Genomic DNA, 114,953 nt, shown 5'->3' with positions numbered 1-114,953 from the left:
GGGCAGCGCCATCGGTTCGCGTTTCCAGGGTTTGTCCCGGGCGCGCCTGGGTCGCTACCTGCTCGAAGCCGGTGTCGCAACGCTGCTGGCGCTGGCGGTGCTGGCGCTGTTCGCCGAGACGATTCACCGGCTGATCGGCGTGCCTCGCGATGTCGCCCTGCTAGCGCTGGCGCCAGGCGGCATCGGTGAGATGGCGATACTCGCCGTGGCGCTGGACATCGATCCTGTCTTCGTCGCCTTCCATCACCTGCTGCGAATGGTCGCTCTTATGGTGTTCGCGCCCTTCTGGGCGCGATACCTGATCAGCAGGAGGGCGGCTGGAAGCCGTTGAGCGTATCGCAATCGGGCGTTACGACGGGTGGCGTGGCCCCGCGTCGGCCTGGAGTTCCGTTGGCGGGATACGGTCGGAGCCCCAGCTGCGGTGGATGTAGCCGATCACCTGGTCGAGTTCTTCCTGGGTGATCTTGTTCAGTTCGCCGCGCTCGAGCGGGTCGTAGTGGAAGATGTAGAGGCGGGAGGCGAACTGCTCGAAGGGCAGGGACGCCTCGCCGAAGCGTTCGCCATTGCCGGCGGTGCTGACCTTGATGCCATCGCCCCAGTCCTGGCCGCTGTCGTTGTTGGGGTTGTAGAAATAGGCCCGCATGACATCGCTGGGGTCCAGCGTGACACGCAGCACCGTAATGGCATGCCAGCCGATGAATCGCGCGGCGCTGTCGGTCACGGCGATGCCGGCAGGTTGCGGGTGGATCAGGGGCTGGTTGCCGTTGTAGTAGGGGTGGTAGCTGGCGTAGAAATGGCGCAAGAAGGCGTCCAGGTCGTGTAGCTGCCCCGTTGCCACATCGACGTTGATGCGAAAGCCGCGGCCGGACCACCAGCCGTGGAACTCGGGATTGACCCAACGGTGGGGATCCCCCTCGCGCCCGATGCAGCGCCGCCCCATCTCGGCATAGATGCGATCCAGGTGCGGAACCACCAGCAGGGAGACAGGGTCGAGGTCCACCGGCAGCTCCTTGGCGACCCCTTCCAGGCTGGCCATTGACGAGAGGGGCATGCCTTCAAAGTGCATGATGATCTCGTCGTCACGGGCGGCCCAGGCGACCATCTGCAGCAGGTAGTCCGGGTCGTTGTAGGCCCACATCGACAAGGCGCGCGCCGATTGGCAGGTGGGGTTGTTGCCCTGGCCGACACCCAGTGGCAGCCCCAGCATGCAGAGCACGCCTTCGAGCAACCTGGCTCGCGGAGAAACCGCGTCGCCATAGGCCAGTTCGATCCGCGATTTGGACCACTCGGAGAGCGAGAGGCCCAGCTGGCGCCACATGGCCGGCGCCACGGGAGGCTGGTAGAGGATGCCGCGCTCGAGCATCAGCGCCAGGCCATAGACAGCCTGGGGCGTTGCCGGGTGAACGGCACCGCGGATCAGTGCATGTACCAGCTCGCGATAGCAGAGCAGGCAGTCCCTGCCGGTCGATGAAAGCCCAAGGGCCTCGGCTACCAGATGATCGCCATGATCTAGCAGGTGGCGGATCAGCACCGGATGGTAGGCCGATGCCAGGCCGGTATCGTGCATGGCGCGGGCAAAGCCGGTGGCTTCGCTTTGCAGGGCCGAGTTGTCCATGCTGGAGAGCCGCTCGCGGTAGACCTCGACGCCTGGATCCTCCCGACACGCCTGGGTAGGGCCAAACAGCGAACTGACCAGGCGGTCAGCGCCCTGACCACTGATCCCCAGGTCGATCGACGGATCGGCCTGGCAGATGGCGATCTGGGTGATCATCTGCTTGACCGAATCGACCTGGATCGGGCGCTGTTGGAGGATGCGCCAGATCTCCTCGATCAGCTTGTCGATGATGTGCTCGTAGCCGATGCGATCGGCGAGGTGACGAAACAGGTGGCGTGGTATCTGGGCCAGTCGTCCTTGGGTTTCGCGTTCGGCTTCGCTCGGAGCGCTGAACAGCAGCCACAGGTTGAGCGCCAGCACCTGGGTTAGGTAGTGGTGGGCCTGCTCGGCGGATATCAGGGGGTGAAGATAGTCGCACTTGGCCACCGCCACCAGGCGCAGCTCGCTCAGCGACTCGATCACCACCATGTTGGGATCGGCACTCTTGAGGGCATGGGTGGTCAGGGAGGGCAGCAGGTACTGCGGTGTATCCCAGTCTGAGCCGGCGAAGACGCCGGCTTCCTCCAGTGCCTGGGAGCGGGCCTCGACTTCGGCGGCGCCACCCTCCTGCATCAGCACCCGTCGTGCGGTATCCAGCACGCGGGGTAGCTTCGTCGGCTTGGTGAACGCACGTGCTTGCGCGAGCAGGGTGGTCGCCTCGTCGAGCTTCGCCAGCAGGCCTTGAAGCTTGTCGTCGCCTGCTGGCGAGGTGCTCATTTCTTGCGTGTGTCGGTGCGTGGTCACGCCGACTCCTTTTTCAAGCTGTCATTGTGCACATGACGCCTTGATCAGACATAGAAATCAAGTTCTTCCATGTTCTTGAGCAGTTCCTTCATGCGTGCCGCCTCGTCGCCCTTGAAGTAGATCAGCCCCCAGTGGGTGCCGAAGGCGGTACGCTTGGTGACGGTCTCCTCCATGGGCGGTGTCAGTTCATGGGACTCGAAGTAGGGATCGTCCTCGACCTCCTCCGGAATCTCCAGGCGGCTGACGACGCGGCGACGTGGATACACCCCGAAGCAACCGGCGTAGCACTTGGCATCTTCCACTTCCCTGGGGAAGAAGGCCTTGACCTCATCCGGCGTGGTCTTGGGGTCGAAGACCAGCATGCTGGCCTGGTAGGCATTGAAGCCGTAGACCCGCTCCAGCAGCTCGAACACCTTGAATCCCGGCGGGCGATAGGCGACCTCGCCGAAGTACATCTCACCGTCGCTGGTGACGAAGTACTCGGGGTGAATCAGGCCGAAGTCGATATCGAAGGCCTTGATCAGCTTCTCGATCTGAGCGGTGATCTGCGGACGGTAACTCTCGAGTTCCGGAGAGGCCGGCACGAATACCGAGTAACCCAGGGTCACGTATTCGGAGATGTTGAGAAAGGCGATCTTGCCGTTGTGGATCCAGGCCTCGACGGCGAACTCCCAGCCGTCCAGGTGCGACTCCATCAGTACCGGGAATTCTTCGTCCGGAATGGTATCGACTTCGTCCGGGGTGCGGATCACCCGATGGCCCAGGCAGCCGGCCTTGTCGAAGGCCTTGAGGTGGATGGGGTCGTTGGGGTCGCCGTCGAGCTTGAGCAGGGTCTGGTTGACCCGCTTGAGAAAGCGGATGACATCGCCCTTGTCGTGGGCTTCCTCGAAAATACCCACGCGGATGCCGCCCAGCTGGGCACGGCGCTTCATCAGCGCCTTGTCACGCAGCAGCAGCGACTGGCCATAGAGGCGCGGGTTGTCCATGAGTACCGAGTTGATGGCGCCGGCCCATTCGACGGTTTCCTCGAACAGGGGAATCGCCACATCGACGCCCATACCCTGAAGCTTTTCGGCGATATCCAGTGAGCTGTCATTGAGACGCTCGAAGTGCCAGGAAACATAGGGGATGTCGTGCTTCGTGCAATACTCCTCCGCCCAGTCGGGGGCTACCACCACGTAGCGACGGTCGAAATTCTCAGCGGCCTCGATGGCGTTGAGGCTCCAGCCGAGCAGAGCGATATAGCCCTTGTTGGTGTCCTTGTTCATAGTACGCCTCCTGAGCGATGTCGTGTTTTTCGTCGTCGTTTTCCCATTTACCCTACACGAATCGTCAACGCTTAGCATGGTCGGGTCCAATAGCGAGAGCCCGCGCTTGCTGGCCTGCCTGGCCGCTGGTATAGTGCATCCGCACTCGGCAAGCCATTGATGCCACGCCGAGTTCGGCACTGCTCACCAGGCTGTCTTACTAGACTAGTTCATGCAGTAGATGTCGTGCAGTGGTGGCCCCGTCGGTCCTCCCGCAACGCTAAGCCGCAAACCCCGCCAGGCCCGGAAGGGAGCAACGGTAGTGGTGGTCGCGTGTGCCGGGATGTGGCTGTCGGGGCTGCCTCCATTTTTGGGTGCCTTGTTTTCTCTCTCGTTTGCGCTTTCCCTTGCGATAGCGGCTGACTGCGCCTTGTAGGCCGGTCATGGCCCTTTGCGTGCCAGGCTCTCGATCTTCGTCGCAATAGACTATGGTCGCAAGCCATTTCGATTGGTATAATGCGCTGCAGCAAACTCTTGCGAGAGGAGCACAAGGCATCATGACCGACGAAACATCCACAGCCGCTGGTATCCAGAGAAGCTTGCGCCAGTGTATTTCCCACATGGCTGCACTCCTGTACCGCCATGGACACGTTCTGGAGACAGTTACCGTTCCTCACCGAGGCCTGGATCGGGGCGCCATCCAGAACCTCACCCAGGCGTCTGACGACTGGGCTGCCTGCCAGCAGGTGCTGGAGCGTAGCGAAGCCGCTTCCTACAATGAGTCCGGCAGGTTCATACTCACCTCGCTGGGACGCGAGCTGCTTTTCGACATGTTCGGTTCGGGTGCCGCCGACTGTGCCTGAATAAGGCATTGCCGAATATACAAGAGAGGAGGCCTATGGCCTCCTTCTTCGCTTTTGTCGCTTCTCACCGGCAAGAGCATATTCCACTCGGCTCCGATGACCTGCGGTTCAAGCTTGCCCTTGCGTCTGTGCCCCCAGGTGCTTGCGCAAGAAGTTGCGGGTGCGCTCCTCGTCAGGGTGGGAGAACAAGTGGTCGGGGGTGTTCGATTCCACTACGACGCCGCCGTCCATGAACATTGCCCAATCAGAGACGTCACGTGCAAAGCCCATCTCATGGGTGACGATGAGCATAGTCATGTGCTCCTCGGCTAGCCCCTTCATCACCTGGTTTACTTCCTCCACAAGCTCCGGATCCAGGGCCGATGTGGCTTCGTCGAAGAGCATGACCTTGGGGCGCATGGCCAGGGCGCGGGCAATGGCGACGCGCTGTTTCTGCCCGCCCGACAGGGCGCTGGGGTAGACGGAGGCCTTGTCCGCCAGCCCCACTCGCTCGAGTAGCTCCATGCCCAGCTCACGGGCACTTTTCGCATCCATGCCTTTCAGCTTTCTCGGTGCAAGCGTCACGTTCTCCAGCGTCGAAAGGTGAGGGAACAGATTGAAGTGCTGGAATACCATGCCCATGTTCTGGCGTATATGGTTGATATGGCGCTCGAAGGCCAGTCCCTTCAAGTCTGGCCGGTTGACCTGCATGCCATCCAGCAGGATGCTGCCCTCATCGATCACTTCCAGGTTATTGATGGATCGTAGCAGCGTGCTTTTTCCGGACCCTGATGGTCCGATGATGGATATGATCTTGCCGCGTTCGACCTTGAGGTCGATCCCCTTGAGTACCTCAAGGTCACCGAATCGTTTCTTGACTCCCTTTAGCTCCACCATGGGCGTGTCTTTCGCGTGTGTCATGTCAGGTCCTCGTTAGGGAAGGGCTAGCGGCGGTAGGCGGCGCGGCGCTCTATCCAGGATTGTCCGATTTCCATCAGTACGTTGATCAAGTAGTAAATGACAGCGATCGTGATATAGAACTCGAAGGGGCGAAACGTCACGCTGATGGCATACTGTGAAAGGTACACCAGCTCGGCGATACCGATGGCGGAGAGCACCGATATATCCTTTACCATGATGATCATGTTATTGCCGAGCTGGGGGGTGGCGCGATAGAGCGCCTGCGGCAGGATGATGTAAAATATGGTGGCGATATGGCTAAATCCCAATGAACGCGACGCTTCATACTGACCACTTGATACTGACTTGATGGTGGCGATGAATATGTCCGCGTTGTAGGCCATATAGTGAAATCCGAGGCCGAGAACGCCTACCGCGATGGCCGGGATCAATATCCATTGCCCGATGCCAAAATACAGGAAATAAAGTTGAAGCAGCAGCGGCGTTGTCATGAATAACCAGATAAGGAGGCGCAGCGGCCAGTTAACAATTTTTCTTGTGTACAGGGTGATTACGGCGACGATCTGTCCGCCGATGATCGACATGATGGCGACCACCAGGCCAATCAGAAGTGTGGCTCCTATACCCTTGATGAGGGTCGGGAAATAGGTGATGACGGGGCTGAAATCGAATTCCATGGCGGCTTACCTTGGTTGCTCTGTTGCCTGGTGTTCCATAGGTTTTTCTGTTGCCTGGTTTTCTATAGATAGGTATATCGCGTGGCGCGACGATATAAGAACTCAACAATGCCCATGACCGCATAGATGATGACGATATACATCAGGGCACTCAGTAAAAAGACTTCCAAGGGCCTGTAGGTTGAGCCGATCAGGCGCTGAGCCTGATAGGTCAGCTCGACCACCGAAATGATGGATACCAGCGATGAGTTCTTTACCAAAATGATGGCCAGGACGCCGATGGAGCGAATCATGAGGCTGGCTGCCTGGGGCAGGATAATGTGTTGAAGCGTCGCAAAGCGTCCAAATCCCAGCGATCGTGATGCCTCGTTCTGCCCGCTTTCGACCGATTCGAGGGCACCGCGAATGGCCTCGCTCATATAGGCGCCGATGTTGAAGGCGCCGACGACCACGCCGCAGGTGAATGGGTCCAGGTGAAGACCTATTGCGGGTCCGCCGTAGAAGACCAGCAGCAGCTGGACGAAATAGGGTGTACCGCGAACGACACTGATATAAGCGCGTGCCAGCCAGCGGACGGGGGAAATTCGTGAGCTTCGCAATGCCACCAGCGTGGAGGCGATAAAGAAGCCGAAGAACAGGGCGCGAACCGATATGTCGATGGTCACCCAGGCCGCTTTTACCAACAGCGGCGATATTTCGATCATCAAGTTGATGTCCATGAGCCCCTTTACTCAATTGTTGTGTAGCGACGTTGTTTAAGGCCAGCAGGGCTTTCGCCCTGCTGGCCCCAGGGCTGTCTAGTCGAACTCGACGCCTTCGCCGATCCATTTGTCGACGATTGCCTGGTAGGTACCATCTTCCCTGATCTCGGCCAGTGCCGTGTTCAGGGCCTCTTTCAGCTCAGGCTTGTTCTTCTGAATGGCAATGGCGGCAGGCCAACTGGGTAGCTCCCCGACTTCGACCTGCTTGATGGGGAGTTCCTGATCATTGAGCGCCACGTAAACGGGGATGTCATCGGCGATCATGACGTCGATTCGTCCGGTGGTGAGCCCGTTAAGCATGTCGGGCAAGCCCTGGAATGTCTGGTTGCGCCAGTTTCCGTTGCTGTTTTCGGTGGCCCATTGGTTGCCCGTTTCACCCAGGGTTGAACCCACCCGCTTGCCGGCGAAGTCTTCGATGCTGTTGACGTCATCGGTCTCTTGCCTGACCCAGATGGAGAGCCCCGAGCTGTAATAGCTGTCGGTGAAGTCGACGGCGCGCTCACGCTCTTCCGTGACGCTCATGCTGCAGATGCAAGCGTCGAAGCGGCCGCCTGCCAGAGCGGCGACGATGCCGTTCCACGGCGATGTCTGGATATTGACGTCGACTCCCATCCTGTCTGCCAGCGCTTCGGCGATATCCACGTCGAAGCCGACAAGGTTCCCGGCGGTATCGACATAGCTGAAGGGGGGGTAGGCGCCAGAGTTGGCCACCTGAAAGACGTCGGCCTGAATCTCGGAAAAATCTCGCGCCTGGGCGCTCATGCTGGCAAAGGAAATAACCCCAAGTAGCGTCAAGGCGCCAATAAGAGGACGATGGAAGGACTTCTTGTGAATTGTCATGTCGATTCCTTTTCAATGTTGGTTTATTTCTGTGGATTTGCAACACCATCGTGTCGCGACATGCTTCGATGTTTCCTCACGCAAAGGCAGTAGATGCGGGCCTTGCTGGACTCTCACCTCCTGTTATCTGTGCTTGATCGATGTGGCCATTTGCGAGCATTGCCGACGGCTTATAGCCGCTCGAGAATCACCGCAATCCCTTGTCCTCCGCCCACACAAGCGGTGGCACAGCCGTAGCGGCCGCCGCGATGGGCGAGTATCCGTGCCAGAGTGCCGGCCAGGCGTATGCCGGTCGCCCCAAGGGGGTGCCCCAGGGCGAGGGCGCCGCCCCAGACGTTGACTCGGCCTGGGTCCAGTCCGAGCTTGCGCATGGCATGTAGCGGTACGGCGGCAAAGGCCTCGTTGATCTCCCAGGCATCGATCTGTGAGGCGACCAGCCCGGCACGCGCCAGCACCTGTTCCGCCGCCGCAGCGGCCCCGGCGCCCATGAGTCCGGGGCGCACACCCACGTCGGCGATGGCGACAATACGGGCCAACGGCTTGGCACCATGGCGCTCGAGAGCAGCTGCGGACATCACGACTGACGCAGCGGCACCGCTGGTGAGCGGCGAGCTGTTGCCGGCGGTGACCCGGCCGCCTTCGAGGAAGACCGGATCGAGTCCGGCGAGCCTTTCCAGGTTGGTATCGGGGCGGATATTGGCGTCCCGGTCGATGACCTCCCCGGCTGGGTTGGTCAGCGTAAGTCGTTCGCCGGCGAGATGGCTGTCGGCCTCGGCCCGGGCAGCACGGCGGTGGGACTCCAGCGCGAATGCATCCATTTCATCACGCTCGATACCGGCCCCCTGGGCCAGGCGTTCGGCGGTGATGCCCATGTTCAGCGCCACCTCGAGCTCGAGCCATTCGGCATCCTTCAGCGCCTCGGGTGAAGTCAGTACCCCTTCCTTGAACAGGGCGGGGCCCATGGGTACCCGGGTCATGTTCTCGAAGCCCCCGGTGATAGCCACGTCCACGGCGCCTGCCTGTATCTCGCGGGCGGCGCTGCGCAGGGCAGCAAGCCCCGAGCCACACTGTTGATCGATCTGACGGGTGGCGCATTGATGGTTATGCGGACCCAGGCGCTGAGAAAGCCAAAGCGGGTAGCGGCCGCCAAAATTCCACTGCTCCTTGACCGGCAGCGCGCAGCCGACGCTTAGGTCTTCCACGACCTGCGGGTCGATACCGCTACGGTCGAGCAGGGCATCAATTACCAAGGCAAGCAGGGCATCGCCGCGAGTCCCGGCCCAGCCGTCCACTTCGGGCTTGCGTGGGTGGGCGCGGGTAAAGGCGCTGCGGGCGTAGTCGGCCAGGTAGACTTCTTTCATGTTGTGTTTCCTCCGGCACCGGCTAGCTCTCCCCAGCGGTGAATGAACAGGGCATAGGTGGTGAGAACGTGTCGAATCGAGTCGATCTCCACGCACTCGTCGACGCCGTGGATCCGCTGGGCCACCGGGCCGTAGCAGGTGCCATTGATTTCGCCGCTGACGTGGAAGGCGCGCAGGTCGGTGGTGCAGGTGGAGAGATAGGTCCTCGGTGGCTCACCGAGCAGGTCCTGATGGCAGCGGGAGAGGAGTTCGATACCTGGCGTTTCGAGGTCGACCAGAAAGCCCTCTGAGCGGAAGCCGTGGAATTCCACCCGGGGGGCGGGGCTGCCATCGGCGAGTTCGGTATGGCGAGACTCGATGCACCGGCGAACGCGGTTCATGGCTTCATCGGGCGTCATGCCGGGCGGAAACCCTACGCGGCCTTCGAGCACGGCATGGGCCGGCACGCTGGATGCCCAGTTGCCGCCCTCGATCTTGCCGATGCTGAGATTGAAGGGGCTATCCAGGCTGTCGTAGGGCGCCTGACGCGGCAGCGCGTTGATCTCGTTCTCCAGCGCCTTGAAGGCGGGCAGGTACTCGATCAGCGTTTCGATAGCGTTGCTGCCGGCGCGGGTGTCGAGCACGTGGGCCGGCACGCCGTCGATGCGCATGCGAAACCAGAGTACGCCCACCTGGCCAGCATAGATCTGGCTGCCGAAGGGTTCCGGAATCAGCACGAAGTCACCGCTATACCCCTGGTGCAGGCAGGCCAGTGCGCCGTTGCCGGTACACTCCTCCTCGATCACTGTCTGCAGGGACAGGGGAAAGTCGATGGGAACGCCGGCCTGGCGTACCGCCTGCACGGCCATGACCATGGCGGCGATGCCGGCCTTCATGTCGCCGGCGCCACGGCCATAGAGCCAGCCGTCCTTCTCCCAGGGTTCCCAGGGCGGTCGGGTCCACATGTCGAGGGGTTCGGCGGGCACTACGTCCAGGTGGCCATTGAAGACCAGATGTGGCCCGCTGGCGCCGGCGTTGAGCCGGGACACCAGGTTGTAGCGTCCGTCGCACGACCACTCGGTTGGAGCGCGGTGAGGGTGCTCGGCGAAGCCGGGGGCGTCAAGCGGTACCCGGGTGGCCGGCAGCTCGAGACGCTCGAACCAGCGTTCCATGGTCGCGAGCGCGCCATGCTCCTCGCCCAGTACGCTGTAGCCGCGCACCAGGTCGCGGGTCAGCGCCAGGGTGTCGTCCATCAGCGCCTCGCAGCGCTCGACGATGCGCTTCTCGGTGGTGGTCAGCATCAGAACCTCCCCAGTCGACGCTCGTCGATAATCAAGTTGGCTTCGGTGGCCCCACGCAGCTCATCAATGCCAAGCCCCTCGGCGATATCCACCACGGCAAGACCTTCCGGGGTCACGTCCATCACCGCCTTGTCGGTGATGATGCGTGACACGCAGTGCTCGGCGGTGAGCGGGAGACGACAACGCTGCAGGATCTTGGGCTTGCCGTGCTTGTCGTTGTGCGAGCAGAGGATCACCAGGCGCTTGACCTTCTGTGCCAGTTCCATGGCGCCGCCGATGCCCGGCGAGAACTTGCCGGGTATCTTCCAATTGGCCAGGTTGCCAAGCTCATCCACTTCGAAGGCACCCATGAAAGTGAGGTCTACCCGACTGCGACGGATCATGGCGAAGGAAATGGCACTGTCGAATACGCTGGCGCCGGGGCGGGTAGCGATGTAGGCGCCCCCGGAGTCGATCATGTCGTAGTCTGGTGACTCGCCGTCCTTGCGCGGGCGAGAGCCCAGCACGCCGTTCTCCGAATGCACCAGCACTTCCATTTCGTCCGGCAGGTAGTGAAACAGCCGGGTGGGCAGGCCAATGCCCAGGTTGACGATCTGGCCCGGTATCACTTCCCGAGCGGCGCGAGCGAGTATGCGTTGCTGATCAGCCGACATGGGCGCGCCTCCCCTGTTCGCTGGTGGCGGGAGCGACCTGGACCACCTGGCTGACGAAGGCGCAGGGGGTATGGACCGCTTCGAGTGGCAGGCTGCCGGGTTCGTCGACCCGGTAGGCCTGGGCGATGACGATATCGGCGGCCATGGCCATCAGCGGGTTGAAATTGCTCGCGGTGGCGCGGTAGATCAGGTTGCCATAGCGGTCGGCGCGCTCGGCGTGGACCAGGGCGAAGTCGGCATAGAGTGCCGGCTCGATGCCCCATCTGCGGCCGTCCATTTCGATTTCACGGCGGCCGGCAGCAATCTCTGTGCCCTGACCGATGTCGGTGAGAAAGCCGTGGTGACCGGCCCCGGCGCTGCGTATCTTTTCTGCCAGCAGCCCCTGGGGGTGCATCGCTACATGGAGCTCGCCCCGGTTCATTGCCTCGATGGCCACTCGATTGAGTCCGATGTGCGAGGTAATCAGGCGGCTGACGCGGCCGGCCTCGATCAGCTTGCTGATGCCGATCCCAGGTTCATTGGCATCGTTCTTTATCAGGGTGAGATCGCGCTGGCCCTGGTCCAGCAGTTCGTCGATCAGGGCGAAGGGCGTGCCCGGTGAGCCGAACCCGCCGATCATGATCGAGGCGCCATCCGGGATAGCGGCTATGGCCTCCTCGATGAGGCAATATTTCTGGTTGAGTAGCGTCATGAAAGAGCCTTTTCCATTTGGCGATCAGGGGGTCAGTGCATTTGCTGGCGCCGCCGCGCTCAACTCATGGTCGAAGCGCACCATGGCACGCTCGAGCCGGGCGAGCAGCTCGGCCGTATCAGCGGCGTCGATGGTCAGTGGCGGGGTGACCAGGAAATGGTCGCCCGCAACGCCATCCAGGGTGCGTCGCGGATAGATCAGCAGGCCTTCCTCCTTGGCCAGCGCCGTTATCCGTGCAAAACGGTTCTGCTCGGCGGGGAAAGGCGCCTTGGTATCGCTGTCGGCGACCAGCTCCACCCCCCAAAGCAGCCCCAGGCCACGAACGTCGCCCACCCAGGCGAAGCGGGCCTTGAGTGCCTCGAGTCCAGCCTCCAGTTCGCAGCCGCGTGCGGCCACGTTGCTGAGTACGCCTTCGCGCTGTATGGCTTCCACCACCGCCAGCGCGGTGGCACAGGCGAGTGGATTGCCGGCGTAGGTATGCCCGTGCTGGAAGCCGCCAGAGCCCATGACGGCTTCGACGATGTCGGCGCGGGCGAGTACCGCCCCCACCGGGTAGTAGCCGGCGCCAAGCCCCTTGGCGGTGGCCAGTAGGTCCGGTGTGACGCCATAGTGCTGATAGGCGAACCAGGTGCCGGTACGACCGACGCCGGTCAGTACTTCATCGAGGATCAGCAGGCAGCCGAACTCGTCACACAGGGCACGAATGCGCTCGAGATAGGCCTGCCCGAGCATTCGGGCACCAGTGCTGGCGCCGCCCACGGGCTCAAGGATAAAGGCCGCGATGGTGTCGGGATCGGCCGCTTCCATGGCAGCGCGGGTCTCGGCGAGGATGCGCTCCACATGCAGGGTGTCGTCAGCATCGGCATGGCGATAGAAGTCGGGGCCGGCCACCTTGAGCGAGCCGATGGTGATGTCGGTGAAGGGCGCTTCCAACGGCTGATAGCCCGTTACGCCCAGTGCCCCCAGGGTGCTGCCATGATAGGAGGGGCGAAGGGAGACGAAGCGGCGCCGCTCTGGTTCACCCGAGGCAACGAAGTACTGGCGTGCCAGCTTGAGCGCCGATTCAACCGCCTCCGAGCCGCTGGAGACGAAGAAGACTTTTTGCAGTTGATCGTGCGTCAAGCCGACCAGGGCCTTGGCCAGGGCCACTGCGGGAGCATTTTCAAACTGGGTGCGATAGGTGAAGGCCACCCGGTCGAGCTGGGCGAGCATGGCATCCCGGATGTCAGGGCGACCATGCCCCAGGTTGCAGGAAATGGCGCCGGAGCAGCCGTCGAGATATTCCCGTCCGGCTTCGTCCCACAGATAGACGCCCCGGGCATGACTGACTTCGGGCAGGGCCGGACCGGCCTGGTAGAAAAGGGGAGATGGGTCCATTGCAGCGTCCGTTGTCGTTATGTGTTTGTAAACGGGTCTCTGCAGTCTAAGTAGCGATCGACAAGTATTTCAATATATGATCTTTTTATCGAATTCGATGAGTTGCAGTCATGGCTGATGTCAACATCCACTCGCTCAAGTCGCTGGCGATCTTCAAGACACTGTATGAAGCGGGTACCGCTTCCCAGGCGGCACGCACGCTTGGGATCACCCAGTCGGGGGTGAGTCGCTCACTGGCGCAACTTGAGGAAAACCTGGGAATCCAGCTGTTCCTGCGAGAGAAGAATCGCCTGGTGGCGACCCCGGAAGCGCGGGAGGTCTATGACGAGATCCTGCGTCTGATGGGCAATATCGAGGAGCTGCGACATAGCGTGCTGGCGCTCAAGGAGTTCGGTACATCGCGGCTGCGCATCGCCGCTATTCCCGGGCTGTCGTTCGGCTTCGTGCCCCGGCTGGTGGCCGCGCTACTGGAGGAGAACCGGCAGTTCAGCGTCAGCCTAGACATGATGTCGAGCCATGAGGTGCAACTTGCCGTGGAGTCGAGCCATGCCGACATCGGCTTCGTTACACTGCCCATTACCTCGCGGGTGCTGCAGGTGGACCCCTGGTTTACCACCGAGGCGGTCTGCCTGGTGCCAGAACGGCATCCCCTGGCGATGAGGGGGTGTGTCGAGGTGGAGGATCTGCGCGACCAGCACCTGGTGATCAGCAACCAGCCGAGCATCAGTACCAACCCACTGCTGGAGCTGACCAGTCAGCATCGCGTGCAGATCGCCGGCAAGACGGAGGCCAATATCGGCACCATCACGGCGCTGGTGGCCAGCCATGTCGGCATTACCGTGATGAATCCGATTACTGCCCAGGACCAGCTCACCCCCCGGGATGGGGTGGTCATGCGGCCTTTCTCGCCGGCCATGGCGTTCAGCTTCGGGCTGGTCTATCGCAACGACTGGAAGCAGGCCAGGGTGCTCGACTTCCTTCGCCAGCGGGGCAGGGTGCTGCTCGAGAGCTACGGTGAGTCCATGACCTAGCATTCCTGGTCCTCGCCTGCCGCTGCGTCCCAGACGTTGAGGGGCCTGGGCTGGTACACCGGCCATGGGCATGGCAAGGTCAAGCGGACCATCCCGAGGAGATGTCGTCATGATCACGTTCCACAGCGAGGCAACCAAGCTGCGTCGTGCCAAGACCGAGCTCAACGAAGGGCTGCTGGTCGCCCCCTTCGAGTGCCCCGAGCGGGTCGACCTGGTGCTAGAGCGGGTGCGGGCGACCGGGCTTGGTGCGGTTCAGGCACCGACTCGCTATGGTCTCGAGCCCGTACTGGCTGTGCATGATGCCGCCTACGTGGAGTTCCTGGCCAGCTGCTGGGAGGAGTGGAAAGCCATCGGCATGGCGGGCGAGGCGATCCCCAACATCTGGCCGTCCCGCTCCATGCCCGGCACACGGGTCCCCGAGCATATCGAGGGGCGGCTCGGCTACTACGCCCAGACCGGTGAGACCTCGATCTGTGCCAATACCTTCGAAGCCGCCGATATCAGCAAGGACATTGCCCTGTCGGCGCTGGGCCATACCCTCAAGACCGGCGAGCCGAGCTTCGGTCTGTGTCGCCCGCCGGGGCATCATGCGTCGTCGGATCAGTTCGGCGGCTACTGCTTCTTCAACAACGCGGCCATTGCCGCCGATCAGGCCCTGAAGCATGGCCTCTCGCGGGTAGCGGTGCTGGATATCGACTTCCACCATGGAAACGGCACCCAGGAAATCTTCTATTCCCGTGACGACGTGATCGTCGTTTCGCTGCACGGCGATCCCCTGCACTGCTTTCCCTACTACCTGGGGCACGCCGATGAGACCGGCAGCGGCCGGGGCGAGGGCTTCAATATCAACTACCCTATGCCGCCCGGTACCGGCTATGCCCGCTGGTCGGCCGCCCTCGATGAAGGTCTGGCGCGCATTGGTCAGTCCGGCGCCGAGCTGCTTGTCGTGTCGCTGGGAGTGGACACCTTCGAGCACGACCCGATCAGCAGCTTCACACTGAAAAGCGAGGACTACCCGGATATCGGCCGGCGCCTGGCCGAGCTTGGGCTGCCCACCGTCTTCCTGCTCGAAGGGGGCTACGCGGTGGAAGAGATCGGCATCAACGTGGTCAATGTGCTGAGCGGCTTCGAAACCGCCTGAGCCTGGCTACAGGCGGGTTTCCAGCAGGGCACCCAGCTCGGCGTCGGTGAGTACCAGCGGGTTGGTCTTCATGCTGCCGCCCCGGGCACCGGCGACCACCCGTTCGATATCCGCGTTTGTCATGCCGTAGGCGCCCAGTCTCGGCATCGCCAGGCGATGGGTCCAATCGAGTAGCGTTGCGGCCAGTGCATCGCAGGCTTCGCCATCGCTCAGTTCGTGCTTGCCTGTGAGCAGGCGGCCGACCTCGGCGTACCTGGCCAGTGCCGGATTGCCCGGCTCGCGCAGGCGCAGCGCCGCGACGTTGGCCGCGGTGGCCTCGGCGACCAGGGTGCCGCACACCGTGCCGTGGGGAATCGGGAAGAAGGCGCCCAGGGGGGAGGCCAGTCCATGCACCGAGCCCAGGCCCGCCTGGGCCAGGGTCACCCCGGACATCAGCGAGGCGTAGGCGAGCTGGCCGTAGCCGCGGCTTGCCTCCGGGTGGCCTTCTTCCCAGGCAGGCCAGAAGCCGCGACAGAACGCCTGCATGCCGGACCAGGCCAGGGCGTCGGTGGCGGGGCTGGCATTGAGCGAGACGTAGGATTCCAGCAACTGGGTAAAGGCATCCATGCCGTTGGCGGCAATCTGCGCCTTGGGGCAGCCTGCCAGCAGTTCGGGGTCGACCAGCGCCACGGCGGCGACCAGACGCTCATCGCGAAACGATTTCTTGAAGCCATCTGCACCCTGCACGCTGAGCACGGCGTTCTTGGTGGCTTCGCTGCCGGTGCCGGCGGTGGTCGGTAGGGCGATCAGCGGCACCGCCGGGCCACGGTAGGGGAGACCACGGCCCACGCCCTCGAGATGATCCATTACCGAATCGCCGGTGCGTAGCAGGCCGGCGACGGCCTTGGCGGCATCCAGCACGCTGCCGCCGCCGATTGCGACCACCACGTCGATGTCGTTCTCTTGGTGCTCGCTGACGATGGCATCCACTCGCTGCGGCGAGGGCTCACCCTCGATGGTGACGTGATGCCAGGCGGCGCCCTGCTTCACGAGGGCAGCGACCAGCTCGCTCCAGTGGCGCGAAGTGACAAAGGAGCGCTTGCCGGTTACCACCAGCACGCGATTGCCATGTTCGGCGATCAGCCCCGGCAGGCGCGTGATGCTACCTGCACCGAACTGGATATCCGGCAGGCGGGCGATACGGAAGTCGTCGATGCGCTCGGGAAAGGATGCGGACATGGCAGGCTCACGATTCTCGTTATTGGGTTTCAGGCATAGCTTAACGCCAGCGTTCCAGCAGTTGGTAATACCACATCCCCGCGGCCAGCAACGGATTGCCAAGGGCATCCCCGAACGGCACCTTGAGGTGGCGACAGGCCGCGAAAGTATCGAATTCCTCCATATGCCCCGCCATCGCCTTGGCCATGATCTCGCCGACGATGTGCGAGGTGGCCACACCATGCCCCGAGTAGCCCTGGGCGTAATAGACGTTGTCGGACAGTCGGCCCAGCATGGGGATGCGATTGACCACGATGCCGGCCATGCCCTGCCAGGCGTAGTCGATCGGCGTGCCCTTGAGCTGGGGAAAGGTGGCCTCCAGACGCGGGCGCAGCTCGGCGGCGATGTCGGGGGAGTCTTTGCCTGAATAGTTGGCGCCACCGCCGAACAGCAGCCGGCCGTCGGCGGTAAGACGGTAATAGTCGAGCACGAAGCGGCAGTCGTAGACGGCCAGGTCCTGGGGGTTGATGGCGTCGGCCAGTCCACCCAGCGGGGCGGTGGTGACGATGCCAAGCGATGCCGGGAACAGCCGGCCGCCCAGCCTGCGTCGCTCCAGGCGGTGATAGGCGTTGCCCGCCAGCAGCACCCGGTCGGCACGCACGGGTCCATGTTCGGTTACCACCGCAGGAGAGGGGCCGTGGTCGATGCGTGTTACGGGTGAGTGCTCGAAGAGCTTCGCACCCAGCTTCTCGGCGACCCGCGCTTCGCCCAGGCACAGATTGAGCGGATGCAGGTGCAGGTTGTAGCGGTTGAGCAGGCCGCCGTGGTAGCACTCGGTGCGCACCACGTCACGGACCTGACTCGCATCCAGCAGCTCGACGTGCTCGCCCATGCCGCGGATCTGGCAGGCCTCGAAGTCGGCCTGCAGCGCCGCCATGTGAGAGGGCTTCCAGGCTGCCTGAAGATGCCCCTGCTTGAGATCGCATGGGATGGCATATTTATCGACCCGTTCGCGAATGATGCGCTGACCGCGCCATCTCAGGTCCCAGACGAAGTCCTCGGCGGCCTCGCCCAGGGTGCGGCGCATCTGCTTGCGCATGGCCGCTTCGCCGGAGAGGCTGCCGGTCACCTGACCGCCGTTGCGACCGCTGGCGCCCCAGCCGATCCTGTTGGCCTCGACGATGGCCACCCGGTAGCCCCGCTCGGCCAGCTCCACTGCCGTGGCCACGCCGGTGAAGCCGCCGCCGACGATGACGACGTCGACCGTCACATCACCTGCGAGCTGCGGATAGTTCGACTCTTCGTGAATCGTTGCAGTGTAGTAGGAGTCGCAGCGAGGGCTGGGCATGAGGGCTCCAGTAGCAGTAGCAAGTGTCGAAAATACTCAACATCATGCTAGCACAGGCTGGGGCTAGTAACGCCAGCCCGCGAGCCCGGCGTCAGGGATCGGGCTGGCTTTTCTGCGCCTCCGCAGTGAGGGAGAAGTCGGCCAGGTAGCGGGTCAGCCGTTGGGCCAGCGCGTCGCCGGCCTGCTCGGCGTGCTGACGTGCCAGCCGCTCCGCCCGGCTGGCATCGCCGTCAACCACCGCGTCGAGTATGTCGCTGTGCTCTTCCCAGACGCGCCTGGGGGGCGACGAGGCATCGATAACGGCACCCATGGCACGGCGAAGGTGGTGCCAGTGGGTCGCAACGGACTCTTCGATCAAGGGATTCCCTGACAGCCGGTAGATCAGGCGATGGAAGGCCATGTCCGCCGCGATCATGGCCAGCGGTTGTCCGCTGGCACAGGCCTGGCGACCTGCCTCGAGCAGGGTCTGACCATGTCGCTGTGCTTCGTCGGGGGCGTGCAGGGCCGCTTCTCTGGCGGCGAGGGCATCCAGCGAGGCGCGTACCTGATAGAGGTGACGGACGTGAGCGGCGCTGAGCGGCGCCACCTTGACGCCGCGACGGCCCATGGCGCAGACGAAGCCCTCGTTCTTGAGCAGTTGGATGGCCTGGACGATGGGCTGGCGCGATACCCCCAGCCGCTTGGCGAGTGAGTCCTGGTTGAGGCGGGTATCGGCCGGCAGTTCGCCGCTGCAGATAGCATCCAGCAGGGAGTGGTGTACGCGCTGCACCAGCTGGGTGGGAGTCGGAAGGGCTTCCATGCGAGTTTCCTATCAATGAATACCGTATTTCGTATACGAAAAATAGATTGCAAGCGCTCCCTGCGTCAATCGATTCGCCTCGCGACATGTGAGCGGCTATCGAGGCATTCAGCCGGAGGCGTTTCGGGCTGTGCTTTGCGCCCCAGGCCACAGCCGGTAGAATGGCGGTTTGCTTTCGTGGTCGGCACGTCCGGGGAGGGGTCTCGCGACGTGCAGGCACTTTCAGACCGGCTGCCAGCCAGCCCAGCTGCAAGGATTCCGCGCTGCATGAGCTATCAGGTTCTGGCCCGCAAGTGGCGGCCTCGCACTTTCCATGAACTGGTCGGGCAGGAGCATGTCCAGCGAGCGCTGGTCAATGCACTCGATCAGGGTCGCCTGCACCACGCCTACCTTTTCACCGGCACCCGGGGGGTCGGCAAGACAACACTGGCAAGAATACTTGCCAAGTGCCTCAACTGTACGGCAAAGGGCCATGGCGAGGAGGGCGTGACATCGACCCCCTGTGGCGAGTGTGATAGCTGCCGGGCCATCGACGAGGGGCGCTTCGTCGACCTGATCGAGGTCGATGCCGCCTCGCGTACCAAGGTGGAGGACACCCGCGAACTGCTCGACAACGTGCAGTATGCGCCGACCCAGGGGCGCTACAAGGTGTATCTCATCGATGAGGTACACATGCTCTCCACCAGCAGCTTCAATGCCCTGCTCAAGACCCTCGAAGAGCCGCCGCCCCACGTCAAGTTCCTGCTTGCCACCACCGACCCTCAGAAGTTGCCGCCGACGGTGTTGTCGCGCTGCCTTCAGTTCACGCTCAAGAACATGCCGCCCGAGCGCATCGTCGAACACCTGGCCAAGGTGCTCGAGGCGGAACAGGTTGGCTTCGAGGAGAGTGCGCTGTGGCTGCTGGGCAAGGCGGCCGATGGCTCCATGCGCGATGCCATGAGCCTGACCGACCAGGCCATCGCCTTTGGCCAGGGACAGATTTGCCACGCCGATGTGGCCGCCATGCTGGGTACCCTGGACCACCGTCATGTGGTGGCGCTGGTCGAGGCGCTGGCTGAGGTCGATGCGGCCCGTGTGCTCAATGAGGTGTCCCAACTGGCGGAACAGGGGCCGGACTTCGCAGCGGTGCTCGACGATGTCACCGGTGTCCTGCACCGCCTGGCGGTGGCCCAGATGGTGCCCGGCGCGCTGGACAATGGCCATGGCGACCGGGATCTGCTGCTGGCACTGGCCGCACGCTTCACCCCCGAGGACATCCAGCTCTACTACCAGATCGGTATCCAGGGTCGCGGCGACATGGCGCATGCCCCAGACCTGCGCACCGCCCTGGAGATGACCTTGCTGCGCATGCTGGCCTTTCGTCCCCAGGGCGTGCCTCAGCCGGCGAAAACGCCGCTGCCGCTGCGGGGGGAGCCCGGCCCCGTCACTCCATCGGCTGCCGGAGCCGGGCCTTCGGGCAGCCCTCCGCCTGACGAGGCGCCCGCCGCGGCAGGGAGGGAGGGCGCAGGCCTCCCCGATGCTGCAAGAGGCGAGGACGGCCTGCCGGATGCCGGGGACCATGCGAATCTCGCGCCGACTCCCGAGCCGCCGATGGCGCAGGATCGGTTCGAAGCGCCGCCGCCCTGGGAGGAAGCGTTACCGGAGGCCTCCACGGCACCTCCCACCGTGGCTGACGGTCTGAACCAGGGCCGGGAGGCGGCGCCGAGACCGGCGGAGAATGAGAAGGAAAGGGAAAGGGAAAAGGAAAGCGAGAAGGAGGGCGAGGTGGCCATCGCCGCCGCTCCGGCTCCGCTTTCGACTGCCGAGGCGTCTGTCGTTGCCGGTCCAGAGTCGGCCGTTTCCAGGCCCGCTGTGATTCCCGAGCCGGCTGGCGTCGAGGACCTGGATTCGCCGTCGGCGTCGCCGTCTTCTGCCCCGGCCGAAATGCTGAAGGCGGGGCATGCAACCGGCGACGATTCGGCATGTTTCACCCATGCGGTCTGGCTTGAGCGTTTCGATTCCCTGGGCCTGGGCGGCCTGACACGCAACCTGGCGGCACATTGTGTGGTCGAATCCGACGATGGCAGCCGTTTGGTACTTCGGCTGGCCCCCTCCCAGGACGCCATGAATGCCGAGATTCATGTTCGGCGTGTGCGGGAAGCCCTGGCTGGTATCGGTGTGACGCGACAGTTGATCATCGAGGCGGGGCCCTTGCCGGAGGCGGTCGAGACGCCTCGACAGCGTGCCGATCGCATTGCCGCCGAGCGGCATGCCGTGGCGGTGGAGGCGCTCGAGCGGGATCCGCACGTGCGCCAGTTGCAGGAGACGTTCGGTGCACGCCTCATCACTTCCAGCGTCAAGCCGGTAGATGCATCGCAGCGGGCCTGAGCCCGACCAGTCGCTTTAGCCAACGAGAGGAACGACCATGATGAAAGGTGGAATGGGCAACCTGATGAAGCAGGCCCAGGAGATGCAGGAAAAGATGCAGCGCGCTCAGGAAGAGGTTGCCAAGGCCGAGGTGACCGGTGAAGCGGGTGCTGGCATGGTCAAGGTGACCATGAATGGTCGCCATGACGTGAGCAAGGTCGATATCGACCAGAGCGTCATGGAGGAGGACAAGGAGCTGCTCGAGGACCTGCTGGCGGCTGCGGTGAACGATGCCGTGCGCAAGGTGGAAGTCAGCTCCCGTGCGAAGATGGAGGAGGCGACGGCGGGGCTTAATCTGCCGCCGGGCTTCAAGATGCCCTTCTAAGCGATGAGCTTTTCTCCCCTTGTCGAGAGACTGATGGAGTCGCTGCGCGTCCTGCCCGGCGTCGGCCCCAAGACCGCGCAGCGCATGGCCATGCATCTGCTCGAGCGTGACCGTGACGGCGGCCGTCGCCTGGCAGCGGTGCTGGATCAGGCGCTGGAAGAGGTCGGCTACTGCCGGCGCTGCCGCACGCTCACGGAAGAAGAGATCTGCTCCATCTGTTCCAGCGGACGGCGAGATGACTCATTGCTCTGTGTGGTGGAGTCTCCCGCCGACCAGCTGGCCATCGAGGAGGCCGGTGGCTACCGCGGGCGCTATTTTGTGCTCCATGGCCATCTGTCGCCGTTGGATGGCATCGGCCCGGAAGATATCGGCCTGGAACAGCTCGAAGCGCGTGTGGCCGAGGGCGGGGTAGTGGAGGTTATCCTGGCAACCAATCCAACCGTGGAGGGCGAAGCGACGGCTCACTACATCGCCGCTCAACTGACCGAGCGATATGGGGTGTCGCTGTCACGGCTTGCCTATGGCATGCCCATGGGTGGCGAGCTGGAATACGTCGATGGTGGTACGCTCAGCCGCGCGTTCAATGGTCGCCTGCCGTTTCGCGGCGACTGATTCACTTCCCTAAACTGCCGGATGACTGCATGTCCCTGACCCCCGAGATACACTGGATCGATACGCCCGAGGCGCTCGACGCCGCCTGTGCCCTAGTCGCGGATGCCTCGGTCATTGCACTGGATACCGAGTTCTTCCGCGAGAAGACCTTTCATCCAGTGCCGGCGCTCATCCAGTTCTCCGCCGGCGGTCCGGCCTGGTTGATCGACCCCCTTGCCGTGGACTGCACCGACCCCTTCCGCCGCCTGCTGAGCGAAGGGCCGCTCAAGCTGTTGCACGCCAGCAGCGAGGATCTGGAAGTGCTGGCTCATTGGGCAGGCGGGGCGGTGGCGCCACTGGTCGATACCCAGATCGCCCAATCCCTGCTGGGAGAAAATGCTGCCATGGGCTATCAGCGTCTGGTCGAGCACTGGACCGGTGAAGTGCTGCCCAAGGATGAGACGCGCTCCGACTGGCTGGTACGTCCGCTGAGCGAATCCCAGTGCCTCTATGCGGCCCTGGACGTGGTCTTTCTGCTCAAGGTCTGGGAGCACCAGCGAGAGGCTCTCGATCGGTTGGGGCGCATGGAATGGCTGCAGGCCGACTGCAGCGAGCTGGTGGCCCAGGCGTTACGCAGTGAAGGGGCGGATGGGCAGTGGTATCTCCGAAATCGCCAGCTGTGGCGGCTCTCGCCTCGTCAGATAGAGGCCTACCGTCTGTTGACGATATGGCGGGAAGGCGAGGCACGGCGTCGCAACCTGCCGCGGGGGTGGCTGGTCAATGACCGAGTCCTCCATGGCATCGCCGAGCGCATGCCCGAGAACCGTTACCAGTTGGCCGAAGTCGAAGATATCAAGCCGGGGCTGATCAAGCGCGACGGTGACACCTTCCTTTCGCTGGTGAAACAGGCTCGGGAGGCAGAGGGTGAAACCCTCCCCCCCGAGTTGCCTTCCCCCATGGATCCGGCCTTCAAGCGACGTCTCAAGGCGCTAAAGCGGGTGGTCAACGGTGAGGCTGAGCGGCTGGGCCTGGCGCCGGAGGTGTTGCTGCGCCGCCGCGAGCTCGAGGCCATGGTGACCGCGGACCTGAAGGGGGAGGTACTGCCCTTGCCGGGTGGGTGGCGGGGCGAGTGCCTTGCCGAGGCCCTTGAAAGTGTGCTCTCCGAGGTGAATGCGTCATGACCGATGATCGTATGAAAGGCGACAAGCTGCTGTGCGAGATCTTCAAGAGTTCTCGCAAGGAGGAGATGTATCTCTACGTGGACAAGCGCCAGGGCTTGAAGGAGGTACCCGAGGCATTGCTCGAACGCTTCGGCAAGCCGGTTTCGACCATGACGCTTATCCTGACGGTGGACAAGCCGATGGCACGCGCCAAGGCGAGCGATGTCATCGCGGCCATTCGCGAGAAGGGGTATTACTTCCAGATGCCGCCGGCCAAGGAGGAGTATCTGATGGATCTGTATCGGACTCCCACCGAGGCACGCTATTGATGGAACAAATGGCTGCACGGGCGAATCGCTATGTTGCCCGAATCCTCGGAATCCTCACATATACCCCATATGCTCCGGATCCTGCGTTTCGGGCGCCTTGCGCTTCATCCCGTTCGCCAATTTGTTGGTATTGATATGCGTGAACGATTCTGGGAGCACTACCCGCTCGAGGAGCTCACCGCTGAAGAGTGGGAGGCCCTGTGCGACGGCTGCGGCCAGTGCTGCCTGCTCAAGTTCCAGGACGACGACACCGGTGACCTGGCCGTCCTGGGCGTGGCCTGTGAGTTGCTCGATATCCATAGCTGCCGCTGCAGCGACTATGCCAATCGCCAAGCCCGGGTGCCGGACTGTGAGCGGCTGACGCCGCAGCGCATCGACGAATTTCGCTGGTTGCCCAGGTCCTGTGCCTATCGCCGTGTGGCGGAGGGGCGCAAGCTGGCAGGCTGGCATCCGCTGATTTCCGGAGACCCGGAGCGGGTCCACCGCAAGGGAGTCAGCGTGCGCAGCTTTGCCATCTCCCATCGGGATGTGCCGGAAGAACAGCTGGAAGATCATATCATCGCTATCCTTCCGATTGACGGCTGATCGCCCCTCCAGTCCCGCCTGGAAGTCGTTGGTTCTGCAAGCCTTTCAACCCCCCTGCGTATTCCTGGCAGCCAGCCCCAGCGCCCAGAGAATGAAGGCATCCTGGCGGGCATTGTCGTGCCATGCCTTGAACCGGCCAGAGGCGCCGCCATGGCCGGCATCCATGTCGGTGCGAAGCAGCACGGGCCCGCGGGCCGAACCCAGCTCGGTGACGCGAGCGTAGAGCTTGGCGGGCTCCCAGTAGGGCACCCGGGAGTCGTGCCAGCTGCCCTGAAGGAACAGGGCCGGGTAGGGCTGGGCAGAAAGGTTGTCGAGGGGGGAGTAGCTGCGGATATGTCGACGCATGTCCGGGATATCGGGGTTGCCCCACTCCGTGTACTCGGCTGTTGTCAGCGGCAGGTCAGGGTTTTCCATGGTGCGCAGGACATCGACGAAGGGCACGTCCAGAACTGCGGCGCAGAAGGCTTCGGGGGCCAGGTTTAGGCTGGCGCCCACCAGTAGGCCTCCTGCACTGGCGCCGTATGCCGCGATGCGCTCCCCATCGCTGAAGCCCTGATCGACCAGGGCATTTCGGGCGGCCAGGAAGTCACGGAAGCTGTTCTCCTTGTGCTCCATCTTGCCGGCGAGATACCAGGGCTCACCGCGGTCGCCGCCGCCGCGAACATGGGCAACGGCAAATGCCATGCCGCGGCTGAGCAGCTCGAGGCGGGCCACCGAGAACCAGGGGTCGAGCACCTCGCCATAGGCCCCATAGCCGTAGAGCAGCGTGGGAAGCGGCCGCCCGGCCAGGTCGGCACGCATCACCACCGAGACGGGGATGCGTTCGCCATCGTGGGCCGTGGCCCAGATTCGCTGACAAGCGAGATCGTTGGGCTGCAGGTCGCCATGGATCGCCTGGGTCTTCACTACCCGGCGTTCGCCACTGTCCAGTTCGTGCTCGAGCCAGCGAACCGGCATGACGAAGGATTCTTCACGCAAGCGCAGGCGGCGGCTGGCGAAGTGAGGCACATCCCCCAGCATCAGGCTGCAAGGGGACTCGGGCAGTGGCAGCCGTTCATCACGTGTTGCGACATGATGTTGATCGAGTTCGATGATACGCACATGGACCTGCGCTTCATTGTGGTCGCGTTCGGTGACTACCAGACCCCAGGCAAAGGCATCGACGCCCTCAAGCGTGGCCTCGTCGCGGTGTGCTACCAGTGGCTGCCAGGCACCATCGGGCTGGGCTTCGTCCAGCCTGTCCAGGCGGAAGTGCGGGGCGTCACGGTTATGCAGGACGTAGAAGTGGCCGGGGCGGTGTTCAACGCCGTACTCCACGCCTTTTTCTCGTGGCCGGAAGCAGCGAGGAGCGGCGGTGGGGTCCCTGGCGGGGACCAGATGGCATTCGCTGGTGTCCTTGGAGGCGCTGTCCAGCACCAGCCACTCCCGTGAGCGTGTCTTGCCCAGGCCGACCCAGAACTCTGGATCCGCTTCCTGCAGCATGCATATCGGCTCATCCGCCCGGGGGGCGACGCCGGCATCCAGGCGTAGGGGCAGCCGCCAGATGCTGTCCGGGCGCTGGGTCGCATCGAACCGGGTGAAGAGCAGCGTACGATTATCCTCCGCCCAGCTCAGTTCCGAGGCGATGTCATCGAGCAGGGCAACCGGCTCGCCGTGTGGCAGGTGCTTGATATAGAGTGTGTAGCGCTCATCTCCGCTGATATCCTCGGTCCAGGCAAGCCAGCACTCGTCCGGCGACAGTGCCATATCGCCGAGTTCGAGGAACCGCTGCTGCTCCGCCCGGGCATGCAGGTCGAGAAAGGGGACGGCGTCCTGCTCGCGGCCGTTGGGGTGGCGCCACCAGACCGGGTAGTCGGCATCGGCCGCAGTCTCGCTCCAGTAGGTGTGATGGTCCAGTGCCGTTCGCAGGCCATGGACCGCCAGCTCCCGGCGCGCAAGGTGGCCGTGGTAGAGGCGCTCCACCAGGCCGTCGAGTGGCATCAGCCAGGCGCGGGATTCCCGGTTGGCCGCCTCGAGGAAGGCGCTGACGTCAGGGTCGTCACGATTCTCCAGCCAGTGCCATTCTGGATCGTCGGTTCGACGAAAACGGCTGACGGGGGAAGGGGGGTGTCCATCGGCTGACAACGCATCGCTGGTGTTACGGGGTAGCTGTGCTTTCATTGGGTCGCGTGTACCATACTCTATAACGAATTCCATCCTGTGCGGTCCGTCTCTTGGCGGGCCGTGGCGCTGAAAATGAGGTATCGATGCTGACGACCGATTCGATGTCCCTACTATGGCTGACCTATCTGGGTTTGTCGCTGGTGATACTCGTCACCGGCTATCTGGGGTTGGCCTTCCTGCCGCGCATTTTACGCCTGCCGATCACCTGGGCGGTGGCGGGCATACTCTGGGTGCCTACTCGCTTCCGCTTGCCGCTGGTGGAGGAAGGTGAATTCTATACCGGGATGGCGCCGGCCGTGGTGGTGGCAGCCGTTGCCTTTCTTGAACGCAATAGCGCGGCCATGATGTCATCCGCGCTACTGGTGGCGGCCGGCGCCGGCCTGGGCATCGCCGTTGGGTTACTGCAATGGTGGATGTTGCGGCCGGCCGATGAGTATGCACAAATCGACGATGACGATAACAATGGGCGTGATGGCCGCGACGGAAGACAATCCCGTGAGCCGCGCGAGCGCCGTGAGCCGATGATCGGCTAGGGAGCCCCCGATGGGGAGGGTGTTGCATAAGAGCTGGCTTTGGCTGGCAGTGCTGCTGGGTCCAGCGTTGCTGTCGGGTAGCCTTCCTGCGGCCCCTCTGGAGGAGCGGCCGGACGTCAGGGTGATCATCGACGTTTCCGGCAGCATGCGCCATAACGATCCGGAGCAGCTGGCGGCGGAAGCGCTGGAATTGCTGGTGGCCTTGCTACCCAGCGGGGCGAGAGCCGGCGTCTGGACCTTCGGTGAGCGTGTGGAGAATCCACTCCCCCTGGGGCCGGTGACTTCCGCCTGGCGAGAACAGGCGATGTCGCTGTCGCCCCGGCTGGTGGAGTATCAGCAGTTCACCGACATCGAGTCCGCCATTCGTGAGGCGGCGGCTCCCGAAACCGACGGTCATCGCCATCTGGTGCTGCTGACCGATGGAGTGATCGACCTGTCCCCGAGGCTCGGTGCCAAGCCGGGCATCGACGATGTCTCCCGTCGGACACTGCTGGAATCCCTTGGTCCTCGTCTGACCGCCGGTGACGTCGCGATTCATGCCATTGCCTTCTCCGACGAGGCCGACCTGGACCTGGTGGAGCGCCTGTCCCAGCAGACCGGCGGCCTGTCGGCACCGGTCGAGAGCCCCGATGCGCTGCTGGGCGCTTTCCTCAATATCTTCGACCGTATCTTCCCTAGCGATCGCCTGCCTTTGACCGACGATCAATTTCTCGTCGAGCCCGGCCTCGATGGCTTCACTGCCTTGCTGTTTCGCAAAGCGCCGGATGAGGCCGAAGGCCGCGAGCGGTCGCCGGCGGTTCTGATCGCACCGGATGGCAGACGATTCACGGTGGAGGCTCCCCCTGATGGCGCCACCTGGCGAAGCGAATCGCGCTACGACCTGATCCAGGTCCCTGACCCCATGCCGGGGCAGTGGCGCCTGGAAGGGGGGGTGAACAAGGATAGCCGGATCACCATCGTCTCACCATTGAGCCTGCAGACCGGCGGCATACCCGGCACGCTATACTTGGGTTTCGACGTGCCACTGGAAGCCTGGCTGACTCATGACGGGGAGGTGCTGGGCCAGGACGCCTTGCCGGCGCATCTGGAGATGACCGCGATACTGCATGACGACAAGGGTTCGACCCAGTCGGCGGTGGTGCTCGAGCAGGCGGCCGATCGCTTCACCGGGACCTTGCCGGCACCGGCGTTGACCGGAACGGCCCAACTGGTGATTCGAGCCGAGGGGCAGGGATTCAGGCGGCAGCGGATTCAGGCAGTCAATGTCCTGCCGGCGATCGCGGCGCGGCATGAGGCGGAGAGTGACCGGGTCCTGCTGACGGCCGAGCATCCGTTGCTGAATCACGACAACACGCGACTGCACGGGCAGTTGCAGGGGGCCAGGCTGGACGCTGAGCCACAGGCGGCGCGGCGCTGGCTGATCGGGCTGCCGGAGCTGGACCCCGGGCTCAGCCAGCCGCTGCTATTGCGTGCAGAGGTGACGCTCGACGGTGAGACACGTGAGCTGCGTCTGCCCAGGCTGGTGCTTTTTCCCCATAGCGAAACCGCGATCGACCAGGCTGCGGGCCCAACAGTGCTGAGCATCGAGCGCTTCCATGAGGAGCTGGACCTGCTGCCTGAATCGAGTTCCCCCACCTCGCAGTCCGGGGGCATGGACCGATTCCTCTCTCTTGTGGAGCGCCTCCCGCTGCTGGCCCAGAGCCAATGGGACGACTGGCGGCCCATTCTGGACCGACAGCTCGAGGCCGGCAGGCAGGACCCGCGTGTCTGGGGTCTGGTATTGCTGGTCGTTGTGGTGCTGTTGTTGCTGGGTCTGACCTGGCGGCGCCAGCAGCGGCGCCAGCAACGGCGCAGGCGCCGACGCTTCACGACGACGCGACGGGAGGAGCCGCATGTGTGAGTTGTTGGGTATGAGTGCCAACGTGCCCACGGATATCTGTTTCAGCTTTACCGGCTTTCTGCACCGTGGCGGCGGCACCGGTCCGCATCGGGACGGCTGGGGTATCGCGTTCTACGAAGCGGGAGGCTATCGCGATTTTCGCGACCCACACCCCTCGGTTCGCTCGCCGATCGCCCGGCTGATCACTGATTATCCGATCAAGTCGCATATCGCCATAAGCCATATTCGCCAGGCCAACGTGGGAGAAGTGCGCCTGGCCAATACTCACCCCTTCACCCGGGAAATGTGGGGGCGCACCTGGTGCTATGCCCATAATGGCCAGCTCGAGGGTTGGCAGGCGCTGCCGCTGAATTTCTATCGTCCGGTGGGCGATACCGACAGCGAGCATGCTTTCTGCTGGCTGCTGGCCGAACTGCGCCATCGCTTCCCCGATGCCCCTCGGCAGGGCGAGGCCCAGGAGCTCTGGCAATGGCTGCATGAACTCTGTGAGCGGCTGCGTGGCCTGGGCGTCTTCAACTTGCTGTTGGCAGACGGCGAGTACCTTTATACCTATTGCTCCACCAAGCTTGCCCATATCACTCGGCGGGCACCCTTCGGCAAGGCCGAACTTTCCGATGCCGAGCTGACGGTGAACTTTGCCGAGCACACCACCGCAGCGGACGTGGTATCGGTGGTGGCCACCGAGCCGTTGACCTGCAACGAGGAGTGGGCGCGAATGCAGCCGGGTGAGCTGCTGGTCTGGCGCCATGGTCGGATCGAGGCACGCTTCAGTTCGGCTGGGGCGGTCGACTGATGCAGGCTTGCCATAGCCTGGAACCGCCAACTTGCCTTTTTTCCTTTTTTTGCCCAGCTTTGGGTACAGCAGCTTGCCAAAGGGATGGATGGCTCAGACATGAACGTCTGTTTCAATCGGTCGTTTTACAGTGATGCGGCGCCTGGTATATCTTAGCCGCCTGTCACAATAAAAACGGTCGATGCTCGATGGTGAGCGACCGACGTCGACATGCTGCGGAGAAAATGCTGATGAGTGAGCACGCCAACGACCAGGTTCTGACTGGACCCGAATTGAAAGGGATGGAAAATTACCGGTCGCTCATGGATGTCTTCCATGAGGCGGTGAAACGGTTTGCCGATAACCCGGCCTTCACCTGCATGGGTCAGACCCTTACCTTCACCGAACTGGACAAGCTCTCCGGCCATTTCGCGGCTTGGCTTCAGCATGAAACCGGGTTGCAGCCGGGTGACCGTATCGCCATCCAGCTGCCCAACGTGCTGCAGTTTCCGGTGGCGGTCTTTGGTGCCATGCGTGCCGGCCTGGTGGTGGTCAATACCAATCCGCTCTATACCGAGCGCGAGATGGCTCATCAGTTCAAGGACTCCGGCGCCAAGGCAATCCTCATTTTGGCCAACATGGCGGACAAGCTCGAGAAGGTGCTTGACCGTACCGATATCGAACACGTTCTGGTCACCGAGCTTGGCGATCTGCACGGTTTCCCCAAGCGCTTTCTGATCAATGCCGTGGTCAAGTATGTCAAGAAGATGGTGCCGTCCTATTCGCTGCCCATGGCGGTGCCGTTCCGCAAGGCGCTGAAGGACGGTGCTTCACGCAATCATCGTGAAGTAGAGCGCGAACTGGACGATATCGCGGCGCTGCAATACACCGGCGGTACCACCGGCATGCCCAAGGGCACCATGCTGACCCACTGCAATCTGGTGGCCAACATGCTGCAGGCGGATGCGGCCATCGGTCCGGGCCTGGACGAAGGCAAGGAGGTGGTGATTGCGCCGCTGCCGGTCTACCACATCTACACCTTTACCGTGAATTGCCTGTTTTTGATGAAGACCGGCAATCACTCGATTCTGATCACCAACCCACGGGATCTGGACAACTTCGTCAAGGAGCTCAAGAGCATCCAGTTCACGGCCTTCATCGGCCTGAACACGCTGTTCAATGCCCTGTGCAACCGTGACGACTTCCGCAATCTCGATTTCTCCAAGCTGCATCTGACCATTTCCGGTGGCATGGCACTGACAAAGGCCTCGGCGGAGCGCTGGAAGGAAGTGACGGGTTGCGACATTGCCGAAGGCTACGGGCTCACCGAGACCTCTCCGGTTGTCAGCTTCAACCCGATCGATAATATTCAGCTCGGTACCATCGGCAAGCCGGTGGCCGGCACTTCGGTCAAAGTCGTGGATACCGACGGCAACGACCTGCCGCTGGGAGAGGCCGGCGAGCTCTGTGTGAAGGGCCCTCAGGTGATGAAGGGGTATTGGAATCTCGACGAGGAAACTGCCAAGGTGCTCAGCGACGACGGCTGGTTCTCCACCGGTGATATTGCCGTGCTGCAGGAGGATGGCTTCATCAAGATCGTCGATCGCAAGAAGGACATGATCCTGGTGTCGGGCTTCAACGTCTATCCCAACGAGATAGAGGATGTCGTGGCGGCGCACCCCGGCATCGTCGAGGCGGCAGCCGTTGGCGTACCCGACGAAAGCAGCGGCGAGGCGGTCAAGCTGTTCGTGGTCTCCAGGGATGAAAATCTCGACGAGAAGAGCCTGCGTGAATGGTGCAAGAAGGAGCTGGCGGCATACAAGGTACCCAAGTCCGTGGAGTTCCGGGATGAGCTGCCGAAGACCAACGTCGGCAAGGTGCTGCGTCGCCAGCTGCGCGACGAAGAGCAGGAGAGGCAGGGAGAGCAGAAATCCTGATCGACGTGGTCACTGCCACGTCGCATTAGGCGCGACCCGCCGCTGAGCGTTACAATGACCTGCCCGTTCCGGTGTTCCGGAACGGGCAGGTTTTTTCCATTTGCCGAGGATCTCGTGACCACCGCCATTCGTCCTGATTCTTCTGCGACTTCTCCGGAGCACGATGAGCTCGACCGTCTCTACCAGGCGCTCGATGCTGTCATGCTGCGCGACCGTGCCGGGCTGTTGCGTCGGCTCGACGGGCTGGCGCGGCGTCTTAAGGAGGGCAAGCCGGTAGACCGGGGGCTCGCCGAGGCCGGACGGGCCGTGGTGCGTTCGTCCACGCTGGTTGCCCAGCGCGAGGCAATGCCGGTGACGCTGGCCTATCCCGACACCCTGCCGGTGGTCGAACGGCGGGATGATATTCTTGCTGCCCTGCGCGAGCACCAGGTAGTCGTGGTGGCGGGGGAGACGGGATCCGGCAAGACCACCCAGCTGCCCAAGCTCTGCCTGGAGCTGGGCCTCGGTCGCCGCGGCCTGGTCGGCCATACCCAGCCGCGCCGGCTGGCGGCACGCTCCGTGGCGACGCGGCTCGCCGAGGAGATGGCCGTGCCTCTGGGTGGCCAGGTGGGTTACCAGGTCCGCTTCACCGACGAGACCGGCGACGACACCCTGATCAAGCTGATGACCGACGGCATCCTGCTGGCCGAGACGCGCCATGACCCGGACCTTAGCCGTTACGAAGCGATCATCATCGACGAGGCCCACGAGCGCAGCCTCAATATCGATTTCCTGCTCGGCTATTTGAAGCGGCTGCTGGCACGACGCCCTGATCTCAAGGTGATCATTACCTCGGCGACCATCGATGTGGAGCGCTTCGCCGCGCATTTTGCCCTGCCCAGTGAGGATGGCGAGCCAAGGCCGGCGTCGGTGGTAGAGGTGTCGGGCCGTACCTATCCGGTGGAGGTGCGCTACCGGCCCCTGGTGCGTGACGCTGACGACGAGGCTGACCGCACCCTGCAGGAGGGTATCCTGCATGCGGTGGAGGAGATCGAGGCGGTCGAGCGCGAGAAGCGCTGGTTCCATGGTCCCCGGGATATCCTGATCTTCTTGCCCGGGGAGCGTGAGATCCGCGAGGCGGCGGATACCCTGCGACGTGCCGACCTCAAGGGCACCGAGATACTGCCGCTCTATGCGCGGCTCTCTAACGCCGAGCAGAACCGGGTATTTGCAGCCCATGCCGGGCGCCGCATCGTGCTTGCCACCAATGTTGCCGAAACCTCGCTCACGGTGCCGGGCATACGCTATGTCATCGACCCCGGGCTGGTACGCATCAGCCGCTACAGCTACAAGTCCAAGATCCAGCGGCTGCCGGTGGAGCCCATCAGCCAGGCCAGTGCCGATCAGCGCAAGGGGCGCTGTGGCCGGGTGGCGGAAGGTGTCTGCATTCGCCTCTATGACGAGGAGGACTTCCTCTCCCGCCCTGGCTTCACCGACCCCGAGATCCGGCGCACCAACCTGGCCTCGGTAATCCTGTCCATGCTGTCGCTGAAGCTGGGTGACATCGAGGACTTCCCCTTCGTCGACCCGCCGGATGCCCGTTTCATCAAGGATGGCTTCCGCCTGCTGTTCGAGTTGGGGGCGGTGGACCAGGCCAACCGGCTGACGCCGCTGGGGCGCAAGCTGAGCCGGCTGCCCATCGACCCCCGCCTGGCCCGAATGGTGCTTGCCGGCGCGGAGCAGGGTGGGCTGCGCGAGGTGCTGGTCGTGGTCTCGGCTCTGGCGGTGCAGGATCCCCGCGATCGGCCGGCGGACAAACGCGAGGCCGCCGATCAGGCCCATCGGCGCTGGCAGGATCCTGAGTCCGATTTCGTCGCGCTGCTCAATCTCTGGCATGGCTTCGAGGCGGCGCGCGACGAGTTTTCAGGCAACCGGCTGCGGCGCTGGTGCAAGGAGCACTACCTGAATTACCTGCGCCTGCGCGAATGGCATGACACCTTTCGCCAGTTGCGCCAGCTGCTGCGCGAGATGGAGATCGAGGTACCGCCTCCCACGCGGGCGACGAATGAGGTCGAGGACGAGCAGGCCAGGGAGCGGGCACATCGCGAGAGCGCCGTGCAGCTTCACAAGGCGCTGCTTCCCGGGTTGCTGTCTCATCTCGGCCTGCTCACAGAGAACCGGGAATACCTGGGCGCGCGCAACCGGAAGTTCTTCATCCACCCCGGGTCGGGGCTGGCCAGGAAATCGCCCAAGTGGTTGATGGCCTTCGAGCTGGTGGAGACGTCGAAGCTGTTTGCCCGCACGGTGGCCAGGATCGAGCCACAGTGGATAGAGCCCCTGGCCGGGCACCTGGTCAGGCGCACCTACAGTGATCCCCACTGGGAAATGAAGCGGGCCCAGGTGGTGGCCAATGAGCAGGTGACCCTGTTCGGGCTGCCCGTCGTCTCGGGGCGCAAGGTTCACTATGGCCCCATCGCCCCCGGTGAGGCACGGGAGCTGTTCCTGCGTCGCGCCCTGGTGGAAGGCGAGTTCCGCACACGAGGTGCCTTCTTCGACCACAATCGCGCATTGGTCGAAGAGGTGGAGGGGCTAGAGGATCGGGCACGAAAGCGTGATATTCTGGTCGATGAAGAAACACTGTTCGATTTCTACGATGCCCGCATTCCCGCTGATATATTCAATGGAAAGGGATTCGAGCATTGGCGGCGGCAAGCCGAGCGTGACGACCCCGATATTCTGAAGTTCGACCGTGAGGCACTGCTCGCCCGGGAAGCGGAAGAGATCACCCAGGCACAATACCCCGATGAACTGATGCTGAATGGAGTACGCTATCCACTGAGCTACCGTTTCGAGCCTGGCGCGCCTGACGACGGCGTGACCTTGACGGTACCGGCTGCCATGTTGCCCCAGCTGCCACTGGCACGGCTGGAGTGGCTGGTGCCGGGCCTGTTGCGCGACAAGTGCATTGCGCTGCTGAAGTCGCTGCCCAAGTCGCTGCGTCGCCAGGTGGTGCCGATACCCGACTGGGTGGATGCGGCCCTCGAGGCACTGGTGCCCGACGACATTCCCTTGACCGAGGCCCTGGGCGAGTTCCTGCGCCGCAAGACCGGTGCGCGGGTCCACCCGGATGACTGGCGTACGGAGCAGCTCGAGCCTCATCTGATCATGAACCTGAAGGTGGTCGATCACGAGGGGAAGACGCTGGGCGAGGGTCGCGATGCTAGGGCTCTTGAGCGTCGCTTCGAGGCGGCCGCCGGGGAAGGCGCCAGGGCCCTTGCCGCGGAAGCCAGTGCCGCCGAGGCGGTCACGGACCTGCCCATGGAGGCGCTGCCGCCCTCGCGTGTGACCACGCAGGCCGGTATCCGGGTCGAGGCCTATCCTGCGCTGGTGCCCGATGGCGATGCCTTTCGGGTCGAACTCTTCGACCATCCGGACAAGGCCGAGTGGGCGCATCGCACCGGGGTGGCGCGGCTTGCCATGGCGAGACTGCCTGAGCAGGTCAGGGCCATCGAGCGGCTGTCCGGACTCAACACCTGTGCGCTGCTGTTTGCCAAGGTCGGCAGCAAGCGGCAGCTTAACGAGGACGTGGTGGAAGCCGTATTCACCCAGGTGCTGGCCATGTCGCCCCTGCCTCGCTCGCGGGAGGAACTGGCGTCTCGAATCAGCCGCTCCGCCGCAGAGCTTGTGCCGCATGCCGAAACCCTGGTCGCTACCCTGCAGGCCGGACTCGAAGGGCACCTGGCAGTGACCAAGGCGTTGAAGGGCAATCTCAGCCTGGCGTTGGCGCTGGTTTACAGTGATATCAAGGCCCAGATGCAGCGTCTTGTCCATCCAGGCTTCGTGGGTGAGGCGGGTGACTGGCTCTTTGAGTATCCACGCTACATGGAAGCCGCCCTGCTTCGCCTGGAGAAGGCGCCACGGGAGCGCATGCGCGACCAGATGCACATGCAGATGGTGCAGGACTTCGAGGCGCGTCTGGCGGCCCGGCGTGAGAGCCAGCGGCGTGGTGGACACGAAGCCCCGGAGCTGGTCGAGTTCGGCTGGTGGATCGAGGAGCTGCGTGTCTCCCTGTTCGCACAGCAACTCGGCACCCGGATGCCGGTCTCCACCAAGCGGCTGGAGCGACGCTGGGCCGAATTGACAGGTACGAATTGACAGGTACAAGGCCGACCGGCGGCTGATGATAGCGGCAGGGTGGGGCCAGCAGGGCGAGGCCCAGGACAATGGGGCATCGGCGAGGCCGGTGTCCGTCACAGAACAGGCGGCCAGGTGGTCGCATGAGGGAGAACACCATGACAGACGTCGTGATCACCGGCACGGGTCTATTCACGCCGGAGCACGCCATCGACAATGACGCCCTGGTGGCGTCTTTCAATCGCTGGGTCGATGCAGAAAACGGCCGCAATGCAGCTGCCATCAAGGCTGGCGATCAAGTGCCATTGGCGCACTCCAGTAGCGAGTTCATCGTCAAGGCCTCCGGTATACATAGCCGCTACGTGATGGATGCCGAGGGCATTCTCGATATCGAGCGCATGCGTCCGCACCTGCCTGAGCGCGCCAACGACGAGCCATCGATCCAGTGTGAGATGGGGCTGGCCGCTGCTCGCCAGGCCCTGACAGCCGCCGGTGTTGAAGCCAGCGACATAGGGCTGGTCATCGTCGCCTGCTCCAACCTGGAGCGCCCCTACCCGGCGGTGGCGGTGGAGCTGCAGGCGGCACTGGGCGCCACCGGCTGCGCCTTCGACATGAACGTGGCCTGCTCGTCGGCCACCTTCGCCATCGACATGGCCAGCAATGCGATTCGCTCCGGAAACGTGAAGCGGGCGCTGGTGGTCAGCCCCGAAATCTGTTCGGCGCATCTCAACTTCCGTGACCGGGACAGCCATTTCATCTTCGGCGATGCCTGTACCGCCGTGGTGCTCGAGGACGCGGAGCTGGCAACCGCAGAGGTACGCTTCGAGATCCTCGGCACACGCCTGGTGACACGCTTCTCGAATGCTATCCGCAACAATGCCGGTTTTCTCAATCGGGTCACCGACGCGGATCCGCGTGCGGTCGACAAGCTGTTCGTGCAGGAGGGACGCCGCGTATTCAAGGAGGTTTGTCCCATGGTGGCGGCCCTGATCGGCGACCACCTGGCCAGCCTCGAGCTCTCCGGCAGCGATCTTTCACGGCTGTGGCTGCATCAGGCCAACCGCCACATGAACGACCTGATTGCGCGCCGTGTGCTAGGGCACGATCCCGATGCCAGCCAGGCGCCTATCATCCTTGATCGCTATGCCAATACCAGTTCGGCAGGCTCCATCATCGCCTTCCATCTGCATCATGCCGACCTGGCGCCGGGGGCACTGGGGGTAGTCTGCTCCTTTGGAGCCGGGTACAGTGCCGGCTGCGTGGTGGTGCGTCGCCAATGATGCTGACACCCCGGTTATCCATGAAAGGAGTCTCTCGCGATGGGCAATAAACGGACCGGTTCCGTCACAGGGCTCTTGGTCGCCTTGATGACAATGGTCATGCTGGCCGGCTGTGCCAGCAACATACCGGTCGAGGATCGCCATCCGGATGACCCCTGGGAGGGCTTCAATCGCCAGGTGTTCGCCTTCAACGACGCGCTGGATCGTGCGGTTCTCAAACCGGTTTCACGTGGTTACCGTACCGTCACACCCCAGCCGGTACAGACAGGGGTGGGCAATTTCTTTTCCAACCTCGGTGAGATCCGTACGGCGCTGAACAGCCTGCTCCAGGGCAAGCCCGGCAATGCCGGCATCGCCACCTCGCGCTTCCTGATCAATACCACCGTCGGTATCGGCGGCCTCTGGGACTTTGCGACTCATATGGACATCACCGGACGCGATGAGGATTTCGGCCAGACGCTGGGAGTCTGGGGTGTCGGCGAAGGCCCCTACCTGGTACTGCCTCTCCTGGGGCCGAGTACCGTGCGTGACACTGCCGGGCTGCCGCTTGACACCTATACTTATCCTCTCACTTATGTAGAAGATGACAAGGTGCGCTACGGACTGACCGCGTTGCGGGTAGTGGACATACGTGCAGGCCTTCTCGATCAGGAAGAGTTGATACGTGGTGACCGCTACGTCTTTATTCGCGATGCCTACCTGCAGCGACGGCGTTTCGAAGTCAGCGACGGGGAGCTGGGCGACGACCCCTTTGCCAGCGATGACTTCGACTTCGATTTTGACGATGCGGACTTCGACGACTCTGATTTCGCCGATTGAGGCCTGATCCATGGATGCACCCAAGCCGTTGATTGGCGTACTCGATGAGCCCGGGGAATATCGTGATGCCCTGGCCGACACCATTGCTCGCGATGGCTTGGCGGTGCTTGCCGCTCAGCGGCTTGAGGACCTTCCTGCCGAGACGTCGCTGGTCGTCGCTCATGCGCGAGCAGTGCCGAGCCTTGCCTGGGCAAGCCTCACCGAGCGTCTGCCCACGGTGGTGGTCAGCGATTCTCGTCTCGATGCTGATCTGCTGACGGCAGTGGACGTTGGACTGGTGGACTATGTCGTCGAGCCCATGCGACATGGGCAGCTGCTGCGGCGGATGATCCGCAAGGCCATCGAGTTGCGTCGGCTCGAGGATGAGAGGAATCTCGATCGCGAGCGCCTGGCCCAGTTGAACCAGCATCTGGAAGAGCTCAATGAGAGCCTTGAGACTCATCTGGCCCTGTTGCGCCTGGACCAGCAGGCCGGGGGCCAGATCCAGCGCAAGCTACTGCCTCCCCATCCCCAGACGCTGGGGGGCATCACCTGCGATTACTGGCTGATGCCGTCGCTCTACCTGTCGGGCGATTTCCTCGACTTCCAGCGCTTTGATAATCGTTTCACGCTGTTCTATTTCGCCGATGTCTCGGGACATGGTGCCTCCTCTGCATTCGTCACCGTTCTGCTAAAGTACCTGTGTAATCGCTGGTTGAATGAGTGGGACGGCAAACAGCCGGACCGCCTGCCTTCAGACTGGCTGGCGGCGCTCAACCGGGAGCTGCTGGATACCGGAATCGGCAAGCATGCGACCCTGTTCGTTGGCGTGATCGACCATGTCGACCATTGCCTCTACTACTCGCTGGGGGCGCAGCTCCCAAAGCCGCTGCTGGTAGCTGAAGGCATTGCCGTCGAGTTGCCCGGCGAGGGCATGCCGGTTGGTTTGTTTCCTAATGTGGATTATCCACGTTTGAGCTATAGGTTACCGGCTGACTTCACGTTATGGTTGTGCTCAGATGGGATTCTGGAATGCCTGCCGGGCGAGACGCTCGACATGAGGCTCAGGGAGCTGGAGCAACGTATCGTAACTTGTACTACGTTGGAACGACTTCGAGACAGTTTGGCCCTGCACGCTTCCGGTGATATCGATACCGAGGAGGATCTCAGTGGCGAAGAGCTGCCCGATGACCTGACGATCATGATGTTGAGCGGATTTGGCGATGATCATTAATGAGGGCCGCGTAAAGGCAGCGTTCGATTCCGGTGTCTTCGTACTCAAGCTTTGCGGTGACGTGCGGCTCACGCTGTGCGCCACGCTGGACACCCAGGCTCAGCAGCTGGCGGAGACGCCTGGCCTTGAGACGCTGATTATCGATCTGCGTGAGGCAACCAATGTGGATTCCACCGCCCTGGGGTTCCTGGCCAAGGTGGCCATGGCGGTCAAGGACCGCATTCTGTACAAACCCACCATCGTGGTTCACAACCCCGATGTGCAACGCATGCTTGAGGTCATGGGCTTTTCGCAGTTCTTCACCATGATGGAGACGCCCATCACCGAGTCCTGCGCCCTGTGCGAACTCCCCGAAGTACCGGCCGATCTGGAGGAAACCCGGCAGCGCATCATCGAGGCGCACCGTATCCTCATGCGTATGAACGAGCATAATCGAGAGGAATTTCAGCCGCTCGTCGAGATGCTGGAAGCTCAGGAAGACGCTTCAAAACAGCCTTGAACGCAGCTTCTGTTACCATCAGCCGAGCCGAGGCATTCCGTCCGCCAAGGCGCCCATGCCCTGGCGGCGTGCGTTCAGGCTCTCGCTCCTCTCCTGACAACCTTCTTTTCAGCTCTGTTTTCGCAATTCTGCCAGCAGCGCTTCCAGCTTACGCTGGTCGTCGGTGAACTTGCGGATCCCCTCTGCCAGCTTCTCGGTTGCCATGGCATCCTCATTGAGAGACCAGCGAAACTCAGCTTCATCCTGGGGTTCCGGGGCCGAGGTTTCGGCATCGATAGGCACCAGGCGGCGCTCGAGGTGACCCTGGGTCTCCGCCAGTTCGCCAAGCAGGGCAGGAGAGATGGTCAGCCGGTCGCAGCCCGCCAGCGCCTGGATCTCGCCCATGTTGCGAAAACTCGCCCCCATGACGATGGTACGGTACCCGTGCCCCTTGTAGTGCTCGTAGATTCGCCTGACCGATTTGACACCGGGGTCGTTGTCCCCGCTGAAGTCGCCATCCGGCCATTCGGCCTTGTGCCAGTCCAGGATGCGTCCGACGAAAGGTGAGACCAGCGTGACGCCGGCATCGGCACAGGCAAGTGCCTGGGTGAAGCTGAAGAGCAGGGTCAGGTTGGTGCGGATACCTTCCCGTTCCAGCTGACGGGCAGCGCGAATGCCTTCCCAGGTGGCTGCGACCTTGATCAGTATGCGTTCGGGAGGAATGCCGTGGCGGTCATAGCGCTCGATCAGGGAGCGCGCACGCGCCAATGTCGCGTCGGTATCGAAGGAGAGCCTGGCGCTGACTTCGGTCGAGACATAGCCGGGCACCAGCGCACTGATCTCACTGCCGATTTCTACCGCCACGGCGTCCAGGGCGTCGTCGATATCGGTGCTGTGGCAGGCAATCTCCGCCAGGCGAGCGCGCCGGTTTTCCTGCTGTGCCGCCTGAAGAATGAGTGACGGATTGGTCGTGGCATCCTGAGGGGTGAAGCGTCTGATCGTGTCGATATCGCCGGTATCGGCAACCACGGTACTCATCTGTTTGAGTTGTGAAAGCAGGTCCTCTGCCATTTTTTCAAGCTCCTGGGGTTGAGTATCCGCTCACTTTAGCAAGCGACCTGCAGTGGTAACAGGGGATGCACGACAGTCGAGCTGACTTGGTCTATCATTAGCAGCCTAGCAAAATGCCGGACATCAACCGACAGGGAGCTGTCTTGAATCTCAATCCTCGACGCGTGGCACTGCTGGTGGCAGCCAATACGGCACTGGCACCGTTCGCCATCGACGCCTATCTGCCCGCGATGTCGGCGCTCGCCGACAGTATCGGGGCCAGCATTCATCATACAGAGCTGTCGATCAGCGTTTTCCTCGCCGGCTTTGCCATCGGTCAACTGCTCTTCGGGCCGCTTTCCGACAGGGTGGGGCGCAAGCCTGTCCTGCTGGGCGGGCTAGTACTATTCCTGCTGGCCAGCCTGGCGATTACCACCATCAGCACGCTGCCCGAGCTGCTTGCCTGGCGTTTCGTCCAGGCGCTGGGAGGCGGTGCCTGCGTGGTCAATTCGGCCGCGATCGTTCGCGACTGCTTCAGTGGTCGCGAGGCGGCGAGCGTGATGTCCACCATGGTCATGATCATGATGGTGGCGCCGCTGGTGGCGCCGGTGGTGGGGAGTGGGTTGCTCTATCTCGCCGACTGGTGGCTGATCTTCGTCTTCCTGGCGGTCTATGCGGCTTTCCTGCTGTGGCTGATGAGTACCCGGCTACCCGAGACCCGGGATCCTGGCCAGCCCGTCGCGTCGTTTCGCCAGGTGCTGGCCAACTATGCGAGTGTCCTGCGCCACCGCGAGGCCATGGGCTACATCTGTGCCGTGGCTGCTTCATTCGGCGGCTTGTTCGCCTTCATCACGGCATCGCCCTATATCTACCTGGAATATTTCGGCCTGTCGCCGGCCATGTACCCGGTGGTGTTCGGGGCGAATGTGCTGGTGATCGCGCTCTCCAATCGGGTGAACATTCATTTGCTGGTTCGTCACTCACCGCAACAGAACCTGCATTTCGGGCTCAGTATTCAACTGGTCGCTGCCATGGCGCTGGCGCTGGCGGCGGCACTGGGCCTTGCAACGCTTCCTGTTGTCGTCCTGCTGGTCATGGTCTATGCCGGCATGATCGGCCTGATCACTCCCAACGCCATGTCCGCACTACTCGATCACTTTGGCCATATGAGCGCCACGGCAACCGCCATGATGGGCGGGATCAAGTTCGGTTCTGCCGCACTTGCCGGCGTCATGGTCGGTATCTTCGAGATCGAGAGCCTGTGGCCCATGGTATTGACCATGCTGCTGGCATCGCTGATCGGCAACCTGGGGTTGCGTCGCCTTGCAGGCAAGCCGGCCCATGCCTGAGGCGCTGGCGTCGTGGCTGGATCTGGACCCCATGGTCTGGCTGGGCAGTGCGCTGGTGCTGATGTTGGGGGCCTTCGTTCAACGTGCCACCGGTTTCGGTCTGGCAGTGATAGGGGCGCCGCTGCTATTGATGCTTGAGCCACGCCTGGTACCGGTCATCCTGGTGCTGTTCGGATTCATGGTCTCGCTCATGATGGTTCGACAGTACTGGCATGAGGTCCGGGTCGGCGAGATTGGCATGGCCTTGGTGGGGCGGCTGCCCGGCAATGGCCTCGGGCTATGGCTGCTGCTCACTGCCCCCATGGTCGTGCTCGAGAAGCTGATTGCCGCCAGCGTGCTTTTCGCCGTGGCGGTGACTCTTTTCCGCTTGCGCTTGCCGGTCAATGGAGCAACCCTGTTTGGCGCCGGTGTGCTATCAGGCATCTTCGGCACCGTGGCTGCCATAGGTGGTCCCCCCATTGTGCTTCTGCTGCATGGGCTCTCACCGGATCGTCTGCGCGGCAACCTGGCGGCGTTCTTTATCATCACGTCACTGCTGACCTTGGCAACGTTGGCGCTCGCGGGTCAGGTGCAGCTGTGGCATCTGTGGTTGGCGTTGACATTTCTGCCGGCGGTACTCGCCGGCAATGCCCTGGCGGACCGAATCGCCCACCGCCTTGATCGCCGCCTGCTTCAGGGAGCATCGCTGTCGCTCTGCACCCTGGCCGCTCTTGGGCTGCTGCTTTGATCGCCCGGGGGCAGAACGGCATACACAGCAAGTGCCCGGTTGAACTGACGCCATGGTCAGGTTGCGGTAAACTGAGTAATAACTCAGAAACCTGGGAAGTACCTTGATCTCTCTGGAACCCAACAAACTGTTTAAATGCCTGGGCGACGAGACCCGCCTGACGCTGACGCTGCTGATCCGCCGTGAAGAGGAGCTCTGCGTCTGCGAAATGACCCACGCCCTGGAGGAATCCCAGCCCAAGATCTCACGGCACCTGGCTCAGTTGCGTACCTGCGGGCTATTGAGTGACAGGCGTGACGGTCAGTGGGTCTACTACAGCCTCTCCGACACGGTCCCCAGCTGGGTCAGTGAAGTGCTGCTGGCGGCCGAGAAGGGCCAGAATCAGCGACTTGTTGACCTGCAGGCGCGCCTGGCCGCCATGGGGAACCGGCCCGATCGTCGCTTGGCGATGTGCTGATCGGATTCACTCGCTGGTGCTACTCTACTTCCACCCAGTGGATCGGCTGGTATTCCAGCTTCCCCTGGGCTGGCCGCTTGCCAGGCCGGACCTCCAGGACCCGAAGCTCCCAAGTCGCCATCCTGCCCGCTAGCGGGTGGTTGCCGTCCAGCATGGCGCCGCGTTCGGTCAAGCCCACCACCTTCAGCGAGAATTTCCCCCGCTGCCCGCCCGGTGTCAGCGTCATGCCGACGCGTATATCCCTGTCCTGTGGCAGGTTCTCGCGTACCGCTTCGAAGACCAGTTCGGGGCGGTGAGGGCCATAGGCCTGAGCTGGCGTCAGCGTCACGCCGAGTGTGTCACCGGCCTGGCAGCCTTCCAGTGCGTCCTCGAGAGCCGGCAACATCTGGCCCGTACCATGTATGTAGCGTAGCGGCATTTCCGGTGTCGAGGCCGCCAGGCGCTCGCCATCCTCGTCGGTTACCACGTACTCGGTAGTGACCTCGCACAGGGGGGCGATTCGCGTCATGGGAGATTCCTCTCGGTTGCTGACTGCCACGCCTTCAGGCTTGCGCCGGGCGGCTTCAGTGAATGCGAGGCGGCATCGCGGCCCTGGCAGTGGGGGCAGATCGCCAGATGGTCGGTGCTGACGCAGGCTGCGGTAAGGCGTTGGCGCATCTCTGCCATTACCGGATCGCTCTTGAAAAACTCGCCACAGGAGCGGCAGGTCAGCGTTTCCCGCGGGGCCTCGCTTGCCTCAAAGGACTCCACTCCGGTCGTGACCTTTACCTGCCCGGGGGCGCGGGACTGCTGAAGTGCCAAGGAGGGCAGTGCAGCTTTTAGGCGCGCGAAGTCTTCGGTCAACTGGTCATGGGTCAATTCGACCAGCAGTCGCCAGGGCAGGGTGGTCTCGTACTTTGCCGCTTGTGTCACCTTGCGGCGAACCCCGGCCATGGCGGGCAGGGTGAAATCGTGCAGCATGGTCGCGGCGTCCGTCATCGCGGGGGAGGCGTCAGTCGCGGCCTCTCGTGCCTCCATCGCCTCGCTGTAGACCCAGGCGAGCCACTGCAGGTGGAGCGAAAGGTGGTCGGACAGGTCTCGGAACGCCGGGTCGCGCTCCAGGCCATGGCGGTGATAGAGGGCTTCCATGGAGGGAACGCTTCGGGACATCAGGCCACCGTCGAGATACGCGCCCAGATTGAGCGGCGCAGGCGCCGGTGGCGTAAGAAACAGACGGCTGTAGCCCAGCATTAGCTGCTGGGTATCGGTCAGTGCCGCCAGTGCCTGTGAGAGCGCCTCGAGGCGCTCGGTATTGAGCTTGGGTAGCGTCTCGGCCAGGTTGCGAAGGTCGTCGAGCAGTGGCCCGCGAAGCTCCGCCAGTGTCACCCCCGTGGTCGGGGCGAGGAAGGCTCGCGACAGGCAGAGGCTGAATTCAGCAGCCGGCAGCAGATCTGGGAAACGAGGATATTGTGTCATCTTGCTGACGGAGCGGCCTGCCGGCGGGCAGGCTGCACCTTCTCCTTCAGAATGCGACTGGTAGTGTGGTTCAGGCAGTATTCGCCTGGGCGCCGGCCGGAGCCTCGGCCATATGCCGAGGCATATCCCCCAGGTTGAGGAATTTCTCACCCAGCAGGTAGAGCACGAAGCACAGCGATATGCCGACGAAGGTCAGCGACCACTCTGTGGCGGAGGGCGTGTAGCTGATCAGGCCGGGCTGCCAGGTGCCGTGGAAGAGTGGAACCACCTGGCCGCCGACCACGAAGTAGAAACGCTCGGCGAAAAGCCCCAGGAACACCAGGCAGGCGACCAGCACCTGTACGCCTGCGCGGTTGCGCAGCGAGGCACTCAGCATCACCACGAAGGGCAGCACAAGGCCCAGCAGCAGGGAGGCGTTGTAGAGCGGCGAGGCGAACAGATAGCCGGTCCACACCAGGTTGATCTCCGGGTTGTTACTGTAGAGCCCGGTGATGGCGCGCACGGCGATGAACAGCAGGGTTCCGCCGATCAGTGCGGCGAACAGCTTGGGCAATGCCCCTGTGAGCAGCGCCTGTAGTGCGGGCGGCATGCGCTCACGCTGAAACCCGTGGGCCAGGTAGGTAAAGAAGACCAGTGCGGCCACGCCGCTGGTTACGCCGGTGAAGTAGAAGTAGATCGGCAGCAAGGCATCGAACCAGAACGGGCGCATGCTCATCATGCCGAAGATCAACGCCAGGTTGCCGCTTGCCAGCAGCACGCCGATGAAGGAGGCGATACCCACCTGCTTGGCGGTCTTGCTGTCCCATTCGCCGCCCTGCAGCTTGCTGAACTTCCACAGCAGGAACAGCAGGTCCAGGGCGTAAAACACGCCCATCCAGAACATTGCCGACTGCACCTGCAGGTTCAGCGGGATGGCCCACAGCATGCGGAACACGTTGCCAAGCTCAAGAGCCAGTACTGCCATCCCCGAGATCAGCACGATAAAGGCCAGGAAGATGCAGCGCTTGGCCACCGGGTAGTACTGCTTGAAGCCGAACACCAGCGGCAACGAAGCGATCAGGCCCAGTCCCGATGATGCCAGGGCGAAGTAGAGGTAAGTGGCAATGGGTTGACCCCAGGGAAGAGTCGAGCTGGTATTGAATGAGGTATGGCCGCTGGTCATGAGCTGGATAAGGGCGAAGGCCAGGCTGGCCAGCAGCACGACTCCCGCCGCTACCAGCAGCCCCCAGCCCAGAGGTCCCTGCAGGACGTTTGCTTGAGTCCTGGTTTGCATGTCTTTCATGGAGATGTTCATGCGTCATGCTCCCTGTCGGCAGGAGTAAAGGCGGGCACGCTGGCGCCGGCGCCAAGATAGTAGACCTGCGGCCTGTTGCCGGTGTGATCCTTCAGGCGTACGCCATGCCTGTCGCCGATCAGCAGATTGACCTGGCTTTCGGGGTTGTCCAGGTCGCCGAAGTAGCGCGCCTTGGGAGCGCAGGTGCGAACACAGGCCGGCACGTACTCCTTGACCTCGGGGTTGTCCTCATCAAGGTCGACCACGCCCTCGGGCGCATGCTTGACCTTGTGGTAGCAGAAGGTGCATTTCGACACCACGCCGGGGGGCTGAATGCCGATGCCTCGCTGCCAGTCTTCTTCCGGGTTCTGGTAGGGCGGGCTCCACAGCTGGCCGTTGTCGCTCGGGTAGGCCTCGCGAATGTCGGGTTCGATAAGTGGCTTCTCGTCGGCATAGAAGCGCACCCCATAGGGGCAGGCGATCATGCAGTACTTGCAGCCGATGCACTTGTTCCAGTCGACGAAGACAATCCCACCGGCATCCGGGTCCTTGTAGGTGGCCCGGGTCGGACAGACATGCACGCATGAAGGATTCTCACACTGCATGCAGGGCCGCGGCAGCCACTTCATCTGTGCGCTGGGATACTCGCCCTCATGGTAGAAAAGCACGTCCTGCCAGCTCTCCCCCGGCAGGGTGTTGTTTTCCATCGAGCAGGCCGTCGTACAGGCCTGGCAGCCCGTGCATTTGTCCAGGTCGATAACCATTCCCCACTTTGCCATGGTGATGACTCCTCAAGAATTCTTTGTCCGTAGATCAGGCGCGCTCGAGCCTGACCTTGCCGGTGTAGTAGCTGGCCAGGCCGGAAATCGGGTCGGACACATTGGCCGTGATCTCGCCGGAGTGCCCCGGACCGCGGCCCTTGGCCCAGCGTCCCTGAGCCCAGTGGCCGAACTCGAAGGGCAGTACCAGGGTGTCGGGGCGGTGGCCTGCCACGAAGCGGCACTCGGCCTCGATGCTGCCGAGATCGGAGGTGATCCTGACCCGGTCGCCGTTGCGGATACCACGCTCCTGGGCAGTGCGCGGATGCACCTCCAGGTAGACGGTGTCGCGGCCGCCGACGATGGGCTGGTGGATGGCGATGTTGTGGGGAACGTTGGCGCCGCGACCCTCGGCGTGCAGCGGGGTCTTGGGCGTCACGAAGTAGAGATCGCCGTCGCCGCCGCTGTGTTGCGGCTCGACCCACTGGATCAGGCCCACGCGCTCGCGGGGAATGCCCATTTCCGTTTCGATATAGGCGGCATGCTCTTCCAGGAAGCCGGACTTGAACTCGAACTTGCCGGAAGGGGTCTTGAACAGCTTGGCCTTGACCTCCTCAGGGCTCATTTGCAGGTCGTAGTCGAGACCGCCCCACTCATAGAAGCGTCCGCGATCCAGCCGCCAGTGATAGGGCTTCTTGTACCAGACGCCTTTCTCCTTCCAGCTCTCGAAGTCGTTCACGCCGTTGTCGCCGGGGTTGTCGGCGAAGCCGGCGGCGCGGTGACGCAGCACATTCTCGACGCTGTCCAGTGCCCGGTAGTACTCGCCTGCCGGGCCGTTGAGGCGCTTGCCGATCCCGATCAGGATGTCGCCGAAATGGCGAGTGTCGTAGATCGGCTCGACCGCCGGCACACGCAGGGCGGTCATCGGCCAGCCCTCGAAGGGGTAGGTAGGCGAGTCCTGCAGCCGCTCCAGATAGGTCGAGTCCGGCAGGATCAGATCTGCGTACATGGCGGTCTCGCCGGGGAACGGCGAGGTGTCGATGATGAACACATCCTTGAAGGCTTCTTCCCATACCTTGGGATCCGGAGCAGTCCAGATCGGGTTGGTGTAGAAGAACATGGCGGTGTCGAGCTTGTAGGGGTCGCCCGCCAGGTGGTTGGGGCCTGTCTCCTGCATCATGTGGCTGGTCATCGGCCAGCGCTCGGTGCCTGCCATGTCGATGCGCGGCTGATCCTTCCAGGCACCGTCGCGGGCATAGTCGTCGAGGTAGTCATCGGCGCTGACCGGTAGATCACCGTAAGGCACGCCCATCTGGTAGCCGAGCCCGCCCTTGGCGAACAGCGAGCCCACCAGGGCGTTGAGTGCGTGAATGGCCATGCCGTTGTAGGTGCCGTTGGTGTGGCCGGTGGGGCCGCGCTCGAACAGCGCCACGGCGGGGCGGGTTGAACCGAATTCGATGGCGGTCTGGCGGATATGCCGGGCGGGGATGCTGGTGATCGCCTCGGCCCACTCCGGGGTGCGGTCCTTCAGCTCCTGATTCCACCATTCGGTCAGGCCGTGAACCCAGTTCTCCTCGAAGGAATCCTCGGGAATCGACTCGCCGCTGACGAAGCGGCGTGAGGCCTGATAGAAGTCGCCGACGAACTCCTTGTCCCACAAGGCTTCGGTCAAAATCACATGGGCCACCGCCAGGGCGAAGGCGCCGTCGGTCCCTGGCTTGATGTAGAGCGCCCGGTCTGCAGCCGCCATGGTGGGGTTCATGCGCACATCGACGCAGGTGACGCGGGTCTTGGGGCTCTTGCTGCGCATATGGCCCCACATCTGCATCACGTTGTTGTAGGGGCGGAAGGCTTCGAGAAAACTCGCCCCCATGATCAGCAGGTAGTTGGTGTTGCGGTAGTCGTAGGAGTTGTAGGAGTCGTTGCCATCAGTGGCGCGCTTGGCGCGCTTGGAGCCCTCGGCACACATCGAGGCATGGCCGATAGCGGAATTGGGCGTGCCGTAGAGCTTGCCAAAGTCGCCGTACAGGCCGGCATCGGATGCCCCCCAGCCGCGACCGTAGAAGTGGGCGAAGCGATGGGACTCCCCCCGTTCGCGCAGCCCGTTGAGCCGTTCGGCGACCATGTCCAGGGCCTCGTCCCAGGAGATCGGTACGAAGCCGGGATCCTCGTCGCGCCCCTTCTCGGGATTGGTGCGCTTCATGGGCCCCTTGAAACGGTCCGGGTCATAGAGAAAGTAGCTGCCCAGGTGCCCCTTGGGGCAGAGCTTGCCGTTGGCGATGGGGTTGCCGGTGTCGCCGTAGATGGCATGCACGCGCCCGTCGGTGGTGTAGACGTCGATGCCACAGCGTGCCGGGCACTGGGCACAGATACTCTTGGTGACGACCGTCTCGCCACGTGGTGTCTGGGCACGAGCCTGTGGCGCCTGGGCAAGCCCGGTCAGCCCGGTTACGCCTACGGCGCCGGCCGTGGCGCCAACCACAGCCGACGATTGCAGGAAGCGGCGCCGGTCCAGCAAGGTTTGAAACAGTTTCATGGTGTCTCCCTCGGGGTCACGTCTTGTCGTTCACTTGTCGCTGTTATCGCTATCAATGGATGGCATCGGCCCTCGGTGGAGGGTTAACCAAAGAGGTCTTGGAAGCTCTCTTGCATCAGCGCTTTCTCTCGACGGCAGGCAGGACAGGTCTTGGCGGATGCATGGTTTTTTCGCGTGAAAGGACGCCCGCATTCGAAGCAGTTGGCTTGTTCGATCTGTCGCAGCGTCACCGGCACCGGTTGCCAAGCCTCGACAACTTGAAGTGCATCCTCCGGGCAGGCTGTCAGGCAGTGGCCGCAATCGAGGCAATCCATGGCGTTGAATATCAGCTCGCCGCTGGGTGTCTCTTGCAGGGCCGTGGTAGGGCAGACACGGGCGCAGACGCCGTGGCCCTGGCAGGCATCTTGATCCAGGGTCAGGCCAGGCAGTGGCGGACTAGCAAGGTCATCCAGCTGTGGGCCGACGGCCATGTAGCGCTGAAGACGGCGCGCCTTCGGGGCGCTGTCATCTGCGTCGATCATCGGAAGCTGCGGGGTTGCACGACCCACCAGCAGGGCACGACGGCTCACGGGATGAGAGGGGCTTTGGTAGTCGGCTGAAGCTGACGACGTAAAGACCCGGCACAAAAGGTCGGCTTGCTCGAACCACTTGTCGTGTCCAGGCAGCGGCGCCGCCAGGCAGCCTTTGCAGGCATCTGGCAGGTGCAGCTCCAGCTGAGCGGGCATTGCCCGCACCCTGAGCCATGCGATCTGATCCGGTCCAAGGGAGCGCAGACAATGGAGTTGCCTCAAGCCAGTCTCGTTGCTAGCGCGGTGGCAGCCCAGTCGTAGCGGCTCGCCCTCTGCCTGGACCGCCACCAGGGCGTCGATTTCGGCGCTGACCAGGGCCTCGGTGGGACAGGCCGGAACGCAGTGGGCGCAGCCGTGACAGGCGTCGCTCGCCAAGAGAGAAACACCGTCACCATTCTCATGAAAGGCTAGGGCTTCCGAAGGGCAGGCGTCGATGCAACTCGCACAGGCCAGTGGATGTGGCGGCGCCTGTAGACAGCGGAATTTCAGCCAGCCGATACCAGGAAGCGAGGGCCGAAGTGGTTTGGGCGTACTGTACGAGGGGCTGGGAGTCTGTGGCATAGTGGTCTGCCAAATGTCTTGTTATAGTTATATGCGTATCAGCATATGTATAGGCGGCAGCTTGGCAGAGGCTAGTATGTTTCGCCACGCCAATTAGCCCAAAGTGTTAGCCGGCAGAAGGGTAGAGTTGTCCTGGATCAAGTTTCTTTGAAGTATTACGGGAGAGGCAAATGGCGGTACTGGTGGAAGCCACGGCAGTAATCCTGCGAGCGGCGGCGGTTGAGGAACGGATAACTGATGGTTGGGACGCACTGCGGACTTGCCTGCCCGAAACGGCTGTCTGCTCCGACGATGAGCTGGTCAGCATCAGCCTGGTGGATCCGACCGAGGTCCGGCACCTGGTGGATCGATTGGTCGGGCTAGGGCTGCTCTTCGACTGGGAGGGGAGTTTCGAGGATATCGCCTTTGCCGACCAGAAGCGCGGACTGATCACCCCCTGCGACTGGCTCACCTTCGAGACGGCGAATATCGGTATCGGCGGCACGCCACCCAGCGTGGCGATCTGCCGGCTGGCTGGCAGCCAGTCTCACGAACTCAGGCTCCCCGAAGGGTGGCGCTATCAGGGTTCCTTGAGCGAAGCCTTCGGAGCGAAGGATGGGGCGGTCAGGTAAGCCCGCATCGTATTGCTTCATCGCATGGCTGTATTGGCTTGGCCTGCCGGGATGACAAAACAAGTAGGCGGTTCGTCTAGTCCCGCCGGCGTGCGATGGGCGAGCCGTCTACGAAGAGGTGCTTAAGCCCCAGCAATCCTTCAACCTCGACGATGAGACCCTGGTCGATCAGGGCTGGTTCGATGAATAGCTTTAGGCCATCGAGGTCCAGTTCTCGGTAGTGCGTTAAGTCACTGGGCGTGCGTGCTTCGGCCACGGCAATGTCTGCGCCGCCGCCACAGCAGCCATGGCGGGAAGAGAGGCGAACGCTCAGCACGCCCCCGTTGCGCTCAATCCATGCGCGGGCATTGTCGCTTATCTCGATGGCCACGGCTCAGCCCCTGGCCTCGCTGGCGGCAGGGAAGTGGTGACGTGTCTTGTTGGCGATGCGTACCAGCGCCAGCATCAGGGGCACTTCCACCAGCACCCCCACCACCGTGGCCAGCGCCGCGCCGGACTGCAGGCCGAACAGCGCGATGGCCGCAGCCACCGCTAGCTCGAAGAAGTTGCTGGCGCCGATCATGGCGCCGGGGGCGGCCACGTTGTGGGGTACCCTCCACGCCTTGGCCCAGCCATAGGCGATGAAGAAGATCAGCACGGTCTGGATGATCAGCGGGATGGCAATCAGCACGATATGCAGCGGATTGGCGATGATCACGTCGCCCTGAAAGGCGAACAGCAGCACCAGCGTGATGATCAGGCCGATCGGTGTGATTGGCCCCACCCGCTTCATGAAGACGTTGTCGTACCATTCGGCGCCCTTACGGGCGATCAGGGTGCGTCGGGTCAGGTAGCCGGCGGCCAGCGGGATCACGATATAGAGAAAGACCGAGAGCGCGACGGTATCCCAGGGCACCTGGATATTGGAGATGCCGAGCAGGAGTACCACGATGGGGGCGAAGGCGAACAGCATGATCAGGTCGTTGAGCGAGACCTGCACCAGGGTATAGGCGGCATCGCCACGGGTGAGGTAGCTCCAGACGAAGACCATGGCGGTGCAGGGTGCCGCCCCCAGCAGGATGGCGCCGGCCAGGTACTGTCGGGCCAGCTCCTCGGGAATGAACGGGCGGAACAGCACCATCAGGAAAAACCAGGCGATGGCAAACATGGTGAAGGGCTTGATCAGCCAGTTCACCGACGTGGTGATAATCAATCCTTTCGGTTGGCGGCGTACGCCCAGAACGGCGGCGAAGTCGATCTGTGCCATCATCGGAAAGATCATTGCCCATATGAGGATGGCTACCGGGATCGACACCTGGGCGACCTCGAAGCGCGACAGGGTCTCGGGAACGGCCGGGGCGAACTGGCCGAGCAGTACCCCGGCGACGATCGCCAGCGCCACCCAAATCGAGAGAAAGCGCTCGAAGAGGCCCATGCCTTCGCTGGTGGAGGGGGACTGCGAATCCTGAAGTGCGGTCATTCCTTGAGTCCTGATGTGGTCATGGCGGGGTTTTGGCCAGAGGCATGCTTGTTCGTCTAGGATATATGGAATTCCATATATGGGCAATTCATCTCCCTTCCAGTCAGCCGGTAGAAGGCTGGTATGATCAACAGGAAATTGCCAGTTCATCCGGCCAGGAGTGCATGTGCAGCCCACTTCGCTACGCCTCGAGAGGCTCACGGTAGGCGAGCTGGAAGCCGTCGACCTCAGCGTAAGCCCAGGTGACATTGTCTGCCTTTCCGGGGCCAGTGGATCCGGCAAGAGCCGCCTGCTGCGTGCCGTGGCCGATCTCGAGCCCCACGGGGGTGAGGTATGGCTGGCGGGTCAGGCCCAGTCGACGATACCGGCCCATCGCTGGCGGCGCCAGGTGATGCTGGTGCCGGCGGAAAGCCAGTGGTGGAGCGACCGGGTGGGCGAGCACTTTTCCGATGGGGTCGAGGATGGCGATCTCGAAGCGCTTGGCTTCGAGCGCGAGGTGATGTCATGGCAGGTCGGCCGGCTCTCCACAGGCGAAAAGCAGCGCCTGTCGCTGCTGCGGGCCGTGAGCCGAGAGCCCAGGGTGCTGTTGCTGGATGAGCCTACTGCCAACCTGGATGACGCGACCCGAGACCGGGTGGAACACTGGCTGGCGTCGCGGATTGAATCGCGTGGCTGGCCGACGCTGTGGGTGGCCCACGACAGGGGGCAGATCGTGCGGGTGGCAGATCGCCATCTGCGTATCGAGGGCAGTCGGCTGCTTGTGCAGGAGGCGGCATGGACGTGATCGAGCTCTCCTGGTGGCAGCTGGCCCTTGCGGCCTCGATGGTCGTCGTGCTGGCCGGCTGCACGGCCGTGATGCGGCTGGGCATGAGTCGCAGCCTGCTCATCGCCGCCTTGCGTACTGTCGTTCAACTGGCGCTGATCGGCCTGGTGCTGGAGGCGCTGTTCGCCGCCGAACGCTTGGTCTGGGTGAGCCTGATGGCAGTGGCCATGCTGCTGATCGCCGGGCGCGAGGTGATGGCGCGGCAGAAACGCCGCTTGAAGGGCGGCTGGGCCTTCGGTATTGGTACCCTGTCGATGTTCCTGTCGTCGTTCACCGTTACCGTGTTGACGCTGACGGTGATCATCGGCCCGGACCCCTGGTACCGGCCGCAGTATGCTATTCCACTGCTGGGCATGATGCTCGGCAACACCATGACCGGGGTTGCCCTGGCACTGGACCGTCTCACCGATACCGCCTGGCAGCAGCGGGCGGTGATCGAGAACCGGCTGATGCTGGGCCAGCCCTGGCAGGAAGCCATCGGTGACATTCGTCGCGAGGCGATGCGCAGCGGCCTGATGCCCATGATCAACGCCATGGCCGCCGCCGGGGTGGTCAGCCTGCCAGGGATGATGACCGGCCAGATACTGGCCGGTACCTCACCGGCCCTGGCGGTCAAGTATCAGATTCTGGTGATGTTTACCATTACCCTGGGCACCGGCTTCGGCACCCTGGCGGCGGTGGCGGCGGGCAGTCGCCGGCTGTTCGACTCCCGCGAGCGGCTGCGGCTGGACCGATTGGCGGTGCCTGGCTAGCATCCCGTCCTGCTCAACCCTGGAAGTCGATGATGGCGGCGATCAGTCGCTCCGGGCATTCGCGGTGCGGCACGTGCCCGCAGCCGGTTAGCAGGTATGGCTCGGAGGGGCCCGGCGTCAGGGCGGCGATGCGCGCCGGTTGCTCCCGTGAGCCGTACTCGTCGAGTTCGCCGTGGATAGCCAGCGTAGGGCAGCGCACCTGAGCGAGGGCGTTGTCCAGCCGCCATTCGCGGAAGGCCTCCGAGTGCCAGTTGTCGACCCAGCTGCGCAGCACCCACTCAGCCTTGTTACCGTGGTACTTCGCCAGCCGTGACAGGCCATTAGGCTGAAGAAAGACTTGCTCCGCCGTGCGAATGCCGGCCAAGGTGCCCGGCTCGGTGAAGGCCTGGGCCGCTACCGTGATCAGTACCTCACAGCTGTCGGCGTGCCGGGCGGCAGCGTGGGCAGCCATGCTGCCGCCCACGCTATGGCCGAGCAGCGCGAATCGCTCGAGTTCCAGCTGCTCGCGAACGGCGGCAAAGGCGCCCCCCGCCTCGTCGGCGATGAAGCTGGTCGGCTGCGGTCCGGGGTAGGGCGCCGAGCGCCCGTAGCCGAGGCGGTCGTAGGCGATTATCTCGCGCCCCGTCGACTTGGCCAGTCGTGCCGGGAAGTCCCGCCATAGTGCGATACAACCCAGAGAATCGTGCAGCAGCACGATTGGCGGAGCTTCATCGGCGCGTTCGTATCCCCAGCGACTGGCGAAGAGCCGGCCGTGGGGGGTGTCAATCCAGAATTCCTTTGCCACTGTTGTCTCCTGTCAGCCGAGACCCGTTCAGCCGAGACAAACGGGAGCCAGCGTCGGCTGACGCTGGCTCCCATGCGGTGATGTGGCCGGTTGGTCAGTCGATCAGTTCGACCGCCACCGCGGTGGCCTCGCCGCCGCCGATGCAGAGACTGGCGATGCCTCGCTTGCCGCCCTTGGTGCGCAGGGCGTGGATCAGGGTGGCAATGATCCGAGAGCCGGTGGAGCCGATGGGGTGACCCTGGGCGCAGGCACCGCCGAAGACGTTGACCTTGTCGTGGGGAATGTCGAGCCCGTCCATGGCCAGCAGGGTGACCACGGCGAAGGCTTCGTTGATCTCGAACAGGTCGACGTCGGCCACGCTCCAGTTCAGCTTCTTCATCAGTTTGTCGATGGCGCCAACCGGAGCGATGGTGAACTCGCTGGGGTGCTGTGAGTGGGTGCTGTGCCCCAGCATGCGGGCCAGCGGCTTGACGCCATGCCTGTCTGCCGCTGCCTGGCTGGCCAGTATCAGCGCCGAGGCGCCGTCGGAGATGGAGCTGGAGTTGGCTGCGGTGATGGTCCCGTCCTTGGCGAAGGCCGGACGCAGCTCGCGGATCTTGTCGAGCTTGGCCTGGAACGGCTGCTCGTCATGGTTTACCACGGTCTCGCCCTTGCGGCTGGTGACGGTGACCGGGGCCATCTCGGCGTCCAGATGGCCGGCGTTGGTGGCTTCCATGGCTCGCTCGAGTGAGGCGATGGCGAAGTCGTCCAGCCGCTCGCGGCTGTAGTCCCGCGAACTGGCGACGTCCTGGGCGAAGACCCCCATCAGCTTGCCGGTCTCGGCATCCTCGAGGCCGTCGAGGAACATGTGGTCCTTGAGCTCGCCATGGCCGAGTCGATACCCCGTCCGGGCCTTGGTTAGCACGTGGGGGGCGTTGGACATGGACTCCATGCCGCCGGCCAGCAGGATCTCGCCGCTGCCGGCGCGGATCAGGTCGTGAGCCAGCATGGCCGCCTTCATGCCCGAGCCACAAAGCTTGTTGATGGTGGTGGCGCCGATGCCATCGGGAATCCCGGCCTGGCGCATGGCCTGGCGGGCGGGGCCCTGCTTGACGCCGCCCGGCAGCACACAGCCCATGATCCCTTCGTCGATTGCTGATGCCTCGATACCGGCACGTTCGATGGCGGCACGAATGGCGGTGGCGGCGAGTTCGGGAGCCGTCATGCTGGAAAGGCTGCCCAGCATCCCGCCCATGGGGGTACGGGCGGCGGAAAGGAAGACGATATCGGTGGGGCTGCTCATGGTGTGTTCTCCCGGAGAGTGGTGAATGTTGTCAGTATAGGGATTCGATACGAGCGCCGGGCTTTCAGGTGGATTGACCTGTCGGCGGGGCTGTGTTTTTCTCAAGATCAACCAAGCAAGCGCTAGTGTAAACCCGATCGCCCTTCGCCGCGGCGGTCACCTCGTCATCGGCATCCCTGGCGATCATCATCCCCCCCTCCATCCCGATGATCCTGTATGCCGTCATGGGTGCCGGCGGCGTCCTGCTGCTGCTTACCGATGCCGCTCCCTGGATCTACCTGAGAAGACATCGAATGCTTCTTCATCTACTACTGAGTTCCGGCATGGCCCTGTTCCTCGCCGTCGCCCTCGGTGGGATGCTGATGACCGGTGTCTTCTTTGCCATTCCCTTGCACCTGGCCCCGATGCTGATCATGGCCGTCGAAGTGGCTACGGGGCTTTCCATCGCCCTCATGCTGATGGCCTTCTACCTCTTGGGGGAGCCGGGACAATGAGCCAGTTCTACGCCGTACTGGCGGCCCTGTTATGTGGCATGGCATTGATCGGGCTGTTCCAGACCGAGGACCTGCTGCGCCGCATCCTCGCGCTCAACGTGCTGGCCAGCGCCGTTTTCCTGCTGCTGGTCACGGTTGCCCGCAGCGCAGAAGGCATCGACCCTGTGCCTCACGTGATGGTGCTGACCGGTATCGTCGTAGCCGTCAGCACGACCGCGGCGGCCCTGGCCCTCGTCATTCGTGCCGATGAGGCGCGTCGCAGGCGAGGGGAGGAGTCGTAATGTCGGCGCCTGCCTTATGGGCCCTGCCGCTCACTGTTGCCGTGCCTCTCTGTCTGGCCATTGCGGCCTTTCTCGAATGCCTGTCACCCCGGCGCCAGGTACTGCTGGGCGTGCCCGCCATCGTGGCAGGGCTCTCCATCGCCTCAGTCCCGCTAATGGAGCATAGCGTCCTGATGCTTGCCCTGGGGGATTGGCCAGCACCGCTGGGCATCGTCTGGCAACTGGACGCGCCCGGTGCGCTGATGCTGGGCATGACCGCCATCGTCGCCGGTGCAGGGAGCGTTGCCCTGCTGGCCGACGACGAGACGGCCCAAGACAGGCACCTGTGGCCGCTCTGGTGGCTGCTGTGGGGCGGGCTCAATGCCCTGCTGCTGTCCCGTGACCTGTTCAACCTCTATATCACTCTTGAGCTGGTGACACTGGCCGGGGTGGGGCTGGTCGCCCGCTCGCCGCAGGATCCCGAAGGTGCGGCGGCTCTACGCTACCTGCTGGCTTCCCTGCTCGCCTCCCTGCTCTTCCTGCTTGGTGTCGCCCTGTTGTATGGCCAGACCGGCAGGCTCGATCTCGAGCTGCTGGGCGAAACGCTGACCGATAATGCCACCTCCCGCCTGGCCGCCATCGCCCTGAGCCTCGGCCTCATGATCAAGGCGGCCATGGTTCCACTGCATACCTGGCTGCCCTCGGCCCATGCGCGCGCCCAGGCCCCGGTCAGTGCCATGCTTTCCGCCGTGGTGGTGGCCGCCACCCTGTTCGTCCTTTGGCGGCTATGGCTTTCACCGCTCGCCATTCTGCAGACAGCCTTGCGCGATTGGCTTGCACTCGTCGGCGCAGCAGCGCTGGTCTGGGGGGGCATTCAGTCCGTCCTGCAGTCACGTCTCAAGCTGCTGATCGCCTGGTCGACACTCTCCCAGAGCGGCTATGCCATGCTGCTGCTCGGGCTGGCCGGCACCGCAAGCTGGCCCGGCTCAGGCAGCGGGGGAAGTACGGCCACCGAAGGCGCCCTGCAGATACTGCTGGCACACGGCCTGGCCAAGGCAGCCATGTTCATCGCCGCCGGTGCCATCGTGGCAACCTACGGCCATGATCGCCTCAGCCGCCTCGGCGGCAGCGCTGCCCGACTTCCGCTGGCCTGGCTGGCCATTTCCCTGGCCGGATTGAGCCTGCTGGGGGCTCCGCCCACGGGCGGCTTCGTCGGAAAATGGTGGCTGTTGAGCGCCGCCTTCGCGGAGGGAAGCGGGCTGATTGCAGCGGTCGTTCTGCTGGGTACGCTGATCACCGCTGCCAGCCTCTGGCGGCTGCTCGACCTGGCGCTCTGTCCCGCGCCGACGGCGATTCAGCGGCCCCTGACCCATCCCGATGCCCGGCTGACGGGTCGCCTGGCCATGCTGGCGCTGGGCCTGGCGTTGCTGGCCTGGCTCCAGGGCCTGGTCACATTGGGGCTCTCTAACCAGGCAGCGGGGCTCGGCATGAAACTGGACTCGCTCGGCTTGATCTTCATGCTGCCAGCCCTGGCGATCTGGCCAATCGCACTGGGCGCCACCCACGCCTGGCGTCACGCCTTTCCCGCCTCGAGACGGCTCTTCTCGATCATGCTCGTCGCAGCAGTAGCGCATCTGCTGACGCTGGTTGCCGGCGACCTGCTGACCTTTTATATCGGTACCGCCATGCTCAGCCTGCTGGGCTGGGCCATGGTGCAACATGACGGCGACCGACCGGCGCGACTCGCCGGTATCGGCTACCTGGCCATGATGCTGCTGGCCGAGATCGCCATGCTGGCGGGGCTGGCACTGGTCGCCCTCACGACCACCGACCTGAGTTTCTCTGCGCTGGCCGTTGCAGAGCTGCCGGCCCTGGCCATCGCTTTCCTGGCCCTGGGGCTCGGGCTCAAGGCCGGCGTGCTCGGCCTGCACGCCTGGCTTCCCCTGGCCCACCCGGTGGCGCCCCCCATGGCCAGTGCGATCCTCTCAGGGCTGATGATCAAGGTCGGCGTGCTGGGTGCGCTACGCCTGCTGCCGGAGGCCGAAGCCACCGCCGACTGGGGAGTGCCACTGGTTACCCTTGGCATCTTTGCCAGCCTCTACGCCGCCCTGCGAGGCGTTCTTCACGACCACAACAAGGTGGTACTCGCCTGGTCCAGCGTCAGCCAGATAGGCCTGATCACCGCCCTGCTTGGTCTGGTAATACTCGCCGAAGCGCCCACCGCCATGACCGCACTACTGCTGGTGGTGACGGTACACTCCCTGGCCAAGGGGGCGCTGTTCCTGGGCGCCGGCATGGCCAACCGAACCCAGGGCCGGGTTCGCCAGCGAGTCGTGGCGGCGATGCTGCTGCCTGCGCTGGCCCTGTCCGGAGTGCCGCCACTGGGCGGGGTACTGGTCAAGGCCAGCGTGGAGACGGCAATGGGCGACAGCGGCCTGCCCACCTGGCCGATCATTCTGAGCGGTGTCGCCACCGCCCTGCTGATGCTGCGTTTCTTCTGGCTGCTGCTGATGAGGCCGGAGCCCAGCCACCATCTCCTGGTGATACCCCGCTGGCTCTGGTGGGCCTGGCTGGCGCTGGGACTACTGGCTGCCCTGGCCCCCTGGGGCTGGCAGTGGGTCGTCCCGGTAACAACCAACATGGAAAAAACGCTGATCGCGGGCCTGCTCTCGCCCCTGATTGCCATCGCCCTGGCAGGCATGACCCTGCCGGCCCGCCGGCTGCATCGCACCCTGGCCCGCCGGCTCGAGAGCTGGGGAGCCTACCGACAAGAACAGGGATGGCGTCGTGCTCGGCAGCTGCGCATCCTCGCCTGGCAGTTCCGGCGCGCCGAGGCCTGGCTGATGCCTTGGCCCGCCTTCGGTATCGCGCTTGGATTGATGACACTGGGGATGGGGCTGGCCAGCCTGCTGCCAAGCTGAGACGCTTTACGCCTATTTCCGACGCTTGGCCCGCGCCGTCGCCTCTGCCTCCAGGGGATCCTCGGGCCAGGGGTGCTTCGGATAACGCCCGCGCATCTCCTTTCGCACTTCCGGATAGGTGTTCACCCAGAAGCTGGCCAGGTCACGGGTGACCTGCAGCGGGCGCCGTGCCGGCGAGAGCAGGTGCAGCAGTACCGGCACGCGCCCACCGGCGACGCACGGCGAGGCCCGCCAGCCGAACAGCTCCTGCAGCTTTACCGCCAGTACCGGCTCGCCTCCCTCCAGGCAGGGCCTGTAGTCGAGACGGATATGCGATCCACTGGGCACGCCCAGTCGTTCCGGCGCCAGGTCGTCGAGGCGTGAGCGAAGCGACCAGTCGAGACTGTCGAGCAGTTTTCGCGCCAGGGGCAGGCGCTCCACGGCATCAAGCCGGGTGATGCCATCGAGATGCGGGCCCAGCCAGCTCTCGAGATCGTCGAGCAGCGCCGCCGTCGACCAGTCGGGCCAGTCCTCCTGATCACAACGAGAGCCCAGCTCCCGGCGCAGCAGCGCCACCCGCCCACGCAGCTGGTCGGCCGCCTCGTCGAAAGGCAGCGCGCCGCGGCGGCGCAATGCCTCTAGCAGTGCCTGGCGGACCGCCTCGGGCGGCAGCTGCTGAAGCGGCCTTCGCGCCAGCACCGCCGCCCCCAGGCCACGCACCAGCTCACCCACCAGCCGGCCCTGCTCATCCGACCACTCGATGTTCGCCCGCCATTCGGCGGTCTCGGGATAGAGAACCTCGAGCCGGCCCGCAGCCAGCGCCACCCCGCGATATATCCGGGCGCCACTGGCCTGGCCATCCAGGTCAGCGGCTACCAGCAGCTCGGCGTGAGCCAGCGGATGCTCCTCGGGAAGGGTGGCAAGCCCTCCCCCGGCCAGCCGAAAGCGCCCCGGGGCGAGACGCTGTCCGATACGCTCCGGATAGGCCAGCGCCAGCAGCTCACCCAGCGGGGCGAGGCTTTTCACCTCCAGTCGGCAGCCGCCGATGCGCGCCAGGCGACGTGCCTCCTGATGCCACTGGCCAAAACGCCTGGCGTCGGCGAGCCGCGCCTGAAGCGCCGGCTCCAGGTCCTTCTCGCCATCCAGGTCACGCCCCTCCAGTGCGGCCACCAGCGCACAGGCCAGCGGCAGCGCCTCCAGCTCATGGGCTCGCTCCAGCATCACCGCCAGGCGCGGATGGGCGGGCCAGCGGACGCAGCGACGTCCCAGCGCGGTGAGATGACAAGCCTCGTCGATCACGCCGAGCCGCCGGAGCAGATCCCGCCCGGCGGCCAGCGCACCGGCCGGCGGCATGGTGACCCAGGCGAGTGCCGCGGTGTCCGTGACTCCCCAGCGGGCCAGTTCGAATGCCAGCGGCGCCAGGTCGGCCTGTCGGATCTCCGGTTCGCCGTGGGGAATCAGTGGCTGCTCCTCGGCCCATAGCCGCAGGCAGAGGCCGGGTCCCTGACGCCCCGCACGGCCACGACGCTGATCGGCGCTGGCGCGATTAACCCGGCGCGTCTCCAGCCGGGTCAGCCCGCTGCGTGGCTGAAAAACCGGCACCCTCTCCTGGCCGGCGTCGACCACGATGCGAACCCCTTCCACGGTCAGGCTGGATTCGGCTATCGCCGTGGCCAGTACCACCCGGCGGTGGCCTTGCGGGTCCGGACGTAGCGCACGACGCTGAGCATCCAGCGGCAGCCGCCCATGCAGTTCCATGACCGCAAGATCGGGCCGCCGCGCGCTCAGCTCCCGGGCCAGGCGGCGAATCTCGGCCACCCCGGGGAGTATCGCCAGGACGTCACCCGCTTCCTCTTGCATGGCCTCCAGTACCGCTGCGCACTGCAGACGCGGCGTATCCCGGCCGCCATTGACGGGGAAGTATCGCGTCTTCACGGGATAAGCCCGGCCAGGGCAATCGATCACCGGGGTGTCCTGGCCCAGTACGCCGAGCAGCGCCTCGACGTCCAGGGTCGCCGACATCACCAGCAGGCGCAGGTCGTCGCGCACCGACTGGGCGTCAAGCGCCAGCGCCAGGCCCAGGTCGGCCTCCAGGCTGCGTTCGTGAAATTCGTCGAAGATGACTCCCGCGACCCCTTCGAGCATGGGGTCGTCCTGCAACATTCGGGTCAATATCCCCTGGGTGACGACCTCCAGGCGCGTATTGGCACCGACTCGACTCTCGCCCCGCATCCGGTAGCCGACGGTCTCCCCTACCGGCTCACCGAGGGTCTCGGCCATGAAACCGGCGGCAAGTCTGGCGGCCACGCGGCGGGGTTCCAGCAGCAGAAGCTTGCCATGGCCACGCCAGGGCGCTTCGAGCAGTGCCAGGGGAACCCGGGTGGTCTTGCCGGCACCCGGTTCCGCGACCAGCACGGCACGGCTATGACCGGTCAGCGCCTGGCGGATATCATCCAGACGGGTCTCGATAGGCAGAGCCGATGACGCCGACGCTGTCATCGAATTGTCATCCTTTTTCATATACGATTTGCCATATATTTCAGGCACATTTCAGCGACACGTCTAAGCCACCCAACATCTCGGGGAAAAAGGAGCGCACCATGTCCCTTCGTATCGGTATCAACGGTTTCGGCCGCATTGGCCGCCTGGCACTTCGCGCCGGCTGGTCGAACCCCGATCTCGAGTTCGTGCGTATCAACGACCCGGGCGGCGATGCCGCCACCTTTGCCCACCTGCTTCAGTTCGACTCGGTGCATGGCCAATGGACCGGTGGCGGCGATGATATCACGGCCAATGACGACGCCCTGTTCGTCGCCGGGAAACACATCGACTTCACCGCGAACCGCGACATCGCCGATACCGACTGGTCCGGCTGCGACGTCGTCATCGAATGCTCGGGCAAGATCAAGACCACCGGAAAACTGCAGGCCTATCTCGACCAGGGGGTCAAGCGCGTGGTGGTCAGCGCCCCGGTCAAGGAAGAGGGGGTGCTCAACGTGGTGATGGGCGTCAATGATCATCTGTTCGATCCGGCCAGGCACCGTATCGTCACCGCCGCGAGCTGCACGACCAACTGCCTGGCGCCGGTGGTCAAGGTAATCCACGAGCAGCTCGGCATCCGCCACGGCTCCATGACCACCATCCACGACATCACCAACACCCAGGTGATCCTCGATGCCCCGCATAAGGACTTGCGCCGGGCCCGGGCCTGCGGCATGAGCCTGATTCCCACCACCACCGGTTCGGCCAAGGCGATCACCGCGATCTTCCCGGAGCTCACCGGCAAGCTCAATGGCCACGCCGTGCGCGTGCCGCTGGCCAACGCCTCGCTCACCGACATGGTGTTCGAGGTGCAGCGCGAAACCACGGCGGAAGAGGTCAACGTCCTGCTCAAGCAGGCCGCCGAAGGCGAACTGGCCGGTATCCTGGGCTATGAGGAGCGCCCGCTGGTTTCCATCGACTACCGCAGCGACCCGCGCAGCTCCATCGTCGATGCCCTCTCCACCATGGTGGTGGCCGGCACCCAGGTGAAGCTCTACGCCTGGTACGACAACGAGTACGGCTACGCCTGCCGCACCGTGGAGCTCGCCGCCAAGGTAGGAAACGCCGACGCATGATCGCTCGCGTCGCCGCCCTGCCTCGGGAGATACGCCAGTACCTGCTGGTCACCGGCAACTACTGGGCCTTCACACTGACCGACGGCGCCCTGCGCATGCTGGTGGTGCTCTACTTCCACCAGCTCGGCTATTCGGCGCTGGAAGTGGCGCTGCTGTTCCTGTTCTACGAGTTCTTCGGCGTGGTCACCAACCTGGTGGGCGGCTGGCTGGGCGCGCGCCTGGGGCTCAACCGCACCATGAACCTGGGACTGGGGCTGCAGGTATTCGCCCTCGCCATGCTGCTGGTGCCGGTCGCCTGGCTCAGCGTGCCCTGGGTGATGGCCGCCCAGGCGCTCTCGGGGATCGCCAAGGATCTCAACAAGATGAGCGCGAAAAGCGCCATCAAGACACTGGTGCCAGCCGGCGATGCTGGCCATCAAGCGCTCTACCGCTGGGTGGCGATGCTCACCGGCTCCAAGAACGCGCTGAAGGGCGTGGGCTTCTTCCTCGGCGGGCTTTTGCTGACGCTGATCGGCTTCCAGGGGGCGATCCTGGTGATGGCGGTGATGCTCGCCGGCGTGCTGGCGCTTTCGCTGGTCAGGCTCGATGCCGACCTGGGCCGCGCCAAGGCCAAGCCCAAGTTTCGCGAGATTCTCTCCAAGAGCCGGGCGATCAACGTGCTGTCGGCGGCCCGGCTCTTCCTTTTCGGGGCGCGGGACGTCTGGTTCGTGGTGGCGCTGCCGGTGTTCCTGGCCACCCAGTTCGGCTGGGACAGCTGGCGGGTGGGGGGCTTCCTGGCGCTGTGGGTCATCGGCTACGGCGCAGTACAGGCAATGGCGCCTCGCATAACCGGGCGTCATGCGGGGCGCTCCGCCGCCATCCTGTGGGCGATGGGCCTCGCCGCCCTGCCGGCGCTGATAGCGCTCGGCCTGGAGTGGCAGCCACATATCATGCTGCTTGGCGGGCTGCTGCTGTTCGGTGCGGTGTTCGCGGTGAATTCCAGCCTCCACAGCTTCCTGATCGTCAAGCTGGCCCGCGCCGACGGCGTCTCGCTGGACGTCGGCTTCTACTACATGGCCAACGCCATGGGGCGGCTGATCGGTACCCTGCTCTCGGGATGGCTCTACATGTCCGGCGGTCTCACCGCCACACTGTGGGTCTCGAGCGCCATGCTGGCAGCCACCGTGGCGATCAGCCTGGCGTTGCCGAAGGAGGCCTGACTCTATTGAGGAAAGCGCTCTGTGTTTTCCAGCAGACGACGCCCATGAATCACGCCCAGAACCAGTATGCGTTCGGCTTCGATACGATAGATGAGCCGATAGCTATAAACGAATCGCTCTCGAATCGAAGGTAGCCCCAACTCGGGCACGGCCCGACCTATCTCGGGAAAATCACCTAGAGCCCGCGTCGCATCCATGAGTTTGGTCACGACGGCCCGTGCATAGAAGGCCGAGTCTCGCTCGATAAATTCGGCGATCAGCTCCAGGTCTTCGAGCGCCTCAGGCGACCAGGCTATCGCTCGAGCCACTTGCCCAGTTTCCTCTCGACTTCCTGATGGCTCAGAGCGCCTTCGTCTTCAGCCCGGCGGATTCCCCGCTGAACCTTTTCCACGACGTAAAGATGGTACTGGATATCCTCCATCGAACAGTCCTCAGGAAGGGTCTCGAGCAATTGTCGTACATCGTCTTTCGCCGTGTTCATGGATTACCTCACCCGTCTCGATGGCTCCCTGCTCGAAGCGGCATCGGATCTCGGTTCGCGCAAATTGAACACCTTCTTCAAGGTGACCCTGCCGCTTTCCAAGGGCGGTATCATCGCCGGCTCGATGCTGGTCTTCATCCCGGCGGTGGGGGAGTACGTGATACCCGAGCTGCTGGGCGGCCCCAACACCGTGATGATCGGCAAGGTGCTATGGGAGGAGTTCTTCCACAATCGCGACTGGCCGGTGGCCTCGGCGCTGGCCATGGTGATGCTGGCGATCCTGATCATACCCATCGCGCTCTTTCACCGGTATCAATCCCGAGAGCTGGAGGAGTGAGCCATGCGTAAGCCATCCTTCACCACGGTGATGCTGATCGTCGGCCTGCTGTTCCTCTACCTGCCGATGGTCATCCTGGTGATCTACTCCTTCAACTCGTCGCGGCTGGTGACGGTATGGGCCGGATTCTCCGGGCGCTGGTACATCGAACTGTTTCGCGACCGGCAGATCCTGGCGGCCGTATGGACCAGCCTGCGCATTGCCTTCTTCTCGGCTTCCATGGCGGTGTGCCTGGGTACCCTGGCGGCCTTCGTGATGACGCGCTTCTCGCGCTTTCGGGGCAAGACGGTGCTCTCCAGCATGGTGACCGCGCCGCTGGTCATGCCCGAGGTGATCACCGGGCTGTCGCTGTTGCTGCTCTTCGTTCACATGGCGCAGATGATCGGCTGGCCGGCAGACCGTGGCATGGTCACCATCTGGATCGCCCACACCACCTTCTGCAGCGCCTACGTGGCGGTGGTGGTGGCGTCCAGGCTGCGCGAGGTGGACCTTTCCATCGAGGAGGCGGCCATGGATCTTGGCGCGGGGCCGGTGAAAACCTTCTTTCACATCACGCTGCCGGTGATCTCGCCGGCGCTGGCAGCCGGCTGGTTGCTGGCCTTCACCCTGTCGCTGGACGACCTGGTGATCGCCAGCTTCGTTTCCGGCCCCGGCGCCACGACCCTGCCCATGGTGGTGTTCTCCTCGGTGCGAATGGGGGTGTCGCCCAAGATCAATGCATTGGCCACCTTGATCATACTCGCTGTATCGCTGGCCACCTTTCTCGCCTGGTACTTCATGCGCCGCAGCGAGGCCAAGCGGCGACAGGCGATGCTCCAGGATATGACGGCAGGCCGATGAGAAGCACTGGACAAATGCCTGCGCGAGCGAATCGCTGCGTTGCGCGGTGCTCGGAATCCTCACATATACCCCATATGCTCCGGTTCCTGTGCTCCGTGCGCCTTGCGCTTCATCTCGCTCGCCGATTTGTGCAGCGCTTCCTAACTCTATTTTTCAAGTGAGGTAGCGCAATGTCGACCAACCCCAATCACGAACATGTGGCGTCCTACTATGCGGCGACGGCCAATCCATCGCCGGCGCGTCCCACCCTTGCGGGCGACATCGAGTGTGACGTCTGCGTGGTCGGGGCTGGGTTTACCGGTATTTCCGCAGCGCTTCACCTCGCCGAGCAGGGGGTGCAGGTGGTGGTGCTGGAGGCGGCCCGGGTCGGCTTTGGCGCGTCGGGTCGCAACGGCGGGCAGATCGTCAACAGCTACAGCCGTGACATGGACGTGATCGAGGCAAAGTACGGCAGCGAGACCGCCAGGGCGCTGGGCGACATGGCCTTCGAGGGCAACCGCATCATCCGCAAACGCATAGCGCAATATGCGATTCAATGCGACCTGAAGGACGGCAACCTGTTCGCTGCCTGCAATGACAAACAGATGCAGGGGCTGGTCGAGCACAAGGCCCTCTGGGAGCGCTACGGCCACCATGAGCTGGAGCTGCTGGAAGGCCCGGCATTGAAGCGGGAGGTGAACAGCGACCGCTACGTGGGAGCGCTGGTGGATCACTCCGGTGGCCACCTGCACCCGCTCAACCTGGTGCTCGGCGAGGCGATGGCCTTTGAAGCGCTGGGCGGGGTGATCCACGAGCAGACCCCTGTGCTGGAAGTGAGGCACGGCGAACCGGTCGTGCTGCGCACTCCTCAAGGCACGGTCACGGCCCAGCGGGTGGTCATGGCCGGCAACGCCTATCTGCAGGGGGTGCTGCCGGAGCTGGAGAACAGGTCGATGCCCTGTGGCACTCAGATCATCACCACCGAGCCGTTGCCGGAGACGTTGCGGCGTGAGTTGATACCCAACGACATGGCGGTGGAGGACTGTAATTACCTGCTCGACTACTATCGCTTCACCGCCGATGGCCGGCTGCTCTACGGTGGCGGCGTCAACTACGGCGGCCAGGATCCGGCGGATATCGCGGCGGTGATCCCCCCCCAACTGCTGAAGACCTTTCCCTCATTGGCCGAAGCCAATATCGATTATGCCTGGAGCGGCAATTTCCTGATGACCCTGAGTCGCCTGCCGCAGTTCGGGCGGCTGAACGGCAATGTCTACTATGCTCAGGGCTACTCCGGCCACGGGGTGACCTGTTCGCACCTGGCCGGACGCTTGATTGCCGAAGTCATGAGGGGGGAGAGCGAGCGCTTCGATGCCTTTGCCGGCCTGCCGCACCTGCCTTTCCCCGGGGGGCGACTGATGCGCGTACCCCTCTCCGCCCTTGGCGCCTGGTACTACTCGCTGCGAGATCGGTTGGGGTACTAGGCACTATGGCTGTCGCCTTTTGCTGACGCCTGGTCAGAAATTGTGGAAGCGGTGCGTGAGCACATCTTTACACTTCGCGACAGCGTATACTGGGTTTCATTCCCCTGGCGGCGCAGGATGCGCCGTCCCTCATCGCATTCGCCGCACATCGACCGGAGCCGACCCCTGCATTTTGTCGGCAAGGCGCCTGTGCGCCACAGAGGAGGTGACAGATGAACAAATCAACCGTCGTAGGCGTGACATTGGCCGTTTTCGGTCTGGGTGGTCTGGCGTTCGGCGCCTGGCAGGTCCAGCAGCCTCCGGAGGAGAGCGGACCCCAGTATGCCGATATACTCGGCACGGAGAGCGTGACGCGCAGCGTCGAGACGCCCCGCGAGGTATGCGAGGACGTCGTGGTCAGCCAGTCTGCGCCGCAGCAGCCCAGCCGCGATCCGAATCGTATCGCCGGTACGGCTGCCGGTGCCGTCGTCGGTGGCCTGCTGGGCAACCAGGTCGGGGGCGGCAGCGGCAAGACACTGGCTACCGTTGCCGGTGTGGTGGGCGGCGGCCTGGCGGGACGCGAAGTGCAGGGCCGCATCGAGGCCAATCAGGCGCCCCAGACCTATACCACCACGCAGCGTCAGTGCCATACGGTGATGGATTCACACCAGGAAACCCTAGGCTATGACGTTACCTGGCGCTATGGCGACGTGGTACAGACCAGCCGTGTGGACACTCCGCCCCAGGGCGACCGTGTCCTCATCGAGGATGGCCGGCCCCGCTGGGAGAGCCAGATCACCAACGAAGGTTGATTCCGCCAGCACCACGCCCGTTCCACAACGCCCTGGCCCCATGCCGGGGCGTCGTTGTTTTCGCTAGACGTTACGCAGGTACCATTCGTACTCGAGCTGGCTCACCGCCTGCATGGCCTGGGCACGCTCGGCGCGACGGTTGGCAATGAATACCTTGATGAAATCGTGGCCGAGAGCCTTGCCCAGGGGGGCGTTGGTTTCCAGCAGGTCGAGGGCCTGTTGCCAGCTGTTGGTGAGGCTGGGGGGGAACTGGTCGTAGGCATTTCCCGTCACCGGTGCGGGTGGTTCCAGGCGCTGCTGGATCCCGTGCTCGATGCCGGCCAGCAGGGTGGCGAGTAGCAGGTAGGGGTTGGCGTCCGCACCGGCAACCCGGTGCTCGATGCGACGGGCGCCGTTGGGTCCGGAGGGAATCCGAAGCGCCACCGATCGGTTGTCATATCCCCAGGTGGGGGCCATGGGCACGTAGAGCCCCGGCTGAAAGCGACGAAAGGAGTTGAGGTTGGGCGCGCAGAATGCCATCGAGGCCGGCATCAGCTCCAGCAGGCCGGCAGTGGCGTGGCGCAGCGTCGACGTGCCCAGTGCAGAGCCCTCGGCGTCGCTGAAGACATTGTTACCGGCCTCGTCCAGCAGGCTGATATGCACATGGGTCCCGTTTCCGGCTTCCAGCCCATAGGGCTTGGCCATGAAGGTGGCCTCGAACCCGTGGGTCAGTGCCACGCCCTTGATCAAGCGCTTGAGCAGCACGGCGCTGTCGCAGGCCCGCAGGGCATCGTCACAGTGGATCAGGTTGATCTCGAACTGACCCGGTGCGCACTCCTTGAGAGCAGTATCCAGCGGTAGGTCCTGGGTTCGGGCAGCGGTCTGGATGTCCTCGAGAAAGTCGGCGTACTCGTCGAGTTCCTGGATGGAATAGAGCTGGCTCTGGGTGGCGCGCTCACCGCTGCAGGGCGAGCAGGGCGGCTGTATCGCGCCAGCGGACGTGCGCGCCCGGTCCACCAGGTAGAACTCCAGCTCGACGGCCACCACCGGAGTCAGGCCGGCTTCCTCGAAGCGAGTCAGGACCCGTGACAGCACCTGTCGGGGATCGGCAAAGAAGGGCGTTTCATCGGCTTCGATCATGGTCATCAGCAGTTGGGCCTGTCGGCCCTTGCGCAGCCAGGGGCTCGGCATCAGCGAGCCTTCTAGAGGGACGCAGACGCGGTCGCTGTCGCCAATAGCCAGCCCCAGGCCGGTGGCCTCGATGGTGTTGCCGTTAATGTCGAGGGCGAAGACCGAAGCCGGCAGGTTGACGCCAACGAGACACACCTTTTCCAGGTTGGCGCTGGGGATGCGCTTGCCTCGCAGCACACCGTTGAGATCGCTGATCAGCAGATCGATGCTGTCGACATCAGGATGACACTTGAGGAAGGCACGAGCTTGAGCGACGGTAAGCGACGCCATTAAGTCACCTGTATTGTTCGGTTTGGCTGTCATTGTGACTAATCTTTCAGTCACTGTAGAGTGTTGTCAAATTATTTACGATATGCTCGTACGAGGCGCTTTATTTGTTGCCTTATAACTCGTTGTATATAAAATATATTTTGACTTTTATCCGAGAAATATCTGGATTTTCAACTGGTCTCCTTGGCAAGATTACTCAACGAAGATAGGGTGGCCGTAGTGGACCAACCTGCCTATGAGCATTCGAAGGAGGCTTCCAATGCAGAGCCGACCCCTGGTGGGTGTCATTGCCTGTCGCCGTGACGTGGAGGGGCACTCCGCTCACGTGGTGACCGACAAGTACCTGAGTGCGTTACGCGACTATGGTTTGGCACCAGTAGTACTGCCGGTATGGCAGGATGCCGTCGATGGCGCCTTGCTCACACACCTGGATGGATTGTTGCTCACCGGCAGTTATTCCAACGTGGAACCTTCCCGCTACGGTGCCGAGCGGGCGCCGGAAAATACCCGGGATGATCTGCATCGCGACGCCGCTGCGCTGTCATGGATACCTGCTGCCATTTGTCGCGGCCTGCCGCTGCTGGGCATCTGTCGTGGCTTTCAGGAACTCAACGTGGCGTATGGTGGCACGCTGCACCAGGCAGTGCAGAATGTACCCGGCCTGCTGGATCACCGTGAGCCTGATGCTGACTACGCCGCTCGCTACGCTCCGGCACATGGCATCGAGCTGCATTCCGGCGGCCATCTCGCAGCGCTGTATCCCGAGTCGTGCTCGAAGGTCAACTCGCTGCATCAGCAGGGCATCGACCGTCTTGGGGAGGGACTCCGCGCGGAGGCATGGGCACCGGATGGCCTGGTCGAAGCGGTCTCGGTCACCGCAGCGCCGGCCTTTGCCCTCGCGGTACAGTGGCATCCGGAATGGCGACCAGCGGAACATCCGCTATACCACGCGCTATTCGAAGGCTTCGCCAGCGCCTGTCGCGATCATCGACAGGGGCGGGGGCCTGCTGGTGGTGTGCTCGGTGGGTGATACGATGATGATCTGGCCGTCACTAGTGATCATCAACGCCGAGATCGTCGCACTGGCAGACGTGGCTCGCCAGGCGCTGGACGAACAGGCCCAACAACAACCCTTCATAGAGGAGTCCCGACCGTGAGCCGTTCGCAATCCCCCCGTACCCAGGCCGACTGGCAGGCTCTGGCCGCCGGGCTCGCCTTCGAGTCGCGAGCCTTTATCGACGATGCCTTCGTCGCCGCCGCGAGCGGAGACACCTTCGAGTCGCGCAACCCGGCGACGAACGAGATCCTGGCCCAGGTGGCAAGCTGCGACGCCGTCGATGCCGAGCTGGCCGTGACCGCGGCCCGGGCGGCCTTCACTGGCGGCGAGTGGTCCCGCCTGGCGCCGGGCAAGCGCAAGAAGGTGCTGCTGCGTCTGGCCGATCTGATGGAAGCCAACAAGCATGAGCTGGCTTTGATAGATACCCTCGACATGGGCAAGCCGGTTTCGAGCTCGCTTGGCGACATGAATGGTGCCATCGCCTGTATCCGCTACCAGGCCGAGTGCATCGACAAGCTCTACGGCGAGGTGGCGCCCACCGGCGAGGATGCCCTGGCGCTGGTGCTGCGCGAGCCCATCGGCGTGGTGGCGGCCATCGTGCCGTGGAACTTCCCGCTGATGATGACCGCCTGGAAGATCGCCCCGGCGCTGGCCGCCGGCAACAGCGTGATCCTCAAGCCCTCGGAGAAGTCGCCGCTCTCGGCGCTGCGCCTGGCCCAACTGGCCAAGGAAGCGGGGATACCGCGTGGGGTGTTCCAGGTGCTGCCCGGCTTCGGCCATACCGCGGGCAAGGCGCTGGCGCTCTCCATGGAAGTTGACTGCCTGGCCTTCACCGGCTCCACGGCGGTGGGCAAGCAGCTGATGCAGTATGCCGGCCAGTCGAACCTCAAGCGGGTCTACCTGGAGTGCGGCGGCAAGTCGCCCAATATCGTCTTCGCCGACTGCAAGGAGCTGGACAAGGTGGCTAAGCACGCCGCCGCAGCCATCTTCCACAACCAGGGCGAGGTGTGCATCGCCGGCTCCCGGCTGCTGGTGGAGAACGTGATCCGCGAGGAATTCGTTGAGCGTGTATTGAAAGCAGCCGAGACCATGCAGCCCGGCGACCCGCTCGACCCCGAGAGCTTCATGGGTGCCATCGTCGACGAGACCCAGCACCGACGCATCCTCGACTACATCCGCCAGGGCGTGGAAGAGGGCGCACGGCTGCGCACCGGCGGCCAGGCCATCGACGGCCCGGGCTACTTTATTCCACCCACGGTCTTCGATGGCGTGACGCCACAGATGACGATCGGCCGCGAGGAGATCTTCGGCCCGGTGCTGGCGGTGTTCGGCTTCGACAGCGAAGAAGAGGCGGTGGCCCTGGCCAACGACACGCCCCACGGGCTTGCCGCGGGGCTATGGAGCCAGGACATCGATCGCATCATGCGGGTCACCCGGCGGCTGCAGTCGGGCCAGGTGTTCGTCAACAACTGGGCCGGGGGCGATCAGACCATGCCCTTCGGCGGGGTGAAGCAGTCGGGCAACGGTCGCGACAAGTCGCATCATAGCCTGGAGGAGTACTCCAGCCTCAAGAGCGTGTGGATGGCGCTGCACCGGGACTGAGGGGAGGGAGCGGGCGGCTGCGGCGGGTATACTGGCGCGACGACCGCCCGCAGGAGACCCCCCTTGACCGATCTGACGACACTGCTGGACTCCCTTCCCGTCGGCTATGCCATGGCGCTGCTGGCATTCCTGCTCGCCTTCGGCCTGGCCGGCCTGTTCGCTGCCCGGCGTCAGCGCGCCGATGCGCAACGGCACGCCGCCGCCCTGGCCGAGCTGCGCGAGCGGCTTGCCGAGCGCGAGCGACGCCTCGATGAATCGCAGCGCATGCTGGGTGAGGTGCAGATAAGCGAGGCGCGCCTGGCTACCACGCTGGAGCAGAAGCAGCAGCACTTCGCCGAGCAGCTCACGCTGCTGCGCGACAGCCGCGACCAGCTCAAGCAGGAGTTCGAGAACCTTGCCAACGAGATACTCGAACGCAAGGGAAAGGCCTTCTCGGAGCTGTCCCAGAAGCATATCAGCGGCTTGCTGCAGCCCATCCAGAGCGAGATGAAGGGCTTTCGCGAGAAAGTGGAATCCATCCACCGCTTCGACACCGAGCAGCGCGCCAGCCTGCGCACCGAACTCAAGCATCTGCAGGGCCTCAACCGCGAGATTACCGACCAGGCCGATCGCCTGACCCGGGCGCTTCAGGGGCAGAAGAAGGTGCAGGGCAACTGGGGTGAGCTGATGCTCGAGAACGTGCTGGAGGGCTCCGGCCTGCGCGCCGGCAAGGACTACCAGCGCGAGGTCAGCTTCGCTACCGAGGAGGGGCGGCGGCGGCCCGATGCCATCGTCTACCTGCCCCAGGGCAAGCATCTGGTCATCGATGCCAAGACGTCGCTATCCGCCTATGTGCGGTACGTGAACGCGGACGGGGAAGTGGCGAGGGGGCAGGCGCTGGCCGAACATGCCCGGGCAGTGGGCGATCGTATCGCCGAGCTGGCCGACAAGCACTACTATGACCTGCCGGGGCTCAACTCGCCGGAAGTCGTGGTGATGTTCATTCCGGTGGAGTCCGCCTATGTGGAGGCACTGAAGTTCGACGAGTCGCTCTTCCAGCGGGCCATCGAGAACAACGTGCTGGTGGCGACGCCCACCACGCTGCTCACCAGCCTGAATATCGTGCGCCAGCTGTGGCGCTTCGAGGATCAGAGCCGTCACAGCGCCGAGCTGGCAAGTCGTGCCGAGAAGTTCTACAACAAGCTGCGTCTGTTCCTGGAGAGCATGGAGGACGTGGGGAGGAAGCTGGAAGGGGCCCGTGACAGCTACGACAGGGCCATGGGCCAGTTGGTCAACGGCCGTGCCAACCTGATCAAGCAGACCGCCGAGTTCCAGGAGCTGGGGGTGGCGGTGAAGAAGGAGCTGCCCGCCGAGCTGGTCGAGCGAGCCCGCCTCGAACTGTCCCCCGGCCACCATGGTGACTCGGGGGAAGCGTGATGTGGAGCCTATCTCTCCGAATCCCCTGCTGCGATAGCTCTCCCGCAGGGGGTCCGTGCTGCTATGACGAATGCTGCTTGAGCTCGGCTAGCAGGCTTTCGGCTTCCTCGGTCAGGGTCGCATTGGCACGCATGTCGCCGTTGCGGGCTGCCTCCATCGCCTGCTGCAGCTTGTGCTCATACGCTTTCTGCAGTTTCTTCTTCGGGTCAGGTTTCAACCATCCGAACATGGTGTCTCTCCATTAGGGTCTTTAGGAGGCACGAGCCTGTGCTCCCTCGTTCTCAGAAATTTTCCCATTCGGGCTGCAGTCGCTGTCCAACGATACTCTTGGTCGAGCGGCTCCGTGAGGGCTGCGGGTCACTGAGTGTCCGCCAGTCAGCGTTGGTAGCGCCCAGGGAGAAAGGCGCCCGGTTTGCTGCCGCGCTGCCTTGGGGCAGGTGGAAGGCCGACATGGCGTTGATCAGCTGCTGGGCATGCTGGCTCAGGTTGGCGGCGGACGAGGCGCTCTGGTTTACCAGGATGGCATTCTGCTGGGTCACCTGGTCCATTTCATAGACCGCCTTGCCGGCTTCCTGGACGCCGGTGCGCTGTTCGGCGCTGGCCTGGCTGATCTCCTGCATGATCTGGCTGACCCGGCCGATGGCTTCGATGATCTCTTCGGTTGCCTGGCTGGCATCGGCGGCACGGGCGTTGCCGTGCTTGACACGTTCCACGTTGCTGGTGATCAGCTCATTGATCTCGCGGGCCGCATTGGCACTGTTCTGAGCCAGCTTGCGCACCTCGGCGGCGACCACGGCGAAGCCGCGACCGTGCTCGCCGGCCCGGGCGGCTTCTACCGAGGCATTGAGGGCCAGGATGTTGGTCTGGAAGGCGATGTTATCGATGGTGGAGATGATGCTGGCGATCTCGCTGGAGCTGCGGTCGAGGTCGTTCATGGTTTCCGCGACCTGCTGCACGGCGGCGCCACCGCGCCTGGCCGTGACGGACGCGCCCTCGGCCTCGCTGCTCGCCTGTTCGGCATTGGCGGAGTTCTGGGACACGGTACCGTTGAGCTCCTCCATGGCGGAGGCAGTCTGGGTCAGGGCGCTGGCCTGCTGCTGCGTGCGTGATGCAAGGTCGTTGTTACCTTCGGCGATCTGCTCGCTGTTGCTCGCCACGGCGTCCGCTGCGGCACGTACCTGGGCGACGATGCCCTGAAGCTGTCGTGCCATGTTCATCTGGGAGGCCATGATGCTGTGGTCGTCGTTCTTCCGCAGTCGCCCGGCGGTCGTCAGCTCGCCGCGACCGATTGCCTCGGCGAATGCCTTCACTTCGTGGGGCTCGGCGCCCAGCTCCCTGAGCAGCTGGCGGGAGAGCAGGTAGGCGATGATGCCGCCGATTAGCAGCGCGGCCAGGCAGAGCCCCAGCATCAGTATCTGGAAGCCTTCTGCCGTGTCACGGGCCACGGCGGTGTCGGCGGCGCTGTTGCTTTCCTGGTAGTCGATGAAGCCGTTGATCTCGTCAAGCCAGGCGAAGAAGGCGGGGCCGGCTGCGGCGAGCAACTGCTGGCGGGCCGCCGGCAGATTCCCGTCCTGGCGTTGCGCCATGACGTCGGCGGCAAGCGCCTGGGTGGCGGCGGCCTGGCTTTCGATGGCGGCAAGCAATGTGCGCTCCCTGTCGGTAACGCTGTCCGGCGCGGCGCTCATGACATCGCTGAGTCCCCCGGTGGCGCGCTCGTAGTTTTCGGCCAGGACCTGGTAATCGGCCTGCAGGGCGTCCAGGTCTGCGTCGCTGGTAACCAGGGTCATGTCGCGCAGCAGGATGGCGCGGTCATGAACGCTGCCTCGCCAGTCGATGGCGTGGCGCAGCTTGGCGCCATTGATGTCGTTGATGGTGGTGAGGCCGCGGTCGATGCTGTTTACCTGGCTGATGCCGATGAGGGTCAGGGCCACGATCAGCACCAGCACGGCTGAAAAGCCGCTGACCAGTCGGGATCGAATGCCAAGCCGGGAGAAACGTGCCGTCAGGGAGCTCATTGTCTTTCCTTCTTTTTATGAGGCGCTCTGCGGCGCCCGGGCCAGCGGTGCTTGATCAGCACCCTGCGTAGGAGTGCAGTCTATTGGCTATACTATAATTGTACAACTATCTATCTTATGTATAGATATTATCAGGCAGGCACAGTGACAGACCGCCTGGTGCCGGTGGCGGGCAATCGGCGCAGAAGAAGTGTGAGGCGGATCAGAAGGTTCGAGCGGGGGTGCAGCAGCTCACCAGGCGGCAGGATTCCTTGCCGGGGTTGCGAAAGCGGTGGGGCACGTTGGTATCGAAGTAATAGGCTTCACCCGGGCCAAGGGTACGGGATTCCGCACCAATGGTGATCTCGATCTCGCCTTCCAGCACGACGCCCGCTTCTTCACCCTGGTGGGCGATCATCTCGTGGCCGGTATCGGCGCCGGGGGGATAGGTCTCGATCATGAAGGCCAATGCGCGGCTGGCGCGGTTGGCGCCGACCAGCTTGTAGATGACCTCGCCGGTGCCCACATCGGCAAGCTCGGCGGTTGAATAGAAGACCTGATCGCGGCTCTCCAGGTCCATGGTGAAGAAGTCGCCGACACTGATGGGAAAGGCGTCGAGGATCTTCTTCAGGGAGCTGACCGATGGGCTGACCTTGCCCTGCTCGATCAGCGACAGGCTGGAGTGGGTGACACCGCAGCGCTTGGCCAGCTCGCGCTGGGAAATGCCGCGCAGGGTGCGCAGGGCGCGCAGCCGTGCACCGACGTCATCCGCCATTCTGATCTCCTTGTGGTCGCGGCACCTGGGGCATGCGCGCTGCCTGCGCGTCATGCCCCAGGTGGGTTCAGCAGAGGGCGTCCAGCTTCTCTTTCAGCAGTTGATTGACCTGCTGGGGGTTGGCGGTGCCCCGTGAGGCCTTCATGACCTGGCCGACGAAGTAGCCGATCATCTTGCCACGCTTGTCCGGCTCGGCATCGCGGTACTGGGCGACTTGGGCGGGACTTTCCTCGATCACCTGATCGATCATTGCCTCGATGGCACCGCTGTCAGTGACCTGCTTGAGCCCCTGGGCTTCGATGATGTCGTCGGCCCTGGCGCCCTGGCCGTTCCACAGGGCCTGGAAGACCTGCTTGGCGGCCTTGCCGTTGATGGTGTCGTCCATTACCCGGGCGATCAGTTCGCCGAGCTGGCGGGCCGAGACGGGACTGTGGGTGATCGGCAGGCTCTCCCGGTTGAGTGCGCCGGAAAGCTCGCCCTGGACCCAGTTGGCGGCCTGCTTGGCATCGCCACAGACGTTCTTGGCCTCCTCGAAGAAGTCGGCCATCTCCCGCGTGGCGGAAAGCACGCTGGCATCGTAGGCGGAAAGCCCCAGTTCATGCTCGAAGCGGGCGCGCTTCTCCGCGGGCAGCTCCGGCAGGTTGCTGCGCAGGTGATCGACATAGGCCTGATCCAGCACCACGGGAAGCAGGTCGGGGCAGGGGAAGTAGCGATAGTCGTTGGCTTCCTCCTTGGTGCGCATGCTGCGGGTCTCGTCCCGATCAGGGTCGAACAGGCGAGTCTCCTGCACCACCTTGCCGCCATCCTCGATCAGCTCCACCTGGCGCTCCACCTCGAAGGCGATGGCGCGCTCGACGAAGCGGAAGGAGTTGACGTTCTTGATCTCGGCGCGGGTGCCGTAGGCTTCCTGGCCCCGGGGGCGCACCGAGACGTTGACGTCGCAGCGCATCGACCCTTCGGCCATGTTGCCGTCGCTGATGCCGAGATAGGTGACGATGGAGTGGATCGCCTTGAGGTAGGCGGCGGCCTCCTTCGCCGAGCGCAGGTCCGGTTCGGAGACGATCTCCAGCAGCGGGGTGCCGGCCCGGTTGAGGTCGACCCCGGTCATGCCGTGGAAGTCCTCATGCAGCGACTTGCCGGCATCCTCTTCCAGGTGGGCATGGTGGACCCGGATACGCTTGGTGCTGCCGTCATCCAGGGTGATCTCCACTTCGCCGGCACCGACGATGGGGTGATACATCTGGCTGGTCTGGTAGCCCTTGGGCAGGTCGGGGTAGAAGTAATTCTTGCGATCGAAGACCGAGACCTCGGGAATGTCGGCGTGGATCGCCAGACCGAACTGGACGGCCATGGCCACGGCAGCCTCGTTGAGCACCGGCAGCACGCCGGGCAGGCCCAGGTCCACGGCGCAAGCCTGGCTGTTGGGCTCGGCGCCGAAGGCCGTGGACGCGCCGGAAAAGATTTTCGAGCGGGTGGCGAGCTGGACATGGACCTCCAGCCCGATCACGGTTTCCCATTGCATCAGGCGTTCTCCTCGGCAAAGGCGGGACGACGACGGTGCCAGTCGGTGGCCTGCTGGAACTGATGGGCGACGTTGAGCAGCCGTGCCTCGGTGAAGTGGCTGCCGAGGATCTGCAGGCCCACCGGGCGATCACCCACGAAGCCCGCCGGCACGCTGATACCGGGGATGCCGGCCAGATTGACGGCGATGGTGTAGATGTCCTGCAGGTACATCGACACCGGATCCTTGTTGGCCCCCAGGTCGAAGGCCGGCGTGGGTGAGGCAGGCCCCATCAGCACGTCAACCTCCTCGAAGGCGTCGAGGAAATCCTGGCGGATCAGCCGCCGCACCTGCTGGGCTTTCTTGTAGTACGCATCGAAGAAGCCCTCGGAGAGGGTGTGGGTGCCGATCAGGATGCGTCGTTTCACCTCGTCGCCGAAGCCCTCGGCGCGGCTGCGCTTGTAGAGGTCGATCAGGTCGGCCGGGTTGTCGCAGCGATGGCCAAAGCGCACCCCGTCGAAGCGTGACAGATTCGAGGAGGCCTCGGCCGGGGCAATGACGTAGTAGGCCGGGATGGCGTAGTGGGTGTGCGGGAGGCTCACCTCGCGCACGCTGGCGCCAAGGGACTCGAAGACGGCGATCGCCTCGCGGGTTGCCTTCTCCACTGCCGGGTCGAGGCCGTCACCAAAGTATTCGCGAGGCAGGCCGATCTTGAGGCCGCTCAGCGGTGCTGTGAGTTCTCCGGAGTAGTCGGGAACGCCGCGGGCAACGAAGGTGGAGTCGCGCAGGTCATGGCCGGCGATGGCGCTCAGCAGCAGTGCGCAATCCTCGGCGGTGCGCGCCATGGGGCCAGCCTGGTCAAGGCTGGAGGCATAGGCGATCATGCCGTAGCGCGACACCCGCCCATAGGTTGGCTTGAGACCGGTGATGCCACAGAAGGCCGCGGGCTGGCGAATCGAGCCGCCGGTATCGGTGCCCATTGCCGCCGGCACCAGTCCGGCGGCGACTGCGGCGGCGGAGCCTCCCGAGGAGCCGCCGGGAACCGCGGTGAGGTCCCAGGGGTTATGCACCGGGCCGTAGTGGCTGTTCTCGTTGGAGGAGCCCATGGCGAACTCGTCCATGTTGGTCTTGCCCAGGCTCACCGTGCCGGCGGCCCTGAGCTTCTCGACCACCGTGGCGTCGTAGGGCGAAACGAAGCTGTCGAGCATCTTCGAGCCGCAGCTGGTCTTCACGCCACGGGTGCAGAAGATGTCCTTGAGGGCCAGCGGCAGGCCGGTGAGCGGCCCCGCGTTGCCCTTGGCCCGGATGGCATCGGCGGCGTCGGCGGCGGCCAGGGCCTGGTCGAAGGTGACGGTGATGAAGCTGTTCAGTTCACCATCGAGGCGATCGATGCGGCCCAGCAGGTGCTGGGTCAACTCGCGGCTGGAGAACTCGCCGGCGTCGAGCGCCCGGGCGAGTTGGACAAGCGTCTTGTCATGCATGCGGCATGGCTCCATGAAGGCGTGCCGTTATCGGAAGAAGGAGCGTGCGTGCGGTCATTCGACGACCCGGGGCACCAGATAAAGTCCGTTCTCGACGGCGGGTGCGCAGCGCTGGAATTCATCGCGCTGGTCGCTCTCGGTGACTTCATCGGCACGCAGGCGCTGGGTGGCATCCAGGGGGTGGGCCAGTGGGGCTACGCCATCGGTGTCGAGGGCCTGAAGCATGTCGACCATTTCAAGAATACGACCAAGATCGTCGACATAGCCGGCTGCCTCGTCGTCGTTCAGGCCAAGTCGGGCCAGGTGGGCGGCCCGCTGCACGTCTGCGTGTTCAAGCGCCATGGGCTGGGTGTCCTCGCACGGATTGGGGGTGTTGAATAGCGGGAAAAGGTACCACATTCGACGTGCCGCGGGCACTCTTCTCGAGGCAATGGGCGTGGCATGTCGCTTGCTGAGAGGGGGCGGCGATGATACCGTTTGCATCCGCACAAGGGTCCCCGGTCTGCACTAGGTAACGACGTCCATGTTCAAACGCTTGAGGGGGCTGTTCTCCAGCGATCTATCGATCGATCTGGGTACGGCCAATACACTGATATACGTCCGTGGTCGCGGCATCGTGCTTGACGAGCCGTCGGTGGTGGCCATTCGCCAGTCCGGCAATATGCGCAGCGTGGCCGCCGTCGGCGCCGATGCCAAGCGTATGCTGGGTCGTACGCCGGGTAATATTACCGCCATACGGCCGATGAAGGACGGGGTGATCGCCGATTTCACCGTCACCGAGCAGATGCTTCAGCACTTCATCCGCAAGGTTCATCAGAGCACCTTCCTCACGCCCAGTCCGCGCGTGCTGGTCTGTGTGCCCTGCATGTCGACCCAGGTCGAACGGCGCGCCATCAAGGAGTCGGCCGAAGGTGCCGGTGCCCGCGAGGTGTTCCTGATCGAGGAGCCCATGGCCGCTGCCATCGGGGCTGGTCTGCCGGTGGACGACGCCCAGGGCTCCATGGTGGTGGACATCGGTGGCGGTACCACCGAAATCGCCATTATCTCGCTCAATGGGGTGGTCTACTCCGAGTCCATCCGCGTTGGTGGCGACCGCTTCGACGAAGCCATTACCGCCTATGTTCGACGCCACTATGGCAGCCTGATCGGCGAGGCCACCGCAGAGCGCATCAAGGAAGAGATCGGCTGCGCCTATCCCGGCGGCGAGCTGCGCGAGATCGATGTGCGCGGTCGCAACCTGGCAGAGGGCATTCCGCGGAGCTTTACCCTCAATTCCCATGAGATTCTCGATGCTCTGCAGGAGACGCTGGCTTCCATCGTCGCTGCGGTCAAGAGTGCATTGGAGCAGTCTCCGCCCGAGCTGGCTTCCGATATTGCCGAGCGTGGCCTGGTGCTGACCGGCGGTGGTGCCTTGCTTCGCGATCTGGACAAGCTGATTGCCGAGGAGACGGGGCTGCCGGTCATCGTCGCCGAGGATCCGCTGACCTGCGTCGCCCGGGGTGGCGGCAAGGCGCTGGAGATGATCGACCGCCATACCTTCGAACTGCTGTCCAGCGACTAGGCCTTTTCCGCAAGTGCCCGAGCGGTCGGGGCGCTTCGTCGTGCGGTGGTACCTTGCGAGCCGGTCCATGCAGCCTAGTTGCTCGCATGGCCCGCCGTGCTCCATGCGCCTGTGCTCGACCGCTCGGTGACGGCTTCAGACCTTCCCTGATACCGGCAAAGCGTATGAGGAGACCTGGGGGAGATTCGCCATTAAGCCGCTGTTTTCTCACGGATCGGTACCGGGCTATCGCATGCTGCTGTGTGCGCTGGTCGCCTCCGCCCTGATGTTCGCCGATCATCGCCTCACGCGAATGGAGGAGGTGCGCGCCCAGCTTTCCACCGTGGTGGCACCGATCCAGTGGCTGGTTGCCGTGCCCAGCGATGTCCTGGCCTGGGGCTCCCTGGCCCTCTCGGACCAGCGTGCCCTGGTGGAAGAGAACCAGCGCTTGCGAGAGCAGATCCTGCACCTCTCCCATCGAGTGCAACATATGTCCAGCCTGACGGCCGAGAACGTACGCCTGCGGGAGCTGTTGGGAGCAGCGGCGCGCAAGGAGTCTCCCTACATCACCGCAGAGCTGCTCTCGCTGGACCCCGACCCCTTCAATCACCAGATGGTCATCGACCGTGGCCGACGCAATGGCGTCTATGAGGGGCAGCCAGTGCTGGATGCTTCGGGCCTGGTAGGCCAGGTAACTGCGGTTTCCGCTTATTCCAGTCGGGTGCTGATGGTGGCGGACGCCAGCCATGCACTACCGGTGCAGGTGAATCGCAACGGGTTGCGCTTCATTCTGCAGGGCAGCGGCCAGTATGATGTGCTCCGGGTACTGCATGTGCCGGATACCGCTGATATTCGCGTGGGTGACCTGCTGGTGACGTCGGGCCTCGCCGGGCGCTTCCCTGCCGGCTATCCGGTGGCACGGATCACTGAGGTGGTACATGATCCCGGCCAGCCCTTCGCCCGGGTCAGCGCGGCTCCCGTTGCCTTGTTGCAGCGGTCACGCCACTTCCTGCTGCTGTTTCCCCCCGACCCCGTGGCGGTACCGGATGACGAGGCCTGGGATACCGAGCCGGATCGGCTCATTGATGAACGGGCGCCTGCCGTACAGGTTCCTGCAGAACAGTCCGTCGGTGACACGGCGAGCGAGGAGGAGACAGACTAATGGCAAGCTCCCCTCGCACCGCGCTGCCCTGGGTCTGGCTGACGCTGCTGTTGGCACTCAGCCTCCAGGTCATGCCCCTGGCCGAAGGGTGGCAGATATGGCGTCCCGACTGGCTGGGACTGATGCTCATCTACTGGTGCATGTCGGCTCCTGACCGGGTCGGGGTTTTCCATGGCTTCGTGCTGGGCATCCTGCTGGACCTGATCGAGGGCGCCCCCCTGGGACAGAATGCCCTGACGCTCTCGCTACTGGCCTTCCTGGCGGCGCTGGTCTATCCGCGGTTTCGCACCTACTCCCTTCTTCAGCAGTCGCTGTTGATCCTGGTATTGCTGGGGTTGGTTCAGCTTGTCGAGCAGTGGCTGCGGACTCTGTTCGGCCCCTTCTCGATGCATCTTGCCTTTCTGCTGCCTTCGCTGATCGGTGCCGTGCTCTGGCCCTGGCTGACCACCATGTTTCAGGCGATGGAGCGCCGTCTTGCTGGCACTGGCTGATTAGGAGTTCCATCTGCATGAGCGATTCGCCCACCGCTGCTGTCCTGTGCCTGGCATCGGCATCGCCGCGCCGGCGGGAACTGCTGTCGTCTATTGAAGTCGAGGTCGAGGTTTGCCCGGTCGATATCGACGAGACACCTATTGCCGGCGAGGCCGCCGATGCCTACGTTGCTCGTCTGGCACGCCAGAAGGCGTTAGCCGGTGCCGGGCTAACCTCCCTCCCCGTGCTGGGATCCGACACGGCAGTGGTCTGCGATGGAGTCATACTGGGCAAGCCGCGCGACCAACCGCATGCAGCCGCCATGCTGCGCGGGCTTTCGGGGCGTGCTCACCAGGTGCTGACAGCAGTGGCGGTGTCCGGGCCGGCAGGTATGCTGGAAGCCTGTGTCACGACGCGGGTCGTCATGCGCGACATCGACGAGCACGAGATAGCAGCCTACTGGGCCACCGGTGAGCCCGCCGACAAGGCCGGCGGCTATGCCATCCAGGGGTTGGCCGCGATCTTCATCGAGCGCATCGAGGGCAGTCATTCTGCTGTGGTCGGGCTGCCGCTGTTCGAGACCGCGAGGCTCCTGTCGCGACAGGGCGTGCCGCTGTGGAACCGTCGCGGCCGATAACGCCCTGTCTGTCGACCGCACTATGTCATAATGCTTCGAAGACTGACTGGACAAGGATTTCCGCATGAGCGGCGAAGTACTGATCAACCTGACGCCGATGGAAACCCGGGTAGCCGTGGTGGAAAACGGGGTGCTTCAGGAGGCGCTCATCGAGCGTACACGCCGACGAGGCATCGTCGGCAACATCTACAAGGGACGGGTGGTAAGGGTTCTGCCTGGCATGCAGGCAGCCTTCGTCGACATCGGCCTGGACCGTGCCGCCTTCATCCATGTCCATGAGGTCATGCCACCGGGCACCCCTTCAGAGGAGCAGGTCGCCATCGGCCAGCTGCTCAGCGAAGGGCAGTCCCTGGTGGTCCAGGTCACCAAGGATCCCATCGGTTCCAAAGGTGCGCGCCTGACCACTCACCTGTCGGTGCCGTCACGCTACCTGGTCTATATGCCGGACTCCCCGCATCACGGCGTCTCCCAGCGCATCGAGGACGAGCGCGAGCGCGAGCGCTTGCGTGAACTGCTGGAACGCTGCCAGCTCGAGCAGGATATCGAGGTCACCGGAGGCTTCATCGTTCGCACCGCAGCCGAGAACGTGGGGCAGGAAGAGCTCTTCGCCGACATGCATTTCCTGCTGCGACTGTGGCGCAAGGTCAGCGAGCGCAAGGTCTCCGCCCCCTCTCCCAGCGTCATCTACGACGACCTTCCCCTGTTCATTCGTACCCTGCGCGACCTGATGCGTGACGACATAGAGAAGGTGCGTATCGACTCGCGGGAGAATTACGTCAAGCTGATCGAATTCGCCGAAGAGTTCATGCCCGACTCCTCGGCTCGCATCGAGTACTACCCCGGCGAGCGTCCCATCTTCGATCTCTACAGCGTCGAGGATGAGATCATCAAGGCCCTGGGGCGCAAGGTGCAGCTGAAGTCCGGCGGCTACCTGGTGATCGATCCCACCGAGGCGATGACGACCATTGACGTCAATACCGGTGGCTACGTGGGTCATCGCAATCTCGAAGAGACCATCTTCAAGACCAACCTCGAGGCAGCCAACGCCATCGCCCGGCAGCTGCGCCTGCGGAACCTGGGTGGCATCATCATCATCGACTTCATCGACATGGAGGAGACGGAGCACCAGCGGCAGGTGTTGCGTGTGCTGGAGAAGGCGCTGGAGCGTGACCATGCCAAGACCAAGTGTACCGGCGTGACCGAACTGGGGCTGGTTCAGCTGACGCGCAAGCGTACCCGGGAAAGCCTGGAGCAAACGCTGTGCGAGGCCTGTCCAACCTGTGGAGGGCGTGGCACGCTGAAGACCGCCGAGACGGTCTGTTACGAGATCTTCCGCGAGATCCTGCGCGAGGAGCGCGCCTACAGCGCGGAGACCTACATGGTGCTGGCTTCTCAGTCGGTGGTGGATCGTCTGCTCGACGAGGAGTCCGCGGCGGTGGCCGATCTGGAAACCTTCATCGGCAAGACCATCCGCTTTCAGGTGGAGAACCACTACTCCCAGGAGCAGTACGACATCGTGCTGATGTGACGCCGCGATGCATCCGATACGTCTGGTAGGCCGCTGGGCCTTGACGCTGGTGGCCATCGTGCTGGGGCTGCTGGCTCTGGTAGTGCTGGTGCTGCGCCTTGCCCTGACACAGGTTGACGAGCTCGCGCCGCGGGTCGAGCGCTTGCTGGAGGCCCGTTCGGGTGCCGTGGTCGACCTGGCGCGCATGGAAGCCCGCCTGGCCGGGGTCGATCCCTTGATTCAGGGCGGTGGGTTGACCATCCGCAGTCAGCGCGGGCCCGACGGATTGCCGCTACTGGAAGTCGAGCATGCCAGTCTGCGCTTGAATACCTCTGCTACTCTCAGGAACGGTTTCCTGGTGGTGGAGGATGCCAGGCTGAGTGGACTGACGTTGCACCTCTACCAGGATGCGCAGGGCAGCTGGCACTGGCCTGATCCCGCTGACATTCCCCCTGAATTCATGCCCAAGGGCGATTTCGATCTGGAAAACCTTGATTTCTGGATAGGGGTGCTGCTGCGCCAGCGTGCCTGGGCCGATGACGTTCGCCTGGTCCTGCATGGCCAGCAGGAGCGGGTGGAGATGCATGCCCCTCGGCTTCTGCTCACCGGCGACGAGCGTCATGCCCATCTCGAAGGGGAGGTGCATCTCGAAGGCCAGGATGAGCCTGCCTTGGTGGCTGCCCTGAACGTCTTCCCGGGTCCTGGTGGGCTGCGTGACTTCAGTGCCGCCCTTCAGGCCGACATGAAGCTCGAGACGCTGATTGGACTGGTCGAGCTACTTGCCTTCGATGACCCCCTGCGGCTGGAGGAAGCCGAGGGGGACGCTCGGCTATGGGGGCGCTGGCACCGGGGAGCGCTGGCAGATGCCCGGCTGGATCTTGATGTGCCACGACTGGCGCTGCGGCGTGGTGGCGATCTTATTCTGACCGAGCCATTCAAGGCGCGTGGGCAACTGTTGCGCGGCGAGGATGGCTGGGAGGCCTGGCTTGAGGGCGATGCCGAGGCTACCGACTGGGCCGAACTTGGGGCTCCGACGGCAGCGCCGGGGCCGGCGCTGCCGCGCTACTGGCATCTGCGGCATGCGGCGGACGAGTGGTGGCTCAACACCAGTGAATTCGATCTCGCTTCGCTTGCCGCATGGCGCGAGCGGGTCCTGCTGCCCGAAGGGCTGACCCGAGTCATCGAGACCCTCGACCCTCGTGGGCTGGTTGCGGGCCTGGGGGTGGGACGTGAAAACGGCAGTTGGGTGGCGCGAGCTGCGGTCCATCAGGTTGCCGTCTCCGCCTGGCAACAAGTGCCGGGCGGCGGGCCGCTGGATGCCTGGGTCGAGGCACGGGACCTCTCCGGTCGCGTGCATTTCGTCGGCGTCGAGGACCCGGTTTTCGAACTGCCGCGGATCTTTGCCGAGCCCATGGCGCTGTCCCACGCCAGTGGAGTGGTCAGCTGGTCCTATGACGGGCCGCGCAGCTTTGTCAGCGGACGCCGCCTGAAGGCAGGCTGGCAGGGAGCCGAGGTGGAGGGTGGCTTCGGGCTGGTCGTCGGCGGCGATCTGCGCGGTGGCCTGGGGCTGGACCTGAGGTTCCGTGACGCCGACGCGCTGGAGCGTCCCCTCATGGATTGGCTGCCGATCGGCGTGCTCGGCGATGAGCTCGGGCAGTGGCTGGATTCCGGCGTGGCGGGCTTCGTACCCAACGGTTCTTTCAAGCTCCACCTGCCGATGTTCAGAGAAGGGGAGCGTGTACCTCCCAGCATGGCACTGGACCTGGATATCGAGCGTGGCCGGCTGCCTTTCGCTCCCGGCTGGCCGGCCCTTGATCAGGTCGAAGGCCGGCTGCAACTGGGTATCGATACCCTGGAGGCCGATGTCCACTATGCCGAAAGCCTCGGCGTCGAAGTGCGTCGCGGCCGCGTCACCCTTGCCGATGAATATCTGGCGGTGAGCGGTGACCTGATGGCCGATGTCGACGCGCTGCGGCGGTATCTCGGGGCCATGCCGGTGGAGGGTATGGAGCTGGTCGATCCATGGCGGGGCGTCGGTGGGGCCACCGGTGAGCTGCTCCTTGGCCTGCCTCTCGGCGAGCCCGAAAACATGGCGCTGGACCTCGAGACCACGGTGGCGCTGGAGCAACTGACCCACCGGGACTTTGGCGTCACATTGCGCGACGTCAGCGGTCCGCTGGGCTGGCGTCAGCGAGGCGAGGAGGAGGGTGGGCTCCAGGGGCGGCTGGAGGCTCGCCTGCTGGGTGGCCCTCTTGCGGCGGATATCGATACCCGCGCTGGCAGGGTTGATCTCGAAGGTGCCATCGACGTAGCCCGCCTGTTGGAGCTTGACGCCATGCCCGACCTCGGGCCACTGCTATCCGGCCGGCTGCCCTGGCAGGGAAGACTGCGCACAGGTGAGCGCAACACGTTTCGCCTGGAGAGCGGCCTGCAGGGCCTGGCCATTAATCTGCCGGCCCCGCTCGGAAAGGCGTCGGGAGAAACGCGCTCCCTGTGGGTCGACGCCGACCTGGACAGGCGAAGCGTAGAAGCCGAGCTGGGTGGCGAGCTGCGGGTGCGCTGGAGGGACACGCCGGGAGCGGGCGGCGGCCAGGGGCAGGCCTGGCTGGGGCGCTGGCCCAGCTCTCCGGCCTGGCCCGACGGTGAGGGTTGGGATCTGGATCTCTACCAGTCCCGTCTCGACTTCAGGGAGTGGGGCGGTGTCCTGGCTTCGCTGGCGGACGCCGGGGAAGCGGCGGCCAGCGAGTCTCCGTTGCGCAGGCTGAGGCTGGAGACGGCTTGCCTGGTAGGCCCGGATGGTTGCCTGGGGGCGGCGACGGCCTCGGCCCAACCTCAGGCGGGAGGGGGATGGCGTGTGAACATGGATTCCAGCCTGTTGACCGGCCACCTTGACTACCGACCCACGCTGGCCGACCCCCTCGATATTGCCCTGCAGCGCTTGACCCTGGACGGTCTGATGCCGGCGCAACAGGAGGGCGTGGGTGCATTGCTGGACGAAATCGACGTGGCAACCGACCCCGCGCCGCTGCCAAGCTGGGTCGGCCAGCTACCTCACGGACGCCTGCGGATTGCCGATATTCAGTACCAGGGGCGTCAGATGGGACCCTTGACGGCTCGCTGGCAGAGCGGGCCGGACCGCTTGACCGTGTCGCCATTGGGCCTGACCCTGGGACAGGTCTCGGCCCATGGTGAAGTAATCTGGGAGTCCGCCGGTCCGGGCGATAGCCTTACCCGCTCACGGCTCTCCCTGGACGGCCGGGACCTGGGCTCGGCGTTGGAGGCATTCGGTCAGCCGGTGGCCATTCGCAGCGGGGAAACCCGAGTCAGGAGCCAGCTTGCCTGGCCGGGGGCGCCGTGGCAGTTCGCCCTGGCCCGCTCACGTGGCAATATCGACGTGGAGCTGCGCAATGGGCGCTTCGTCAACCTGGAGTCACCCACGGCCAGGCTGGTCGGCCTGCTCAACGTCGACAACCTCGTACGCCGGTTGCGAATGGACTTTTCCGACGTGACCGGGCAGGGTACGGCTTTCGATCATGTGGTCGGTGCCGCTACTTTGTATGCAGGCGTGCTGGAAACTCAGGGACCCGTGAATATCAGCGGACCGGCAACCAGCTTCACGCTCGATGGTACCGTCGACCTGGTCAGGCGGGAACTCGACCAGCGGCTGGGCGTCACAGTTCCAGTCAGCAGCAGCCTGCCCCTGGCCGCCGTTATTGCCGGGGCCCCGGTGGTGGGCGGTGCCCTGTTCATCGCCGATCGCCTCTTCGGCCGCGCCATCGACCGGGTCACCCGAATTCACTACCGCGTGCGTGGTCCCTGGACCTCGCCGCAGATCACATTGGAAACCGCCGAATGACGACACGACCGCAAGCCATGCTCGATACCGCCGCCGATATCCTGCTGCGTCCCGGCGGCCTCGGCCTCGAGTCGCTGGATGCCGGCCTGAGGCACGTGCTCACTCCCGGCGTCGACTACGCCGACCTCTATTTCCAGCGCAGCTGGCACGAGAGCTGGGTGCTGGAGGATGGGGAGGTGAAGGAGGCCGGCTACAACATCGATGGCGGCGTAGGCGTGCGCGCCATGGCCGGTGAGAAGACCGGCTTCGCCTACTCCAACCAGATCACGGCCGATGCCCTGGCTGAGACGGGGCGTACGGCGTCTGGCATCGTGCGCAGCGGCGCTGCGTTGTCGGCAGCGCCCCGGGTGATCAGCCAGGCCAGCGTACGCTACGACGCGATTGATCCCCTCTCCGGCCTTTCGGCCGAGGAGAAGATCGCCCTGCTCAAGGAAGCCGACCGCGCGGCTCGCGCCGCCGACCCCTCGGTTTCCCAGGTCAGTGCGTCGCTCTCCGGCGTCCACGAAGTCGTCCTGGTTCGTGCCAGCGACGGCACCCTGGCGGCGGATATCCGGCCGCTGGTGCGCTTCAACGTCAGCGTGATCGCGGTGAAGAATGGGCGTCGCGAACGTGGCAGCGCGGGCGGCGGTGGGCGCTATGCCATGGCTCGCCTGCGCGACGAGAACGTGGCCGAGCGCTATGCCCGGGAAGCCGTGCGCCAGGCACTGGTCAACCTCGATGCGGTGGATGCGCCGGCGGGACAATTGCCGGTGGTACTGGGGCCAGGCTGGCCGGGCATCCTGCTGCACGAGGCGGTGGGGCATGGCCTGGAGGGCGACTTCAATCGCAAGGGAAGCTCGGCCTTTGCCGGGCGCATGGGCGAGCGCGTCGCGTCCCCCGGCGTGACGGTGGTCGACGATGCCACCCTGGCCGATCGGCGAGGCTCCATGAGCGTGGATGACGAGGGCACGCCGGGGCAGTATACGCCGCTCATCGAGGACGGCATTCTCACCGGCTACATGCAGGACAAGCTCAACGCCAGGCTGATGGGGATGGCGCCCACCGGCAACGCCCGTCGCGAATCCTTCGCCCATATGCCGATGCCGCGCATGACCAACACATACATGCTGGCCGGCCAGGACGAGCCGGCCGATATCATCAAGAGCGTCAGGCGCGGCATCTATGCCGTCAGCTTCGGTGGCGGGCAGGTGGATATCACCTCGGGCAAGTTCGTCTTCTCGGCAAGCGAAGCCTACCTGATCGAGGACGGCCGCATCACCGCGCCGGTCAAGGGCGCGACGCTGATCGGCAACGGCCCGGAGGCCATGGGACGGGTCTCGATGATCGGCCACGACCTGGAGCTGGATACCGGGATCGGCGTCTGTGGCAAGGACGGGCAGGGGGTGCCGGTGGGGGTGGGCCAGCCGACGCTCAAGCTGGATGAACTCACTATCGGCGGCACTGCCTCCTGAAGATAGGTGGCTTGTCGGGTGCTGTTTGAGGTGCAATGTAGAAGGCCGGCTGTGCCAGGCCGAGCGCTCCAATAGAGACTTGTCTATGAGTCTTCGCTGTAGGAGCGCCGGTTCCCGTCGCGACTGGAGGCCGCAGGCCTCCCGGCGGTGTTGCCGGGGCTGCTAGAGCCCCGCCGTATCGCNGGGGTTGCGGTCCGGCCTCACCATGAGGCCGCGGCCCGTACCTGGGACCTTGGCGGGCAGCACTATGACAACATCAGCTTCGGCGTGTCGGATGCCCTCGCCCATGCGGCGCAGAGGCTCAACCCACAACCCGGACAGCATGTTCTCGATGTCGCAACCGGCACGGGCTGGAGCGCCCGCAATGCAGCCCGATACGGAGCGCATGTAACAGGAGTGGATATTGCCTCAAGGCTGCTGGACGCCGCCAAGGACTTGTCCGCCCACATGCAGCCACCGATCCGTTTCCAGCAGGCGGATGCCGAACAGCTGCCGTTCGAGGATGGCAGTTTCGACGGTGTGATCTCCACCTTCGGGGTGATGTTTGCCGCCGACCAGGCACAGGCAGCCCGCGAACTGGCACGGGTCTGCCGCTCGGGCGGGCGCCTGTCGCTGGCCGTATGGGCCGCCGAAGGTGCGGTGCTGGATTTTTTCGGAGTGATCGGCAAGCACAGCGGGGACCCGCCTCCCGAACCCTCGCCGCTGGCCTGGGGCGACCCGGATCACGCCAGGGCCCTATTGGGAGAGGACTTTGAGCTGTGGTTCGAGCCTGGGATCAACAACCACTATTTCGACAACGTGAACGATGCCTGGGACTGGTATGCACGCGGTTTCGGGCCCATCCGCCAAGTGATGGACAACCTCTCCGCCAGTGAGCAGGAAGCCTTCCGGAAGGATATCGACAGCTACCACGGGAAATACACCGCGGACGCCGGTATTCATATCCGTCGGGAATACCTGCTGATCACCGGCCGCCGCAAGTAACCTGATGCCGGGTGGGATGGGGGGAGGAGAAACTGTCATCAAGTGATCCCCTGGTGGACGAAGGCGGTAATCGCGTCGGCGGCATGTGTTATCTGGCCCATAGCGCGCTAATAAGAACATGATGCGATTTTGCCGTTTCGCATGGCTCCGGGAGCGGCCAGGGCGCTCCCGGGTGTGAACCAAGTGAAGCCCAGGTGAGTAACTCAGTGCCACTTACCCTTGCCACCACCAACGCCGGTGACGATGGAGACGGCCCCCGTCTGAAAGTGGCCCAGCAGTTTGCTGTGGCTGTCGAAGTACAGGATGCTCAGGTAGACCGGCGTGGCCTGAAACTCGAAGCTCACGGTATCGCGATAGAGCCGCTCGAGATCGTCGGTGTAGACGTGCCCGAAGAAGGTACCGCCGCCCGGTGAGGAGGCGCTGCCGGCATGGCCGTCGAAGCTCTTGCCATCGGTGATGTTGAGCTGGAACTTGAGATAGAAGATCAGGCTGGCCAGGCTGCCCTTGGCGGGATAGGACTTCCGGGAGGCGACCAATGTCTTGGTGACATCATAGATCTTCTCCGGTTCGAGCTTGCCATGCATAGCGACACGGAAGTCATGGGCAATCAGCTGCTTGTCGATGATCAGAGGAGCGTTCATCGGTAGTTACCTGTGCGGATATCGTGGATATCGACGGTCGGAAACCGACCGCGGCTTACCTGTCCTAAGCATTTCAACCCAGATACCTCATGCCGACCGCATCACCTCGGTATCACCACAAGCGCTGCAAAGGGCCGCTCGAAGCGCAACGGATCACTTCGGTATCAGCTCACCTTAGGCCCTTGGTTGCGACGTGCTCTTGATGGATTCTTGGGGAAACAATTTCCTGGGGGCACCACCATGGACCATGCACCGCTGCGAGTCGCCATCATCGGCGGCGGGGTCTCCGGCCTGTCGCTGGCCTACTACCTGCAAAGGTTCGGCAGGGAAACGTTCGGCAGCGAGGCGGCTCGGCAGCTCGAGGTCACCATCTTCGAGCGCAAGACCACCCTGGGCGGCAACGCCGAGACGGTGTGGGTCGACCTGGGCTGTCGGCGCCATCCCGGAAAGCCCGACTCGCCCTATCGCCGCTGGGCCGACCTGGGGGTCAATGACGTCAACCTGGCCACCTACCACCGGCTGCGCACGATACTCAGCGAGATCGGCGAGCTGGAGCGCATGAAGCCCCTGGAGAACACCGAGAGCTATTTCAGCCGTGACGGGAGCATCGCCCTGACCGATGACAAGGACCTGTTCCGCGGCGTCAGCGACCCGAACCACGAGTTGAGCAAGGTCGATGGAGGCCAGCTGGCGCTGCTGATCCCTGTGGTCCACCAAAGCGCCATCGACCTGGTGGAGAATCGCCGCATTACGCCGCGTTATACGGTGGATGACTTCTTCGACGCCTGTATCGCCGTCCCCGCCGATATGCTGGCCGCGGCGGCCGAGCGTTTGAGCGTTACCATCGACTGGCAGGACCCCGAGCTTCCGGTGCGGCTGGAGCGTATCCGACAGACCATCTACTACCCCCGCATCTCGGCCATGTATTTTGCCGACGACCGCGGCCCAGGCGGTATGCCGCTCCAGGCCCCCTTCGAGTATTACCGCATTCAGGAGGGCGGCTCGCCCCCGGACCGCCGCTACTTCGAGCACGGTGCCCAGCACTGGCTGGAGGCCCTGGCCGCGCACATCACCAGCCCGAATACGCCGGGTCCCCGCGTTGAGATCCTGCGCGGCATCGAGGTAGAGGCAAGCCTCTCGACCCAGGGCGTGACGCTGACGGAGCGTGATCCCGGTGAACGCCGCTGGGAAGCCGACCTGCTGATCATGGCCACCCATGCCGAAGACGCCCTGCCGCTGCTGACGTTCGGCGACAGCCTGAGCGACACCCAGCGGGCGCTGCAGCACATCCTCGGCAAGGTGCGCTACACCCGCAGCTTCAGCGTCTGCCACACCGCCGCCGGCCGACTGCCGGCCAATCGCAACCTGTGGCGGACCTACAACATCGAGGTGCGCAACCCGGAAGACACCTTCTTCCCCTACCGTATCGACTACGTGGCGAACCGCCACCAAAACGATGCCGAGAACCCTGCCTACAATCAGGCCGGCCTGCCGCAGTTCTTCGTCTCCCTGGTGGACGATCTCAACCGGATTCCCCGCAGCGAGATGCTCGAGCGGCAGTCCTCTCCGCTGGACGCACCCGCAACGCTGGCGGCCACCGACCCCGGCGAGGCCGGCTACCGAGACCGGCTGCCGCCGCTGGACCCCACCCTGGAGGCCAAGGCCTGGACCCTGTTCAAGCACAACGTGCTGGATGCCAACTGCCTGGAGGCGCAAGCGGAGATCGAGCACTATAACCAGACCACCACCCGGCGGCGCTTCGAGGGTCATCAGGATGGTTGCCCATTGCTGTTTGCCGGGGGCTGGACACGCGGTGCCGGCCTGCAGGAGCAGTGCCTGGAGCAATCGGCGCACCTCGTCGCCCTGCTGCTGGCGGCACCTGAGCGTCGTACTAACCCCTTGCGGCTAGCACCGCCTGGCAGCAAGGCAAGGCAGAGTCATCAGCAGGCCAGCGGCTTCGCCCCGGTGCCAGCACACCCGTAGGGCTTCCAGGGCGCTCGCCTCGTCGCTCTTCTTTTCCTGCCCGCGGCCGCTTTCCAGCCAGTCGGCATGTGCCTCGATCAGGGCCCGGTGGTACTCACCCCAGGCGCAGGGTTCAGCCGCCATCAGCCGTGTAAGGCGCTGGGCATAGTGGCGCGCCGCGTCGGGCCGCCGGTCGAGCAGACTGACCTCCGCCGCGGCAATCAGAAAGCGATAGCCGTTGTGCCCCACGCAGCCGGCATCCAGCAGCGCTTCGCCTTGTTTCAGAGTCGCCAGGCGTGTCTCGGGCGCCTCTTCCAGCAGCGCCCGGGTGCCCAGCACCCAAGGGCCGATAAAAGCCTTCAGCCCATGCTGTTCCACCAGCTGCCAGGCCCGCTCGATGCTGGCTCGGGCCTCGACCAGCCGCCCGGTCATCAGCTCGACCCGGGCACGGCTCTCCAGCAGGAAGGCCTCGAAGCGCCCCGAACCCAGGCCGCGTGCCACCGTCAGCGCCTGTTCGACTTGCTCGTCGGCCGCCTGGGGATCGCCCTGGGAAATTAGAATCCACCCCGCCGTGAGCCTTGCCACCACCTCGGCGCGCCGATTGCCGACCCGCTTGCCCAGCTCAGCGGCATCGAAGCAGTCGGCGAGGGCCTGGTCGGTCTCGTTGGCATAGATCCGTGCCGTACCCAGCATGAACAGGTTGGAGGCTTCAAGGTCGGCGTGGCCATGGGTACGGCAGAGCGTTACGCAGTGGTCGAACATCTCGAGGGTGCTTCGCATCTGCCCCTCGGCATAGTGCGCATCGCCAAGCCCGCTCAGGGCCTGGATCTCGGTGCGCACGTCGCCGCCACTGCGGGCCTGCTCCAGGGCGCGGGTGTGGTAGGCCCGGCTGGTGGCGAAATCGCCCCGGGGGAAATAGAGGTTGCCCTTGAGATAGAGCGCCTCGGCCAGGGGCAAGGGGTTCTCCAGCGCCTCGGCCAGGGGCAGCAGGCCATCCAGTATCGCCTCCTCCGCCTCCAACGCATCCAGCATATTCAGCACCCGGGCCAGCCAGAGATCGGCGGTAATGCGCTGACGCTCCTCCCGGGCGAACACACGGGCCGCCTCGAAGTGCTCCCGCGCCGCCTGGATGTGCCCGGTGGCCATCGCCACCTGGCCCTGCAACAGCATCAGGCGGTACTCATCCTTCGGCGCATAATCGATGGAGCGGCACTGCTTCAGCAGGGCCAGGGCTTCCTCGTGCCGGTAGCGGGCCATTTCCGCCGCTACCGCCTGCAGGAAGGCACTTGGCGCTTCCAGGGAGCGCGCGCGATGAAGGTGGCGCGCCCGCAGCCCCGGCTCCGCGTCGCCGTAGAGTTCGGCCAAGCGCAGGTGCAGGCGGTCGCGCTGAATCTTGGGAATGCCTTCGTAGATCCCTTGCAGGATCAGGTCGTGCACGAAGCGGTAGCTGCCCTCTTCCAGCGGGCGAACCAGGCTGTAGCGCTGGGGCAGTTCGGGCTGGTAATCGGCCTGGCCCAGCACCTCCTGCAGCGACGCCAGGGAGAAGCGCTGCCCCATCACGGCGGCGATGCACATGGCCCGGCGATCCAGGTCGGTGAGCTGGTCCAGCTTGGTCTGTACCAGATTGGCGAGGCTGGCCGGCAGGCTGCGGTGGGGGTGAAACAGCAGCAGTTGGGTCAGGAACAGCGGGTTGCCCTGAGCCTGTGTCACGCAGCGGGCAGCATGCTCGGCGGGTACCGTGCCGAAGCTGGCTACCAGAGCCTCGGCCTCCTGGGCGCGAAGCGGCGGCAGCTCGATCAGGGTGAGGGGCAGCTCGGGCAGCTGCGGCCGCAGTCGGCTCTCCAGCGGGTCCTGCTCCAGACGCGAGGTAAACAGCCAGATCACCGGTGCATCCTGGGTCTTCTGCAGCAGCCCGGTGAGAGTGGCCAACAGCGCCTCGTCGGCCCAGTGCAGGTCCTCCACCACCAGCAGTTGGGGGCGATGGATGGAGCGCGCCAGGAGCACGTCGCGCAGCGCCTGTACCAGGCGCTGGCTGCGAGTCGCGGGAGTCATGGCCGCATAGAGAGACTGCGCCTCCTCCGGCTGGGGCAACCCCAGCAGCGGACGCAGCAGCATGGCATGATCCACCGGCAGGCGAAGTGCGGAGAGGCGGGCGAGCAGTTGTGCCTCGTCAAATCCCTCCCCTTTCACCTCACCCTGCCCCTCGCCGGAGGTTTGCAGCAGCGAGCGCGTGAGCTGCATCAGCGGGCCTTCATCGGCGCGGGTACCGAAGTCCAGCACCTCGGCCTGGTGGTGATCGGCATGGGCCGCGGCCATTTCGGCAAACTCGGCGCTGAGGCGCGTCTTGCCGATGCCGGCCACGCCGCGGATATAGACCAGATGGCCAGCCTGGTAGGCCCGGGTACTCTCCAGGATGGCCTGCAGCTGCCCCAGCTCCACCCGGCGCCCCACCAGATCGAAGCGGGCCTCATGTGCCTCGTCCCGGAGATGGCGATAGCGCAGCCACTCCCCGCCTTCATCGTCGAAGACGAAGCGCTCCGCCAACTGCACCGCCACGCCGCGCTCGACCCAGACGCCGCTCGCATCGTTCGCTATCGCAGGAGGAGTCGTCGTCGGCCAGTGCCCGGCCTGAAGGTAAACGCTGCGGGCCACGCCCTGCTCCATCAGGGTAGCGGCGCACAACAAGCCACGCTGCGCATCGCTTCGGTACGCCCGGGGCAGCCCGAACAGGGCTGTTCCCTCTTCCGCCAGGCTACCGCCGAAATGCTGAACACAGCTCGCCAGCGCCGACGGATCGGCCCCCATGGCATGGAGCTGGATCAGCACGCGGGCGCTCTCCATCTCCTCCACATCGGCGGCGGACACGGAGGAAGCCTCCTCGGCCTCCACCGACAGCGCCTCGACCTCAACGCCGTAGATCTCAGCAAGATGGCGCGCGGTACGATACAGCACCGCCTTGCCACTCTCCGCCCGCTTGATGGAAGCGATGGAGAGGCACAAACGCCGATCAAAACAGTACTCGGCCAGCGCCTCCTGACTCAGGCCCAACCGCTTGCGATGCTGCTTCAAGCGCTCACGATCCAGCCGCAAGCGCCCGTCTTGGGGGATGATCACTGGTGGGGTCCTTGGCGGTATCACATTAAAAATGTAATATCTTTGCAAAGCGTCTGGTGGACATGGCGTTCGCTGGGTTGAGACTAATGCCTCAAACACTGGCACAGGTATGCTGTGTCCGAGTGCTTTGGTTTGTTATGAGAAAGGGGGGGCACGAAATTAAATTTCACAAAGCTCATCCCTAATATTAGAAAACGGTCTGTCATGCTTATCTTTCTCTGGCCTATCATCTAATAGCTCAAGAAATCTATCAACGCAGCGGTTGTATGCATTTTTCTTTTTCTCAGTTTGTATTCCTTCGGCTCTAGTCTCAGCCAAGCACCTGCTCGCATTAATAAACATTTTCGTTCGAACATCTCCCCGCTTTAACAGGTCGAGAATCATGTCGAAACAAGTTAGCCAACTGTGATTATTAGATAATTCTAGCTTATTCCATATTATGTTGTGCAAGCTATTTAGCTCCTCAATTCTAATTTCCTTCGATGTTCGATCCAGATAGTTTAGTGACTTTGTTAATGCAAGACTCGCATCCATTAAGTCTTGCAGCCCTGAAATCACATCTCTATGTTTCGACCTTAAGACAAGCCCTGTAGCTAGCCTTTCAAGCCATTTTGTTTTGTCAAAATCTTGTATTTTAATCGCCAACTGGGAAACTTCGATTATTCCATTAGATGAATTCAAGCTAGATTCGGTTTTGAACCATAAATCAAACAACAACTCTTTTCGTTGTCCCTTGCCATAAGATCGGCGCAACAATTCTCTTACTTTTGTATAGTCTGGACTGTCAAGCCTTGAAATACACCGAGCTTTCATAAGGAGGAGATCAGGATTTTCGCTTAAGAATCGCAACTGTTGATCTACGGTCTCAATGGCCTCAGGAATTCTTCCATCCCTTATCAAGGCTAGGGACTGATTTATAGCTATGCCAACTTTTCGAGTGTTTCCAATCTTTTTGACAGATGGTCCTTCTTTCATAGATTTTATAGTTGTACTCAACTTTCTATGATCGAATGCCATCTCTTTCTGTATTTCAGATATTATCAGCGCTGTCGTATTGGAAATAGAATATCGATCCTCACTATCAATCAACTTTGGCTCGTTAACCAAAAATAATGACTGTAATTCCTCAAGGCAGTCGATTAGTTTAATCCTCTCGATTCCCACAGATTGCTTAAGCTCGGTAAAAGAGCAGTTTACAAAATAAAATATTGCCAATAGAACTCTTTTAGATTCAGGCGTCAGCGAAGTTATTTCTCTTTTTAAAGCCGCGCTACGAGCATCTTCACCAGCTTCTCCTTTCCACTCCCTTATAGCTTGAGAAAATGGCACTCCTTGTTTGTATAGACGAAGTATTGAGGCCGCCAAGAGGGGGGAGCCGTCGCAGGTTTTATGAAGACTAGCGACATCACCCTTCTTGATACTTGCTAGCGAGTATCTACTAACTAGAGAATCTACATATAAGGTAAAATCATCTATTGGAAACCCAGGAACATCTATACATAGATCCGAAGAATATGCCAATTTTTTTCTTGTTGTTATAAGGTATCTCGTATTGCTAGATCCTAACTGACGACAAGCATCAACTACTTTTCTTTGCTCATCCTCTTCCAAGGAATCAATATCATCCACTACGTAAATAGAAGGAAATAGCGGTAACGAATCTTTTAAATCTCTCTTTAGTTGCTTTGTGGAAACATCTTCGTACTCTTCCACAGCCATCGCACAGTTTTCTATTAAAAGAAGCAAGAAACTATGGCAACTGTTAAAATCAGACTCTTGTAACTCAAAATATTCATTATGAATACCAGAAAACTGTTTTTCTTTTGCAGATAACCAAACGACCCTTTCATACCCCGAAGGTGAAGATTGGATGAAGGTTCGACAAAACTGGTATGCTATTGATGTCTTTCCTTTTCCTCCATCTCCAGAAAGAATTTTTGTATATTCCAAATCATCAGAAAGCCATTCCCACAATCTCGAAAGCAAACTATCACGACCTACAAAGGTTGCACAAATTAAATTCTTATCCGGCAAGTTGTGTGTTACTTGGAGTAGGTCGCTTTCCTCTAATTTATTATTTAGGCCATAGGATGGATTGAATTCTCTTGAAGAAAAAAGTGTTTGCCAATCGCTAGCTGTTGTAGCCTTAACGCACTCATCCAAATGCCTAAAATAAGTTTCATCGGGACAAAACAGAGGCTTTCCTGGCCTCTTCTCAGGTCCATTTTTTATAAAAGAGACGGGGCTTGATGTTTTCTCTCTCTTGGGAATAAATATTACACCTGCATTATACCCCTCCCCCTTCAGAGAGTAATTAACTTCTTTAAAAGTGATATCAATCGATCGGCCCGTAAAGTGCTTTATCTTGTTTCTTAATTGGGCTGGATCAACTTGTGAAAAGTCTAAATTCGCTGGAGAAAATTCCTTATCTTTCTCAATTTCTTTAACGCCGTAGACAAGATATCCTCCACAGGTATTATGAAAGCTTACAATTTGCAGCACTGTCTTGGCTAAAGCAAGTGATTCTGAGCTAATACTTTCTTTGTAGTCCCATAGCAAGCTTTCTTTTGGAATAAAAGAACCCTCAACAATTAGGGCTTCTAACGGCTCAGCCCCTATACAAGCCCTAGATATACAATTGAAAATAGTTCTGTTTATTTCAGTTAAGTCATAATCGATATTCATCATAGCCCTAAATTCTGAAAGGTTTTATTAACTTAAATTCCAAAAGATGCGACGCGGGCCGCTAGGCGGCACTCGGTCGGGTGGAGCGCCGTGTTATGTGGCTAATCATGCAAGGCAACCTGCTTCATCCGCGGGATGTGGCGCAATACCTCGACGACCTCATATCTGTTATTTGTAAAGATGCCGGTATCTTGGTCGCGCGACTGATATATTCTTAATCTAACTTCGATCGAGTCACCAGGAGCGATCATTATCTTATGCGCAAAGAAATCATCGAAGAATTGCTGATCTAGAACAGGTGCGGATATTTTTATCCCTCTCCAAACGAACTCCCACTTTCTCTTCCCACGCTCCAAAATTGCTCGTAAAATATGCAAGTCTGCAACTTCCAGCACTTCTCGCTGATTGTCTTCGACCTCTGGGGGGGCTGAAATGAGCCCAAACCGAGCTCTGGGTATCAATATAATCGGTATCTCATCATCGAAGCTAGGCATGAATCCCATGCTCTCGATATTTTTATCTTTCTCTACCGCCTCAAAAGTCTTGCCAATACTCTGAGTAAATTTTTCGGACTTTTCGACTTCCTTAACACAATCATGGACATCACGGGGCACGATGATCTTGTTGTCTCCCTGCTCAACAATCACTTCGGCAGTATTGACGACGACGTTAATTTCTTGGTCCGGGGACAAGGTTTGCTGATATACGTAAGCGGCTACTACGCTAAGAGTTATAGTCTTTAGATTTTCAGCTGAAAAAAGGTTCGACGCGCCGCTATATAGTGTTCGAACCTTTGCTTTAAAACTCCCTTCCCCAAATGCCTCGACAACGACTTCAACATCATACCCTGGATTAATCAGGGTATTAGCCGCTTTAACGGCGTCAGCGATCGAGACCAAAGATGAGGCTAGCGTATAGGCATTAATCCGCTTCGGCTCTCCGCCAAAGTAGATTACAAAATCGCTTTCGAAGGCCCTTACATCTATGACGTTCATTTAAAACTCCATATCTACATAACGCTCGGGTTGAGCCGCGGTTTCGCCAAAGACGGAGCCGTCGACTCCAACTTTGAGTTAGGCAAACGCCTACAAAGCCCGGTTAGCATCTATGGAAAACCCAGCCGCCTTTAGCTCGCGAAGAAGCTCGAACTTCCAATGGCCGGCGGAGTCGACTGGAATGAACACGACTCCCGAATAGTCTGAAGGCAGCTCTATTTCTCCTTGCACTAGTGCGCAGGCATGCCTCCGCCCCAGTCGGCCAAGGAAGTAGCCAAATTCGAACAGAACATTCTGACGAGCGCGGTTAGAGAGGCTCGGCGTGTCGCTCTTCAGCCCGCCTACGTCATCGGGCGTGAACAAAGCGATCGCAAAATCGGCTGAGGCATTCGCCTCGAATTTCTCGATAAGGGTTCGCCCCTCGTTGGTTTGCTCATGCAGGATGATGGGATTCAGGCCTATTTTCGCGACAAAGCGCGCCACAGCCTCTTTGAGCGCTTGATCGCGGCCGTGCACAATGAACACGTTGCCAGGAGCTGACTCCTCGACACTAGCACGAGGCGTGCCTGCCTCGTCTTCATAGTAATCCTGGATTTCTTGCTCGACCGACTTAAAGTACTCCGAGGACAGCTCCATCGCCTTATCGAAGGTCTTCCACCCGACGCCGAGATCAAGCGACTGTACGTGCCGCGGGGGCAGTTGCGAATGAATGTCTTTGAATTCGGTCAGGTGTCGCTTGCCCTCAGACAGGGAAAAGAAGTTAACTAGTGCGGCTTCCGCATCCTTCCGCCAACGGAAGTAATCAGTCGATTCCTGTCCCTCCTGTATAATAGACGGAATTCGCGAGCGTAGCTCACTTAACCGGTCAAGCGCCCCTTGTTTCGTAATCCCCATACTGATGTCAAAAAGGCAATAGCGGCGCCGTTTATCATGCTCGCAATACCCACCCTGAGGGTATCGACATCATCAGCATCGACCTGAAGGCCTCTCAAACCAATTGTCAGGCCAATAAAGGGCTGCCCCACTGGTCGATGTTCCAGGTGCGTCGGGCGCGCTGGGCGGGGCCGGAGGCTGCTCCCATCGATAGAGTCATGCGTTGCTCGCTTCGGGCAGGGGCAGGGCGCCATGGGTAAGGCGTGCAGGTCGAGCAGGTCGCCGCGATTGCCGGTATCCAGCACATAGCGGGTATAGGCCATGGTGGCCCGGGCCTCGGGCAGGCTGGCGAGCGCCTCCTCGCTGATGTTCCACTCGCGGCAGTAGCCCACGTGCAGGCCCAGCTCCACGTCGACGATGGCCTTCAAGCCTTCATGGGCCTGACGCAGGTCGGCCAGGGTGCGGCTCTTGTAGGCGGCCAGGGCATAGGCCCGGGCGAAGTGGATCAGGAACAGGTAGTCCTGCTGCAGGTAGTGGCGGAAAGCGTCTTCGGCCAGGGTACCGGCCCCGAGGCTGCGCACGAAGTCGTGCTCGGTATAGGCGCGCCAGTCGTCCTGGCAGGCGGCGGTGAGGTCGGTAAAGCGGTAGCCCATCTAGCCTCCGGGTGATCGAGGATCCGGAGCGAGGCTGAAGTCGGGCAGGGGAGATCGTGAGAGAAGGGGAGCGCAGAGAGACGTGTCATCAAACCCCTTCGCCTGATTCCCTACGCCGGTTCATGCGGGGCCAGCGGCCCTGCTCACCCGGATCAGGTTCCACGGGATCGGCGCTGAGGTCACCCTTGGGCTCCCTGCGCCATCTCAGCCGGAATCACCGGCACCCCGTCAAGCGTCCAGGCAGTCTAGCAGGGTAGGGCGAAGATGCCAGTCCGCCAATGTCTGGGACCGGCTATTGTCTGAACGCATCCAGCTCAAAGATCAGGTCCACCTCGTCGTCGCCGATGCCGACCCTGTATCATCCCCAGTCGCTGTGGGCGATGGTGGGATTTGCCGGAGCTGGTAGTGAAGGCCGCCATTATCTGGCTAATGGTTTTGTAAAAAATTATGCTATCCGTTATTCTATAATTGTTCTCGCATATAATTGGTTTGTGTGGTGATAGTTAATCCTTGAGATGAGAAGTTGTTTGTCTTCTCATTTATTATTGCTTTTTTACATATTGATTAGGGGGTTTTTGTTCATGGAGAGTAAGAATTTTATTTATGCCCCCAGCTGGGTCAAGGTTGTTGCTTTAAGTGTTCTTGCTTTTGCTCTTATAAGTGCTGTAGGAGTTTCTGTCTATTTTCTTGGTAAAGAAAATCGGCAAGACTGGATATTGGTTGCTATGTCGCTTGGTCAAGTCGCGGCCTCAGGTATTGTGATAGCAATTGTGGTTTTCTTTTCTGAAAAAGATGTCAATGTGATAAATCTTCAGAAACGTGCGGAGCGGCTTTTTTTAGAAACCTTTCCTAGGGCTTGTTTGCTTATTGATTTTCCAGAAGGCGAGTTTAAGCTGTGGGAAAGCAAGAAGGTAAATGGCAATGATATTGAGCAGGCATTGAGGAATAGCAAGACTACTATACGGGTCAATCATATCCCTGGCCAAATAGATGCGTACTATCATATATCTCGTGAGAGTGGTGAGTCGATTGTTATGCGGTTGCAAGTTAACGTGGGGGAGGTGGCGATAAGTTATTATATTCCAGCCGAGTGCGAAAATGAAATGCACGAGATTTCTAAAAAAATGGAGTGGGCTTTCTCTCGTTACTATGAAGTAGGCGGTTATGTAGGTGGGTGGTATTTTAGTAGAGAAGATTTTGATGGGCTTACTTATGCTTCTATCCACTTGACGAAAGATTTTGGGGCTGACTTTCTTGAAAATGAGCGCAAGAAGCTGTTCTTGTCAAATGACGTTGCTGCTACAACGCGTGGAATTATGAAGGACTGTGTGAAGAATGGTATTTTGATGAGTTATTAGTCGGTGGAAAATAGTTGTGCGAAAGGGGGAATGCTAAAATTCCTCTGCAGCTGCCGGTCAGCCGCCCGCGTGGCCGGGATCTTTTACGGCCCAGATCTCGATATCCGCGCGGCTTATGCACCACAGGTAGGGTAAGACAGCAGCTCTCAGTAAAGCCGGAAGGAGCCATGGTCCGGATGCCCCTCCTGCTCCTCGATCACCTTGCGGTAGCGCTTGTACTCCCACTGGTACTGGGCCGGGTCCAGGGCGATGGCATCCTCGACGCAGGCGTTCACACCGGTCGCCGATTGCTCTTCATCAGGAGAGTAGACCTGCTCGTCGGCGGCCAGAAAGTGGATGGCGAAGCCGCGGCCGGGAATGCGCCGCGCCACGCCGGTAACGACACGCGCGTCGGTGCGGGCCACCAGCTTGGGCAGCAGGGTAGCGGTATAGGCCAGGCGGCCGTAGAAGGGGGCGAAGACGCCGCTGCCCCAGTTGGGCTCCTGGTCGGGCAGGATGCCGATGGCTTCGCAGCGCTTGAGCGCCTTAAGCAATGCCGCCACGCCGCGTGGGTTGGTGGGTACCAGCTTGGCGCCCATGCGCTCACGACCCTCTCGCGTCACGGGGTCGAGTCCCTCGACCTTGGGTGGCTCGTACATGGCAGTGAAGGGGAAGTGGCTGGAGAGCCAGAAGTTGAGCACCTCCCAGTTGCCGAAGTGCGGCGCCAGCACGATAACGCCCCGCCCCTGGGCGCGGGCGTCATCGAGCAGCTCCCGGCCATGGACTTCGACGATGGAGGTCTCGACCCGGTTCGGGTCGGCCATCCAGGCGAAGCCCAGCTCCAGCATGGTGGCGGTGGAGTGCGTCAGGCTGTCCCGGGCCAGGCAACGACGTGCTGCCGCGCTCTGGTCGGGATAGACCTGGGCGAGATTGATTTCGGTGACGTCGCGCTCGCGTCGGCTCAGGCGATACACCAGCGGACCGATCAGCCGGGAAAGGCGCCACAGGCTGGCGAGACGACGGCCGGCGAGGGTGCGCCACAGCGTGGTGGCAAGACGCGCCTGGATGGCGCTGGAACGGGGTCGTGATGCGCTCATGAGCGTCAGAACAGCCAGGTATCCACATTATCGGGCGCGCGCTTTTCCTGCAGGCTCTTGAGCCCTTTCACGCAGCGAATCACCAGCCAGATCACCGCCAGTAGCCAGGTGACGAAGCCGATCATGATCAGCGTCAGCAGGCCGGAGACCGCAAAGTAGAGCATCGCCATCCAGAAGGTGCGGATATGGTAGCGATAATGCTCATCGAGCCAGTGAGGCCCCTTGCCGCGGTAGACATAGGCGATCACCACACCGACCAGCTGCGTCAGCCCGCCGCTGATGATGCCGGCAAGAAACAGCGCATAGATGACTATGGGTATGGTGGTGTCGGGCGACCCCGGGTCGGTCACGGCCCGGTGGTCACGGTTATCATCAGGTTGCAGGTTATCGGTCATGTAACGTCCAGCAAGTGAATGGCGAGGTGTGTTGCTGACTTGGCCAGTCACACCAATGATACCGGCCAGATGAGACAATACCAGTGGAGCGGCTATTCGCTGGCCGTCTTCAGCGGACGGCTGATCTCCAGCAGGTTGCCGTCCGGGTCGCGCAGGTAGAGCGACTCGATGGGGCCGGTGGCGCCCTGACGGTCGACCGGGCCGAGCTCCACCTCGACATCCAGTGCCTCCAGGTGTCGCTGTACTTCGTCCAGCGGCAGCAGGCTGCGCAAGCAGAGGTCGAGGCTCCCCGGCGTTGGGGTGGCGGCCCGGGGCTCGATGTCGGTGGCGGTCCAGTGCAGGCGCAGGGCAACGTCGCCGAGCAGCAGGTCGACGCGCTCACGGTCGCGGTAGCGCACCTCCAGCCCCAAAACCCGGGAATAGAAGTCCACGGCGCGGGAAATATCGGTCACGGTGATGACCAGGTGGTCCAGACCTGACAGCATTGCCGGCCTCCTCGTTGTGATCGTTTTTTTATATGCTCAAGTCGTCAAGCTCAGAAGGATACGATGATGCTGACCTGCCCGCTATGTGCATCCGCCGAAACGCCATATTTTCATCGGGATGCACGGCGTGACTATCACCGTTGCACCAACTGTTGGCTGGTCTTCGTGCCTCCTGATCAGCGCCTTGCTCCTGAGGCAGAGAAAGCAGTCTATGACCAGCATTGCAACAGCCCCGACGACGCTGGTTACCGGCAGTTCCTGTCACGGCTTTACACGCCGCTGCGCGAACGGCTGGCACCGGCTGCCCAAGGCCTCGACTTCGGTGCCGGCCCTGGCCCGACGCTGTCGGTCATGTTCGAGGAGGCGGGGCATCCCATGGCGATCTACGATCCTTTCTATGCCGCTGACAGGGTGGTGCTCGAGCGGCAGTACGATTTTATTACTGCCACTGAAGTGGCGGAACACCTCTTCGAGCCGGGGCTTGAACTCGAGCGGCTGGCTGGCATGTTGCGGCCCGCTGGCTGGTTGGGGTTGATGACCAAGCGGGTCACCAGGTGGGAGACCTTCCCCCGTTGGCACTATATTCTCGACCCAACCCATGTGATTTTCTTCAGCGACGCCACCTTTGAATGGCTGGCCCATCATCTCGATATGCGCCTCGAGCTGCCTGCTTCGGATGTGGCCCTGTTGCAGCGCAAGCCATGGTGAATGCACTCCCGACCCAACGATTCATGGAGGCTGTAGTCACGTTTCGATAAGCCGCCGTTATACAGCCCTGCAGGGGCTATTTCGGCGTTGACTTATGGTGTCGGCGGCGTATGATTTGCGCCGCGTCATCCCGCCTCAGCGGTGCTTCTTCTGTGTGGCACCCAGGCGTGGCGGGCAATCTCGGCAGGTCCTGCCACACTGTTTCCCATCGTTGCCTTAATTCCTGTTTCTTCCACCGCTGTCGAGAGGCCCTTCATGTCGCGGCAACTGCTGGCCATGGCCCTGGCGCCCCTGCTGGGGCTTTTCATTCTGGGGATCGGCAATGGCTTCCTGGCCACGCTGATCACCTTGCGCCTGGATGCCGCAGGCGAGTCGCCGGTGGTCATCGGCTGGGTCTCGTCGGCCTATTTCATCGGCCTGGCGCTGGGGGCGATGTTCAACGACCGGCTGCTGCTGCGAATTGGCCATATCCGCGCCTATGGCACCTTTGCTTCGCTGGTTGCGGTCACCGTGCTGCTGCAGGGGCTGTGGCTCGACCCCATCTCCTGGTTCGGGCTGCGCCTGATTGGCGGCTGGGCCACCGTGGGGGTCTACCTGGTCATCGAGAGCTGGCTGCTCACGTCCGGTGACCAGAAGGTTCGTGGCCGGCTGCTGGCGCTCTACATGATCTCGCTGTATGCCGCCGGTGTCCTCGGCCAACTGCTGCTGGGTGTGACCGATGCCATGGGTGTCACCGCTCCCTTCATGGTGATCGGCATGCTGGCGTCGCTGTCGGTGCTGCCCATGGCGATGATCCCGCGGGTGTCCCCCCTTATCGAGCATGCTGAGCCGCTCTCGCCGATACGCCTGATCACCCTGACGCCTACCGGGGTCATGGGCAGCTTCGGCTCCGGGCTGGCGGTGGCCGCCGTCTATTCGCTGCTGCCGCTCTATCTGCAGCGTATCGGCCTGACGGTCAATCAGATCGGCCAGATGATGGCGGTGGTGATCCTTGGGGCGATGCTTCTGCAGTATCCCATCGGCCGCTGGTCCGATCGCCACGATCGCCAGATGGTGCTGATCCTGATCGGCACCTTCTGTACGCTGATATCGGCTGGCATGCTGCTGTTGCCGCCGAATATCTGGGTGATGGCGGGGCTGCTTTTCCTGCTCGGTGGCGGCGTCTTCGCGCTTTATCCGGTCGCGGTCGGCCATGCCGCAGACCGTGCCCCGGCAGGTGCCCTGGTGCGCATGAGCCAGGGCCTGCTGCTGATCAATGCCATCGGCTCCACCGTGAGTCCGCCGCTGATTTCGCCGGTCATGGCGGCGGTGGGCGATGCGGGCCTGTTCTGGGCCTTCGGAGCCATGAGCATCGGCATGGTGGCCTTCTTCGCCTGGCGGCGTAGCGTGCGTCCGGCGCCGTTGCCGGTGGCACCGTTCACGCCAACGACGCCAATGTCCTCGGCCGGCGCCGAGCTGGCGGTAACCGAGGAGCTGATGCAAGGCGCAACCGAGCATGAGCATGTCGAGGACCTGTCCGACGCAGTGCCGGATGTGGAGACGGTCGAGCCACTGGTTGGCCCGCCGCCTCCCGATGAGGCGCATATCGCTTACTATGAAGATGAGGAACCGCGTCACGCGGAAGCGCCCGATCATGAGCAGCTGGTTGACGAGACGACGAGCTCCTCCCGCGACTGAAGCGATTGAATAGTCCGCCCCGTCATTTTTCTGCGCCCGATACCTGTGTATCGGGCGCACTGCCTTTGTCGGGTGAGTTGCCTTTGACTGGTTAATTGCCTGCGACCTAGGGATAATGGTTAACGAAAAGTAGTGAATCTACTATTTCTGCTATCATTTTTTTGAGGTGTCGCCATGTTCCCCTTTGTTGCTCCTGTTCGCGATCTTCGCTTCGTGCTCGAGGAACTGCTCGAGCACCGTTCGCTCGCCCTGCCTGGTTTCGAAGAGGCCAGCCCCGACCTGGTTGAAGCGGTGCTGGAGGAGGCAGCCAGGCTGGCGGGCGAGGTATGGGGGCCGCTGAATGCCAGCGGCGACCAGCAGGGCTGCACCCGCCGTAGTGATGGCGGCGTGACACTGCCCGATGGCTTCATCGAGGCCTATCAGGCTTATGCCGAGGGCGGTTGGAACGGCATCGGCGTCTCCGAGGCGCTGGGCGGCCAGGGTCTGCCCGAAGTGGTGGCAAGTTCGGTACAGGAGATGCTTCACGGCGCGAACATGGCACTGGGACTCTGTCCAATGCTCACCGCCGGCGCCATCGAGGCACTGGCACACCATGGCAGCGACGCGCTCAAGGCGTCCTACCTGCCCAAGCTGGTGGAGGGGAGTTGGACCGGTACGATGAACCTCACCGAGCCCCAGGCCGGCTCCGATCTTTCCAAGGTGCGCACCCGGGCTGTTCCATGCCCTGATGAAGAGGGCGATCATTTCCGATTGTTCGGCCAGAAGATATTCATTACCTGGGGCGAGCACGATGCCGCCGAGAACATCGTTCACCTGGTGCTGGCACGCAAACCGGATGCGCCGGAAGGCAACAAGGGCATTTCGCTGTTCCTGGTGCCCAAGTTCCTGGTCAATGCCGACGGCTCGTTGGGTGAGCGCAACGACGTGACCTGTGCCTCCATCGAGCACAAGCTCGGCATCCACGGCTCGCCCACCTGCACCCTGAGCTTCGGCGATGGCGACGGTGCCATTGGCTACCTGGTGGGCGAGGAGGGGCGCGGCCTCAACCACATGTTCACCATGATGAACGAAGCGCGTCACAAGGTTGGCATTCAGGGTATCGGCGTGGCCGAGCGCGCCTGCCAGCATGCCTTCGCCTATGCGCTGGATCGGGTGCAGGGCAAGGTCCGCGGTAGGGAAGCCACCATCAGCGAGCACCTCGACGTGCGGCGCATGCTGCTTTCCATGCGCGCTCGCACCGACGCCCTGCGTGCCCTGGCGCTCTACTGTGCGGCCCAGCTCGACGTGGCGCGACATGGTGGCGATGGCGAGCGTGAGGTTGCCCAGGCCCGTGCCGACGTGTTGATTCCCGTAGTCAAGGCATTCTCCACTGACCAGGCCGTGGACATCGCCTCCATGGGCGTACAGGTTCACGGTGGCATGGGCTTCATTGAGGAGACCGGCGCCGCACAGCTGCTGCGCGATGCTCGCATTGCGCCCATCTACGAGGGCACCAACGGCATCCAGGCACTCGACCTGGCCGGCCGCAAGCTTCAGCGCGATGGTGGTGCCGCCCTGGCCGGGCTGATCGAGGAGGTCGAGGCCACCGCCAGCGAACTGCGTGAGGACGGCGAGCTCGCCGCCCTCGGCGAGAGCCTGGCCGCCGGGGCCGCCGATCTGGAGGCTGCCATGCAGCGCGTGCTCGAGCAGGGCTCTGATTCCGAGCTAGGGCCGGATGCCATTCAGGCCTACGCCACACCGTTCCTTAGCCTGGCAGGTCACGTGCTGTGCGCCTGGCAGATGGGGCGGGCCGCACTCAAGGCCCGTGCCGCTCAAGCGGCAGGCAGCAACGAGCCGTTCTACCAGGCCAAGCTGGCCGCGGCCGATTTCGCCCTGCGCCAGTGGCTGCCGGTCGGCCGAGCCAACCGCAGCGTGATCGAAGCAGGAATGGCATGCCTGGCCGACTACGAGGTCACGCTTCCCTGAGCAGCTTACCTCCGGTTGCCTTACCGGCAGCCGGTGAATTCAGCACCAATACAAAAGATACTCACCCGGAGCCCACCATGAACAACAGCATCTTCGAACAGGGCCTGCCCAAGACGCAGGCCAACCACGTACCACTGTCGCCGCTGACCTTCATCGAGCGCAGCGCTTCCATCTACCCGGATTATCCGGCGGTGGTGCATGGTGACGTCCGCCGCAGTTGGAGCGAGACCTGGACGCGCTGTCGCCGGCTCGCCTCGGCGCTGGAAAAACGCGGCATCAAGCCAGGCGAGACGGTAGCCGCCATGCTGCCCAATGTGCCCGCCATGTTCGAGGCGCACTTCGGCGTGCCGCTGGCCGGCTGCGTGCTCAATACGCTGAACATCCGCCTCGATGCCGAGGCCATCGCCTACATGCTCGAGCACGGTGAGGCCCAGGTGGTGCTGGTGGACCCGGAGTTTGCCGACGTCGTCGAGGAAGCTGTCTCACAGCTGGCCATCAAGCCGCTGGTGATCGACGTCGACGATGCCCTCTTCGAGGGCGAAGTCCGCCATATCGGTGGGCTGGAGTACGAGGCGCTGCTGGCCGAAGGCGACCCGGACTACGCCTACCGGCTGCCCGAGGATGAGTGGCAGGCGATCTCGCTCAACTACACCTCCGGCACCACCGGCAAGCCCAAGGGGGTGGTCTACCATCACCGCGGCGCCTACCTGAATGCGGTAAGCAATATCCTCGAGTGGGCCATGCCACACCACCCGATCTATCTCTGGACGCTGCCGATGTTCCACTGCAACGGCTGGTGCTTCCCCTGGACCATCGCTGCCAATGCCGGTACCAGCGTGTGCCTACGCAGGGTCGATCCCAGGAAGATCATGGCGCTTATCGCCGACGAGGGTGTGACCCATTTCAGCGGCGCGCCCATCGTGCTCAACGGCCTGGTCAATCTCCCCGATGAGGACAAGCGCGACTTCGACCATCCGGTGAAGGTCACCACCGCCGGTGCCGCGCCTCCCGCCTCGGTGATCTCCGGTGTGGAGAAGATGGGCATCGAGGTGACCCACGTCTACGGCCTCACCGAGGTCTATGGCCCGGTGACCGTCTGTGCCTGGCGTGAGGCGTGGGATGAACTGCCGATGGAGGAGCGGGCGAAGATCAAGTCGCGCCAGGGCGTGCGCTACCACATGCTCGAAGCGCTTTGTGTCGCCGATCCCAATACCCTGGAGCCCGTACCCAAGGACGGCGAGACCGTTGGCGAGATCCTGATGCGTGGCAACAACGTGATGAAGGGCTACCTCAAGAACGAGGCGGCAACCGAGCAGGCTCTGGAGGGCGGCTGGTATCACACCGGCGACCTGGCGGTCTGGCATGCGGACGGCTACATCGAGATCAAGGACCGCTCCAAGGACATCATCATCTCCGGTGGCGAGAACATCTCCACCATCGAGGTGGAAAACGCCATCTATTCGCACCCGGCCGTGGAAGAGGCCGCGGTGGTGGCCAAGCCCGACGAGAAGTGGGGTGAGACCCCCTGCGCCTTCGTCAAGCTCAAGGTGGGCTACGGCGAGGTCACCGAAGCGGACATCATCGCGCACTGCCGGGAGCACCTGGCCCGCTTCAAGGTGCCCAAGACGGTGATCTTCAGCGAACTGCCCAAGACCTCCACCGGCAAGATCCAGAAGTTCGTGCTGCGTGAAGAAGCGCGCAAGTCATAACGCCTACAGGAGAGTGAATAGATGAACTCACAGCAGATTGGTGTGGTCGGCGCGGGGACCATGGGGCAGGGCATTGCACAGGTTCTGGCGACAAGCGGCTTCTCGGTTCAGCTCTATGACGTGGCCGACGAACAGCTTACCCGTGCCCAGGCGGCTATCGACAAGGGGCTGGGCAAGCTGGTGGCCAAGGAGAAGCTCTCCGAGGCCGACAAGGGGTCGGCTCTGGAGCGGTTGGCGGTGACCACGGCCCTGGACGCCCTGCGCGACTGTGCCGTGATCATCGAAGCAGCACCGGAGCAGCCGGCGCTGAAGGAAAAACTGTTCCGCGACCTCAGCCGCCTGAGCCATGAGGCAATCCTTGCCTCCAACACCTCATCGCTGTCGCTGACCCGGCTTGCCGCGGTGTGCGAGCGTCCCGAGCGTGTGGTGGGCATGCACTTCTTCAACCCGGTACCGGTACTCAAGCTGGTCGAGGTGATTCGCGCCGAGCAGACCTCTGATGCCACCGTGGCGCAGATCGAGGCGTTGGCCGAGGCCCTGGGCAAGACCGCAGTAGCCATCGCCGACTCGCCGGGCTTCGCCGTCAACCGCCTGCTGGTGCCCATGATCAACGAAGCCGCTTTCCTGCTGCAGGAAGGGGCTGCGACCGCCGAGGACATCGACCAGTCGATGAAGCTCGGTGCCGCCCACCCCATGGGGCCGCTGGCGCTGGGAGACCTGATCGGCCTGGATGTCTGCCTGGCGATCATGGAGGTGCTGCAGGAGGGCTTCGGCGATCCCAAGTACCGGCCCTGCCCGTTGCTCCGGCGCATGGTGGCCGCCGGCTACCTGGGGCGGAAGAGTGGGCGAGGCTTCCACGTATACAACTGAATTCGCTCTCGTCAAACAGAGTAAGGGTTACCAGGGCACCTCGAGGGGCGCCGTGGGCAGGTCGAAGCGGAGGTCTTTTTCCAGGGAAGGAAAAAGTAGCGCCCAGGGATGGGTTTACAGCGCCTCCGCGTAGGCCTGCCCGCGGATCAGCCCCGTTATTTGAGTGCCGTGACTCCAACTGCGATAGCGTTTCCCCGACGAAAGAAAGGATTGCCGACCTACCAAGCGTTCGCTAGGGTAGGTCGGTATCCCTTCAACACGAATGCGTTTGCATTGATCAGGAGCCCCACATGAGCGAGAAGCTGATCGAGATTGATGATCGCGATGGCATCGTACGCCTGACCATCACCCGGCCCAAGGCATTGAACGCGCTGAACAGTGCCGTGCTCGCCGAGCTGGAAGCGGTTTTGACGGACCTGGAGAAGCGCGACGACCTGCGCGGCGTGCTGATTACCGGCGCCGGCGAGAAGTCCTTCGTCGCCGGTGCCGATATCACCGAGATGCGCGAGAAGACGCCGGAGGAGGCGCGGGCCTTCGCCGGCCAGGCACTGCGTACCATCAAGCGACTGGAAACGCTCCCGGTGCCGGTGGTCGCCCTGGTGAATGGCTTTTGTCTTGGCGGCGGCTGCGAACTGGCGCTGGCCTGCGACTGGGCGGTAGCCAGCGATAATGCCGTCTTCGGTCAGCCGGAAGTGCTGCTGGGGGTCATTCCCGGCTTCGGCGGCACCCAGCGCCTGCCGCGCCGGGTCGGTCCGGCCATGGCGCTGGACCTGGTCACCACCGGCCGCAAGATCGATGCTCAGGAAGCCCTGCGCATCGGACTGGTCAACCGCGTCATGCCCCAGGCCGAGCTCGAAGCCTATGCCGATGAGCTGACCAAGCAGCTGTCCGGCAACGGCCCCCTGGCGGTGCGCGGTGCCAAGCAGGCGGTTCACGACGGCATGGACCAGGACCTGGACAGCGCCCTGGCCCTGGAAACGGCCCTGTTCGCCTGCTGCTTCGCCGGTGAGGAGCAGAGCGAAGGCATGAGCGCCTTCGTCGAGAAGCGCAAGCCTAACTTCTGAGGCTCTCCGGAGTGCGAAGAGGCGGCAGTGGCGAATTGGCCACTGCCGCCTTTTTTCGAGCTCTGGTGTTACCGCCGAGTGCTGCTACGGTAGCCTATCGCTTCACAGGGTGTGATGGGCGCAGCTCACCAGTGGGTTGAAGGGCTCGAGATGGGTGACAGCATTGTCCCGAAACCACACGTGCTGGTCGTAGTGAGGAGCGAAGCCGTGTGCTTCGTCGATGGCGGTCTCGGGATCGTTGGCCATGTAGTCCCAGGCGCGGCCAGCGAAGGTGGGCGGCTCGGTATTGCCCGCCTCCTCCCAGGCCTTCTGGAACACCAGGTTCTCGACTCCCACCAGCACCAGTGAGCCGTCTTGCTGCGGTTCGTAGAGCAGGATGGAGGGATTGAGAAAGTCGGTATGGGTTCCGGTGCCGTCGATCCGCGGCTCGGTTGCCGTTATTCCTAGCAGGTCGGGGCGCAGGTAATGGATACCCATGTCTCCGAGTTCGGCGGGCAACCCCTCTGCAGCCGCGCTGACGCACTGACCGGTGGGGTCAGGAATGTAGCCCTCGGCCAAGGCCACGTCGACGTCCTCGAATCGCTGGGTGGCAATTCGAATCGACTCGACCAGTGCGGCGACATCTTCCCCCTTCAGGGCGTCAGACGAATGTGCCAGGGCAAGAGTGGAGGTCAGGCTGCCAGTGACCACCAGGCCCGCCAATGCAATGCCCACTGCGTTTGTTTTTTTCATGGTTTTGTCCCCATGCAGAGTAGACCTGCCGGGTTCATGGACAAGCGTCATGGTCCATGGGGCTCGTCGTGGGTGAAACGCGGACGCGACTATGCCCGGCATCTTCCTGAGCATAGCAAGCGGGATGCCATCTGCTATGGGCTTTTTGCAGTCTGCAACGCTGGCTGACAGCGTGGTGAATAAGCCCCGGATGGTCGTCAGGTCAACGTCCGGCGACGCAGCCGCAGGATGCCAGTGGCGACGGCGGTACCCACCAAGGTAATCGCCATGCCGACCAGTATCTGCAGGCTGAGCACTTCCCCAAGCAGCAGATAGCCCCAGAGCAGCGCGCTGACCGGTACCAGGAAGGTGACCGTCGAGGTGGCTGTCGCCCCGGCGCTGGAGATCAGCCCGAAATAGAGCAGGAATGCCACGGTGGTACTGAACACCGCAAGGCTCAGGCCGTTGGCCCAGGCCAGTCCGCTGATGGGTTCGGTTGGCCACAGCAGCAGGCCGGGGATGAGCAGGATCAGTGCCGACATCGCCGTGCTGCCCGCCGCCAGGACGCGAACCGGAAGATGCGAGAGATAGGTCTTGGAATAATTGCTGGCGACGCCATAGCAGAAGGTGGCCCCCAGCGCCGACAGAATGAACCAGCCGTCACCACCCAGCGCAAAATCCAGCCGGTTGGCAGAGAGCACATAGACCCCGGCGAAGGCGAGGGCGAGTCCCAGGTACTGCTGGCGTTGCACCGGTGTCGTGAAGAACAGAGCCCCCAGCAGCGCGGTGAAGATCGGGGTGGTGGCGTTGATCAGCGAGGTGAAGCCAGCCTCCAGGCGCACCGTGGCCAGTGCCAGCAGGACGAATGGCAGCACGTGATTGACCAGGCCCAGCAGCAGCAGCCCGCCCTTGTTTTCCCAGACCAGCTTCAGGTAGCGCAGGCTGAGCAGCAGCGGAATCAGCAGCAGAGCGCCCACGCCCATCCGCACCAGGATCAGCGGTACGGGGCCGAACTCGGGGACCGCCACCCGCATGAAGATGAATGACATGCCCCACAGCGACGAGAGCAGAATCAGGCGGAGCGTATCGGCCGGCGACATGCGTCATCCTTGGCAAGAAAAGGCTAAGCAGCAAAGGTTACG

The 114,953-nt window shown here is 63.0% G+C and carries 100 protein-coding genes, 1 other RNA gene, 1 pseudogene and 1 riboswitch (1 of these 103 running past the window's edge); of the genes and pseudogenes, 55 read left to right on the top strand and 47 right to left on the bottom strand.

Annotated features, from left to right (window positions below):
- Positions 1-331: the 3' end of an AbrB family transcriptional regulator gene (locus LOKO_RS12950; RefSeq protein ID WP_066449961.1), read on the top strand. Its footprint begins 707 nt before the window's first position; 331 of the gene's 1,038 nt are visible here — the last part of the coding sequence; its start codon lies off the left edge, out of view; the stop codon is at positions 329-331.
- A gap of 18 nt (positions 332-349) precedes the next feature.
- On the opposite strand, the gene LOKO_RS12945 is transcribed toward LOKO_RS12950, so the two are convergent.
- Together LOKO_RS12945 and LOKO_RS12940 are read right to left on the bottom strand one after the other, a co-directional pair.
- Positions 350-2,371, bottom strand: a complete 2,022-nt coding sequence (locus LOKO_RS12945; RefSeq protein WP_066449957.1) for a hypothetical protein — start codon at positions 2,369-2,371, stop codon at positions 350-352.
- Between the two features lie 71 nt (positions 2,372-2,442).
- The gene (locus tag LOKO_RS12940) at positions 2,443-3,666 is read right to left on the bottom strand and encodes an ATP-grasp domain-containing protein (protein ID WP_066449955.1); all 1,224 of its coding nucleotides are present in this window, start codon (positions 3,664-3,666) and stop codon (positions 2,443-2,445) included.
- Between the two features lie 240 nt (positions 3,667-3,906).
- Here LOKO_RS12940 and ffs point away from each other — a divergent pair.
- Together ffs and LOKO_RS12930 are read left to right on the top strand one after the other, a co-directional pair.
- Positions 3,907-4,003, top strand: an RNA gene (ffs, locus tag LOKO_RS12935) — signal recognition particle sRNA small type.
- A gap of 262 nt (positions 4,004-4,265) precedes the next feature.
- Entirely contained in the window at positions 4,266-4,508 is a 243-nt protein-coding gene (locus tag LOKO_RS12930) for a hypothetical protein (protein ID WP_335339188.1), read from the top strand.
- A gap of 108 nt (positions 4,509-4,616) precedes the next feature.
- Here LOKO_RS12930 and LOKO_RS12925 read toward each other — a convergent pair whose 3' ends face one another.
- The 9 genes from LOKO_RS12925 to LOKO_RS12885 form a co-directional block, all read right to left on the bottom strand.
- Positions 4,617-5,408, bottom strand: a complete 792-nt coding sequence (locus LOKO_RS12925) for an amino acid ABC transporter ATP-binding protein (RefSeq protein ID WP_066449951.1) — start codon at positions 5,406-5,408, stop codon at positions 4,617-4,619.
- Positions 5,409-5,431: 23 nt separating this feature from the next.
- A complete protein-coding gene (locus LOKO_RS12920) occupies positions 5,432-6,085 on the bottom strand; it encodes an amino acid ABC transporter permease (protein WP_066449949.1) in 654 nt (217 codons plus the stop codon).
- A 62-nt stretch (positions 6,086-6,147) separates the two neighbouring features.
- On the bottom strand, positions 6,148-6,789 hold the full coding sequence (locus LOKO_RS12915; protein ID WP_417935402.1) for an amino acid ABC transporter permease: 642 nt from the start codon (positions 6,787-6,789) through the stop codon (positions 6,148-6,150).
- A gap of 93 nt (positions 6,790-6,882) precedes the next feature.
- Positions 6,883-7,686, bottom strand: coding sequence for a transporter substrate-binding domain-containing protein (locus tag LOKO_RS12910; RefSeq protein WP_066449943.1), 804 nt, complete (start codon positions 7,684-7,686; stop codon positions 6,883-6,885).
- 170 nt (positions 7,687-7,856) lie between these two features.
- The gene (locus tag LOKO_RS12905) at positions 7,857-9,047 is read right to left on the bottom strand and encodes an acetyl-CoA C-acyltransferase (protein WP_066449939.1); all 1,191 of its coding nucleotides are present in this window, start codon (positions 9,045-9,047) and stop codon (positions 7,857-7,859) included.
- On the bottom strand, positions 9,044-10,327 hold the full coding sequence (locus LOKO_RS12900; protein WP_066449934.1) for an ArgE/DapE family deacylase: 1,284 nt from the start codon (positions 10,325-10,327) through the stop codon (positions 9,044-9,046). The genes LOKO_RS12905 and LOKO_RS12900 overlap by 4 nt, the downstream gene beginning before the upstream one ends.
- Entirely contained in the window at positions 10,327-10,980 is a 654-nt protein-coding gene (locus tag LOKO_RS12895; protein WP_066449931.1) for a 3-oxoacid CoA-transferase subunit B, read from the bottom strand. The genes LOKO_RS12900 and LOKO_RS12895 overlap by 1 nt, the downstream gene beginning before the upstream one ends.
- Entirely contained in the window at positions 10,970-11,671 is a 702-nt protein-coding gene (locus LOKO_RS12890; RefSeq protein ID WP_066449925.1) for a CoA transferase subunit A, read from the bottom strand. The genes LOKO_RS12895 and LOKO_RS12890 overlap by 11 nt, the downstream gene beginning before the upstream one ends.
- A gap of 24 nt (positions 11,672-11,695) precedes the next feature.
- Entirely contained in the window at positions 11,696-13,048 is a 1,353-nt protein-coding gene (locus tag LOKO_RS12885) for an aminotransferase family protein (protein WP_066449922.1), read from the bottom strand.
- A gap of 110 nt (positions 13,049-13,158) precedes the next feature.
- Between LOKO_RS12885 and LOKO_RS12880 the strand changes: the two genes are divergently transcribed.
- On the top strand, positions 13,159-14,079 hold the full coding sequence (locus tag LOKO_RS12880) for a LysR family transcriptional regulator (RefSeq protein ID WP_066449919.1): 921 nt from the start codon (positions 13,159-13,161) through the stop codon (positions 14,077-14,079).
- A gap of 109 nt (positions 14,080-14,188) precedes the next feature.
- The gene (locus LOKO_RS12875; protein WP_066449916.1) at positions 14,189-15,220 is read left to right on the top strand and encodes a histone deacetylase family protein; all 1,032 of its coding nucleotides are present in this window, start codon (positions 14,189-14,191) and stop codon (positions 15,218-15,220) included.
- Positions 15,221-15,226: 6 nt separating this feature from the next.
- Here LOKO_RS12875 and LOKO_RS12870 read toward each other — a convergent pair whose 3' ends face one another.
- The 3 genes from LOKO_RS12870 to LOKO_RS12860 all read right to left on the bottom strand — a co-directional run bounded on the left by LOKO_RS12870 (position 15,227) and on the right by LOKO_RS12860 (position 18,564).
- On the bottom strand, positions 15,227-16,438 hold the full coding sequence (locus LOKO_RS12870; protein ID WP_066449913.1) for an iron-containing alcohol dehydrogenase: 1,212 nt from the start codon (positions 16,436-16,438) through the stop codon (positions 15,227-15,229).
- Between the two features lie 40 nt (positions 16,439-16,478).
- On the bottom strand, positions 16,479-17,765 hold the full coding sequence (locus LOKO_RS12865) for an NAD(P)/FAD-dependent oxidoreductase (RefSeq protein WP_066449912.1): 1,287 nt from the start codon (positions 17,763-17,765) through the stop codon (positions 16,479-16,481).
- A gap of 91 nt (positions 17,766-17,856) precedes the next feature.
- Positions 17,857-18,564 (bottom strand): GntR family transcriptional regulator, encoded by a 708-nt coding sequence (locus LOKO_RS12860; protein ID WP_066449910.1) that lies wholly within the window; start codon positions 18,562-18,564, stop codon positions 17,857-17,859.
- A gap of 267 nt (positions 18,565-18,831) precedes the next feature.
- Between LOKO_RS12860 and dnaX the strand changes: the two genes are divergently transcribed.
- The 6 genes from dnaX to LOKO_RS12830 all read left to right on the top strand — a co-directional run bounded on the left by dnaX (position 18,832) and on the right by LOKO_RS12830 (position 23,960).
- Positions 18,832-20,931: a DNA polymerase III subunit gamma/tau gene (dnaX, locus tag LOKO_RS12855; protein WP_066449907.1), complete on the top strand. Its 2,100-nt coding sequence runs from the start codon at positions 18,832-18,834 to the stop codon at positions 20,929-20,931.
- A gap of 37 nt (positions 20,932-20,968) precedes the next feature.
- Positions 20,969-21,295: a YbaB/EbfC family nucleoid-associated protein gene (locus LOKO_RS12850; protein WP_066449904.1), complete on the top strand. Its 327-nt coding sequence runs from the start codon at positions 20,969-20,971 to the stop codon at positions 21,293-21,295.
- 3 nt (positions 21,296-21,298) lie between these two features.
- Positions 21,299-21,907, top strand: a complete 609-nt coding sequence (gene recR, locus LOKO_RS12845) for a recombination mediator RecR (protein WP_066449902.1) — start codon at positions 21,299-21,301, stop codon at positions 21,905-21,907.
- A 29-nt stretch (positions 21,908-21,936) separates the two neighbouring features.
- Positions 21,937-23,067, top strand: coding sequence for a ribonuclease D (gene rnd, locus LOKO_RS12840; RefSeq protein ID WP_066449900.1), 1,131 nt, complete (start codon positions 21,937-21,939; stop codon positions 23,065-23,067).
- Positions 23,064-23,375 carry a YcgL domain-containing protein gene (locus LOKO_RS12835; RefSeq protein WP_066449895.1) on the top strand — a complete coding sequence of 104 codons (312 nt, stop codon included), beginning with the start codon at positions 23,064-23,066 and terminating at the stop codon, positions 23,373-23,375. Before rnd ends, LOKO_RS12835 begins: the two co-directional genes overlap by 4 nt.
- 135 nt (positions 23,376-23,510) lie before the next feature.
- Positions 23,511-23,960: a YcgN family cysteine cluster protein gene (locus LOKO_RS12830; RefSeq protein WP_066452349.1), complete on the top strand. Its 450-nt coding sequence runs from the start codon at positions 23,511-23,513 to the stop codon at positions 23,958-23,960.
- 45 nt (positions 23,961-24,005) lie between these two features.
- On the opposite strand, the gene LOKO_RS12825 is transcribed toward LOKO_RS12830, so the two are convergent.
- Positions 24,006-26,120: a S9 family peptidase gene (locus LOKO_RS12825; protein ID WP_066449892.1), complete on the bottom strand. Its 2,115-nt coding sequence runs from the start codon at positions 26,118-26,120 to the stop codon at positions 24,006-24,008.
- 86 nt (positions 26,121-26,206) lie between these two features.
- Here LOKO_RS12825 and LOKO_RS12820 point away from each other — a divergent pair, with 86 nt between their 5' ends.
- The 9 genes from LOKO_RS12820 to LOKO_RS12780 all read left to right on the top strand — a co-directional run bounded on the left by LOKO_RS12820 (position 26,207) and on the right by LOKO_RS12780 (position 39,189).
- Positions 26,207-26,656 carry a hypothetical protein gene (locus tag LOKO_RS12820; protein WP_066449888.1) on the top strand — a complete coding sequence of 150 codons (450 nt, stop codon included), beginning with the start codon at positions 26,207-26,209 and terminating at the stop codon, positions 26,654-26,656.
- Between the two features lie 10 nt (positions 26,657-26,666).
- On the top strand, positions 26,667-28,556 hold the full coding sequence (locus LOKO_RS12815) for a vWA domain-containing protein (protein ID WP_066449885.1): 1,890 nt from the start codon (positions 26,667-26,669) through the stop codon (positions 28,554-28,556).
- On the top strand, positions 28,549-29,349 hold the full coding sequence (locus tag LOKO_RS12810) for a class II glutamine amidotransferase (protein ID WP_066449883.1): 801 nt from the start codon (positions 28,549-28,551) through the stop codon (positions 29,347-29,349). Before LOKO_RS12815 ends, LOKO_RS12810 begins: the two co-directional genes overlap by 8 nt.
- A gap of 230 nt (positions 29,350-29,579) precedes the next feature.
- Complete coding sequence (locus LOKO_RS12805; protein WP_066452348.1) at positions 29,580-31,265, top strand: AMP-binding protein; 1,686 nt, start codon at positions 29,580-29,582, stop codon at positions 31,263-31,265.
- A gap of 54 nt (positions 31,266-31,319) precedes the next feature.
- Entirely contained in the window at positions 31,320-35,399 is a 4,080-nt protein-coding gene (gene hrpA, locus LOKO_RS12800) for an ATP-dependent RNA helicase HrpA (protein WP_083517579.1), read from the top strand.
- A gap of 137 nt (positions 35,400-35,536) precedes the next feature.
- Complete coding sequence (locus LOKO_RS12795) at positions 35,537-36,658, top strand: beta-ketoacyl-ACP synthase III (protein ID WP_066449878.1); 1,122 nt, start codon at positions 35,537-35,539, stop codon at positions 36,656-36,658.
- Between the two features lie 39 nt (positions 36,659-36,697).
- Positions 36,698-37,477, top strand: a complete 780-nt coding sequence (locus tag LOKO_RS12790; RefSeq protein WP_066449875.1) for an MlaA family lipoprotein — start codon at positions 36,698-36,700, stop codon at positions 37,475-37,477.
- Positions 37,478-37,487: 10 nt separating this feature from the next.
- Complete coding sequence (locus LOKO_RS12785; RefSeq protein ID WP_066449872.1) at positions 37,488-38,690, top strand: PP2C family protein-serine/threonine phosphatase; 1,203 nt, start codon at positions 37,488-37,490, stop codon at positions 38,688-38,690.
- Positions 38,680-39,189 (top strand): STAS domain-containing protein, encoded by a 510-nt coding sequence (locus LOKO_RS12780; RefSeq protein WP_066449869.1) that lies wholly within the window; start codon positions 38,680-38,682, stop codon positions 39,187-39,189. The genes LOKO_RS12785 and LOKO_RS12780 overlap by 11 nt, the downstream gene beginning before the upstream one ends.
- 108 nt (positions 39,190-39,297) lie before the next feature.
- Here LOKO_RS12780 and tal read toward each other — a convergent pair whose 3' ends face one another.
- Positions 39,298-40,239 carry a transaldolase gene (gene tal, locus LOKO_RS12775; RefSeq protein WP_066449866.1) on the bottom strand — a complete coding sequence of 314 codons (942 nt, stop codon included), beginning with the start codon at positions 40,237-40,239 and terminating at the stop codon, positions 39,298-39,300.
- 143 nt (positions 40,240-40,382) lie between these two features.
- Between tal and LOKO_RS12770 the strand changes: the two genes are divergently transcribed.
- From LOKO_RS12770 to LOKO_RS12760, 3 genes are all read left to right on the top strand, one after another.
- Positions 40,383-41,567: a Bcr/CflA family multidrug efflux MFS transporter gene (locus tag LOKO_RS12770; RefSeq protein ID WP_066449864.1), complete on the top strand. Its 1,185-nt coding sequence runs from the start codon at positions 40,383-40,385 to the stop codon at positions 41,565-41,567.
- Positions 41,560-42,294 (top strand): sulfite exporter TauE/SafE family protein, encoded by a 735-nt coding sequence (locus LOKO_RS12765; protein WP_083517578.1) that lies wholly within the window; start codon positions 41,560-41,562, stop codon positions 42,292-42,294. The genes LOKO_RS12770 and LOKO_RS12765 overlap by 8 nt, the downstream gene beginning before the upstream one ends.
- Before the next feature lie 106 nt (positions 42,295-42,400).
- Positions 42,401-42,751: a metalloregulator ArsR/SmtB family transcription factor gene (locus tag LOKO_RS12760; RefSeq protein ID WP_083517731.1), complete on the top strand. Its 351-nt coding sequence runs from the start codon at positions 42,401-42,403 to the stop codon at positions 42,749-42,751.
- Positions 42,752-42,770: 19 nt separating this feature from the next.
- Here the strand turns inward: LOKO_RS12760 and LOKO_RS12755 are convergent, their stop codons facing one another.
- From LOKO_RS12755 to LOKO_RS12730, 6 genes are all read right to left on the bottom strand, one after another.
- Positions 42,771-43,259 carry an FKBP-type peptidyl-prolyl cis-trans isomerase gene (locus tag LOKO_RS12755; RefSeq protein WP_083517577.1) on the bottom strand — a complete coding sequence of 163 codons (489 nt, stop codon included), beginning with the start codon at positions 43,257-43,259 and terminating at the stop codon, positions 42,771-42,773.
- Entirely contained in the window at positions 43,256-44,206 is a 951-nt protein-coding gene (locus tag LOKO_RS12750) for a molecular chaperone TorD family protein (protein ID WP_066449860.1), read from the bottom strand. Before LOKO_RS12750 ends, LOKO_RS12755 begins: the two co-directional genes overlap by 4 nt.
- 70 nt (positions 44,207-44,276) lie before the next feature.
- A complete protein-coding gene (nrfD, locus tag LOKO_RS12745) occupies positions 44,277-45,500 on the bottom strand; it encodes an NrfD/PsrC family molybdoenzyme membrane anchor subunit (RefSeq protein ID WP_201025323.1) in 1,224 nt (407 codons plus the stop codon).
- The gene (locus tag LOKO_RS12740; RefSeq protein ID WP_201025322.1) at positions 45,497-46,258 is read right to left on the bottom strand and encodes a 4Fe-4S dicluster domain-containing protein; all 762 of its coding nucleotides are present in this window, start codon (positions 46,256-46,258) and stop codon (positions 45,497-45,499) included. The genes nrfD and LOKO_RS12740 overlap by 4 nt, the downstream gene beginning before the upstream one ends.
- Positions 46,259-46,292: 34 nt before the next feature.
- Positions 46,293-48,773 carry a molybdopterin-dependent oxidoreductase gene (locus tag LOKO_RS12735; RefSeq protein WP_066449856.1) on the bottom strand — a complete coding sequence of 827 codons (2,481 nt, stop codon included), beginning with the start codon at positions 48,771-48,773 and terminating at the stop codon, positions 46,293-46,295.
- 83 nt (positions 48,774-48,856) lie between these two features.
- A complete protein-coding gene (locus tag LOKO_RS12730; protein ID WP_144439664.1) occupies positions 48,857-49,903 on the bottom strand; it encodes an ATP-binding protein in 1,047 nt (348 codons plus the stop codon).
- A 170-nt stretch (positions 49,904-50,073) separates the two neighbouring features.
- Here LOKO_RS12730 and LOKO_RS12725 point away from each other — a divergent pair, with 170 nt between their 5' ends.
- A complete protein-coding gene (locus LOKO_RS12725; protein WP_066449851.1) occupies positions 50,074-50,514 on the top strand; it encodes a hypothetical protein in 441 nt (146 codons plus the stop codon).
- Between the two features lie 76 nt (positions 50,515-50,590).
- Here LOKO_RS12725 and LOKO_RS12720 read toward each other — a convergent pair whose 3' ends face one another.
- Positions 50,591-50,884 carry a CC/Se motif family (seleno)protein gene (locus tag LOKO_RS12720; RefSeq protein WP_066449850.1) on the bottom strand — a complete coding sequence of 98 codons (294 nt, stop codon included), beginning with the start codon at positions 50,882-50,884 and terminating at the stop codon, positions 50,591-50,593.
- A gap of 3 nt (positions 50,885-50,887) precedes the next feature.
- A complete protein-coding gene (gene arsB / locus LOKO_RS12715; protein ID WP_066449849.1) occupies positions 50,888-51,973 on the bottom strand; it encodes an ACR3 family arsenite efflux transporter in 1,086 nt (361 codons plus the stop codon).
- Positions 51,974-52,139: 166 nt separating this feature from the next.
- Between arsB and LOKO_RS12710 the strand changes: the two genes are divergently transcribed.
- Together LOKO_RS12710 and LOKO_RS12705 are read left to right on the top strand one after the other, a co-directional pair.
- Positions 52,140-52,757, top strand: a complete 618-nt coding sequence (locus tag LOKO_RS12710; RefSeq protein ID WP_066449848.1) for an ABC transporter ATP-binding protein — start codon at positions 52,140-52,142, stop codon at positions 52,755-52,757.
- Positions 52,748-53,548: an ABC transporter permease gene (locus LOKO_RS12705; protein WP_066449845.1), complete on the top strand. Its 801-nt coding sequence runs from the start codon at positions 52,748-52,750 to the stop codon at positions 53,546-53,548. Before LOKO_RS12710 ends, LOKO_RS12705 begins: the two co-directional genes overlap by 10 nt.
- A gap of 13 nt (positions 53,549-53,561) precedes the next feature.
- Here LOKO_RS12705 and LOKO_RS12700 read toward each other — a convergent pair whose 3' ends face one another.
- Positions 53,562-54,332 carry an alpha/beta fold hydrolase gene (locus tag LOKO_RS12700; RefSeq protein WP_066449842.1) on the bottom strand — a complete coding sequence of 257 codons (771 nt, stop codon included), beginning with the start codon at positions 54,330-54,332 and terminating at the stop codon, positions 53,562-53,564.
- Between the two features lie 94 nt (positions 54,333-54,426).
- Positions 54,427-55,614, bottom strand: coding sequence for an acetyl-CoA C-acyltransferase (locus LOKO_RS12695; RefSeq protein WP_066449839.1), 1,188 nt, complete (start codon positions 55,612-55,614; stop codon positions 54,427-54,429).
- Positions 55,615-55,907: 293 nt separating this feature from the next.
- Here LOKO_RS12695 and LOKO_RS20265 point away from each other — a divergent pair, with 293 nt between their 5' ends.
- From LOKO_RS20265 to LOKO_RS12680, 3 genes are read left to right on the top strand one after another with little or no spacing between them, the layout of a single operon-like run.
- A complete protein-coding gene (locus LOKO_RS20265; RefSeq protein ID WP_158509946.1) occupies positions 55,908-56,108 on the top strand; it encodes a hypothetical protein in 201 nt (66 codons plus the stop codon).
- Positions 56,105-56,389 (top strand): NADH-quinone oxidoreductase subunit K, encoded by a 285-nt coding sequence (locus LOKO_RS12685; RefSeq protein ID WP_066449835.1) that lies wholly within the window; start codon positions 56,105-56,107, stop codon positions 56,387-56,389. Before LOKO_RS20265 ends, LOKO_RS12685 begins: the two co-directional genes overlap by 4 nt.
- Positions 56,389-59,289: a complex I subunit 5 family protein gene (locus LOKO_RS12680; protein WP_066449834.1), complete on the top strand. Its 2,901-nt coding sequence runs from the start codon at positions 56,389-56,391 to the stop codon at positions 59,287-59,289. Before LOKO_RS12685 ends, LOKO_RS12680 begins: the two co-directional genes overlap by 1 nt.
- Before the next feature lie 12 nt (positions 59,290-59,301).
- On the opposite strand, the gene hrpB is transcribed toward LOKO_RS12680, so the two are convergent.
- Positions 59,302-61,767 (bottom strand): ATP-dependent helicase HrpB, encoded by a 2,466-nt coding sequence (hrpB, locus tag LOKO_RS12675; RefSeq protein WP_066449831.1) that lies wholly within the window; start codon positions 61,765-61,767, stop codon positions 59,302-59,304.
- 101 nt (positions 61,768-61,868) lie between these two features.
- On the opposite strand from hrpB, the gene LOKO_RS12670 reads away from it, so the two are divergent.
- Together LOKO_RS12670 and arsJ are read left to right on the top strand one after the other, a co-directional pair.
- Positions 61,869-62,885, top strand: a complete 1,017-nt coding sequence (locus tag LOKO_RS12670; protein ID WP_066449828.1) for an ArsJ-associated glyceraldehyde-3-phosphate dehydrogenase — start codon at positions 61,869-61,871, stop codon at positions 62,883-62,885.
- A complete protein-coding gene (gene arsJ, locus LOKO_RS12665) occupies positions 62,882-64,084 on the top strand; it encodes an organoarsenical effux MFS transporter ArsJ (protein ID WP_066449826.1) in 1,203 nt (400 codons plus the stop codon). The genes LOKO_RS12670 and arsJ overlap by 4 nt, the downstream gene beginning before the upstream one ends.
- A gap of 2 nt (positions 64,085-64,086) precedes the next feature.
- On the opposite strand, the gene LOKO_RS12660 is transcribed toward arsJ, so the two are convergent.
- Positions 64,087-64,392: a type II toxin-antitoxin system RelE/ParE family toxin gene (locus LOKO_RS12660; protein WP_066449823.1), complete on the bottom strand. Its 306-nt coding sequence runs from the start codon at positions 64,390-64,392 to the stop codon at positions 64,087-64,089.
- Positions 64,377-64,565, bottom strand: coding sequence for a hypothetical protein (locus LOKO_RS12655; RefSeq protein WP_066449820.1), 189 nt, complete (start codon positions 64,563-64,565; stop codon positions 64,377-64,379). The genes LOKO_RS12660 and LOKO_RS12655 overlap by 16 nt, the downstream gene beginning before the upstream one ends.
- A 4-nt stretch (positions 64,566-64,569) precedes the next feature.
- Between LOKO_RS12655 and LOKO_RS12650 the strand changes: the two are divergent.
- From LOKO_RS12650 to LOKO_RS12635, 4 genes and pseudogenes are all read left to right on the top strand, one after another.
- Positions 64,570-64,902, top strand: a pseudogene (locus LOKO_RS12650) (ABC transporter permease subunit); the annotation flags it as partial.
- Positions 64,903-64,905: 3 nt separating this feature from the next.
- Entirely contained in the window at positions 64,906-65,742 is an 837-nt protein-coding gene (locus tag LOKO_RS12645) for an ABC transporter permease subunit (protein WP_066449813.1), read from the top strand.
- A 170-nt stretch (positions 65,743-65,912) separates the two neighbouring features.
- The gene (locus LOKO_RS12640) at positions 65,913-67,205 is read left to right on the top strand and encodes an NAD(P)/FAD-dependent oxidoreductase (protein WP_066449811.1); all 1,293 of its coding nucleotides are present in this window, start codon (positions 65,913-65,915) and stop codon (positions 67,203-67,205) included.
- 212 nt (positions 67,206-67,417) lie between these two features.
- Positions 67,418-67,996, top strand: coding sequence for a glycine zipper 2TM domain-containing protein (locus LOKO_RS12635; RefSeq protein WP_066449806.1), 579 nt, complete (start codon positions 67,418-67,420; stop codon positions 67,994-67,996).
- A gap of 63 nt (positions 67,997-68,059) precedes the next feature.
- Here the strand turns inward: LOKO_RS12635 and LOKO_RS12630 are convergent, their stop codons facing one another.
- Complete coding sequence (locus LOKO_RS12630) at positions 68,060-69,436, bottom strand: glutamine synthetase family protein (protein ID WP_066449803.1); 1,377 nt, start codon at positions 69,434-69,436, stop codon at positions 68,060-68,062.
- Between the two features lie 259 nt (positions 69,437-69,695).
- Between LOKO_RS12630 and LOKO_RS12625 the strand changes: the two genes are divergently transcribed.
- From LOKO_RS12625 to LOKO_RS12615, 4 genes are all read left to right on the top strand, one after another.
- The gene (locus tag LOKO_RS12625) at positions 69,696-70,466 is read left to right on the top strand and encodes a gamma-glutamyl-gamma-aminobutyrate hydrolase family protein (RefSeq protein ID WP_066449801.1); all 771 of its coding nucleotides are present in this window, start codon (positions 69,696-69,698) and stop codon (positions 70,464-70,466) included.
- 4 nt (positions 70,467-70,470) lie between these two features.
- Positions 70,471-70,593, top strand: a complete 123-nt coding sequence (locus tag LOKO_RS20410) for a hypothetical protein (protein ID WP_256379978.1) — start codon at positions 70,471-70,473, stop codon at positions 70,591-70,593.
- Complete coding sequence (locus tag LOKO_RS12620; protein WP_066449798.1) at positions 70,590-72,095, top strand: aldehyde dehydrogenase; 1,506 nt, start codon at positions 70,590-70,592, stop codon at positions 72,093-72,095. The genes LOKO_RS20410 and LOKO_RS12620 overlap by 4 nt, the downstream gene beginning before the upstream one ends.
- 63 nt (positions 72,096-72,158) lie before the next feature.
- Positions 72,159-73,511 carry a DNA recombination protein RmuC gene (locus tag LOKO_RS12615; RefSeq protein ID WP_066449796.1) on the top strand — a complete coding sequence of 451 codons (1,353 nt, stop codon included), beginning with the start codon at positions 72,159-72,161 and terminating at the stop codon, positions 73,509-73,511.
- A gap of 61 nt (positions 73,512-73,572) precedes the next feature.
- On the opposite strand, the gene LOKO_RS19465 is transcribed toward LOKO_RS12615, so the two are convergent.
- From LOKO_RS19465 to gatC, 6 genes are all read right to left on the bottom strand, one after another.
- Entirely contained in the window at positions 73,573-73,740 is a 168-nt protein-coding gene (locus LOKO_RS19465) for a DUF6435 family protein (protein WP_144439663.1), read from the bottom strand.
- Between the two features lie 52 nt (positions 73,741-73,792).
- Positions 73,793-75,526, bottom strand: coding sequence for a methyl-accepting chemotaxis protein (locus LOKO_RS12610; protein WP_066449794.1), 1,734 nt, complete (start codon positions 75,524-75,526; stop codon positions 73,793-73,795).
- A gap of 202 nt (positions 75,527-75,728) precedes the next feature.
- Positions 75,729-76,280, bottom strand: coding sequence for a cupin domain-containing protein (locus LOKO_RS12605; protein WP_066449791.1), 552 nt, complete (start codon positions 76,278-76,280; stop codon positions 75,729-75,731).
- A gap of 67 nt (positions 76,281-76,347) precedes the next feature.
- Positions 76,348-77,802 carry an Asp-tRNA(Asn)/Glu-tRNA(Gln) amidotransferase subunit GatB gene (gene gatB, locus LOKO_RS12600; protein WP_066449790.1) on the bottom strand — a complete coding sequence of 485 codons (1,455 nt, stop codon included), beginning with the start codon at positions 77,800-77,802 and terminating at the stop codon, positions 76,348-76,350.
- Positions 77,802-79,262, bottom strand: a complete 1,461-nt coding sequence (gene gatA / locus LOKO_RS12595) for an Asp-tRNA(Asn)/Glu-tRNA(Gln) amidotransferase subunit GatA (protein ID WP_066449789.1) — start codon at positions 79,260-79,262, stop codon at positions 77,802-77,804. Before gatA ends, gatB begins: the two co-directional genes overlap by 1 nt.
- A 54-nt stretch (positions 79,263-79,316) precedes the next feature.
- Positions 79,317-79,604, bottom strand: coding sequence for an Asp-tRNA(Asn)/Glu-tRNA(Gln) amidotransferase subunit GatC (gene gatC / locus LOKO_RS12590; protein WP_066452345.1), 288 nt, complete (start codon positions 79,602-79,604; stop codon positions 79,317-79,319).
- Between the two features lie 181 nt (positions 79,605-79,785).
- On the opposite strand from gatC, the gene LOKO_RS12585 reads away from it, so the two are divergent.
- From LOKO_RS12585 to LOKO_RS12550, 8 genes are all read left to right on the top strand, one after another.
- Positions 79,786-80,823 carry a rod shape-determining protein gene (locus tag LOKO_RS12585; RefSeq protein ID WP_043514225.1) on the top strand — a complete coding sequence of 346 codons (1,038 nt, stop codon included), beginning with the start codon at positions 79,786-79,788 and terminating at the stop codon, positions 80,821-80,823.
- Positions 80,824-81,055: 232 nt separating this feature from the next.
- Positions 81,056-81,964: a rod shape-determining protein MreC gene (gene mreC, locus LOKO_RS12580; protein WP_066449782.1), complete on the top strand. Its 909-nt coding sequence runs from the start codon at positions 81,056-81,058 to the stop codon at positions 81,962-81,964.
- Positions 81,964-82,455: a rod shape-determining protein MreD gene (gene mreD / locus LOKO_RS12575; RefSeq protein ID WP_066449781.1), complete on the top strand. Its 492-nt coding sequence runs from the start codon at positions 81,964-81,966 to the stop codon at positions 82,453-82,455. Before mreC ends, mreD begins: the two co-directional genes overlap by 1 nt.
- A 17-nt stretch (positions 82,456-82,472) precedes the next feature.
- Positions 82,473-83,072: a Maf family protein gene (locus tag LOKO_RS12570; RefSeq protein ID WP_066449779.1), complete on the top strand. Its 600-nt coding sequence runs from the start codon at positions 82,473-82,475 to the stop codon at positions 83,070-83,072.
- A 64-nt stretch (positions 83,073-83,136) separates the two neighbouring features.
- A complete protein-coding gene (gene rng / locus LOKO_RS12565; RefSeq protein ID WP_066449777.1) occupies positions 83,137-84,600 on the top strand; it encodes a ribonuclease G in 1,464 nt (487 codons plus the stop codon).
- 7 nt (positions 84,601-84,607) lie between these two features.
- Positions 84,608-88,435: a YhdP family phospholipid transporter gene (locus LOKO_RS12560; protein ID WP_066449775.1), complete on the top strand. Its 3,828-nt coding sequence runs from the start codon at positions 84,608-84,610 to the stop codon at positions 88,433-88,435.
- Positions 88,432-89,886, top strand: coding sequence for a metalloprotease TldD (gene tldD, locus LOKO_RS12555; RefSeq protein WP_066449774.1), 1,455 nt, complete (start codon positions 88,432-88,434; stop codon positions 89,884-89,886). The genes LOKO_RS12560 and tldD overlap by 4 nt, the downstream gene beginning before the upstream one ends.
- 147 nt (positions 89,887-90,033) lie before the next feature.
- Complete coding sequence (locus LOKO_RS12550) at positions 90,034-90,870, top strand: class I SAM-dependent methyltransferase (protein ID WP_335339187.1); 837 nt, start codon at positions 90,034-90,036, stop codon at positions 90,868-90,870.
- A gap of 203 nt (positions 90,871-91,073) precedes the next feature.
- Here LOKO_RS12550 and LOKO_RS12545 read toward each other — a convergent pair whose 3' ends face one another.
- Positions 91,074-91,511: a VapA/VapB family virulence-associated protein gene (locus LOKO_RS12545; protein WP_066449773.1), complete on the bottom strand. Its 438-nt coding sequence runs from the start codon at positions 91,509-91,511 to the stop codon at positions 91,074-91,076.
- 240 nt (positions 91,512-91,751) lie between these two features.
- On the opposite strand from LOKO_RS12545, the gene LOKO_RS12540 reads away from it, so the two are divergent.
- Positions 91,752-93,494: an FAD-dependent oxidoreductase gene (locus LOKO_RS12540; protein WP_066449771.1), complete on the top strand. Its 1,743-nt coding sequence runs from the start codon at positions 91,752-91,754 to the stop codon at positions 93,492-93,494.
- Here the strand turns inward: LOKO_RS12540 and LOKO_RS12535 are convergent.
- The 5 genes from LOKO_RS12535 to LOKO_RS20260 all read right to left on the bottom strand — a co-directional run bounded on the left by LOKO_RS12535 (position 93,417) and on the right by LOKO_RS20260 (position 101,793).
- Entirely contained in the window at positions 93,417-96,587 is a 3,171-nt protein-coding gene (locus LOKO_RS12535; RefSeq protein WP_066449768.1) for an ATP-binding protein, read from the bottom strand. The two genes, LOKO_RS12540 and LOKO_RS12535, sit on opposite strands and share 78 nt — an antisense overlap.
- Positions 96,588-96,746: 159 nt before the next feature.
- Positions 96,747-99,275 carry an AlbA family DNA-binding domain-containing protein gene (locus LOKO_RS18925; RefSeq protein WP_083517576.1) on the bottom strand — a complete coding sequence of 843 codons (2,529 nt, stop codon included), beginning with the start codon at positions 99,273-99,275 and terminating at the stop codon, positions 96,747-96,749.
- A 98-nt stretch (positions 99,276-99,373) separates the two neighbouring features.
- A complete protein-coding gene (locus LOKO_RS12530) occupies positions 99,374-100,267 on the bottom strand; it encodes an LAPAL motif-containing putative phage structural protein (RefSeq protein ID WP_066449767.1) in 894 nt (297 codons plus the stop codon).
- Positions 100,268-100,357: 90 nt separating this feature from the next.
- On the bottom strand, positions 100,358-101,161 hold the full coding sequence (locus LOKO_RS12525) for a TIR domain-containing protein (RefSeq protein WP_066449765.1): 804 nt from the start codon (positions 101,159-101,161) through the stop codon (positions 100,358-100,360).
- The gene (locus tag LOKO_RS20260; protein ID WP_235588862.1) at positions 101,125-101,793 is read right to left on the bottom strand and encodes a TenA family protein; all 669 of its coding nucleotides are present in this window, start codon (positions 101,791-101,793) and stop codon (positions 101,125-101,127) included. Before LOKO_RS20260 ends, LOKO_RS12525 begins: the two co-directional genes overlap by 37 nt.
- An 89-nt stretch (positions 101,794-101,882) precedes the next feature.
- A riboswitch (TPP riboswitch) is annotated at positions 101,883-102,031 on the bottom strand.
- A 343-nt stretch (positions 102,032-102,374) separates the two neighbouring features.
- Here LOKO_RS20260 and LOKO_RS12515 point away from each other — a divergent pair.
- Positions 102,375-103,151, top strand: a complete 777-nt coding sequence (locus LOKO_RS12515; RefSeq protein WP_144439662.1) for a hypothetical protein — start codon at positions 102,375-102,377, stop codon at positions 103,149-103,151.
- 146 nt (positions 103,152-103,297) lie between these two features.
- Here LOKO_RS12515 and LOKO_RS12510 read toward each other — a convergent pair whose 3' ends face one another.
- The 3 genes from LOKO_RS12510 to LOKO_RS12500 form a co-directional block, all read right to left on the bottom strand.
- Positions 103,298-104,227 (bottom strand): lysophospholipid acyltransferase family protein, encoded by a 930-nt coding sequence (locus LOKO_RS12510; RefSeq protein WP_066449760.1) that lies wholly within the window; start codon positions 104,225-104,227, stop codon positions 103,298-103,300.
- A gap of 5 nt (positions 104,228-104,232) precedes the next feature.
- A complete protein-coding gene (locus LOKO_RS12505) occupies positions 104,233-104,622 on the bottom strand; it encodes a DUF4870 family protein (protein ID WP_066449757.1) in 390 nt (129 codons plus the stop codon).
- A gap of 92 nt (positions 104,623-104,714) precedes the next feature.
- The gene (locus LOKO_RS12500) at positions 104,715-105,107 is read right to left on the bottom strand and encodes a VOC family protein (RefSeq protein WP_043510182.1); all 393 of its coding nucleotides are present in this window, start codon (positions 105,105-105,107) and stop codon (positions 104,715-104,717) included.
- A gap of 63 nt (positions 105,108-105,170) precedes the next feature.
- Between LOKO_RS12500 and LOKO_RS12495 the strand changes: the two genes are divergently transcribed.
- The 6 genes from LOKO_RS12495 to LOKO_RS12470 all read left to right on the top strand — a co-directional run bounded on the left by LOKO_RS12495 (position 105,171) and on the right by LOKO_RS12470 (position 113,100).
- Positions 105,171-105,815, top strand: a complete 645-nt coding sequence (locus LOKO_RS12495) for a class I SAM-dependent methyltransferase (RefSeq protein WP_066449751.1) — start codon at positions 105,171-105,173, stop codon at positions 105,813-105,815.
- A gap of 255 nt (positions 105,816-106,070) precedes the next feature.
- Positions 106,071-107,492: an MFS transporter gene (locus tag LOKO_RS12490; RefSeq protein ID WP_066449749.1), complete on the top strand. Its 1,422-nt coding sequence runs from the start codon at positions 106,071-106,073 to the stop codon at positions 107,490-107,492.
- Positions 107,493-107,666: 174 nt separating this feature from the next.
- A complete protein-coding gene (locus tag LOKO_RS12485; RefSeq protein ID WP_066449743.1) occupies positions 107,667-109,457 on the top strand; it encodes an acyl-CoA dehydrogenase in 1,791 nt (596 codons plus the stop codon).
- A 77-nt stretch (positions 109,458-109,534) separates the two neighbouring features.
- Positions 109,535-111,166, top strand: a complete 1,632-nt coding sequence (locus LOKO_RS12480) for an acyl-CoA synthetase (RefSeq protein WP_066449741.1) — start codon at positions 109,535-109,537, stop codon at positions 111,164-111,166.
- 21 nt (positions 111,167-111,187) lie between these two features.
- A complete protein-coding gene (locus LOKO_RS12475) occupies positions 111,188-112,036 on the top strand; it encodes a 3-hydroxybutyryl-CoA dehydrogenase (RefSeq protein WP_066449739.1) in 849 nt (282 codons plus the stop codon).
- 290 nt (positions 112,037-112,326) lie between these two features.
- Positions 112,327-113,100: an enoyl-CoA hydratase-related protein gene (locus LOKO_RS12470; protein ID WP_066449738.1), complete on the top strand. Its 774-nt coding sequence runs from the start codon at positions 112,327-112,329 to the stop codon at positions 113,098-113,100.
- 102 nt (positions 113,101-113,202) lie between these two features.
- Here the strand turns inward: LOKO_RS12470 and LOKO_RS12465 are convergent, their stop codons facing one another.
- Together LOKO_RS12465 and LOKO_RS12460 are read right to left on the bottom strand one after the other, a co-directional pair.
- On the bottom strand, positions 113,203-113,832 hold the full coding sequence (locus LOKO_RS12465) for a hypothetical protein (protein WP_201025320.1): 630 nt from the start codon (positions 113,830-113,832) through the stop codon (positions 113,203-113,205).
- 197 nt (positions 113,833-114,029) lie between these two features.
- A complete protein-coding gene (locus LOKO_RS12460; RefSeq protein WP_066449728.1) occupies positions 114,030-114,911 on the bottom strand; it encodes a DMT family transporter in 882 nt (293 codons plus the stop codon).
- Positions 114,912-114,953: the final 42 nt, after the last annotated feature.

It is taken from the genome of Halomonas chromatireducens, assembly GCF_001545155.1.
Classification (GTDB): domain Bacteria; phylum Pseudomonadota; class Gammaproteobacteria; order Pseudomonadales; family Halomonadaceae; genus Halomonas; species Halomonas chromatireducens.
Note: the sequence above shows the minus strand (reverse complement) of the source record. Positions and strands in the feature narration are given on the sequence as shown.

Coding starts and splice junctions, on each gene's coding strand:
- LOKO_RS12605 (WP_066449791.1), bottom strand. CDS start 76,280: ATGGCGGATGACGTCGGTGCACGGCTGCGCGCCCTGCGCACCCTGCGC.
- LOKO_RS12750 (WP_066449860.1), bottom strand. CDS start 44,206: ATGACACAATATCCTCGTTTCCCAGATCTGCTGCCGGCTGCTGAATTC.
- LOKO_RS12910 (WP_066449943.1), bottom strand. CDS start 7,686: ATGACAATTCACAAGAAGTCCTTCCATCGTCCTCTTATTGGCGCCTTG.
- gatC (WP_066452345.1), bottom strand. CDS start 79,604: ATGGCGCTTGAACACGCAGACGTGCAGCGGGCCGCCCACCTGGCCCGA.
- LOKO_RS12625 (WP_066449801.1), top strand. CDS start 69,696: ATGCAGAGCCGACCCCTGGTGGGTGTCATTGCCTGTCGCCGTGACGTG.
- LOKO_RS12875 (WP_066449916.1), top strand. CDS start 14,189: ATGATCACGTTCCACAGCGAGGCAACCAAGCTGCGTCGTGCCAAGACC.
- LOKO_RS12645 (WP_066449813.1), top strand. CDS start 64,906: ATGCGTAAGCCATCCTTCACCACGGTGATGCTGATCGTCGGCCTGCTG.
- LOKO_RS12485 (WP_066449743.1), top strand. CDS start 107,667: ATGTTCCCCTTTGTTGCTCCTGTTCGCGATCTTCGCTTCGTGCTCGAG.
- LOKO_RS12915 (WP_417935402.1), bottom strand. CDS start 6,789: ATGATCGAAATATCGCCGCTGTTGGTAAAAGCGGCCTGGGTGACCATC.
- LOKO_RS12815 (WP_066449885.1), top strand. CDS start 26,667: ATGGGGAGGGTGTTGCATAAGAGCTGGCTTTGGCTGGCAGTGCTGCTG.
- dnaX (WP_066449907.1), top strand. CDS start 18,832: ATGAGCTATCAGGTTCTGGCCCGCAAGTGGCGGCCTCGCACTTTCCAT.
- LOKO_RS12865 (WP_066449912.1), bottom strand. CDS start 17,765: ATGCCCAGCCCTCGCTGCGACTCCTACTACACTGCAACGATTCACGAA.
- mreC (WP_066449782.1), top strand. CDS start 81,056: ATGCTGCTGTGTGCGCTGGTCGCCTCCGCCCTGATGTTCGCCGATCAT.
- LOKO_RS12905 (WP_066449939.1), bottom strand. CDS start 9,047: ATGAAAGAAGTCTACCTGGCCGACTACGCCCGCAGCGCCTTTACCCGC.
- LOKO_RS12460 (WP_066449728.1), bottom strand. CDS start 114,911: ATGTCGCCGGCCGATACGCTCCGCCTGATTCTGCTCTCGTCGCTGTGG.
- LOKO_RS12860 (WP_066449910.1), bottom strand. CDS start 18,564: ATGGAAGCCCTTCCGACTCCCACCCAGCTGGTGCAGCGCGTACACCAC.
- arsB (WP_066449849.1), bottom strand. CDS start 51,973: ATGACCGCACTTCAGGATTCGCAGTCCCCCTCCACCAGCGAAGGCATG.
- LOKO_RS12570 (WP_066449779.1), top strand. CDS start 82,473: ATGAGCGATTCGCCCACCGCTGCTGTCCTGTGCCTGGCATCGGCATCG.
- LOKO_RS20410 (WP_256379978.1), top strand. CDS start 70,471: ATGATGATCTGGCCGTCACTAGTGATCATCAACGCCGAGATCGTCGCA.
- LOKO_RS12655 (WP_066449820.1), bottom strand. CDS start 64,565: ATGAACACGGCGAAAGACGATGTACGACAATTGCTCGAGACCCTTCCT.
- LOKO_RS18925 (WP_083517576.1), bottom strand. CDS start 99,275: ATGATGAATATCGATTATGACTTAACTGAAATAAACAGAACTATTTTC.
- LOKO_RS12805 (WP_066452348.1), top strand. CDS start 29,580: ATGAGTGAGCACGCCAACGACCAGGTTCTGACTGGACCCGAATTGAAA.
- tal (WP_066449866.1), bottom strand. CDS start 40,239: ATGGCAGAGGACCTGCTTTCACAACTCAAACAGATGAGTACCGTGGTT.
- LOKO_RS12505 (WP_066449757.1), bottom strand. CDS start 104,622: ATGACCGATAACCTGCAACCTGATGATAACCGTGACCACCGGGCCGTG.
- LOKO_RS12895 (WP_066449931.1), bottom strand. CDS start 10,980: ATGTCGGCTGATCAGCAACGCATACTCGCTCGCGCCGCTCGGGAAGTG.
- LOKO_RS20265 (WP_158509946.1), top strand. CDS start 55,908: ATGCTTCTTCATCTACTACTGAGTTCCGGCATGGCCCTGTTCCTCGCC.
- LOKO_RS12480 (WP_066449741.1), top strand. CDS start 109,535: ATGAACAACAGCATCTTCGAACAGGGCCTGCCCAAGACGCAGGCCAAC.
- LOKO_RS20260 (WP_235588862.1), bottom strand. CDS start 101,793: ATGGGCTACCGCTTTACCGACCTCACCGCCGCCTGCCAGGACGACTGG.
- nrfD (WP_201025323.1), bottom strand. CDS start 45,500: ATGAACATCTCCATGAAAGACATGCAAACCAGGACTCAAGCAAACGTC.
- LOKO_RS12705 (WP_066449845.1), top strand. CDS start 52,748: ATGGACGTGATCGAGCTCTCCTGGTGGCAGCTGGCCCTTGCGGCCTCG.
- arsJ (WP_066449826.1), top strand. CDS start 62,882: ATGATCGCTCGCGTCGCCGCCCTGCCTCGGGAGATACGCCAGTACCTG.
- LOKO_RS12640 (WP_066449811.1), top strand. CDS start 65,913: ATGTCGACCAACCCCAATCACGAACATGTGGCGTCCTACTATGCGGCG.
- LOKO_RS12475 (WP_066449739.1), top strand. CDS start 111,188: ATGAACTCACAGCAGATTGGTGTGGTCGGCGCGGGGACCATGGGGCAG.
- LOKO_RS12680 (WP_066449834.1), top strand. CDS start 56,389: ATGTCGGCGCCTGCCTTATGGGCCCTGCCGCTCACTGTTGCCGTGCCT.
- rng (WP_066449777.1), top strand. CDS start 83,137: ATGAGCGGCGAAGTACTGATCAACCTGACGCCGATGGAAACCCGGGTA.
- LOKO_RS12545 (WP_066449773.1), bottom strand. CDS start 91,511: ATGAACGCTCCTCTGATCATCGACAAGCAGCTGATTGCCCATGACTTC.
- gatB (WP_066449790.1), bottom strand. CDS start 77,802: ATGCAATGGGAAACCGTGATCGGGCTGGAGGTCCATGTCCAGCTCGCC.
- LOKO_RS12885 (WP_066449922.1), bottom strand. CDS start 13,048: ATGGACCCATCTCCCCTTTTCTACCAGGCCGGTCCGGCCCTGCCCGAA.
- LOKO_RS12795 (WP_066449878.1), top strand. CDS start 35,537: ATGACAGACGTCGTGATCACCGGCACGGGTCTATTCACGCCGGAGCAC.
- LOKO_RS12500 (WP_043510182.1), bottom strand. CDS start 105,107: ATGCTGTCAGGTCTGGACCACCTGGTCATCACCGTGACCGATATTTCC.
- LOKO_RS12790 (WP_066449875.1), top strand. CDS start 36,698: ATGGGCAATAAACGGACCGGTTCCGTCACAGGGCTCTTGGTCGCCTTG.
- LOKO_RS12525 (WP_066449765.1), bottom strand. CDS start 101,161: ATGGGGATTACGAAACAAGGGGCGCTTGACCGGTTAAGTGAGCTACGC.
- LOKO_RS12945 (WP_066449957.1), bottom strand. CDS start 2,371: ATGAGCACCTCGCCAGCAGGCGACGACAAGCTTCAAGGCCTGCTGGCG.
- LOKO_RS12920 (WP_066449949.1), bottom strand. CDS start 6,085: ATGGAATTCGATTTCAGCCCCGTCATCACCTATTTCCCGACCCTCATC.
- LOKO_RS12825 (WP_066449892.1), bottom strand. CDS start 26,120: ATGAAAGCACAGCTACCCCGTAACACCAGCGATGCGTTGTCAGCCGAT.
- LOKO_RS12765 (WP_083517578.1), top strand. CDS start 41,560: ATGCCTGAGGCGCTGGCGTCGTGGCTGGATCTGGACCCCATGGTCTGG.
- tldD (WP_066449774.1), top strand. CDS start 88,432: ATGACGACACGACCGCAAGCCATGCTCGATACCGCCGCCGATATCCTG.
- LOKO_RS12515 (WP_144439662.1), top strand. CDS start 102,375: ATGGAGAGTAAGAATTTTATTTATGCCCCCAGCTGGGTCAAGGTTGTT.
- LOKO_RS12830 (WP_066452349.1), top strand. CDS start 23,511: ATGCGTGAACGATTCTGGGAGCACTACCCGCTCGAGGAGCTCACCGCT.
- LOKO_RS12695 (WP_066449839.1), bottom strand. CDS start 55,614: ATGAGCAGCCCCACCGATATCGTCTTCCTTTCCGCCGCCCGTACCCCC.
- LOKO_RS12510 (WP_066449760.1), bottom strand. CDS start 104,227: ATGAGCGCATCACGACCCCGTTCCAGCGCCATCCAGGCGCGTCTTGCC.
- LOKO_RS12730 (WP_144439664.1), bottom strand. CDS start 49,903: ATGCCACAGACTCCCAGCCCCTCGTACAGTACGCCCAAACCACTTCGG.
- LOKO_RS12560 (WP_066449775.1), top strand. CDS start 84,608: ATGCATCCGATACGTCTGGTAGGCCGCTGGGCCTTGACGCTGGTGGCC.
- LOKO_RS12585 (WP_043514225.1), top strand. CDS start 79,786: ATGTTCAAACGCTTGAGGGGGCTGTTCTCCAGCGATCTATCGATCGAT.
- LOKO_RS12490 (WP_066449749.1), top strand. CDS start 106,071: ATGTCGCGGCAACTGCTGGCCATGGCCCTGGCGCCCCTGCTGGGGCTT.
- LOKO_RS12785 (WP_066449872.1), top strand. CDS start 37,488: ATGGATGCACCCAAGCCGTTGATTGGCGTACTCGATGAGCCCGGGGAA.
- LOKO_RS12850 (WP_066449904.1), top strand. CDS start 20,969: ATGATGAAAGGTGGAATGGGCAACCTGATGAAGCAGGCCCAGGAGATG.
- mreD (WP_066449781.1), top strand. CDS start 81,964: ATGGCAAGCTCCCCTCGCACCGCGCTGCCCTGGGTCTGGCTGACGCTG.
- LOKO_RS12900 (WP_066449934.1), bottom strand. CDS start 10,327: ATGCTGACCACCACCGAGAAGCGCATCGTCGAGCGCTGCGAGGCGCTG.
- hrpA (WP_083517579.1), top strand. CDS start 31,320: ATGACCTGCCCGTTCCGGTGTTCCGGAACGGGCAGGTTTTTTCCATTT.
- LOKO_RS12940 (WP_066449955.1), bottom strand. CDS start 3,666: ATGAACAAGGACACCAACAAGGGCTATATCGCTCTGCTCGGCTGGAGC.
- LOKO_RS12465 (WP_201025320.1), bottom strand. CDS start 113,832: ATGAAAAAAACAAACGCAGTGGGCATTGCATTGGCGGGCCTGGTGGTC.
- LOKO_RS12930 (WP_335339188.1), top strand. CDS start 4,266: ATGGCTGCACTCCTGTACCGCCATGGACACGTTCTGGAGACAGTTACC.
- LOKO_RS12835 (WP_066449895.1), top strand. CDS start 23,064: ATGACCGATGATCGTATGAAAGGCGACAAGCTGCTGTGCGAGATCTTC.
- LOKO_RS19465 (WP_144439663.1), bottom strand. CDS start 73,740: ATGTTCGGATGGTTGAAACCTGACCCGAAGAAGAAACTGCAGAAAGCG.
- LOKO_RS12735 (WP_066449856.1), bottom strand. CDS start 48,773: ATGAAACTGTTTCAAACCTTGCTGGACCGGCGCCGCTTCCTGCAATCG.
- LOKO_RS12880 (WP_066449919.1), top strand. CDS start 13,159: ATGGCTGATGTCAACATCCACTCGCTCAAGTCGCTGGCGATCTTCAAG.
- recR (WP_066449902.1), top strand. CDS start 21,299: ATGAGCTTTTCTCCCCTTGTCGAGAGACTGATGGAGTCGCTGCGCGTC.
- LOKO_RS12870 (WP_066449913.1), bottom strand. CDS start 16,438: ATGTCCGCATCCTTTCCCGAGCGCATCGACGACTTCCGTATCGCCCGC.
- LOKO_RS12540 (WP_066449771.1), top strand. CDS start 91,752: ATGGACCATGCACCGCTGCGAGTCGCCATCATCGGCGGCGGGGTCTCC.
- LOKO_RS12630 (WP_066449803.1), bottom strand. CDS start 69,436: ATGGCGTCGCTTACCGTCGCTCAAGCTCGTGCCTTCCTCAAGTGTCAT.
- rnd (WP_066449900.1), top strand. CDS start 21,937: ATGTCCCTGACCCCCGAGATACACTGGATCGATACGCCCGAGGCGCTC.
- LOKO_RS12470 (WP_066449738.1), top strand. CDS start 112,327: ATGAGCGAGAAGCTGATCGAGATTGATGATCGCGATGGCATCGTACGC.
- LOKO_RS12780 (WP_066449869.1), top strand. CDS start 38,680: ATGATCATTAATGAGGGCCGCGTAAAGGCAGCGTTCGATTCCGGTGTC.
- hrpB (WP_066449831.1), bottom strand. CDS start 61,767: ATGACAGCGTCGGCGTCATCGGCTCTGCCTATCGAGACCCGTCTGGAT.
- LOKO_RS12670 (WP_066449828.1), top strand. CDS start 61,869: ATGTCCCTTCGTATCGGTATCAACGGTTTCGGCCGCATTGGCCGCCTG.
- LOKO_RS12635 (WP_066449806.1), top strand. CDS start 67,418: ATGAACAAATCAACCGTCGTAGGCGTGACATTGGCCGTTTTCGGTCTG.
- LOKO_RS12925 (WP_066449951.1), bottom strand. CDS start 5,408: ATGACACACGCGAAAGACACGCCCATGGTGGAGCTAAAGGGAGTCAAG.
- LOKO_RS12610 (WP_066449794.1), bottom strand. CDS start 75,526: ATGAGCTCCCTGACGGCACGTTTCTCCCGGCTTGGCATTCGATCCCGA.
- LOKO_RS12530 (WP_066449767.1), bottom strand. CDS start 100,267: ATGAACGTCATAGATGTAAGGGCCTTCGAAAGCGATTTTGTAATCTAC.
- LOKO_RS12810 (WP_066449883.1), top strand. CDS start 28,549: ATGTGTGAGTTGTTGGGTATGAGTGCCAACGTGCCCACGGATATCTGT.
- LOKO_RS12820 (WP_066449888.1), top strand. CDS start 26,207: ATGCTGACGACCGATTCGATGTCCCTACTATGGCTGACCTATCTGGGT.
- LOKO_RS12890 (WP_066449925.1), bottom strand. CDS start 11,671: ATGACGCTACTCAACCAGAAATATTGCCTCATCGAGGAGGCCATAGCC.
- LOKO_RS12725 (WP_066449851.1), top strand. CDS start 50,074: ATGGCGGTACTGGTGGAAGCCACGGCAGTAATCCTGCGAGCGGCGGCG.
- LOKO_RS12495 (WP_066449751.1), top strand. CDS start 105,171: ATGATGCTGACCTGCCCGCTATGTGCATCCGCCGAAACGCCATATTTT.
- LOKO_RS12685 (WP_066449835.1), top strand. CDS start 56,105: ATGAGCCAGTTCTACGCCGTACTGGCGGCCCTGTTATGTGGCATGGCA.
- LOKO_RS12755 (WP_083517577.1), bottom strand. CDS start 43,259: ATGACGCGAATCGCCCCCCTGTGCGAGGTCACTACCGAGTACGTGGTA.
- LOKO_RS12740 (WP_201025322.1), bottom strand. CDS start 46,258: ATGGCAAAGTGGGGAATGGTTATCGACCTGGACAAATGCACGGGCTGC.
- gatA (WP_066449789.1), bottom strand. CDS start 79,262: ATGCATGACAAGACGCTTGTCCAACTCGCCCGGGCGCTCGACGCCGGC.